This is a genomic window from Flavobacterium sp. N3904, assembly GCF_025947305.1.
Lineage (GTDB): Bacteria > Bacteroidota > Bacteroidia > Flavobacteriales > Flavobacteriaceae > Flavobacterium.
The window spans coordinates 3,622,821-3,738,163 of record NZ_CP110009.1; the positions used below are offsets into that span (position 1 = coordinate 3,622,821).

Here is a 115,343-nt window from a genome sequence, read left to right on the forward strand (position 1 = left end):
TTCCAAATTCAGGGCTTGTATTATTTAAAATCCTAAATTTGTATCAACCCAACACATTTATTATGAAAAAAATCGTAACAATTCTATCTATTATAACATGCTCTTTAATTGCTTGCAAAAATGAAGCTGAAAACCAGCCTCCTAAAGTAGTAGTTCCTTTTTATCAAGTTGCCAATCAGCAACAAAATCAAACGGCAACTACTCCTCAACCCAGTACACTTTATCAGCAAAATGGTATAGATAAAAACACTTCAAATCAGATACAAACGCAAACACAAACTGTAGCTGCTCCAGTAAAAGTTGCCAAGGGTATGAATCCTTCCCATGGTCAACCAGGTCACCGCTGTGACATTCCTGTAGGTGCACCTTTAAATTCTCCGGTTGCCACCAATTCAACAACTCCACAAGTCGTTTCAACTTCGGGGCAATCTGTGACCACAACAACCGTGACCACTGCGAAAGGGATGAATCCTCCTCACGGTCAGCCTGGACATCGTTGTGATATTCCCGTAGGATCACCATTAAATTCTCCAGTAGCTGCCTCTAAACCTGCAACTCCACAAGGAACTCCAAATTACATTGTTTCCCCTCCAACAACAACTGAGACTCCCGCTTCAACTCCAGCAGAAACTACTACGCCCGCAACTTTACCTGGTCAATAAAATTTTATTTGGGCGTGTCCCTTCGTAAAAACTGCGGGTCGTGCTGTACGTTCCCGCTTTTTTTTGTCCCGAAAAAAACGGGACAAAAAAAGAGCTCCACTTCCATCACTCACGCAAAACAACAGCATCCGGATATATTAATTCTTTTTTGCAATCAAAGATCATTCGAAAAAAACATCATGAAACTATTGAATTTAAATAACTAATAATCAAATAACTAAATACATTTTTTTTCTTAACTTTATAAGAACAAAAAAATCAGATTCTACTTATACAAAAAACAGTATAATCCATTCTATTTCTTGTTCATCAAAAAATTTTATTAAATTTTAAAATAGTGTAAAATGAAAAAAGTATTGTTCTTGACAGGTGATTTTACCGAAGATTATGAAACTATGGTTCCGTTCCAGATGCTGGAAATGGTAGGTTATACCGTTCATGCCGTTTGTCCCAACAAAAAGAAGGGAGACACTATAAAAACCGCCATTCACGATTTTGAAGGAGACCAAACCTATACCGAAAAACCGGGGCACAACTTTGCATTGAATTATAGTTTTGATGATGTGAAAGTTGATGATTACGATGGATTGGTTATTGCAGGAGGAAGAGCTCCGGAATATTTGCGATTGAACCAAAAAGTGCTCGAGATAACCAAACATTTTTTTACTACCAATAAACCTGTAGCAGCCATTTGTCACGGTATTCAGATCTTAACCGCTGCTGGAGTTGTCAAAGGACGAAAACTAACCGCTTATCCAGCAGTTGGTCCAGAAGTGACATTGGCTGGCGGAGCGTTTCAATCCATTCCTGTAGATGGAGCCTTTGTGGATGGAAATCTAGTTACTTCGCCTGCTTGGCCTGCGCATCCAAGTTTTATTCGTGAATTTTTGAAAATAATGGGAGCTAAAATTGAAATCTAATTTTATATAAAAAATAAAACATTAATTTAAAGTTTAGATTTAAATAATACCCTTCAAGAACTACAACATTAGCAATTTTGTTGTAGTTTTTTTTATCTTTGAATACTCAAATATACATTCAAAATACTAGATTAAATTATCCAAGATGATTACAATTGCAACTCTAAAAGACGTTACAGCTTTAGAAAAATTAATTAATTCTGCTTACCGTGGCAAAACTTCTATGCAAGGATGGACTACCGAAGCAACCCTTTTATCGGGTAAAAGAATTACTGAAGATGAACTATCAGAAATAATTAAAAATAAAGACAATACAATTCTTAAATTCACAAAAGAAAGTATAATTATTGCCTGTGTTTTATTAGTCAACAAAGGAAACAAACTCTATCTGGGAATGCTTACTGTTTCGCCAGAATTACAAAATAGCGGAATTGGAAAAAAATTATTACAGGAGTCTGAAGCTCATGCATTGTCGTTAAGTTTACCCAAAATTGTAATGACCGTAATTTCCATTCGAGAAGAATTGATTGCATGGTACAATCGTCACGGTTTTGTTGATACCGGAATGAGAGAACCTTTCCCTCTTAATGATACAGATGCAATCATTTCCAAACAATCTTTGGAATTTGTTGTATTAGAAAAAATACTTTAGCTCTTTTGTTTCTATTGATTAATATTTTATAAATTAGTAAAAAAAATATCATTTATGAAGACATTAAACCAGTGGTTTGAAGAATATGCAGTGAGTCACCAAAACCCAAAAAACAAAGCAATACATTACATCTGTGTACCTGCAATTTTCTTCTCTATTGTGGGTTTGTTAATGAGTATTCCGAACACTTTTTTGAGCAACTTATTGCACCTCAACCAACCTCTTATCGAAAATTGGGCAGTCGTGGTTTTAATTTTTGTAATGTTGTTTTACATTCGATTGTCAGTTGCTATGGCAATAAAAATAGCCATTTTTTCAATTCTATGTTTGGTAATTAATTTTTACATCGGGAAGTTAGTTCCACTTTGGGCTTTCTCGATTGGTGTTTTCGTTATCGCTTGGATCGGACAATTTTATGGGCACAACATCGAAGGAAAAAAACCATCCTTTCTTAAAGACATACAATTTTTGATGATTGGTCCAGCTTGGGTTGTTCAAAATTTATTTTCTAAAAAATAATGAATATACACTAGTATTTTCAAGTTAAACCCAGTTTCAAAATAGTCCCTCAACTAACCAATGTTATGGGACTATTTTGTTTTATAAATTATTATCATAAAAATCAATTTCTACAATGTTAATTTCGCTTCAAATAGAAAATAAAGATAACATTTCAAACTTCATTTACTACCAAACAAAACCACAATAACCTAAAAACCAAATAATTAATACTTTTTTTTTATTTATCTTTATATGTCATTTAAAATAAATTCCTAATGATTAAAACTGGTTTAACTAAAAACATGAAATGGAGTTTGGTTAACACTGCATGAACACTAAAAAACAATACAGTTTAAAAATTTTAAGTAACTATAAAAATGGAAAATAAAAAAATAATCACCGTATTTGGTGCAACAGGAGCACAAGGTGGAGGACTAGCCAGAGCTATCTTGGCAGATACAACTAGAGAATTTACTGTAAGAGTTGTCACTAGAGATGTCAATTCTGAAAAATCAAAAGCATTCTCACAATTAGGAGCAGAAATAGTTGAGGCCAATATTGATGATGTAAAAAGTATCAAAAAAGCTTTAGAAGATGCCTATGGCGCTTACTTTGTTACTTTTTTCTGGGAACACTTCTCTGTAGACAAAGAATTGCAAGAAGTAAATAACTTTATTGAAGCTGCAAGAGAATCTCATTTGCAGCACATTATTTGGTCAACTTTAGAAGACACCAGAAATTGGATGCGATTAGACGATGACATAATGCCTACTTTACAAGGAAAATATAAAGTCCCCCATTTTGACGGAAAAGGAGAAGCAGATCATTTTTTTAGAGAAGCTGGATTACCCACCACCTTTTTACGAACTTCCTTTTATTGGGACAATTTTATTCATTTTGGTATGGGACCTCAAAAAGGAGAAGATGGAAACTATTATATCGCATTTCCGATGGATGATAAAAAACTAGCGGGAATTGCTGCAGAAGATATTGGCAAATGCGCTTACGGAATATTCCAAAAAGGAAAAGAATTAATTGGAAAAACTGTTGGCATTGCAGGTGATAAGTTAAATGGCAATGAAATGGCCGAAAAACTATCAAAAGCTTTAGACAAAAAAGTACTTTTCAATCCGGTAAGCCCTGAAGTCTACCGCAATTTAGGATTTCCTGGTGCCGATGATTTAGGGAATATGTTTCAGTTTAAAAGAGATTTTAATGACGATTTTAATGCAGCACGCAATGAAGCATTCGCAAAAGAATTGAATCCTGAACTCCAAAACTTTGATCAATGGCTTTCTGCTAATGCTTATCGAATTCCAATAACATAAAATAGTAGAAGCATAAAATTCAATTAAATACAAATCGTTATTTTAAAGCAAATTAATATACAACCTATTCCTAAAAGTGACCTCGTGATTTACGCAAAGGAAAATCTTTGTTTTAAATCGAACAGTAATCAATGGTATGATCACCTAAAAACACTAAATTTATTATGAAAAAGAAAAGCTAAGGAAACAACACCAAATAACAACCAATAGCATATGGATACGTTAACACATACACTTTTGGGAGCTGCAATTGGAGAAGCAATTCTGGGAAAGAAAATTGGCCGAAAAGCTATATTTTATGGCGCATTGATTAGTAATCTCCCCGACATGGATGTTCTAGGAGTTTTTTTTCTGAGTGATTCCCAACAATTATTATTCCATCGTGGCATCACACATTCTTTTTTCTTTATAATTCTAATTTCAATACTATTGGGATGGCTTACCCAATTTTGGATAAAAGATGACCGAGTAAATTGGATGAGTTGGACAAAATTATTTTTTATCACACTGCTATCTCATCTTCTATTGGATTCACTTACCTGTTATGGAATGGGAATATTTGAACCTTTTAGTAATTATAGATTATCATTCAACACCATTTTTGTAGCTGACCCATTTTATACATTACCTCTACTTGTTGGTGTTTTAGTCCCCTTTATTGGAAAAAGAGATTCAAAAAGAACATTAAAATGGAATACCATTGGCTTAATTATTAGTTCCTTTTATTTAATTTTTACCATCTTAATCCACAACTATGTTTTGCAGGTTATGGAACAATCCATGAAAGAACAAGAATTATCATTTGATCATTTTACTGTAACTCCTACTCCATTGAACACTTTTTTTTGGATGGGTTACTCCTATGATAAAGAAGGAACTTGGATTGGTTATTACTCGATTTTTGATAAAACAAAAAAAATAGATTATTTCAGAGTAGATCGGAAAGATTCATTACTCATTCCATATAAAAAGGATGAAATGCTAAAAAATCTAAAGCAACTCTCAAATGGAAACTTTGTCATAACTAAGGATGATTCTAACCTTTATTTTAACGACATCCGATTTGGACAAGTTAGCGGATGGAATAATGCCAATGATTCTTTTGCTTTAAGTTACAATCTCAACAAAAATGCAGATAATAAAAGAGCTTTGAATAGATTAAAATATAAAGAATCAACCTATGATTGGTTGGTCTCATTAATAAACAGAATCAAAGGAAAACAACATTAAAAATAATTCCAAAACTAATGTTAGAACGAGTAACACAAACGCCAATTTGTCAAGAAAACAATAACTATCAAGAAAAGGAAACTCTTGTTCACAGCGGAGAAGATTATTTTTTGCGTGCCCAAAACATTATTTTAAATGCTCAATCAGTGATTCACATTCAAATGTACATCTTTGAAAATGATGCTACTGGTATAGAAATTATTAATGCTTTAAAAAAAGTAGCGAAACAAAATGTAAAAATCTATATTCTTCTTGACGGGTTTGGTTCATACTCTTTTCCTAATGTAATATTGAAGGAACTAACTCAGTTGGGAATTAACATCCGTTTCTTTTCTCCTTTTTTTTCCGGAAACAATTTTTATATCGGTCGAAGATTGCATCATAAAATAATTGTTGCTGATGGAACTATAGCTCTTATTGGTGGAATCAATATTTCAAACAAATACAGAGGGACAACAACAGAGAGTCCTTGGCTTGATTATGCCATCCAAATAGAAAACAACAAAACAGCAATACAACTAGAACAATTGTGCCAAAACATCTACTTTAAACACAAAAGAACACATAGGCTAAATTTCCAATCAGTTTTCTATTCGAATAAAAAATCAACTGTTACCGTTCTACAAAATGATTGGCTGAAGAGAAACAATCAAATTACTATCGCTTATGTAAAGTCAATTCAAAAAGCACAAAAAGAAGTCATAATTATTGGTTGTTATTTTTTACCAGGTCGAAGATTTACAAAAGTCTTAAAAAAGGCAGCCAAGAGAGGTGTCAAAATAAGACTTATTTTATCTGGAATTTCAGACATTCCTTTAATGCAACGAGCTACCTATCACTTATATTCCTCCCTTCTACAAAACAACATTGATTTATACGAATGGGACAAGTCCGTTTTACATGGCAAAGTGGCTTTGGTAGATAATAAATGGGCGACTATTGGCTCATTCAATTTGAATCATTTGAGCTCCTATGGAAGCATCGAAACAAATGTAGTAATAGAGTCCGCAAAATTTGCAAAAAATCTAGCATCCAATTTAAATACCGTCATTTCTCAATGCGAAAAAATTACAAGCGAAACTATTGAACGAAAAAGCAGTCTATTTACAATAATTGCAAACTGGCTTTCCTATCAGTTTGTGAGAGCAACTCTCATAATCATAACTTATATACCTTATAATAGGTTCTTGAACAAATACCGGGAAGAAAACTAAAAACAAATTAAGCAACTATCATGAATTGGCATTTACTTCCATTATCGGAAATTGCACAATTATTAAACTCTTCACCAAAGGGTTTGGATAGCATTACAGCTTCGGAACTTCTATTGGAATATGGAAAAAATCAGATAGAGGATCAAAAAAAGAAAACACCTTTGGTGATGTTTTTGCAGCAATTTACGGACTTTATGATTATCGTGCTAATAGCTGCTGCCATAATTTCCGGTATTTTAGGAGATCTAATAGATACCATCATTATTCTTGCGATTATCATTATCAATGCTATCATAGGATTCATTCAGGAATTTCGGGCCGAAAAAGCAATGGAAGCATTGCAAAATATGGTCGCAAGCACTGCACATGTTTTACGCGAAGAAAATCCAATTGAAAAACCTTCCTCTGATTTAGTTCCGGGAGACGTAATATTACTTGAGGCCGGAAATAGTATTCCTGCCGATATTCGTTTTTTGGAAACCCATCAAATCAAAGTAGATGAATCAACACTAACCGGAGAATCACATAATGTGGAAAAAACAGCAAAGAAACTTCCTGATGGTGATTATAGTTTGGGAGATAGAACAAACATGGGATTCAAAGGCACTTATGTTACGAATGGGAGAGCTCTTGCCTATGTGGTTGCAACTGGCATGAATACTGAACTGGGACGTATTGCCAAAATGATACAAAAAGAAGAAAAATCTACTCCTTTGCAAAAGAGATTGATTGCTTTTGGGAAAAGATTATCGATAATTATACTACTCATCTGTACAGTTATATTCCTAATTGGTTGGTTGCGAGGCGAAGTGGTTTTAGTCATGTTACTTACTTCAATTTCGTTGGCCGTTGCTGCCATTCCCGAAGCATTGCCTGCACTCGTAACCATTGCACTTGCTTTTGGCGCCAAACGATTGGCAAAAAACAACGCCCTGATCCGCAAACTGCCTGCCGTAGAAACATTAGGTTCAGTTACGTACATCTGCTCCGACAAAACCGGCACCCTAACATTAAACAAAATGACTGTTAAGGAAACATACGAAATTCAAAACACTTATTCCGATTTGGCATTGTCCCCCTCAAATAACTTGCTCAGTGCAATGGCATTGAATAATGATGTTTCAATAGATAAAGACGAAAAATGGCTGGGGGATTCTACCGAAGTAGCCTTGACTCAATATGCCCATAATAAAAATTACAAAAAAACTGCATTAGAAAAAGAATTTCCAAGAATAGCAGAGTTCCCCTTTGATTCAACCAGAAAATGCATGACAACATTACACCAAACGGAGCAAGGAATATTGGTCATAACAAAAGGTGCAGTCGATATGCTATTTGATAAATTAGATAGAAAGCAAAAAGAGCACATTTCTGAGATTGAAACCAAAGTGAATGAAATGGCCGACAAAGGATATCGAGTTTTGGGCTATGCAACGAAGTCGTTATCCTGCATTCCAGAAAAACTAAATACCGAAAACATTGAATCCTCATTAACCTTAATAGGATTTGCCGGAATGATTGATCCACCAAGAGAAGAAGTAAAAAAAGCTGTTGCGGAATGTAAACAGGCAGGGATTATTCCGGTAATGATTACTGGCGACCATAAACTTACTGCGAAAGCTATCGCAAAACAATTAGGAATCATCAGTTCTGAAGGTGATTTGGTTTTAAGTGGCCCTGAGCTTTCAGCATTATCTGAAACTCAATTTGAAAGTATTGTAGAAAAAGTAAGGGTATATGCGCGAGTTAATCCGGAACAAAAACTAAAAATTGTAAAAGCATTACAGGACAAAAATCAATTTGTTGCCATGACTGGTGATGGTGTGAATGATGCACCGGCACTAAAAAATGCAGACATCGGAATCGCAATGGGCATTAACGGCACCGAAGTTTCCAAAGAAGCTTCCCACATGATTTTATTGGATGATAATTTTGCCACCATTGTAAAAGCCGTCAAACACGGACGAAGAATATTTGACAACATTCTGAAATTCATCAAATATACTATGACATCAAATTCTGGAGAGATTTGGGCTATATTTTTAGCGCCTTTTTTAGGTTTACCGATACCATTGCTAGCCATACATATACTTTGGATAAACCTTGTTACAGATGGTTTACCCGGACTGGCACTTGTCTCTGAACCATCAGAGACAAATATCATGAGCCGACCTCCAAGAAGTCCAAAGGAAAACATCTTTGCAGGAGGAATGGCAATACACATTTTATGGGTAGGTTTTTTAATGGGGGCTGTCACTCTAGGAATGCAAGCATGGGCAATGCAATACAATAATCATTGGCAAACAATGGCTTTTACTGTATTGTGTCTGAGCCAAATGGGACACGTAATGGCTATTCGTTCCGAAAGGGAATCTATTTTTAAAATAGGTGTTTTTTCAAACAAACCTATGTTAGGAGCGTTACTATTGACTGTTGGATTACAAATGATGATTATTTACACGCCTTTTTTCAACACAATTTTCAGAACACAACCCTTAACTGTTTATGAACTTATCATTACCATTGCTGTTTCAAGCATCGTATTTTGTGCTGTAGAATTGGAAAAATGGACTAAAAGAAAGTGGAAATAAAATGGTTTAAAACCTCTTCCCGTCTTTTGCTCCATTTACAAAATACATTTTCATCATTCCTCTGTTTTTTACCTCAACCACTCCCCTATATTCACAATCGAAAAAATTATTTATTAAGTGGTATGTATTTTCAGAAATATTGATTTTTCCAGGAACTGAATTAGTTTCCATCCTCGAAGCTATATTCACAGTATCACCCCAAATGTCATAAGCAAATTTCTTGGTCCCCACCACTCCAGCAACTACAGGCCCTGAATTGATTCCGATTCGAATGTTGAAACGAGTATGATTGAGCGGATTTTCTCGATTGGAATGTTCAACAAATTCTACTATTTCCTGAGCCGCAAGAATCATTTTATAAGCGTGGTCTTCAGTAGGGAAAGGCAATCCACCGGCACACATATAAGAATCTCCAAGTGTTTTTATTTTTTCCAAATCATACTTTTCGATAATTTCATCAAATTTCGAAAAATAATAATCAATACTTTCTACTAATTTTTCGGGAGAAAGATTTTCTGCATATTGGGTAAAACCTTCAAAATCGGTAAACAAAACTGTAACCGATTCAAATCTTTTGGCCACAACTTTACCGCTTTCTTTTAGTTCATGTGCTGTTTCTTCAGGAAGAATATTCAAAAGTAAATTGTCAGATCTTTTTCTTTCTGCTTCAATAATAATATTGGTTTTTTTGATAAAACGATATCTTCTGAATAAACCTGCGGCCAGCAAGAAAACGAGTACCAATGAAACGATGGAAGAAATGGCAATTATTTTTTGGGTCCGCTTTTGTTGAATCATCAAATCGACTTCTGTTTGCTTCTTGGAGACTTCAAAATTAGTTCTCAAGTCGCCCATTTTCTCAACCTCTTCAAGATTTTTGATGCTGTCTCGATAGGTAATGTATTTTTTATAATAGGTAAATGATTCAGGTATATTTCCTGATTGTTGATACAATTCTGAAAGTCTTAAACTTGACTTTTGAACCTGATCTTTTAATCCTTGCTTTTGTGCAATGTCTAAACTTTGTTTGGCATAATCAAGAGCTATTTTCCATTCTTTTCGCTTAAAATAAATATCAGACATGTAGATGAGGTAATCTGATATGCCATAATAATCTTCTTGTTTTTCTAATACTGATATCGCTTTACTAATATTTTTAATGGCCAAATCGTCCCTCCCCTGTTTGGCATAAACCATACCAATATTCCCCAAAGTGTAAGCTATACCTGTATCATAATTTTTTTCCTTAAATATTGCACCAGCCTCTTCAAAGTAATTTAAGGCTAAATTGAATTTTAAATTTTTAGAATATTCATCTCCTGCATTCAATAATGCCGTTGCCAAGGAAATTTTATTAGTCATTTTTCTTAAAATTCGAATAGCTTTATCGTAATACAACTCAGTATTTTCAACATTTTCCATAGCAGAGTACACATCGGCAATACTCATATAGGAAGTTCCTTCGCCAGCTAAGTAGTCAGCTTTTATAGCAGATTTCACACTCTTAAAATAGGAATCTAATGCTTGGTTTAAATTTCCAGAAATTCTATTTATATCCCCTTTTTGATAATATCCTCTATATAAATACAAATAATTCTTTTCTTTCTTAGCAATTGTTATAAGTTCCTCAGAATATTGTAGAGCTAATTCGGCATTATTCGTCTCATTGAATGCCAAATTCCTCAATAATTCCATTTTATCAGAAGAATTGAGTTTCTTTTCTTTGTAAATCTTTACTAGACTATCCGCTATTTTTTGGTTTTGAGTATATACAGTAAATTGCTGAAAAAAAAGCATCCCTAAAAATATTGGGGATTTTTTTAGATAATTAAATACTCTTAATTCTATCATAGAATGTCTTCTAAATGGGAATAAAAATTTTAATGGCTAATCTGCAAATAAAGTCTACTAAAAAAAATCACATAATAGATTCAATTCTTATGGATTCGCTCTTAATTTTGGATCTATCAAATAGGACTTGGCAACATTGTTATAATGGACACTAAACTCTATTTTATAAATATTTAATGTTTTGGCCATTTCAATTTGGTCTTTAATCGTAGCCACCACTTTACTATGGCAACCTCCTGTGCCTAAAATAGTAACATCATCTTCCAGAAAACATTTGTCATTGGGATCATTCAAATCAAAGTCATAAACGATTCTGTCAATAGCTATGGAATAACCATTATCTGTAGTTGAACCTATCCATTCTACATTATGACCAAGATATACGTTTGACAGAAAATCTTGCACTTTTCCATTTTCTGCTATTCCATCATTATCATCTGATAAATTAGAATAATCGTTAATTTCTTCTTGGGATGGATTAGACATCTGATAGAGACTATTGGCATCAACAGTCAAAACTATCTGAACATTTTTACTCATAAATTATAGATTTAAAGATTAATGTATTCCAATAATTTATAGGCTTAAAAAAGAAATGAGGGAGGATAATTTGGTTAATTATTGACGTTTAATCAACACATTAGCCAAATTTACAGTTTTTATAATTAAAAATTAACAAAAATCGATAAAATACGGAAAGATAAGGTCTAATAACGGTATTTGAAAAAAATAAATAAAAAAGAAGCACTCAAAAGAAGTATTTTCTTAAATTTACAACATAACCTGTTGTTATTAAATACAGTACGTATATTTTCAAACGGACTTAACTATTAAAACTCAAGAAAATATGAACATCAACCAAGAACCTATTGACTGGAAAGAAATATTCGAACTGAAAAATATCATTCTTAATTTGGTTGGAGTTGCACTAATCACATTAGCATTAAAAGGCTTTATGATTCCAAATAAATTTTTGGATGGAGGAGTTATTGGAGCTTCTATTTTGATTCATGAGATTTCGCATATTCCTTTTGGTATTTTAGTACTGCTATTAAATATACCATTTTTATTTATAGGAAAAAAAGTACTCGGGATAACTTTTGCGATCCAAAGCCTAATCACTTTTTTGATGATAGCAGGTAGTATGACATTCATTGACATTCAGCCCGTGACCTCTGATCGTTTATTGATTGCATTATTTGGAGGATGCTTGATTGGAATGGGGATGGGTTTTGTCATTCGGAGTGGTGCTGCCGCTGATGGAATAGAGATTCTAGCCTTGTTCACAACCAGAAAGATTGGCCTTAATGTATCTGAAGTAATTTTTGGTATAAATTCAATTCTATTTCTTTCTGCAGCATGGTCTTTTGGCATAGGAACTGCTTTATACTCAATTGTCACCTATTTTTCGGCAGTAAAATCACTCGATTACATTGCCCACGGTATAGAACAATACACGTCTTTGCACATCATTTCATCGCAAAGTGAAGCTATAAAATCGCTTATTGTACAGCAATTTGGCAAAGGAATTACAGTCATTAAAGGAGAAAGAGGCTATTTACCTCATGCATTTCATGAAAAAACAGATTGTGATATTATAATAACAGTCGTAACCCGCTTGGAATTGTTGCGAATAAAAGAAGAAGTTAGTCAATTGGATCCGCATGCTTTTATGTACATACAATACATCAAAGAAGCAAGAGGTGGCATTTTAAGAAACAAGGCTAAGCATTAATACATGAAAAACTGGGATTTATTGTACCATACCATTATGAATTCTTTAAAAGAGAACTTAGCTCCTTTTTTAACTTATCATGATTGGAAACATACCGAACATGTCATCCGAATGGCTGAATATATTGCACATAAAGAAAACATATCTGACGAAGATATTCTACTTATAAAAACAGCCGCTCTATTTCATGATGCCGGTTTTATCAATTCTGTTTCTGATGGACATGAGGAAGAAAGCATACAACTAGCCAAAGACAAATTAACGCATTTTGGATACACTGAAAACGAAATTGAAATGATTGCAGGAATGATTAGAGCAACCTCCATTCCACAAGAACCCAAAACAAAATTAGAGTCCATACTAGCCGATGCCGATTTAGAATATCTCGGTACCGATAATTTTGAAAGCATTGGAACTAATTTATATTTAGAAATAAAACATACAAATCCAAATCTAAGCATTTTAGAATGGAATGAAATTCAAATAAAATTTCTTCAAAAACACCAATATCACACTTCGTATTGCATTCAATTCAGAAATCCCTTAAAATTAAAAAACCTTAGCATTCTTATTGAACAAAAAAATGAAAGCTAGCTTTTGAAAAATGAATCAAGCTTAATTACCTTATTTTTCTGATATTATTAATGATTTTTCTTGAAATCAATTATATTTACTTTTTGATATCTAAATTGGTGCATCAAATTTTGCTTTTTTTACTATCATTCCCTCAGCTTTATTAAAAATTATTAAATCCAATTATTATGAATGAACTCGAAGAACAACTTATTGACTTAGAAAGCAAAATCGAAAATCAAGAAATTATCAATCCATTGGTTTCTAAATCTTCAGTAGGTTGGCATATTGAGCATTCATTACTAGTTATGAATTTAGTAATTGAATCTATACAGAAATCAAATCCAGAGAATTACAAAAAAACATTTAACTTTAATCGAATTCTAGTTTTTACATTGAATAAAATTCCTAGAGGAAGAGTTAGAGCGCCAAAAGCAGTTCAACCAAAAGATGATTTAAAAACTGATTCATTAAAAATTCATCTTGAAAAGGCAAAAAGCAATTTGGATAAACTGAGTACTCTACCCGCAAACAGTTATTTTGAACATCCTTTTATGGGAAATTTGAATTTGAAACAAACTATCAAATTCGTTAAAATTCATACCCATCATCATAACAAAATTATAAATGCAATAATTGAAAGTATCAAATCTTAGTATAAAAAAAACGCTCAAAGTGATTTTAGCGTTTTTGATTCAAAAGAAAACTATTTACAATACTATCATTTTTGCATTAAATTTGACACTATTATAAACTGCTTGTACAATATAGGTTCCCGATGAAAGCATTGTATCTGTGCTAAAACTTAAAATATCTCCATCAACCTGATAGGCTTTTCCAAATATTTTGGATCCCAGCATACTGTAAATACTCACAGTGACTGAACTATTTATAAAGTTATAAAACTGGATATTAATTTGGTTGGTTGTTATTGGATTGGGAAAAATAGACATAAAATCCGTATTGGGATAATAAATCGATTTATCAGTTTTAAAAATTGGTAATTTTTCAAAAGATCCTCCCAGTACCGCATCCGATTGCGCTTCGGTCATACACAACCAATCTTGCATAATCGTGGCATAAATTTGTCTAAAGTCATACTGAAAAGGCACTTGATCATTTACTGTGGCTGCTTGTGGCAAATCTGGAGAAGTTCCAATCATACCTGTAACTGGATTTGGTGTTCCTTCGACAGTTCCTCTTCCTGTATTTAAGGCTGCTCCAAAAAAGAGTACTGGTGCACCAGAGCCGTGATCGGTACCTGAGCTGTCATTACTTTTGATTCTTCGTCCAAACTCACTAAAAGTCATTCCTGTAACAATATCTGCTTTTCCAATAATCTTTAAATCTTCTTGAAAAGCACCAATTGCCTGCGACAAAATACTCAAATTTTCGGCCTGTTTACCAAGTGTTCTATCGGAATCCAATACTTGATTCTCATGACTGTCAAATCCTTTGGGATGATTGACAACATATATTGGGGTTTGCAATCCTCCATTAATCAATTTGGCAACAATTCTCAACTGATCTGCCAATCCATTTTTATTCGGATATGTTGCAGATTGCGGTTTTGGAACATTATAAGCTTTCTGAATTGCTGCTCTGTATGCATTACTCTGATCCTTCATCAATCGCAAAAAAGTCAGTTCACGCCCATAATCTGAGTTGGGTGCTGGATCTGAAGTTTCGTTAATTACATTCAACAAATCCTCAGGTTTTTGAACACTATAGGCCATGTTTATTTTTGGCCCTTGTAAAGAAAAAGGTAATGTAGAACCTATTTGTATGGCTAATGGATCTGGATTATCAGCACTTGGATAGCCTTTTGGAAAACTTGGGTAAATAGTATCCAACGCTCTTCCCAACCAACCAGACTGCAAAGATTGGTCACTGTCTGATGCGGTAAACCAAATATCTGTAGCTCTAAAGTGGCTATAACTGGGATTTGGATAAGAAACTCCTTGCACAATCAACATTTTACCATTATTGTACAATTGTTGCATTTCTTTCATAGCGGGATGCAAACCGGTTGTTTCATTATAATGCAAAGGCAAAACATCCGTTTCTTTCATTAAAATATTGGAACGCGCATTGGTTAATTCGCTCCATTTGTCCCTTGGCAAGACCGTATTCAAACCATCATTTCCACCATTCATCTGAATAATAACTAATATTTTTCCACATCCTGCTGCAGCGTTAGCCAACAATTGTAAACTTTCACTCTCGATTTGAGACGAAGCCATAACCGGAATATGATTGAACACTAAAGGTATTGAAGCCGCAATAGCAGTTGTCTTTATAAATTTTCTTCTTTCCATTTTTGTATAAATTACATTAACTGATATTCAGCAAATTCAACAATCGTTAGCAACAAACTTCGTATTCTGGTTTTTACAATTTGTAGATTCATATTAGTTGGATCATTAATATAAGATCGCCAGGCACCTGACCAATAATAATCAGAATCTTGCCCCGTTAGTAAGGTTTGTGATTTGATCGTGTTTTTGGCATTAAGACTCAAATCAATAGGCAATAAATAGTTGATACATTCACTTACCAGTAAATTAGGGTCTTCGCAAGTGGCATTCGGAAACTGTTTGACAAACGCAATAACATCAACTTCAATTCTTGTAGTTAATCCGTTTTTTTCCATATCAAAACCATAAAACATGTATTCGATTAGACCATAACGCCTTTGAATCGAATTCGAATTGATCCAATACTCATGAAAAGAAGGTTTTTGATAAAAGGCTTGCCAGCCCGCCACATTCGGAATCGCACCCATGGCTTGTTGCATATCGTACATCGCATAATTGAAAGTATTCCAAAGATCATATTGTGCCTCATAATTGGTAGCATCAGACACATTGTAATTAATATTGAAGGTGCGCATTGTACCAACAATTACATCCAAGGGTGACTTGATATAAACACCTCTGTTGGCCATATCAAAAAAGTGTTGGCTTTTGAAAAGTTTATCTAGCACAGGCAAAATATTCCAATTGCTGGCTACAAAAAACTGTGCCAAAGGGACAATTACGTTTGCTTCTACATTGGCATCAATATCATAATACACAAAGAAACGGTACAAACGGCGGCAAATGTATTCGGAAACTACTTTCGATTTGGAAAAAATCATATCAATAAATAAATCCAATTCTGCTGCGCCCGTATTAGGAATTACTGTGTTATTGAAGAATGGTGAAAACCTTTTTAAACTGGTATCATGCAGTTTGTCAATAAAATTGGTAGATTCGGTATTGGTGTTCAAATTTTGAACTCTCCAGCCAGTAAGAACTTTGGCAGCTTGAATTACATCAGCTTCGGTATATTGACTGGCTTCCTCTTTCCCTAGTGTAAAAAGTTCCATGACTTCTCGAGCAAAATTTTCATCTGGTGCCGATTTGGTATTGGCCTGATTGTTCAAATAAAACATCATTGCAGGCTGAGTAGCCATAGTCCGAATCAATGTTTTGTAATTTCCAGTGGCATTGTCCCGAAACATTTTCATGTACTTATAACAAATACGGGCCGAATTTGTATTACTGAATTCATTGCTGGATTGCTTTATAAACTCAAAATCTATTGGAATAAAATGATACCAAAACAAAGTCATTTTTTCCCTAATTGTTATATCCTGATTAAACGCAAGTCCCAGCGACCAGGAAGCCAAACCTGAAGTTCTGTTGCCATTGGTATCACCACCGATATCATTTGTGGCAAACGCATCATTTGTCCAATCGGCGCCATAAGGCAGCCCATTTTCATCGGGCTTTACATTATTATAATGATTTACGGGAGGTATTGGAGGTGTTGCATCAACAGTCAAAATCAAATCTACTGCCCCATTCATTGAAAGTCCAAGTATTCTGTCAACGTCAGATTTTTTAAAACCAAAGCCTGTTCTTCTCAATAGATGCAAAGCTTCAGCAGTAGTCCACGCTCCGTTATAAGGTGCAAGTCCGCTTGTTACTGGGGTTACGCGCTCCGCCTCTGAACCCGGCTTCGCGGTAAGATCCCTCTTCGGATTAGTTAACGAAGAATATCGTCTGCCGTTATATATTTTACGCGAATATTTTTCGAATAAAGGATCTTTTTCTTGGACACCACCGAATAATTTTTTAAGTAATTTAGTCAATAAAGTACGCCTCGTTAAAGTAATGTTTCCCATAAAAAAATAATTTCAATATTTAAATACAAATAGCCAATTACCGTATAGTAACGGCAAATATATATAATTCGATATAACAGAAATAAAAAAAACCAAGAACACGTATTTCTACGTGATAGTAAAAAAAACACCAACCAAAAATGCAATTGTTCCTTTAAATTACTCAATTAGAACATAATAGCTTAAAATCTCTAAACTTGATGTTTTGAGCAAAAATATCACAACAAAACATTGGTAATCAGTCGATTTAAAGAAAAAATAAGTTAATTATAAGTACCTTAATATTTTTTATACGCAAAAAATATTGAATGATACCTTTTTATATTTGTAGTTTAAATCTATTATATTTACTGTCAAAAACGGATGTCTTTTATTTCAATTTGGCATCCAAGTAAATATAAAGCAACATCAATGACAAAAAAAACAGCCCTATTACTAAGCTTTATCCTTTTAAAATTTGCATTGCAATATATTTTAATAAGTCCGGAATATGAATTGCAACGCGATGAATTTTTACATCTTGACCAAGCGCACCATTTGGCTTGGGGTTATCTATCGGTGCCGCCTGTAACCTCTTGGATATCTTATATTATTTATTCTCTTGGCAATTCAATTTTTTGGATTCGGTTTTTTCCAGCGTTATTTGGGGCTTTGACACTTTTTGTAGTTTGGAAGTCCATTGAAGAATTAAAAGGAAACACGTTTGCCTTATTATTGGGAGCAACTTCTGTATTATTTTCGGCTCTTTTACGAATAAACGGTTTGTATCAGCCCAATTCTTTAGATGTTCTTTGTTGGACCACTTTTTGTTTTATTTTGATTAAATATACCAATACCGAAAGCTCCAAATGGTTTTATATTGGGATGCTAGTTTTGGCATTTGGCTTTTTGAATAAGTATAATATTGTTTTTTTATTGGTTGGTGTCTTCCCTGCTCTATTACTTACCAACCGATCTGCTTTTAAAAATAAAAACTTTTATTTTTCTATTTTGTTATTCCTGCTACTCATTTTACCTAACTTAATCTGGCAGTATAACAACAACTTTCCTGTGTACCACCATATGCAAATATTGGCAAAAACACAGTTGGTAAATGTAAATCGTTGGGATTTTCTAAAAGACCAACTGTTTTTCTTTATAGGATCATTATATGTAATCCTTGTAGCACTTTATGGCTTTCTTTTTTATCCTCCATTCAAAAAGTACCGTTTTTTCTTCTGGACATTGGTTTTTACACTAATAGTTTTTACATATTTAAAAGCAAAAAGTTATTATGCCATTGGTTTATATCCCATTTACATTGCCTTTGGCGCTGTTTATCTCGAAACTATTTTAAAATCCGGTTGGAAAAAGTATTTGCAACCTGTAGCGATTGCAATTCCAATTTTGCTTTTCATACCAATATCCAAAATTATGTTCCCAAATAAAAGCCCAGAGTACATTGCAAACCATTCTGAAACGTACAAAAAGTTTGGATTACTGCGTTGGGAGGATGGCAAAGACCATAAATTACCACAAGATTATGCCGATATGCTTGGTTGGAAAGAACTCGCCCATAAAACAGACTCCATTTATGCTACACTTCCTAAAGGTGAGCGAACGCTTATTCTTTGCGACAATTATGGGCAGGCGGGTGCTATCAATTATTATACAAAAAATAAAAACATTACAGCTCTTTCCTTCAATGCCGATTATGTTAATTGGTTTCAATTGGATAAAAAATATGTGAATTTAATTCGAATAAAAGAGTTGAATAACGAAGAAACCGAATTGGAAGAAACAAGTCCCTTTTTTGAAAAATCATACATTGGAGGTTCTATAACGAATTTACTTGCACGAGAATACGGAACTACCATTTTTGTTTTCGAAAAAGCAAAAATAGACATCAATCAAAGGATAAAAACAGAAATAGAAGCAGAAAAAAAATACTGATTACACGTAAAAAACATTTTTTTTAGTCCAGTTTGAAAATACCAAGCTTATCGAAAAAATCTCTTTTTATTTCCCTTGCAAATCCTTTAATAGTGACTGTTAAGCTATATACTCTTCCGATACACATTGTTTTCATTTTGCATAATGAAAAGAAAAAATGATATTCTAAAACACAACTCAATTAATTAAAATAATTAATTTGTATTTTTTAACACTTTTTTTTTACTATTTTTGTTAAAACAATCACAAAAAATACATATCTATCCCAAATAAGATATTTACTGTGATTTGATTTTAAGTTTTTCCCCACATCAATAAGAATACAATCGTATTATTCTCTTTAGAATATACTGATTGTAGTAAGTCAGTATTAGTATTTTTTTTAACTAATACTAAACAACTTTTGAAAAACGCAATTCTAATTATAACCAAAAAACAATACATTACATGGAAAACAACTCTCTTGTAAAATCGGCAATTTTAATGGCAGTACTAACACTTTGTGTTGTATTGGTCTGGGAAATTTATCTCAGACATCTTGGTGTAAACCATTCTTATGATGATGGTCCTCCTTTATGGTCTAATTCGAGAGAAAAAGTGTATCAATCTCCAGATAATACTGTAGTCTTTATCGGATCATCACGAAATAAATATGATCTTGACATCCCTACATGGAAAAGTCAAACTGGTTTTGATGCCGTTCAACTGGCAATAGAAGGCAGTTGTCCGAGACCACTATTAGAAGATTTAGCCAATGATCCAAATTTCAAAGGTAAACTTGTCATTGACGTCACCGAAGGATTGTTTTTTTCGAACGCTCCACACAATAGTGAAAAACCAATAGAAAATATTAAATATTATCACGATAGAACCCCTGCCCAACAAACCAGTTTTTTCATCAATAAACCGTTAGAATCTGTTTTTGTATTTCTGGAAAAAGATGATTTTTCTTTGAATGCTAGATTAGATGCATTAGAAATTCCAAGTCGACCTGGTGTTTTTATGATGCCTATTTTTCCATGGGAATTTAACCGAAATACGTATGAGCGACAATCTTGTATGACGGAAGCGTTTGTAAATGACCCAAAACTTACTGGTCAAGTAAAGGGAATTTGGCATTTTTTTGCTGAAATGAGTAAAAAAGCACCTCCGATGTCTGAAAAAGACTTAACAGCAATTTTTAATTCTGTAAAAACGGCTACTGACAAAATAAAAGCAAGAGGTGGTGAAATAATTTTTGTGAGAACCCCTTCAAGCGGACCTTATTTACAAGGCGAAAATATGGCTTTTCCAAGATCAAAATACTGGGATCGATTATTAAAAGTAACCCAATGCCAAGGAATTTATTTTAAAGATTATCCAGCAATTGCCCATTTTGAATGTCCTGAATTTTCTCACTTAAGTCCCCCACAAGCCAAAATATTTACCAAAAATATTATCGAAATATTGGAGAAAGACAAAGGCTGGAAATTTTGAAATGTATCTAACTAACTATAAAAAAATCGAATTATGATATTTAACTCCTATACCTTCATCGTCTTTTTTTTAATCATTCTTTTTTTACACAACCTTCCATTTTCATGGAAAACAAAAAAAGTGAATCTATTAATCGCTAGTTATATTTTTTATGCCGCTTGGAATCCGCCATTTATCCTTTTACTTTGGCTTTCTACCTTTATAGATTTTTTTGTTGGTAAAGCACTTTATACCGAAGACAATCCTTATAAGAAAAAATTACTCTTTGTCTTGAGTTTAATCGGAAATCTGGGCATGCTATGCTTTTTCAAATACGGCACTTTCCTGCTCGAAAATTTTGTAACTCTTGTACATGCTTTTGGATTGAATTACCATCCGGCCGAACCCAATATTATACTGCCGGCCGGAATTTCATTTTATACTTTTACTACCTTGTGCTACACTATTGACATGTACCATAAAAGAAGTGAGCCTGTAAAATCGATGCTGGATTTCTCCTTATTCGTAACCTTCTTTCCGCATCTGGTTGCCGGGCCAATTGTTCGTCCACCACAACTGGTTCCACAATTTGAAACACCTAGAACTACTTCTCGAAAACAATTTTTTGATGGGCTTTTATTGCTTTCACTTGGATTGTTTATGAAAGTGGTTTTAGCCGATGGAATGTTGGCCACAACTGCAGATGCTGTATTTAGTTCAAATGACAAACTCCTTTCTTTAGATGCATGGATTGGTGTTTTGGCCTTTTCTGGGCAAATCTTTTTGGACTTTGCAGGTTATTCTACATGTGCCATTGGAGTGGCTTTGTGTTTGGGTTTTGTGTTACCTCAAAATTTTAATTATCCTTATGCTGCGATTGGTTTTTCAGATTTTTGGAAACGCTGGCATATTACTTTATCAAGTTGGCTTAAAGACTATTTATATATTCCGCTTGGTGGAAACCGTCATGGAAAAGTTCGCACCTATTATGCCTTAATGCTTACTATGTTATTGGGAGGTTTATGGCATGGGGCAAACTGGACTTTTGTTGTTTGGGGTGGTTTACACGGTATTTATTTATGGGTTGAAAAGTTTTTTAGAGACCGAATAAAAGACATTGAACACAAAAATAGTTTTGAAATCAATAAAATTAAAGTTAATAGTGGATTGCGTGGTTTTTTATATGCTTTACTAACTTTTATGTTAATAAATATTACTTGGGTCTTTTTCCGCGCCGACACTTTTTCCAAAGCGTGGGATATGCTCGTTTCCATGTCAGGTAATGCAACCGATGGCAAAGCATTGCTCACCACATTAGCCATCATAAAAGTGGCAGTTATAATTCCCACAATTTTAATATGTCATTGGTTTATGCGAAACACTAAAGTATTGGATGAAGCACATAAATTGTCCTGGTGGAAACTTGGGATTGCATGGTCAATACTCGTATTATTAATTATTTGGTCTCAAGAAAGTGGAAGCTCATTTATCTATTTTCAGTTTTAAAACTGAACATTGAAATACAACTATAAAAACAATTTTAAACATGAATACTAATTCGGTTATTGAAATTCGTGAAGCCAAACTTCCCAACGACATTGATTGTATCAAACAATTATGGACAGATTATCTAACCTGGGGAAACGACAAAATGCAACTGCTTTATGGTGTGCACCCACATAATCCGGAAGAAGCAGTTGCAGAAGATATTAAAAACATTTCCAAATTCTTACCGCCAAACGGACGTCTTATACTTGCATTCATTGATGAAAAAGCCTGCGGAATTGGCTGTCTAAAAAGTATCAATGGTGAAATAGGTGAAATCAAACGAATGTATGTAGATCCATCCTTCAGGAAAATTGGTGCTGGAAGAGCGATACTTCAATCCTTACTAAATGCCGCAAAAGATGCTGGTTACAAAAAAGTACGATTGGACAGCCCAAAATTTATGGAAGCGGCACATGCTCTTTACCAAAGTTTTGGTTTTGCAGCAATTCCCGTTTATGATGAGGTTGAAATTCCCGAAGAGTTCAGACAGTATTTATTGTTTATGGAAATAGATTTAACATAACCATCTTTGTAAAATAAAAAAATAATACTACTATTCACAACCATTTCTCTCTCAAATTATTTACAGGAACAGTAGCTACTAAATAAAGATCAGCAAAAACTGCATGAAACGGTTGCTAATTTTATTGAGGCTTAATCAAACCGAGATTCCATTGCCTTAAAAAGTTACTAAACAACTGATATTATATTGTTTGACAATGGCAATATTTGTAATGCCGATACCCTTATTCGTAAATCCATAAAATTAATTTCACTATTTATAGGCTTTGCAAAGCAAAATAAAAGCTATAAATTAGCACCTTAATTTATTTATATAAAACACAATGAAAAATACTGCTTTAACGCACATACATGAGGGTTTGGGAGCGAAAATGCTACCGTTTGCGGGTTACAATATGCCAATTCTTTACGAAGGGGTAAATGCAGAACATGAAACGGTTCGAAATGCAGTGGGTGTTTTTGATGTGTCACACATGGGAGAATTTTTGCTTTCAGGACCTAATGCTTTGGCTTTGATTCAAAAAGTGACCTCAAATGACGCATCGACTTTGACGATTGGTAGAGCGCAATATTCTTGCTTACCAAATAATGATGGTGGAATTGTAGATGATTTAATTATCTATAAAATGAAAGAAGAGCAGTATTTGCTGGTTGTAAATGCTTCTAACATTGACAAAGACTGGGATTGGATTTCGGCTCACAATGATTTGGGCGTTGAGATGAAAAATCTGTCGGATGATTATTCGTTATTGGCCATTCAAGGACCAAAAGCAGTTGAAGCCATGCAATCCTTATCGTCTATCGATTTATCTACTATTGCCTATTATCATTTTGAAGTAGCCGATTTTGCAGGAATCGACAATGTAATTATTTCCGCAACTGGATATACTGGTTCGGGTGGATTTGAAATCTATTGCAAAAACACTGAAGTAGAACAAATCTGGAATAAAGTTTTCGAGGCTGGAGCAGCTTACGGAATCAAACCAATTGGTCTGGCAGCGAGAGATACCTTGCGTTTGGAAATGGGCTTTTGCTTATACGGAAATGACATTAACGATACAACTTCTCCACTTGAGGCAGGATTGGGATGGATTACCAAATTCAATAAAGAATTCACTAATTCTGACGCTTTAAAATTGCAAAAAGAAGCTGGCGTAACCAAAAAACTAGTAGCCTTTGAAATGCAAGAACGTGCCGTGCCGAGACACGATTATGAAATTGTGAATGCTGATGGCGCTGTAATTGGAATTGTGACTTCGGGAACAATGTCGCCATCAATGAATAAGGGAATTGGTTTGGGGTATGTAAGTACCGAAAATAGTGCTGTTGACAGTGACATTTTTATCAGAATCAGAAAAAATGATGTTCCTGCCAAAGTAGTAAAACTCCCTTTTTATAAAAAATAAATTTTTAAATGAATAAAACCACATTTGTATTCCTATTTTCCACATTTACTCTATTTGCGCAAAATAGTGATGCCACATGTGAAATTCTATTTAAAATAAATAAACTAATCCAACAAGAACACTATAGTCCAAAGCCGGTAAACGACAGTTTATCGGCTTATGTTTTTGATAATATAATGGATGAACTAGATCCATCCAGAAACATATTTTTGAAAACGCAATACGATGCCCTTTCATACAAGTACAGACTCAATTTAGATGATTTAATTCTAAAAAAAGATTGTTCTTTTATCACGGAAATCAAATCGATATACAAAGATGATTTGTTGCGGAACAAACTTATTTTAGAAAAATTAAACAAAGAAACTATTGATTTTAATAAAATCGATACGATACGATTCAAACAAAAAAAATTTAATTTTTATCTAAAGGCCAATGAAGTAGAAAAAGCGTGGTCCAAAAAAATCCGTTTTGAAGTATTAAGTGATATTGCTGGAAAAAGTAAAAATTTAGACTCTTTAAAAACAAATTTTAATTCTATGGTTCTAAAATCAAAAACAGGAACTATAGACACGGAACTTTGTAAAATAAACGCTTCACTATCGAATGACAAATCATTTGAAGATGCTGTTTTTGATATTTTTTGCGGCTATTTTGATCCGCATACCAATTACTTTAGTAACGACACCAAATCTAGTTTTGTTGGTACTTTATCAAAAGAGCATTTATCATTAGGTTTAAATGTAAGTCTAAACGATAAAAACGAAATAATTATTAGCGAAATAGACCCGAATGGACCTGCCTTTAAAACGGGTAAAGTAAAAAAGGGAGATCAAATACTATCTGTTTCCAATCAAAAAGAGACTTTAAAAGTTTCCTGTTCCTCTCTGGAATCTATTTCAAATTTGTTGACATCCGATTCCAATAAAAACATAACACTGACCCTTAAAAGAAACTCTGGAAAACCGTTTGATGTATTTATTGAGAAACAATTATTAAAAGATGCCGATAACACAGTATACAGTTTTGTTGTAGAAAAAGACATTAAAGTTGGATATATAAAAATACCTAGCTTTTATTCTGATTTTGAAGGCGGAAGTGGAAAAGGTTGTGCACAAGATGTAGCCAAAGAGACTATCAAATTAATGAAAGACAACATCAAGGGATTGGTTATTGACCTTACAGATAATGGTGGAGGATCTATGGAAGAAGCCGTAAAACTAGCTGGATTATTCATTGACAATGGGCCAATTTCCATAATCGTCGATAATAAAAAAAGAATGGCTGTTATAAACGATCCTTTCAAAGGTGTTATTTATAAAGGTCCAATTGTCCTAATTATTAATGGAAACTCAGCATCGGCAAGTGAGTTTTTTGCTGCAATCCTTCAAGACTACAATAGAGCTCTTTTAATTGGAAGTACTTCACTTGGAAAAGCAACTATGCAAACAATTGCACCATTAGAAAAAAATGATGATCAACATTTTGTGAAGGTAACATTAAATAAATTTTATAGAATATCTGGAAAAAGCCATCAAGCCATAGGTGTAATTCCAGACGTACAAATACCAACCATTTATCAAGATGTTTTTCAAAAAGAAAGTGCATTTCCAACTGCATTAAAAAACGACAGCCTGGATACTCACATACAATATCGAACTTACGTAAAAAATAGCCTGATTGAAGAACTAGCTCAAAAAAGCTCAAAAAGAGTAACAGAAGACTCCTATTTTAATTCAGTGAAAGCTAGTAATACCAAAATAGATTCGATAATCAATAAACCAAAACTGGAAATACCGATGACTTTGGAGGCTGTTTTTGAAGACCAAACAAAAATTAGCAATCTAGCAGAAGAAATCAACAAATTCGACAACAAGGAATTGAGTTTAAATGTTACCAATTCTGAATACAACGAATCCTTACTTACAATTTATCCTTCGCAAAAAGAATACAATCAAATACAACTGGATGCCTTAAAATCCAACCATTATCTTGATGAAGCAATATCAATAATAGAGGATTTTAAAGCAATGAAATAAAAACAGACTAATTTATACTATATTTAATTAAAAGATTTAAATTGATTTTGGAAAAATAAGGAATAGCTGTATTTTTGCAGTTCAAAATAACAAAAAGAAATGGGAAGAGCATTTGAGTTTCGAAAAGGAAGAAAGATGAAACGTTGGTCAGCTATGGCCAAAGCATTTACTAGAATTGGTAAAGATATTGTAATGGCTGTAAAAGAAGGCGGACCAAATCCAGAAGCCAATTCTAGATTGAGAGCAGTAATACAAAATTCAAAGGCAGCGAATATGCCAAAAGAGAACGTAGAACGTGCCATCAAAAAAGCAATTGACAAAGACACCGCAAATTATAAAGAGGTTTTGTTTGAAGGATATGCCCCTCACGGAATCGCTCTATTGATTGAAACTGCAACAGACAATAACAATAGAACAGTAGCTAATGTACGAAGTTATTTCAACAAATGCAATGGGACAATGGGAACACAAGGTTCTGTAGAGTTCATGTTTGATCACACTTGTAATTTTAGGATTCCGGCTAAGGGAATGGATCCAGAAGAATTAGAATTAGAACTAATTGATTTTGGAGCTGAAGAAGTTTTTGAAGACGAAGATGGAATTTTAATCTATGCTCCTTTTGGTAGTTTTGGAACCATTCAAAAAGAACTTGAAAATAGAAATATCGAAATCCTTTCATCCGGTTTTGAAAGAATTCCACAAATCACAAAAAAACTTACAGAAGCCGAAATGGCCGATGTAGAGAAATTAATCGAAAAAATGGAAGAAGATGATGATGTGATGAATGTTTATCATACCATGGAAGAATAATACTATTATATAAGTTACTGAAAAAGGGAAGACAAAATCAAAATTTGTCTTCCCTTTTTTTATAATAAACCACTAATTAAGTCTTTTCAAATTAATTAGAAGTCAGTTTTTTTGAACTTGCGCTTTGAGGAGAATTCGTTATTTTCAACAAATAGGTACCTTCTGGCAAAGTACTAATATTTATTTCTTGTTTATCACTAACAATTACTTTTTGCCCTTGTGTAGAAAAAATTTCAGATTTTTTAGAAGCAATAGTCTCAATAGGAGTATTCAATACAATATTGGAATTTGCTACAGCAACTGAAGTTGTTTTCCCATTTTTTGCTGTACCTTTTTTTAACGTTGTTTTTGTTTCAACTTTTTTTGTCTCAACTTTTTTTGTTTCAACAATTAAATTGTTAGGAGCTAAAATAGGCGTGTCATTATATAGCGCCGCAACTTCTTCACTTGTTAAAGCAACATCGTAAATTTTTAAATCATCAATATCTGCATTTATACTTACTGCAGATCCCATTTTTCCAATAGAAAAAACTATACCAGATGTTAACTTTCTTGGGCTTATTGAAGATCGTATCAATTCACCATTTCTATAAATCTTAGAGGTAAGCCCATCATAAGTAACAGTATAATTGTACCATGTATTTACTGCAATAGTTGTATTTACTATGGCATCATTAGCTGGCCCCCAACCTGCAAGATTCAAATCAGATTTTGCAGTGGTGGTACTTTGTTGCAATAAACCAAAATATTGAGCATTAAACGAAGAACCATAACCCCAAATATAGTTGGCAGTAGTAATATCATTATATTTTACCCAAATAGAAATTGTTCTTGCAGCATTTGAAAGCGGCAAATTAGGAAGAGTTACCTCCATAGTAGTATTTGAAACACGTATTGCACTATTAGCAACACCTGCTCTATCATTTACAAATTTATCGATACCCAAAAATGAATTATCATTTTGTGTGTTGCTACGATTACCATTAAATTTAAATTCTTGTATTGGTGTTTGAGCATTAACTTGAAGAGATAATACTAACAAAGCAAAGAGTATTATTTTTTTCATAATCTGTAGGGTTTAAATTTGAAACAATAAATAATGTGGTTTCATTTATTTGACACAAACTTAACACTACAATTAATAACGAACCTAAATTTTTCGATAAATGGTTAAAAAAATCGTTAAATCCACAAAAATTGTGATTTTTAATTTTAAAGGCGGAAAACAAATGTGCTAATAAAAAACTGCCTTGTTGATTTACTGCCATAATTTTTATTGAAAATCCAACAAATGAATAGCATTAGATTTCTATAACCACAAATCAACCGTTTTTTTAACATAAACATTATATTATCAATATTACTCAAAATGACTGGATTTATATTTTTTTTTAGAAAAATACAACCAAAAAAAATATTCAAAATCAAGGTTGAAATTTAAAAGTAAATAATAAGCAAAAAAAAAAACTCCAGATGCTTCTGGAGTTTAATTGATATATTGTAATTGAATTATTTTATAAATTCAATTTTTTGAGCTTCTTCTTCATTGATACTATCAAAAAATCCTTGATCATTCATCCATTCATCACTGAATACTTTACTCATATATCGTGAACCATGATCTGGAAAAATAGCAACTACATTACTTGTTTCATCAAATTCACCTTCTTCAGCATATTGTTTTATTGCCTGCATAACGGCACCTGAAGTATATCCAACAAATAAACCTTCTTTCTTGGTAACTTCTCTTGCTGAGTGAGCACTTTCTTCATCAGAAACTTTGATAAATTTATCAATAATATCAAAATCTGTAGCTGATGGAATTAAATTCTTTCCCAAACCTTCTATTCTATAAGGGTAGATTTCATCATTGTCAAATTCTTTTGTTTCATGGTATTTTTTCAAAACCGAACCAAATGCATCAACTCCAAGAATTCTAATATTTGGGTTTTGCTCCTTCAAATACTTGGCTGTTCCGGAAATAGTTCCACCCGTTCCGCTGCAAGCTACAAGATGCGTTATTTTACCATTGGTTTGTTTCCAAATTTCAGGGCCAGTAGATTTATAATGTGCGTCAATATTCAATTGATTAAAATATTGATTAATATAAACCGATCCTTTAGTTTCTTCATGCAAACGTTTGGCAACATTATAATAAGAACGATCATCATCTGCAGAAACATGAGCCGGACAAACATATACTTTCGCGCCCAAACTCCGTAACATGTCAATCTTGTCTTTAGACGATTTTGAACTTACTGCAAGAATACAACTATATCCTTTTATAATACTCACCATTGCTAAACTGAAACCAGTATTACCTGAAGTAGTTTCGATAATGGTATCTCCAGGAGACAATAGACCTTGTTTTTCTGCTTCTTCTATGATGTATAAAGCAATTCTATCTTTCGATGAATGTCCTGGATTGAAGGATTCGACCTTAGCGTAGAAATTACCTTCTAAATCTTCAGTGACTTTATTTAGTTTAATAAGAGGAGTATTCCCTATTAACTCTAAAACATTATTATAAGCATTTATTTCTTCTTTCATAAAAAAATAGTTTATCTAAGAGCATTTTTTTAATTTACCCCGATATGATGCAAATCTAACAAAAAAAATCTAATTACTTTTGAATTTTCTCTAAATCTAATAAAAAACTATACTCTTTTGCCAATTCTTTTATGGCTTCAAAGCGACCTGATGCTCCACCATGCCCTGCATCCATATTTGTATCCAAAAACAGGAGATTATTGTCGGTTTTTAAAGCACGTAATTTAGCAACCCATTTAGCTGGTTCCCAGTACTGTACCTGAGAATCATGAAGACCTGTTGACACATACATATTGGGATATTTTTGAGGCAAAACATTATCGTAAGGAGAATAAGACAACATATAATCATAGTACTTTCTAACATTAGGATTACCCCATTCATCATATTCCCCTGTTGTAAGTGGAATACTATCATCGAGCATAGTGGTTATAACATCTACAAAAGCCACTTGTGCAATTATTCCATTGTATAATTCAGGTGCAATGTTGACAACAACCCCCATTAATAAACCTCCAGCAGAACCACCTTCGGCATATAAATGCTGTGGAGATGTATACTTTTCGGCTATTAAAAACTTAGAGCAATCTATAAAATCTGTAAAAGTATTTTTCTTTTTTAACAGCTTTCCATCTTCGTACCATTGCCTTCCCAAATCTTCGCCCCCGCGTATGTGTGCAATTGCAAAAACAAAACCTCTATCCAACAAAGTCAATCGAGTCGATGAAAACGTAGCGTCCATAGAATGTCCATAAGAACCATAAGCATACTGAAGCAACGGATTATTTCCATCTTTCTTTAATCCTTTCTTATATACCATAGAAATAGGGACTTTAGTACCATCTTCGGCAGTAGCCCAAACCCGTTCTTCAATATAATTATTTTTATCAAATTTGCCTCCCAACACTTCTTGCTCCTTCTTGACTTCCTTGACTTTCGTTTTCATATTAAAATCAATAATCGACGAAGGCGTTGTCATAGACTGATAGCCGTAACGCAATATATCAGTATCAAAATCAACATTTGAACTTGTATATGCCGTATAGGTTTCGCTTTCAAAAGGCAGATAATACTCCCCTTCACCACTCCAAGGCATGATGCGAATTTTATTCAAACCGTTTTCACGCTCTTCTACAACCAAGAAATCTTTGAATATCTCGATATCTTCCAATAAGACTTCTTTTCTGTGCGCAATAACTTCAACCCAATTGGCTTTTGAAGTCTTATTTACAGTGGTTTTCATTAATTTAAAGTTCTCGGCTTTGTCCTTATTGGTCATAATATAAAAACTATCTCCATAGTGATTGATGCTGTATTCCAATCCTCTTACCCGCTTCTGGAAAACTTTAAATTCTCCATCCGGATTATCAGCATCCAGAATTTGATATTCGGTTGTGAGTGTGCTACTGGATTCTATCGCCAAATATTTTCTGGACTTGGACTTTGCAATTTCTACATTAAACGTTTCGTCTTTTTCAAAATAAACCAAAACATCATCCGCTTGTTTTGAACCTAATTTATGTTTAAAAATTTTATCCGAACGCAAGGTTTTTTCATCCTGATCCGAGTAAAAAATAGTTTTATTATCATTAGCCCAAACGGCGCTTCCAGTAACATTTTCTATTTTATCATCCAGAATTTCGTTGGTTACCAAATTCTTGATTTGAATCGTATAAATACGTCTCCCAACGATATCATAACTAAACAGAGCCAACTTATTATCAGGGCTAACACTCAATGCTCCCAATTGAAAATATGGCTTGTCTTTGGCCATTTCGTTGCAATTAAAAAGGATTTCTTCTTTTGCCGAAAGGCTTTCTTTTTTTCGGGAATAAATAGGGTAATCTTGCCCTTTTTCGAAACGGGTGATGTAGTAATAACCGTTGTACAAATAAGGAACCGATTGATCATCTTCCTTAATTCTACTTTTCATTTCCTCAAATAATTGCGCTTGAAAATCTTTGGTATGTGCTGTTTTTTCTTGATAATAGGCATTCTCTTGATTCAAGTAATCAATAACCTCAGGATTTTCACGATCATTTAACCAAAAATAATTATCAATTCTAACTTCACCAAATTTCTTTAATTTCTTAGGGATTACTTTAGCAATTGGAGGTTGTATAGTTTCTGGCATTGTTAGCGAGTGGTTTTAGTATTTAAAATGCAAAAATAACACAAAGCGATTTTAAAACGAATTCGTTTTTTATCTTATTTAACGTAAATAAGCATCAAATTCAGTAATTTTGCTTTTCAATAATTTAAAAATCATCAAAATGGATTTAATGGGAATGATGGGTAAACTTAGAGAAACCCAACAGAAAATCGAAGATACTAAAAAACGTTTAGACACCGTACTAATTGACGAACAAAGTAGTGACAATTTATTAAAAGTAACTTTGACTGCCAATACCAAAATAAAATCAATCACCATCGATGATTCTTTATTGGAAGACAAAGAACAACTGGAAGATTACTTGATTTTAGTTTTAAACAAAGCAATTGAAAAAGCAGCAAAAGTAAACCAAACCGAACTGGATGCCGTGACCAAAATGGATATGCCAATGATTCCAGGAATGGAAGATATGTTTAAGTAAAAAGGGTTTTAGTTTGTTTAAAATAGTTTAAAGATTAAATCCGTTTTATACAATAAATGAATGCTCTTTTAGTAAACAAAGCCCAGATTCTGATACAGAATCTGGGCTTTGAATTTTATAATAAACAATTATTCGATTTTATGAAAACGTCTTAAACAACTTTAAACTTTAAACCAATTTAAACTATTAAACTTTAAACTTTTAAAAAACAATCTTCTGCAAGGTTTCCAAAACATAAGTGTGCATCACTTCCTTATAATCCAGATGCGTTACGATTCGGAGTTTTCCGTGCCCTAATGCACTTATCAGTATGTTTTTCTCTTTCAATTTATCTATAAAAACTTTTTCATTCAGGCCTTCGCGAAGCGAAAAAATCAAGATATTAGTTTCGACTGGCTCAATTTTACCAATCCAAAGTTGTCGTGACAAAACTTCGGTAATTTCTCTGGCTCTTCTATGATCATCGACCAATTTGGCAATATTATTATCCAAAGCAAAATTCCCAGCCGCAGCAAGATAACCAACTTGACGCATACCACCCCCAATATTTTTCGAATGCGCAATGCCCTATGAATAGTTTTTTTATCCGCCAAAAGTACCGAGCCGATCGGCGCACCCAATCCTTTAGACAAACAAACTGAAATCGTATCAAACAAAGCTCCAAATTCCCTTGGATGCTGTTTTTTGGCCACAATTGCATTCCAAATACGGGCGCCATCCAAATGGAATTTTAAATTATTGGCAACACAAACCGCTTTTATTTTTTTTAATTCTTCCAGATCATAACATGCTCCGCCTCCTTTATTAGTTGTATTTTCCACACACACCAAACTCGTCAGCGGGCTGTGGTAAAATTCAGGGTCATTTATCGCTCCTGCAACTTGTTCGGCCGTAATCATTCCACGGTCCCCATCAAGCAAGCAACAGGAAACCCCGCTGTTAAAAGAAACACCACCGCCTTCATAATGATAAACATGAGCGTATTTATCAGCAATCAATTGCTCTCCTGGTTGCGTATGCAGCTTAATTGCCGTTTGATTGGCCATAGTCCCCGACGGAAAAAAAAGTCCTGCCTCCATTCCAAACATTGCGGCCAATCGAGCCTCCAGAGCAATTACCGTAGGATCCTGCTTGTACACATCATCCCCTACTTCGGCATTAAACATGTATTGCAACATTTCAACTGATGGCTTGGTAATTGTATCGCTAACTAAATTTATTTCCATAATCTAAAAACTAAATCCTATTTTTGCATTCAAAACTAATGAAATTATTAGAAGCTAATCCTGCTATTCGTTACAATCTTTTCTATTTTTTAAAGAAAAAAAAACAGAAAAGGATTTTCACTACAAACGAAGTTCACTGAACTCCATTAAAATGAAAGTCTGTGAAGTAATCAGGGCTAAAAAAGTGCTAACCCAATAATTTTCGAAACAAAATTACTATAAATTTATGACAACTACCGAACAAATCAAAGGTATTGTGGAGCGCCTTGGTGCGTTGAGGAGGTATCTTTGACGTTGATGCCAAACTTATCGAAATAGCCAACGAAGAAGAGAAGACTTTTGCTCCCGACTTTTGGAATAACGCAAAAGATGCCGAAATCATTGTAAAAAACCTTAGAGGTAAAAAGAAATGGATAGAAGATTACAACAAAGCTGTAGATATGACAGAGGAGTTGCAACTTGCCTATGACTTTTACAAAGAAGGAGAGCTAACTGCCGAAGAACTAGATAGTCAGTACAATTTAACTCAAGCTCATATTGAAGCAATAGAATTCAAAAATATGCTTTCAGAAGAAGGTGATTCTTTGAGCGCAGTACTTCAAATTACAGCAGGAGCCGGTGGTACCGAAAGTTGTGATTGGGCCGAAATGCTCATGCGCATGTACATGATGTGGGCCGAAAAAGAAGGTTACAAAATCAGGGAACTGAATTTTCAAAAAGGAGATGCAGCAGGAATAAAAACCGTCACTTTAGAAATAGAAGGTGATTATTCTTTTGGATACCTCAAAGGCGAAAATGGTGTACATCGATTGGTGCGCATTTCCCCTTTTGACAGTAATGCCAAAAGACATACTTCATTCGCCTCGGTTTATGTATATCCATTGGTAGACGACACCATCGAAATTGAAATCAACCCTGCCGATATCGAAATCATTACGGCTCGTTCCAGTGGTGCAGGTGGTCAAAACGTAAACAAGGTAGAAACCAAAGTACAATTGACCCACAAACCAACAGGAATTCAGATTCAATGTTCAGAAACACGTTCGCAACATGACAATAGAAATCGAGCGATGCAAATGTTACGTTCACAATTGTATGAAATTGAACTTAAAAAGCAACAAGCACAACGAAGCGATATTGAAGCTGGAAAGATGAAAATAGAATGGGGTTCGCAAATACGCAATTATGTAATGCAGCCTTATAAACTAGTCAAAGACGTTCGCACCGGACAGGAAACCAGCGATGTTGATAGCGTAATGAACGGAAACATCGACGGATTCCTAAAAGCCTACCTCATGATGATGGGACAGCGAGAAGAGGAATAAATCACTTCTATGTATAACGAAATAACGTTAAAAATGCCTTTCAAAAATTTTGAAAGGCTTTTTTTTTATCATAATCCTAAATCTCTAATCAATAAATTTCACATAAATGTTGATGTAATACAATCCGGTAACTATAAAGGTAAATCCAGCAATTAACCGCATGACTTTCTCCACTTTTCGAATAGCATGAAAGTACTTTCCTAATTTCTCCAAACTAAAGGCAATCACAAAACCAAAAAACAACACTGGCAACCCAGTTCCCAAAGCAAATACAATTGGCAATACCAAACCTTCGTTTGCCAAAAGTGTCATCGGAATAAGCATTCCAAAAAATAATGCGCCACTGTAAGGACAAAAAGCCAAAGCAAACAAAGCGCCTAAAAGAAAAGAGCCAAAAATACCTTGGGCCCTAAATTTTTCAGATAATTTTTCGGTCAGATTTGTATTGGATAAAAAATTCAGTTTAATAACATCCAGTAATATAAGACCAATTACAATCATTATTGGGCCAATAAATTTTTCTCCATTTCCTTGAAGCAATTTGGCAACTTGAAATTTACTAAGACCAAAATAAACAAGAGCTCCAATCGAAGTATAGGTAAAAACCCTTCCAAAAGTATATAGCAATCCGCTCAAAATCACCTTATATTTACTATTTACAGTTTTGGCAATGTAGGCTGTAGCAGTAATATTTGTTGCTAAAGGACAAGGACTGACCGCTGTGAGCAAACCCAATGCAAAAGCAGCCAAGAGCGGTACATCATTGTTTTGCGCCAACTCATTCAGCAACTCCATGTTATTTGAAGGATTCTATTTTTTTCTTCAACTCTTTGATGAATTTGTCTTTATCCCCAGCATACATAAAAGCCAAATCTGAGACATCCTGTTTCTTTAGAGTTTTTGGATTATACAGAAATAGCGCCGTACCTGCAGCTTCAAATTGAGTAGCTATTTTTTCATTCTTCTTATCATCAACATTCACTAATAAAAAAGGAACATTTGGAAAACTTTTTAACGTTTCAAGGGTTAATTCCTCAATTTTAATACAAGTTACGCAACGATGTTCCGAATGAAATTGAATAATTTCAATTGTTGCAGGAGCTTTGCTTTTTGCGGTAACTGCTATTTTACCTTGAGCAACTATATTTACAGTTACAAACAAAAGTATTAAAGTTAAAAAAATAGGCAGTAAGATATACTTTTTCATTTTTATTAGTTTTTATATGTTGCTTCAAATTAATTATTGTTATTATTATTCTCATTGCTTTTAGATTCATCGTTTGATTTCTTTTTCTGAAATTGAAGTTTATAAACAACCCAACCAAAGCCAGCTACAACGTGAAGTAATACGATTCCAAAAATTATTTTTTCCATAGTAGTATTATAAAATTATATTGAATAAATAACCTGACAAAATCATAAAGAAGGCAATAGTTCCAAAATAAATAGCTATCATTTTTAAATTCATTACTTTTTTAAGCAGCATTGCTTCTGGTAATGACAAACCAATTACTCCCATCATAAAAGCAATAGCTGTTCCAAGAGGAACTCCCTTTGCAACCAAAACTTGAACAACCGGAATAACACCTGCAGCATTACTATACATCGGAACACCAATGATTACGGCCAAAGGCACCGCATACCATTGTCCTTTATTGATGTATTGCTCAAAAAAACCTGTTGGCAAAAATCCATGCATTAATCCGCCAATCGCAATACCGATAATAATATAAAGAGAAACTCCTTTTACAATACCAAAAGCTTCTTTTAAAATAGCAGGAAATCGTTGTACTAATGTTAGCTTATCTTCTTCCAATTCGTCTTCTGTTTGAGCGTTTGCTATTATATTTTGAACCCAAGGAGATAATTCTTTTTCCAATTTTAATTTACCTAAAGTAAAACCGCCTATTATCCCTAAAACGATACCTGATATAACATAGATTGCAGTTATTTTAAATCCAAAAACTCCTAAAAAAATAGCAATTGCCACTTCATTTACTAACGGAGCAGTAATCAAATAAGTAAAAGTAATTCCAAGCGGAATACCCCCTTTTACAAAACCAATGAATAATGGAACGGATGAACACGAACAAAAGGGAGTAATAACCCCAAAAGCAGAAGCAAACAGATATTCTAATCCGTACAATTTATTTCGACTTAAAAAATTACGCACTTTGTCTACCGGAAAATAAGAATTTACTATACCCATTACCATTGTGATTACAAAAAGTAATAAAGCAATTTTTAAGGTATCAAAAACAAAGAAATTTAGAGCATCTCCAAATTTGGTATGTTGTTCAATTGAGAAAACGGAATATATAAGCCAATCGGCAAAATGCTGCAACCAATCAAACATAACATGCTATTTAAATTAACAACCAGAGCACGAACAAGAATGAGCATTTTCATCAACCAAAAAAGAAGATTCATCACCTATGGTTGGAAATCCTTTCTGTACCCAACGAATGATTCCGTGTTTCATATTCACCACTTTATCATATCCATTATTAAGCAAAAAGGCAGCGGCCCTTAAACTTCTCACACCACTTTTGCAAACAACAACAACTTCCCTATCTCTTGGAATTTCGGTAAATCGTTCTTCAAATTCACTCAGTGGGATATTCACAATATTAGGCACATTGTATGCCAATTGAGCCACTTCCTCTCGTTCTCGAACATCTACCAACAATGCTCCGTTTTTAATCCATAACTGTGTTTTGGTTGGGCAAATTTCTTTTACTAAAGTTTGATTTTCCATTGCATTCTTATTTTAAAAATTCTTTAATTTCATCAATCTGCGCAATCCTACCTTTCACTTTTACAACTTCGTCAATCATTAATACAGGAGTCGTCAAGATATTATACCGCATCATTTCTTCAATATCTTCAATTTTGATTACTTGAGCTTCAACACCTAATTGATTTACCGCTTGTTCAGCATTGTGAAATGTTGCTTTACACTTTGGACAACCGGGACCTAAAACCTTAATAGTTTTCATTGTTTTTACTTTTACAAACCATTCGTAAAAATACGAACAATTATTTTACTATTCGCTAATTTACGAATAATATTTTAGCAATTTATTTTAAGAAAGAGACAAAGAGTTTTTTTGCCAAAAGCCAATTTTCTTTGTTTATACAATATTTAACTGTAGGAGGAGTAATATCCCCTTGAATAAGACCAGCGTCTTTCAATTCATTCAAATGTTGGGACAAAGTAGATTTTGCAATAGGCAATTCTTCGGCCATATCGCCATGATAACAACAAGATTGATTGACTAGTAATTCTAAAATTGCAATACGAACAGGATGCCCCAAAGCCTTAGCAAAACGAGCTATTAGTTTCTGATCTACCGTAAAATAATCTTCTTTTATTTTTTTTTCCATCAATTAATTTATCGATTCGCAAATATACGAACAAAATAAAAAACAAAAGCATTTGGATTTTAAAAGATTATCAATGCTTTTTATTGCCATTCGATCAATGAAACTCCAACTCCAACAGTAGTTTGATCGTGGTTGTAATCAATCAATGAGTTTCCATAACCGTGTGAAACCTGTAAGTATCCTCTAAGATTTCCTTTTATTGGATAGGCCCACGAAAAAGTAGAACTCCCTCTCATTTTTCCATCAAAACTAAAGTTATGGCTTCCTATAAATGTATAAACACTACGATTTTTGGAATAAATAATATTTACGTCAGCGTTGCCAATGTAGTTTGAAATATCCGGATTATCGCCTTTAGATTCAGGAATTACATACCAAGGTCTAATGTAGATATTCCAATTTTTTCGTTCGAAACCAGTCATCAAAATGACCCTATTCCAACTTCTTGTATTCGGATAACTTTTTCCGTTCGACTCATGATCAAATGAAACACCAATCATTCTTGCTTTAAATCCTAAAAATTTGAATTTTACTGGAAAATTAAGTATAATTTCGGGTTCATAATTAATTTCTCTAAATGGACGTGATAATTCTGTATTGTAGATTTGCCAATGCGAAATTTGGGTATAAGCAACCCATAAATCGGCATGTCCCCATAAAAACCCCTGGAGAATTTTGGTTTTAAAACTCAGTTGAAATTTCATTTCGACAACATCATAATCAACTTTGCTTGGTGGAATATATTCTGGCGAAGTATTTCCAGAATGAGGCTGCTCATTTGGATTACTTGTCCATACAAAAGGCAAAACATAAATGGCTTTATAAGGAGTTACCAAAAAAGTCCCTCTAGCCGCAGTTGAGTCCAACTCCCAACGAGCAACCATAGTTTTGAGTTCTACTTTATCATTAAATAGCGCCTGAACTTGAGCGTTTGAAGAAGAAACTAAAAAAAGAAAAAAGAATAGTAATAATGATACTTTAAAAGGTGACACCACAGTTTTGAATTTTATTCAAAGTTAAATTCCCACTAATCATTAGTTGTTACACATTTACCTTTAATACTTATATAATTCACGCTTAGTTAAAGATGTTTCTAATTCGTAAAAAATAGATTAAGAATAATTCAAAAAATCATGATATAAGCAACCACTTTTTATTAAAAAACACCATTCTACTTTTATAATAAATATCGCTAAAACGATATCGCTCAAGAAACTGATAAATAACACATTACAACCCCAATATTAACCTTTCAAAAAGCGTTTTTCACTAACAAATTCTTTAAATTTGTTAGGTATCAAACTTTAAAAAGCACAACAATATGAGCAAGAACTTACCCGAAAAATACAGACATCCCTACGCATTTGACAAAAAATACAAGAAATCAGCCGTTTATTTCTCAATGGAATTTGCCATTGACCAATGCCTTAAAATTTATTCCGGAGGATTGGGTTTTCTTGCAGGATCGCACATGCGTTCAGCTTATGATTTAAAACAAAATTTAATCGGAATCGGAATTTTATGGAAAAAAGGATATTACGACCAATATCTGAAAGAAGATCTTTCGATGGGTTCTCTTTTTAGAGAGAAGAATTATAGTTTTCTTGAAGATACCAACATCAAGTTTACCATAAAAATAGACAATCATGATGTTTGGCTTAAAGCCTATTTCCTGAAACCGGAAACTTTTGGAACTGTCCCAATGTTTTTTCTTTCTACCGACTTACCCGAAAATGATTATTTAGCCAAATCCACCACTTTTAGGTTATACGATTCTGATCCAAATGCCAAAATTGCGCAAACTATGGTTTTGGGATTGGGTGGTGCAAAATTATTAGATGCTTTGGACTATGAGCCTGATATTTACCATTTAAATGAAGCCCATGCCGTTTCCTCAGTTTTTCATTTATACAACAAATACAAAAGCGTTGATAAAATAAGAGAAAAAATGGTTTTTACCACACATACGCCCGAAGAAGCCGGAAATGAAAAGCACGATATTTATTTACTCGAAAAATTAAGCTTTTTCGATGGAATCCCTTTAGAAACCGTTAGAAAAATTACAGGCATTACAGACAATACTTTTAACCATTCACTAGTAGCATTAAGACTGAGCCATAAAGCAAATGGAGTATCCAAATTGCATGGAGAAGTATCTAGAGATATGTGGAAGGATTTTACGGGAATTTGTCCGATAACCCATATTACAAATGCACAGAACAAAAAATACTGGGTTGATCCTTGGTTGGACGATGCCTATGCAACTAATGACAGAGAAGAATTAATTAACCGAAAAAAGAGATTAAAAACTAAACTTTTTGAAGTGGTTGCCGACCAAACCGGTAAAATATTTGATCCAAACATTCTCACTATCGTTTGGGCAAGACGCTTTGCCGATTATAAAAGACCCGATTTGATTACTCGTAATTATGAAAAATTCAAAAGTTTGATGACGGATGCAAAAAAACCGATTCAAATTATCTTTGCAGGAAAACCCTACCCCACTGATTACGGAGCTATTCATAATTTTGACAACCTTTCGCACATCAGCAAAGAATTTAAAAATATGGCGGTACTTATTGGTCACGAATTAAAATTGTCCCGCCAATTAAAGAAAGGATCCGATATTTGGCTGAACAACCCAAGAGTAACCAGAGAAGCTTCGGGGACATCAGGAGTGACTGCAGCCATGAATGGTGCCATTAATTTTTCGACCAACGATGGATGGGTTCGCGAATTCAAGGATTTAAATACAACCCAAAATTCATTTGTTTTACCAATTGTCGATCACAATCTGCCAACCTATCAACAAGATCAAATGGATTTGGACAATTTATACCAAATGTTGGAAGAAGAAATACTACCGTTGTATTACGATTCTCCCGCGGAATGGTGGGATTTAGTAGAAACCAGTATGAAACAAATTGTACCATTCTTTGATTCTGCTCGCATGGTAGATGAATATTACACAAAAATGTACAATTGAAATTGCAATTTGGGATTAATACAAAAAATTAAAATTGACACAAAACCTCGCTTTTTTTTTAAAATACGAGGTTTTTATTTTTATATGACTTTAAAGAACTTTAAATTGCTAAAAATTTAAAATTTCACACATAAATACGAAAATTTCAATCGTTTTCGTAAATTAGCGGTCATTACAAGAAAACACATTTTATACCTATGGATTTAAACTTCAATAAAAACGAAGATCACAATAAACTTTTACTGTCTGAACTCAAGCAAAAATTCACCAAAGTCAAACTGGGTGGTGGTGAAAAACGAATCGAAAAGCTACATGCCGAAGGCAAAATGACCGCTCGGGAACGCATTGACTATCTGTTGGACTCGAATGCAAAATCTATTGAGATTGGCGCTTTTGCGGGAAAAAAAATGTATGCAGACCACGGCGGATGCCCATCAGGAGGCGTAATTGTAAAAATAGGATACATCAAAGGAAAACAATGCATTGTTGTAGCCAATGATGCAACAGTCAAAGCTGGAGCCTGGTTTCCTATTACCGCAAAGAAAAACCTGAGAGCACAGGAAATTGCGATGGAGAATCGTTTGCCTATCATCTATTTGGTTGATAGTGCCGGCGTTTATTTGCCATTGCAAGACGAAATTTTTCCAGACAAAGAACATTTTGGACGGATCTTTAGAAACAATGCACAAATGAGCAGCATGGGAATTACCCAAATCGCAGCAGTAATGGGCAGTTGTGTTGCTGGTGGTGCTTACCTTCCAATTATGAGCGATGAAGCTCTGATTGTGGACAAAACAGGAAGTATTTTCTTGGCGGGAAGCTATTTGGTCAAAGCAGCTATTGGCGAAAGTATCGACAATGAAACTTTGGGAGGAGCCACAACGCATTGCGAGATTTCAGGAGTGACAGATTACAAAGCCAAAGACGATAAAGACGCTTTAGATAAAATCAGAAACATAGTCGATAAAATCGGTGATTTTGATAAAGCGGGGTACAACCGTATTAAGGCAGAAAAACCAGCTTTGGACGAAAAAGAAATATACGGTATTTTGCCAAAAGCCAGAAATGAGCAATACGATATGATGGAAATCATCAATCGATTGGTAGATAATTCTGAATTTGAAGCATATAAAGACGGATACGGTCAATCACTCATTACTGGTTATGCCAGAATTGACGGTTGGGCTGTTGGAATAGTGGCCAATCAGAGAAAAGTGGTAAAAACGACCAAAGGCGAAATGCAATTTGGAGGTGTTATTTATTCGGATTCGGCAGACAAAGCGACTCGTTTTATTGCCAATTGCAACCAAAAGAAGATTCCGTTGGTTTTTGTTCAAGATGTAACTGGCTTTATGGTAGGTTCAAAATCCGAACATGGCGGAATAATAAAAGACGGTGCAAAAATGGTGAATGCCGTTTCCAATTCAGTGGTACCAAAATTTACGGTCATAGTTGGAAATTCATACGGAGCAGGAAACTATGCGATGTGCGGAAAAGCATTCGATCCGCGATTAATATTTGCGTGGCCAAGCGCAGAATTGGCCGTAATGGGAGGCACACAGGCCGCAAAAGTGTTGGCACAAATTGAAGCTTCTTCACTAAAAGGTAAAGGAGAAATTGTAGATGAAGCCAAAGAAGCCGAATTGTTTGCCAAAATTAAAGCCCGATATGACGAGCAGGTTTCACCATATTATGCAGCCGCTCGCTTGTGGACAGATGCTATAATTGATCCTTTAGAAACCAGAACTTGGATTTCTATGGGAATTGAAGCGGCCAACCACGCTCCTATCGAAAAGAAATTTAATTTAGGCGTAATTCAAGTATAAAAATAGCAGAAACAATTCATTTATAACACTCCTGTTTTAGGAGTGTTTTTTTTATAAAAAACTTAAAAAAGTGTTTATGCCTTTTTAAATCAAACACGGAAACCTTTATATTTGTGCGAAATCAAGGAGCTTTTTAATCATACTATAAAATTGATTAAAAAATCCAGTCCAATAATTTTATGAAAAAAATATTTTTACTTACTTTTTTTATTTTGCTTTTTATTCAATGTACATCTGTGAAAGAGCATAACAAACACTTAAATGACTTGATTGCAGTAAATAATTTAAAAACCGACGTAGATTTTGCTTATAAAAAATTGCAGCGCTTAGAACCAAAATTATATTGGTATATTTCAAAAAAAGAACTGGACTTCAAATTTGACAGTTTAAAAAACACTATTACCAAACCTCTTACAAGTTTTGAATTTTACAAGAAATTGAGTCCTGTTGTTGCTGCTATACGAGAAGGGCATTTGAGCGTTTCACCTTCTCTAAAAATGTATACAAAAGCAGAAAGAAAGGAATTGTCAAAAATGGGAATTGGTCCCTTTTCGCAATTCAATTTTATTGTAATCAATGATAAATTATATGTTTTAAAGAATCAATCCGAAAACAAATCGATTCTTCCGGGGACCGAAGTTGTTGCAATCAATGGTAAAAAAACAAATCAATTGATAAAAGAATACTCTACATTATTTAGCTCAGACGGTTATAACCAAACATTCAAAAACAACAGACTTCCAAATTCATTTTCTTCCTTTTATACCAACGAAAATGGAATTCAAGACAGTTTAAAATACAGTTTTAGGCAAAATGATTCAACGCAAATAGTTTATATTAAACGAAAAATAGCCGAACCTAAAACAAACAATAAAAAAGAGGGGAAAGAAATTGTAAAACCAGAAACGAATCAAATTAAAATAAGTAAAAAAGACAAAAGCACGTATGGTTACAATAAATTCACCAAAACAAACAATAGAAATCTTAAATTTATTGAGAACGACAGTAGTATTGCCGTTTTAAAAATCAACCATTTTGATTTAGGCAATTATTCCCGTTTTTACAAAGAAAGTTTTGGCAAAATACAATTGTATAACACCAAAACATTAATTATTGATTTACGCAATAATTCAGGCGGCGGTCTGAAAGAAATAGTGACCTTATACAGCTATTTGGCAGACCCTACTTTTGTATTTATTGATCCCTTTCAAGTTGTTTCCAGAACTAGTCTGATAGAAAAAACACCTTTTAGTAAAGCTCCCCTTTTAGCAAAAATTTTAATATCCCCTTTTTACATTCCCTTTATCTATTCTAAAGTTCATAAAGACAAAGACAAATATTACATATCAGGTTCAGAGTCAAAACCGCATACTGTCAACAAAAACGCTTTTAAAGGAAAGGTGTATGTACTTATAAACGGAGGTACTTTCTCGGCTGCCAGTATTATTTCATCCAATTTAAAAGGTTCCAAAAGAGCCATTTTTGTCGGTGAGGAAACTGGTGGCGCCTATAATGGAACTGTCGCAGGATTTATGCCTACCGTCGAGTTGCCCAATTCCGGTATAAAAATAACAGTTGGTTTATTAGTCGTAGCTCCCCATTACAAAACAGAACTTGAAGGGCGGGGTGTTTTTCCAGACAAAGAAATAATTCCAACATTAGAGGATCGCATCAATGGCAGAGATCCAGAAATGAATTGGATATTGGATGATATCATGAAAAAGACAACCACACTAACCGAAAACGAAAAAGACAAAAAAATCACCGAAAAATAATTGAATCCACAATTAATTGGCCATAAATTATTCATATATCATTAATTATTAATACCTTAGTATTGATAATTTAAAACTTAAGATATTATGAACAATGTAAAAAGTTTAAATAAGTGGGCCAATGCACACACTTATTTACCCGTAGATTTACTCAGAATGGCTCTTGGTGTTTTTTTATTTATGAAAGGGATTTATTTTGTTTCAAACATCCAATATTTGGTCGATTTAATTTCGCCAATTGACAAAATTGGAGGAGGAATGTTTCTACTTCATTACATAGCGCCTGCACACCTTATTGGGGGAATTTTAATTTTCTTTGGTTTATTGACACGTTGGGCAATTATCGCACAATTACCAATTTTAATTTGTGCAATTATAATTAACTTTATGGGAAACATGCACCATCAAAATTTACTTTTGGCGATACTTACTTTAGGAGTATGCATCGCTTTCCTAATTTATGGTAGTGGGAAAAATTCGGCAGATTATTTTTTTAAAATGGAACAATAAAAAAATAGTTTTAAGCAAAAAAGAGAGAAAAACTTCCTCTCTTTTTTGCTTAAAACTCAAAATTTAGACTTTATTTTAAAGTCACTAATTTTTTACTTTCTTCTCTCATTATTTTTCCAGTGGCAGTTTCTTTAAACTTTGGAATAAAAATAATTTCTTTTGGCTTTTCATATTTATCCAATACGTCAAAAACTGTATCGTCAATATTCATTGTTTCTCCTTCAACATACAAAACTACTTTCTCTCCTAGTGTTTCGTCTGGCTCACCATTTACAAAATAGCGTCTTGGTATCAAGGTAGATAATTTACTTTCTACTTGCTCTGGCATAATTTTTATACCTCCACTATTTATAACATTGTCAAAACGACCCAACCAAATAAATTGAGTGTCCGAAATTAGTTTAACAATATCATTGGTGACAATTTTTTCAGTACTGATATTTTTAGCCACAATTTCCAAACATTGGTCCTCATTAATAGAAACCGTTACATTTGGCAAAGTGGTAAATGCTTCAACTCCTACTTTCTTAGCGGCAATATGTGTTATGGTTTCTGTCATACCATAGGTCTCATAAATCTCGATTGGTAATTTAACCAATTCTTGTTCCAATGATTTATGCACTTTTACGCCACCTATAATTACCTTTTTTATATTGGTTAATTTTTTTATTGCATTTTTTGCTTGAAGAGGCACCATCGCAGCAAAATCATATTTCTCATCACTAATTTCCAATGGATTGGAACTTGGTGCAACAAAATCCATGTCAAGTCCTAAAATAAATGATCGAACAAACATCATCTTACCTGCAACATAATTTGTTGGCAAACAATGTAATACTCTATTCCCTGGTTGAAGTCCAAAAAAATCACCTGTTGAAATTGCCGATTTAACCATCGCATCTTTTTCGACTCTTATCGTTTTTGGCTCACCGGTTGTTCCAGAAGTAAACATATCAATATATGACTTATCATCAAACCAATCCAGTAAGAAATCACCAACCGATTGTTCAAAATCCTCTCCTTCTTTAATGAAACTATATGCTACTCTACATAGATCATCTTTGGTTAAATGATATCCATTCAATTTAAAATGGTTGTGTACATTTTTGTATGTTACTGTATTCATGATAAATATATTGATTGTTTTTTGATTATTGTTTTATGCCTTATAGAATGTTACCGGTCAGTTTTTCTTTCCATCCAGTCCAATTGTATTTTAAGCCAAATATAAGTAAAAGTAAGGGATAAACAACAAAAACCGGCAAGATAATATCCAAACCCGCCTCTGGATTTGACACATCTTTAAAAACAGAATACGTTTGAAATGCAGACCAATCAGAAGTCACCAACAATGCTCCAATCAGATTATTGGCAGCGTGAAATCCCAATGATAATTCCATACCTTCATCCATTAGCGTTACAATTCCCAGAAAAAAACCTGTTCCAATATAATAAACCATGATTACATTTCCCATTTTAGTAACCTCAGGATTAGCAAGATGCATCAAACCAAAAATAGAAGAAGTCATTACTAACGGGAACCATCTATTTTTGGACAAATTAGCAAATCCTTGCATCAAATATCCTCGAAAAACCAATTCCTCAACACTTGTTTGTATTGGAATTAATAAAACTCCAATAACCACCAAAATTAAAAAAGGAATTAGCCTAAAATTATAGACAAAATCAGATGGGTCATAATAATACGTTAATAATGTTGAAATTAAAGTAAAAAACGACCATATTACAAATGAAAACTTTACTCTACTCCAGTCTATTTTATTTCTGGAAGTGATAATTGAAATTAGATTCTGATGATGCAAATATCTTACTATAAATACAATAGCAAACAAAGCAAAAACAAAAGATATAAGAACATAAAACAAAGTAAGATTAGTGTCAAAAAACTGCATGAGCATTTCATCATTTTCTGGAAAGGGTTTTCCCTTAAACTTGGTTTCATACCCAATTGCCAATAACATGGGCAACTGTCCCAAAAAAGAAGCAAATATAATGGCTAATGATCCTAGTAAATATTTCCAAAATTTATTTTCATCCTTTATTCCTTGTTCTAAAAACATATGTTATTTTTTCTATAATTAATCTTGGGTTATTTTTACAAATACTATTTTTGTTCGCACTAAAATAGTTTAATATTTTAGTTTAAATTAATTTGTTTACCAAAATGATACAAATATACCATAATCCACGTTGCGGAAAATCCAGAAATTGTATACTCTTTCTAAAAGATTCTGATCAAGAATTTGAAATTATAAATTACCTCGAAACGCCTCCCTCTTTTGAAGAATTAAAAGCACTGCTTCAAAAACTAAACTTATCTCCAATTGAATTAGTGCGTCAGAAAGAAAAAATATGGATTGAAACCTTTAAAGGAAAACTACTCACACCCGATGAAGTAATTCGTGCTATGGTAGAAAATCCAATTCTGATAGAAAGACCTATAGTTGTCAATGGTAACAAAGCTTCTATTGGAAGAGATTTAGATAAAATCAAGGCAATTATTTAAAATTATTAACATAAGTTTAAGAAACCTGCATTAAACCATCCTCCCTCTTTTTTATCCTAAAGAGAAATTCTATTTTTTAAATAATGAAAAAATCAAAATTAATTTTATCCATTTTATTCCTGTTTTTAAGTGTATTCAGTTTCGCCCAACAGGGTCCGCCAACAAAACAAAAATTAAAAATTACCGGAAAAGTTGTAGAAAAAAACAGCAATCAACCACTTGAATATGCAACTCTTACATTTAAAAATCCAAAAAATCCAAAGGCTTTATCTGGAGGTATTACAAATAGCAAAGGTGAATTTGAAATAGAAGTTTTTCCTGGAGTTTACGATATTACCATTGAGTTTATTTCGTTTAAACCTACAGAAATAAAACAAAAAAACATTCAAGAAAGTGGCTCCCTAGGCCTTATTCAACTCGAAGAAGATGCTTCTCAATTGAATGAGGTAGTCATTCGCACCGAGAAGACTACGGTCGAAATAAAATTGGATAAAAAAGTATATAATGTTGGGAAAGACCTTATTGTAAAAGGAGGAACTGTAAGTGATGTATTGGATAATATCCCATCCGTATCTGTAGACGGTGAAGGAATTGTAAGCTTACGCGGAAACGACAACATCCGAATTCTTATTGACGGGAAACCTTCAAACGCAATAAACATAGCCGAAGCACTCAAACAAATCCCAGCCGATGCCATTGATAAAGTCGAAGTAATTACCAACCCCTCTGCTCGCTATGATGCAGAAGGTGGCGGTGGAATTTTGAATATTGTGCTAAAAAAAGGAAAAAATCAAGGTTTAAACGGAACCTTCATTGGTACAATTGGTCATCCTGAAAATTATGGTGCCAACTTAAATCTTAACTACAAAACAAAAGATTTAAACTTCTTTACTACAGTTGGTTATAATGACAGGAGCAATCCCGGAAATGGATTGACAAATACACAATATTATAATTCTGATGGAAGTACAAAAGACTATATCAATGAAACACGTGATTTACAAAGAACAGGTAAAAGTCTGAATTCAAACTTTGGTTTTGATTGGGATATTACTCCAACCACTTCTTGGACAAACTCTATTAATTATAGAAAAAATGACGGTAAAAATACCGATACTGTTTTATACGATTATTACGATGCTAATTACTTGTATTTATTTAATAGTTCCAGAACCAATAACGAAAAAACCCAAAGCGATAATTTTGAATACAACTCCAATTTTGTGCAAAAATTCAAAAAAGACGGTCATAAGTTGAGTATCGATGGCTCCTTTTCCAAAAACAATGACTTAAATGATGGTCTAATTCAGGACGAAGCACTTAGTTCACCAATCATAGCTGAGACTCAGGAAACATATACCGATCAATCCCAAACAAGAAATCTCATCCAGGCCGATTATGTACTGCCAACTGGTGAAGGAAGTCAGTTTGAAGCGGGCTATAAAGGTGACTTTAGCAACTTGACAAATGATTATCAGGTTTCGGATATAGAGAATGGAATTCCAGTTCGCAATGATACGCTTTCAAATACACTGGAATACATTGAAAAAGTAAATGCAGTATATGCTCAATACGGATTCAAAAAATCTAAATTCTCTTATTTACTGGGCCTTCGTTTTGAAAATTCAAACATTGATGTCAATCAGTTAGCGACTTCAGAGTTTAATAATAAAAAATACAACAATTTTTTCCCAAGTGTATTCATCACTTATGAAATATCTGATAAAAGTAATTTAGCATTAAACTACAGCAAAAGAATTACAAGACCAAGAGGTCGTTTTATGAACCCTTTTATCAATTACTCCAGTAAGATAAATATTTTTAGCGGAAACCCAAATCTTGATCCATCAATGACTGATAAATTTGATTTTGGCTTCCTGAAAATATGGGATAAACTCACATTTAATACTTCCATGTATTTTGAGAACACTACAGACGTTTTTACTTTTGTAAGACTCGAAACAGGTCTTTTTGAAGGCACTGTTCCGGTAATATTATCCACACCCATAAATCTTGCCGACGAACAAAAACTAGGATTTGATTTTACCTTAAACTATACTCCTTTTAAATGGTGGAAAATCAATGGTAACTTAAATCTTTTTTATGTAAAAACCAATGGAGATTATACATATACAGACTACACAGGCAAGGAAGTCTATGAAAATTTTGATAGTAATTCAACTTCTTGGTTTGCAAGAATCAATTCAAGAGTTACCCTTCCCTACAAAATTGACTGGCAAACCAACATGAATTATATGGGACCACAATCCAATTCTCAGGGAAAAACTTTGGGTGTTTTTGGAGTAAATCTTGGTTTTAGCAAAGACATTTTCAAAGACAAAGCTTCATTGGCACTCAATGTAAACGATTTATTTAATTCCAGAATACGAAAAGTAGATTCATACATCCCCAACGTAATGAGTTCTTATGGCGAAATGCAATTTAGACAACGTCAAATCAATTTGTCTTTCACATACCGTTTCAACAAACAAAAAACAGACAAAGACAAACAACCTAAGAAAGGCCAAGGTGAAGGAGAATCTGAATTCCCTGGATAAAAGCAAAAAAAAGGACTCGAAAATCGAGTCCTTTTTTTTTTAAAGAAATAAACAGACTATGCTGCTTGTTCTTCTTTTTGTTTTGCTTTCTTTTCTTTATAAGCTTCCCAAGTCGCTCCTCCTACCCAATAGGATACGAAACCAACAAGAAAAAACATTAACCAAAATCCCATTGTAAGGATGGTTAAGAAAAGTAAAAAGCCTAAATACTGTTGAAATTCAAACATGTTTTCCGGAATTTTTGAATGTAGCGACAAATATATGTTTTAAATCTTTTCGCACCAATAAAAACGGCAAAAACTATAGTCTTATTTTTAAAATAATTTTAAATCAATAAAAATAAATAGAGCAAACAAATGTCATAGTTTATCACTTTTCAAATACTTTATGCTTTTAAAATAAAAAACAAACTCAAATACTATATATTTTTTGCTTACTTTCGAATTAATTAAAATACTTTTCAATTACAAAAAATTAAAATAGTATCCATAAAAAAAGTATCCCCAATGAATAAAACTTTCAATTCAATCTATTTTCAATTCAGTAAATTAATGGAAAAACATGGCATCGATTTGATGCGTTATGCATTAGCAATTGTTTATATTTGGTTTGGAATGCTAAAATTAACAGGAATGAGTCCAGCAGAAGATCTTGTACAAAAAACTGTTTTTTGGTTTAAGCCCGAATTATTTATTCCTATTTTGGGACTCGTTGAAGTGCTTATCGGAATTGGATTCTTATTCAAAAAATTAATTCCGCTAACCATCATAGTGTTGCTTTTACATATGGTGGCAACATTTTTTCCCTTATTTATATTGCCAAAAATATGTTTCAATACTTTTTATTGTCCAACTCTAGTGGGTCAATACATCATTAAAAATCTAGTTTTAATATGTGGCAGTTTTTGCATTGCAGGAAAATACAACATGCAATACTATGCTCTTTCTACAGTGAAGAAATAGCCATAAAAAATCTTTTTTGAATATTATTTTGAATGCAACACCAACTTAATTCTCAGAGTTTACCCATGTAATAAAAAGTTTATAACCAATTGTCAGGATTACAGCTCCAAGAAAAAGCCCAACAAAACCATCATATAATAATCCGCCTACTGCACCCAGAAAAACAACCAGCATAGGCGTATCAGAAGAACTTTTACCCAACAAAATTGGTTTTAGGATATTGTCCGAAAGAAGTACAAAACCAAGCCAAACTGCCAAAATTGTAGCACTTGTTGCATCAAGAACCGAAAACATATATATAGCTACAGGAATAGCTATTGGACCAACACCTATTTGTACAATAGCAAGAACCAAACATAAAACAGTCCACAAACCTGCAAAAGGAACTCCAGCTACAAAAAAACCAATTCCAGCCAAAGCAGATTGTATAAGGGCAACTCCCAAAAAACCTTTTACTACATTTCGAATCGTTGAAACTGACACATCTGCAAAATGATCTCCGTTTTTGCCTGCTAATTTTATAAATACTTTTTTTGAAATCTGGGAGGCCGAATCAGAATATCCTAATAAAACACCAGCAACAATAATAGAAACATTTAATTCGATAATCCCTCTACCAACTCCACCCAAGAATTGTAATATCCACGCTCCGACACTTTTGACATTATCAGAATATTTTATTGTAAATTCTTGAAAATTTTCTGAAGCCGATCGCCAAATATCCACAATAGGTTTTGTAATTGGTGGCCAACCATCAGCAATATGGTCTGGAGAAGGAATCAAAGGTTGCCCCGTTTTATATAAATCACGAATATAAACAATCCCGTCATACAAAGAATAAGTAACCAAAAAACTGGGAATCACAATAAAAGCCAGCATTATCATGGTAAGAACAATAATCGCTAAAGTCCTTTTCCCTCTAAATATTTTTACAAATACACAATGAATTGGATAAATAGCAACGGCAATTACTATTGCCCAAATCAAAATTGAGATGAATGGTTTTAAAATATCGAAACACCACCCCAACAGTAAAAAAAGCACTCCAATTCTAATAATTAAATCAACAATTTTATCAAAATTATAAACAGATGAAATGACATCTTTGCTTTCAATATTTTCTATATCTTTCATTTCCATGTAGTTTTATTTAGAAAGTAAAAATATAAATTTTATAACTGTGATTCTGATTTTTACTTTATATTTTACAAATAGATAAGAAGATTAGTAAGAATTTAAACAGTCATTCTTTTAATGGAAATTGACCTCTTGTTGCAAATCCATTCACAAAACAAAAACAACATATTATATATTTTATCAATACATCAAACTATCAGCAAAATACAATTGCAATTTTATGAAATTATCATTTTTTTGACAAAATTCAACTTTTTATACTTTAATTAATACTTATATTTGTTCAACCAAATATTTAAAATTTATGGAAGAATGTATCTCAGTTTTTGATATGCTAAAAATTGGAGTGGGACCATCCAGTTCCCATACACTTGGTCCTTGGCGTGCAGCCGAACGTTTTCTGAGTGAATTGAAAAACAACAAGGTCCTTACAAAAGTGACTAGAGTAAAAGTTGATTTATACGGTTCTCTGTCTTTGACCGGAAAAGGGCACGCTACCGATTTGGCTATTATGCTTGGATTAAGTGGTCAAGATCCTGAATACATTCCTGTTCAAAACATTGAGGGAATTATCAAATCAATCGAGAATAACAATCAAATTAATTTAGGTAACGAAATCTCAATTCCTTTTTATTTTCTTCAAGATATTATTTTCAATAAAAATTTTCTACCTTTTCATGCCAATGGTTTAACATTTACGGCTTTCGCCAATGACAAAATCCTTTATACATCTACCTTTTACTCCATTGGAGGAGGATTTGTTGTAAAAGAGGAACGCAGCAATGCCAAAAAAAAATTAGCCATAAAATGTGCTTTCCCTTTTCAGATACAAAATGCAGAAGAACTTTTAAATTATACGATTTCAGAAAACAAAACCATTTCGGAGATTGTTTATGAAAACGAAAAATCCATGCGTTCCGAAGCAGTTATTCATCACGAATTAATGCGTATTTGGAATACAATGTTGGAATGTATGTATATTGGATGTCACTCCGAAGGCATTCTTCCTGGTGGATTGAATGTACGAAGACGCGCCTTTGATATGCATCAAAATCTGATAGGTTTGGCAAACTATACCAACCCACAGGAATGGCTGGAAGAAATTCGAAAAACCGAAGTCAAATTTCGACAAATCCTAAAATGGGTGAGCTGTTTTGCATTGGCGGTAAATGAAGTAAATGCATCATTGGGACGAGTAGTTACGGCGCCAACCAATGGAAGTGCTGGAGTAATACCAGCTGTTTTGATGTATTATATGGTCATCGAAAATCATAATGCTGGCGAAAAAGAGATTCAACAATTCTTGATGGTAGCCGGCGAAATAGGCAGTATTTTCAAGAAAGGATCCACTATTTCTGCCGCAATGGGAGGTTGTCAAGCCGAGATTGGAGTTTCATCAGCTATGGCTGCCGCCGCTTTGTGCGAACTGATGGGAGGATCTCCAGCACAAGTTTTGATGGCTGCCGAAATTGCAATGGAACATCATTTGGGTTTAACTTGTGACCCTATAGGTGGCTTGGTTCAAATTCCATGTATTGAAAGAAATACTATGGGAGCCATAAAAGCAATAAACGCAGCAGAACTAGCATTGGAAACCGATTCCAAAAATGCAAAAGTTCCATTAGACAAAGTAATTGATACCATGTGGCAAACTGCCAAAGACATGAACTCCAAATACAAAGAAACCTCCGAAGGTGGACTTGCAATCGCGGTAAATATGGCAGACTGCTAGGATTTCAGATGGCAGATTTCAGAATACAAAAAATTGAACATTAAAAAAGATATCAGATAAGACGTAAATCTTCTTATTCTGATATCTTTTTTTATCTGCTTACTGCACTGATATCTGAAATCTACCTTCTGCAATCTGCTAAACGACCTCTTTTCTCTCCAATTCTAAATTCGAAATAGGTTGATACACTATAGGAATTTCCTCAATTACAACATCACTTTTATCCAATCCAAATGCTCTAGTATCAGACAGTGACATGTTTTTTAATATATAATATGAATTCAATAAAAGTCCATCTCTTACGGCAAACTCATTTTCAACCGATAAGAATTTTTCAATAATTACAAATTTAAAGTCAGGTTCAGGGTTGTATTTTGTAGAACCATCAGCGCGAATATGTAAATTCAGTTCTTTATTATCAACAAGATTTTGAACAATTCTTTTGAAATACAATTCCACTTTTGGTTGAATTCTGAAACCAATATTTAATACAATTTTGATCACTTTATCATCCAACAATTCAATAACTTCATAATTTAAATCAAAGGGAGAATTGGTTCTATTGATATGAAAAAACCAATATACATCAGCCCTTTTAGGTTTTTTAGAAAAAATAGAATTCAATATTTTCTCTTCAATTTCATAATTCCTGTCTGCTTTTGACAAATAAATTAAATGTGTAGAATACTTCGGAATGGAAACATCATTACTTAATTCCTCCAATCTCGCAGTATGCTCCGTCAAATTGGTAAATTTTACAAACTTATTATTGATTTTTCGAGAAAAGAACCAAACATACATGGTCATAAATATAAATAGCTCGAAGAACAAAAACATCCAACGTTCTTTGATTTTTACAATATTGGCAACAAAAAAAGCAATTTCAATAGCTGTAAAAATAGTTATGATTACACCTATAAGAATTCTATTCATCTTTTTGATATAAATCAAATAATAATTCAAAAGTACTGTCGTCATAAGCATTGCGATGGTTATCGAAAATCCATAAGCCGCTTCCATATTGGCAGAAGTTCTAAAATACAAAACCATCAAAATACAGCCAACCCATAAAATTGTATTCACTGATGGAATATAAATTTGCCCTTTCAAATTGGTTGGGTTTTTCATAGTCACACGAGGCCAAAAATTAAGGGATACTGCTTCGTTTATTAAAGTAAATGAACCACTTATCAAGGCTTGTGAAGCAATAATAGCAGCAAAAGTCGAGATAATTACCCCTGCAAATAAAAACCAATGCGGCATAATAGTATAAAAAGGATTCTTACCTTCAAGAAAAGGATGATTTTGATTCATTAACCAAGAAGCTTGTCCTAAATAATTAACAACCAATGCTATTTTTACAAAAACCCAAGTGGCTCTAATGTTTCTTTTTCCACAATGTCCCAAGTCTGAATATAAAGCTTCGGCTCCAGTGGTACAAAGAAAAACTGCTCCCAATAACCAAAATCCATGTGGATATTCAACCAATAATTCATAAGCATACATAGGATTTAAAGCAGTTAATATTGCTGGATGTTCCAAAATTTGAACAAATCCTAAAACAAAAAGCATAGAGAACCAAACCACCATGGCAGGACCAAAAAAGAATCCCACTTTTTGTGTACCAAAACGCTGAAAAAAGAAAAGTCCCGATAAAATTACAATAACAATTGGTAGAATTGGTATATTAGGAACGACATCTCCCAAACCCTCAACAGCCGAAGTTACAGAAATTGGTGGTGTAATAATTCCGTCGGCCAAAAGTGTGGTAGCTCCCAAAATAGTTGGAATTATTAGTTTTCCTTTTCCAAATCGTTTTACCAATGCATAAAGAGAGAAAACACCTCCTTCTCCGTGATTATCGGCAGAAAGAGTCAGCAATACATATTTGAAAGTCGTTTGAAAAGTAAGTGTCCAAAAGATACACGAAATCCCTCCATAAACAAGTAATTTTGATATTTCTCTTTGCCCTATGATGGCTTTCATAACATATAACGGACTGGTTCCTATATCGCCGTAAATAATTCCTAGTGCAACCAAAAGAGATGCAGCTGTTACTTTTTGAACCGTTGATTTATTCATTTTATTCTAAATTTATATTCATTTAACTCATTAATTTTTGGACATAGAAAGTCCACTATAGAGATGTATAGAACACTCATATTACATTATTTTTTTCAACTGTTTAATTGATTTAACTAGTATTAAATCGGTATCCTACCCCCGATTCTGTGATAATAAACTTAGGTCTGTTTGGGTCTTCTTCAATTTTTTTTCGCAGTTGTGCCACAAAAACACGTAAATATTGGGTTTGGTCGGCATAGCTGTTTCCCCAAACCTGTTTCAGCAGATATTGATGGGTTAAGACTCTCCCTTCATTTTTTATAAAAATAGAAAGAAGATTGTATTCGGTCGTTGTGAGTTTCAAAATTTCATTATTCAATCTCACAATCCTAGAAGCCAAATCAATAGAAACGGCACCAAACAAGATTATAGGTTCTTTTTCGTTTGGAACCAAATTTCGTAAAGCAGTACGAATCCTAGCTAATAATTCCTGTGTGCGAAACGGTTTGGTCAAATAATCATTTGCTCCGTTGTCAAGCGCTTTCACAATTTCATCTTCAGTACTTTTAACCGTTAAAATTATAATTGGGTTACTATACCATTCGCGTAAACGTTTCAAGACTTCTTGTCCGTCTTCATCTGGCAAACCCAAATCGAGAATAACCAAATCGGGTTGATGATTGGCCGCCATAGCCATTCCTTCTTTTGCATTTACAGCAAAAATTGTTTTGTAATCATTAGAATTTAGGGTGATTTCAAGTAGTTTTCTAATTTGAATTTCATCATCAATGACTAAAATTTGGGCACTATTACTCATTTGAAATTTCTTTAGTATTCATAGTTAGGGTTTGAAAACTAAGTGTGAAAACCGAACCACCTTCTTCTCTATTTTCGAGTTTTACTTTTCCGTTTTGCGCTTCTACAAATCCTTTTACAATAGACAAACCTAAACCAGTTCCGCCAGTTTTTGAATTTTGAAGGCGATAAAATTTATCAAAAACTTTGTCAATCTCATCTTCAGGAAACCCAATTCCATCATCTGCAATGGTAATCACACAAGGGAATAATTTATCGGGATTATAATCAAAATCGACATCGACGTTATAAGAAACTTTAATCTCTATTTTAGCCCCTTTTGGTGTATATTGAGCCGCATTAAAAACCAAATTAAAAATAATCTGTTGCATCAAACCGTAATCCAATTTAAAAAGCGGTAAGTTTTCATCAGTTCTTACCACCACTTTATGAAACTGTAAATCGTCTTTTAAATGATCCAAAACATTATAAATCAGTTCTTCTAAGTCACACCAATCCAATTTGGCTTGAACTACGCCAGATTCCAAACGGGACATATTCAATAAATTTTCTACTTGGTGATTCAATCTCAAAGAAGCTTTCTCAATTTCAGCATATAAATTTTCTTTATTTTCTTCAGAAATATGTACCGATTTACTTTGAATGGTATCGATAGCTCCCATAATTGTCGAAATGGGAGTTCTTAATTCATGCGATAAAGAATCGAGTAAAGCATTGTAAAGTTTCATCGTATTAACTCTAATTTCCTTTACCTGCAATATTTTTTCGGCTCTTCTAATTTTATTGGTCAAAACAGCGTTTACAAGTGCAATAATAAAGAATAACACCAATAGCAATGAATCTTCGGCATCGCTAATATGAAAAGTATAATAGGGTTGAATGAAGAAAAAATTTAATATTAGTGCACTCAAAACAGCGCTAAGAAGTAATGGTAATATAGCCAAAAACATTGACAGTACTGAAACTACCACCAATAAAATATAACCAACAATTTTATAATCTAAATAATCTCGGGTAAACAAACACAAGGAAGCGACTATACCAACAGATAATATGCTTATTAAATATTGATTTTTTATTTTAACTTGATCCAAAATACTACCCATATCCTTGTATTTAATTGATGGTACAAATTTACAAGGATATGATATAAGTATTTTATAATATAATAAACTAGGATATAAAGATTTTATAAAGATTTACTTTGTACCCATTTAAGCACTTAATAATTTGAAATAAAAAGTACTTCCCAATCCCAACTCGCTTTCTACACCAATAGTTCCGCCTTGAGCTTCAATGAACTCTTTACATATTGCCAGTCCCAATCCTGTTCCGGTTTTATGACTTCCGGGTATTTGAAAATATTTGTCGAAAACTTTGGCTTTATAACGGCTATCAATTCCCCTTCCTGCATCAATAACTTGAAAAACTAGAGTATTTTTTTCGGTTTTAAGACGTACAATAATTTTGCTTTTTTCTGATGAATAGGTAATTGCATTGGTTAGAAAATTAATCAAAACCCAAGCTGTTTTCTCAGTATCTGCTTTTACATACAGCAGATTTTCATCCATTTCGGTAATCAATTCAATTTGCTTTTGTTCCGCTTGAACCTTTACAGCTTCGGTGGCATAATGCACAATTTTATACGGGTTACTTTTTTCCATATTCAACTGAATATTTCCCGTTTCTAATTGTGATAATTCAAGCAATTCCCCAGTAATTTTCAACAAACGCTGACTGTCTTCTTTAATACTTTCTATCAATTGCTTTTGCCCTTCATTCATGGTTCCTGTTTGCGAATTTTCGAGCAACTGCAAACTTAATTTTATGGACGAAATTGGCGTTTTCAATTCGTGTGAAACAGTAGCTATAAAATTGGTCTTGGCAAAATCCAGTTCTTTAAAAACGGTTATATTTCTCAAAATGATTACATCGCCAATAGCAATTTCGTTGTCTTCACCAGTCGGTTTTATAGTGATAGTTACATTCTCTTTTTCAAAATAACTTTCTTTTCCATCTGCAAAAATCTTCATCGGAAGTGCCTTTTGATTGTTACTTTGCAAATCATTTACGATTAACGATTTCATCAAATCATTTGTCAATGCCAGAGTTATTGCACTTTTCCCGATTACGTCTTCCTGTTTCAATCCAATAATCTTTAAAGCTTCATCATTTACAAAAAGGATTAAACCTTGATTATCCAAACCTATTATTGGATCATGCATATTGTTAATCAAAGTCTCCAAACGTTTCTTTTCGAAAGATAATTTATAAAGATTACTATTATGATATTCTTCTAGTTTTTTGGCCATGGTATTAAAGGATCTTGCCAAATCGCCAAACTCATTATGGTTCATAAAATCTACTCTTCTGGAATAATTTTTATTGGCAATTTCTTTGATACTTTCAGTTAATTCTTTTATCGGATTGGCAATATTATTGGGCAAATTCACCAACAAATTAAATGCAATCAGAAAACAAAGTGTTCCGGTAATGGCAATCCACATATTGGCTGTTTCTGCAGTGCGCTTGGCAATATCACTTTTTTGCTTAATAGCAACCATATTCACTTTCATGATCTCGAAAATGTCTTGACGAATTTTGCTTTTCACAGTTTCATCAGACCTGTTATTTTTCAAAAAATTAAAATTTTCTTTTAAATTAGTGGTTGCTTTTCCCTCACCTACTTCGGTGATGTTTGCAATTTGATATTTGAGATTGGTTTCAAATACTGCAATCGATTTTTCTTCATTGGTATTAATTTCATCCAATGAAAGCAGCATATTTCGAGAATATTCTAGTGTATTATAATTGGCTTTCAATATATTTTCGGTGTCTTTTTTTATAGAAAAAACATAATAGCCGCTTACTAACACTAGGATAATTATCATTGTGAATAACAATCCAACTCCTAGGTTCAATTTAGTTTTAATTTTCATGAGAAGATAATTTTTATTTTTTAATGGAACATGGAATGCTTCGCCAGTTCGCTTATGCTCGGGTCGCCCTTTTTTATTTCTTTTTGCATTTTAAAATCATGACGATTTCATTTTAAGATAGAATTACAAGGTCAATATTAGATAATGAAAGATTGTTTAATAGTCTACTAAAAATTGTAGTAGATAAAATTACTTTAAATAAATTAAAATGTGGTTTCCCGATACAAACCGTTGTGATATTTTTTTGTTTTACCACTTCTAGCATCGCATCGGTAATATTATTACTTTCAATTTTAATTACTTCAGCTCCTAATTGGGTGGCCAATTTAAAATTATTAATCAAATGCCGTTGTTTGTCCAAAGCAATTTTATCGGAGCTCTCTTTGGGGGTTTCAACATACAAAACATACCAATCACTATTGTAATAACTAGCTAATCGAGCAGCTTTCCGAATCACAATTTTGGCCGTTCTATCGTTACTACTAATGCAAGCCAATAACTTTTCATGACGTAAAGCATGACTTTTAGGCACTTCACTTTCGACTTTTCGAACCACCTGACTTGCTACTTCTCGCAAAGCCAATTCTCGCAATTGCAAAATTTGATCTGACTTAAAAAAATTACTCAATGCGGTCTGAATCTTATCAGCTGTATAAATTTTTCCTTCTTTCAAACGGGCAATCAAATCCTCTGAAGTCAAATCAATATTGACCACCTCATCAGCAATTCGTAACACATTATCAGGAACCCGCTCTTGAACATCAACATTGGTAATTCGTTTTACATCTTCGTTTAAACTCTCAATATGCTGAATGTTTACTGCCGAAATTACATTAATTCCCGCTTCGAGAATCTCCAAAACATCTTGCCAACGCTTTTCGTTTTTACTGCCTTCAATATTCGTGTGAGCCAATTCATCAACAATTACTACTTCTGGACGCAAATTGATAATTGCTTGCACATCCATTTCTTCTAGTTGTTTCCCTTTGTAGAAAATAGTTCGACGCGGAATTAGTGGTAAACCTTCTAATAAATCTTGTGTTTCTTTACGATTATGTGTTTCGATATAACCGATCTTCACATCAATTCCGTTTTTCAACAGCGTATGCGCTTCTTGCAGCATCCTGAAAGTTTTGCCCACACCAGCACTCATACCGATGTAGATTTTAAACTTTCCTCGACGTGATTTCTGAATTAAATCCAGAAAGTGTTTGACGTTATTTTCTTTTGCGTTGTCCATTTTTTATTTAATAAAAATACCCACAAGGTCAATAAGACCTTGCAGGGTTAACTTTTCTATAAAGTTTTAACTTTGCGAAATTGTTTACTATTACCTTTCACTTTATCTACAATTATACATAAATTAATAAGGATTTTGATATAAAAATCTTTCTATTTTAATTCATCCAAAGCTACATTCAACTCCAATACATTTACTGTTGCAGTTCCCATAACAGTTGGTTTGTTGATTTTTGTTTCTACCAAAGCTTGTACTTTTTCTTCAGACAAATTTCTATTTTTTGCCACTCTTTTTACTTGAATCAAAGCGCCTTCTGGTGAAATATTCGGATCCAAACCACTGCCAGAAGCCGTCACCATATCCGAAGGAATCTCCGATTTTTTCACATAAGGATGAACAATCAAAAATGTGTCTATTCTTTTTTGTACCAAAGCCAAATATTCTGGATTGCTTGGTCCTTTGTTGCTTCCAGCACTTCCAGCAGCATTATAATCCACAGCTGATGGTCGTCCCCAAAAATAATTTGACTTATCAAATTTTTGTCCAATTTTTTGGTAGCCTACTACTTTTCCATTAACAGAAATAGTTTCTCCTTTTCCTTTATTTGGGGCAAATTGTGCAATTCCATATATCGCCAAAGGATAAATAATTGCAAATAAAACGACCGTTAATGCGGTGAATTTTAATATTGAAAATATATTCTTCATTTTGTTTTTTTTATAAACCTAACAGGTTTTAAAAACCTGTTAGGTTTGATTTTACATAAAAAGTGCCACAGCCAAATCAATTAATTTAATTCCGATAAAAGGAATAATTATCCCCCCTAAACCATAAATTAACAGGTTTCTTTTCAGGATTGCCTCAGCTCCGATTGGTTTATAATCAACCCCTCTTAATGCTAATGGAATCAGAATCGGAATGATAATCGCATTGAAAATCACGGCAGATAAAATGGCACTTTCCGGACTGTGCAAATGCATAATATTCAAACCTTGCAAAGCTGGAATAGCTGTAATGAAAAGTGCAGGAACAATAGCGAAATATTTAGCTACATCATTAGCAATAGAGAATGTAGTAAGCGTTCCTCTGGTCATCAGCAGTTGCTTTCCAATTTCAATAATTTCAATTAACTTAGTTGGATCATTGTCCAGATCGACCATGTTACCTGCTTCTTTGGCAGCTTGAGTTCCGCTGTTCATAGCTACACCAACATCTGCTTGAGCAAGGGCGGGTGCATCATTGGTACCGTCACCCATCATCGCTACAAGCTTACCAAGTTGTTGCTCGTTTTTGATGTAATTCATTTTATCCTCAGGCTTTGCTTCGGCAATAAAATCATCAACACCAGCCGCTTCTGCAATAAATTTGGCTGTCAAAGGATTATCTCCTGTAACCATCACGGTTTTTACACCCATTTTTCTCAAACGTTCAAAACGTTCTCTCATTCCCGTTTTGATAATATCCTGCAATTCGATAACACCTTGAACTTCGTTATTTTTAATAACTACCAATGGCGTTCCTCCTTTTGAAGAAATAGCAATAACTCTTTCAGAAACATCTTCCGGAAAAACATTACCCGCTTGAAGCGCAATATTTTTTGCAGCATCCTGAGCGCCTTTTCGAATGTTGGTTCCGTCTCTTAAAACCACTCCACTAGTTCTGGTTTCGGCAGTAAATTTTATTAAAGTAGCGCCTTCGATAGACAATTTTTGAGACACATCTGGACCAGCCAATTCAACTATACTTTTCCCTTCCGGAGTATCATCGGCTAGTGAACTTAATACCGCAGACTTGATAAAATCTTCTAGCATAACGCCTTTTGCAGGATAGAAATTCGTTGCTTTTCTATTACCTATAGTGATTGTTCCGGTTTTATCCAAAAGCAATACATCAATATCACCAGCAGTTTCAACCGCTTTACCTGATTTTGTAATTACATTGGCACGCAATGCTCTGTCCATTCCCGCAATTCCAATCGCAGAAAGTAAACCTCCAATAGTGGTTGGAATCAAACAAACAAAAAGAGAAATAAAAGCAGCAATGGTAATTGGTGCATTCGCATAATCTGCGAAAGGTTTCAAAGTCACACAAACAATCACGAAGATTAACGTAAACGCTGCCAAAAGAATCGTCAAAGCAATTTCGTTTGGCGTTTTCTGACGACTTGCCCCTTCTACCAAAGCAATCATTTTGTCAAGGAAACTTTCTCCTGGCTCTGAAGTTACAATTACTTTAATTTTATCCGATAATACTTTTGTTCCTCCGGTTACTGATGATTTATCTCCACCTGCTTCACGAATTACGGGAGCACTTTCGCCAGTAATGGCACTTTCGTCAATGGTTGCCAATCCTTCAATGATTTCACCATCGGTGGCAATCAAATCACCGGATTCACAGATAAAAACATCACCTTTTTTCAAAGCGGAAGAGCTTACATTTCTGATTTCTCCATTGGCCAAAAGTTGTCTGGCAGGCGTTTCTTCACGCGTTTTTCTCAAACTGTCCGCTTGTGCTTTTCCACGAGCTTCGGCAATGGCCTCGGCGAAATTGGCAAACAAAAGCGTTGCCAACAAAATTAAAAAGATAATAAAATTATAAACAAAACTACCTTGATCCTGTGCGCCAAACAAAATGGCAATACAAACAGCAAACATAATGGCAGTCCCTATTTCTACGGTAAACATTACCGGATTTTTGAACATTACTTTTGGATTAAGCTTCACAAAAGACTGCACTAACGCCTCTTTTACCTGCTTACTTTCAAATAATGAAGTGGATTTATTTTTACTCATTTTTATAAAATTATTTTAATGTAAAATATTCTGCCAATGGTCCTAAAGCCAGTGCTGGAAAGAAAGACAAAGCTGCAATAATCGCGATTACAGCAAAAACCATTACTCCAAAAATCGTAGTATCTGTTTTTAAAGTTCCTGCACTTTCTGGTATGTATTTTTTATTAGCCAATAATCCTGCAATAGCCAATGGTCCGATGATTGGAATAAAACGACTCAATAACAATATAATTCCAGTACTGATGTTCCAAAATGGATTATTATCACCCAAACCTTCAAAACCTGAACCGTTATTGGCTGCACTTGAAGTGTATTCGTATAACATTTCAGAGAATCCATGATGTCCAGGGTTGTTCAACCAACCTGTGGCGTTTCCACTAAACCAATAGCCCATCGCCGTATCATTTGCAGCAAAATAAGAAGCTAAAGCAGTTCCTGCCAATATCAATAAAGGATGAAGAATGGCAATGATGGCAGCAATTTTTACTTCGCGGGCTTCGATTTTTTTACCTAAAAACTCCGGTGTTCGTCCTACCATTAAACCTGAAATGAACACTGCCAGAATTATAAAGATGTAAAAATTCAACCACCCTACTCCACAACCACCATAAAAGGCATTGACCATCATAGCCAACAGTTGCATGGCTCCAGAAACTGGCATTGCACTGTCATGCATACTATTCACAGAACCAGTAGAAATTATAGTCGTAGCAATACTCCAAAATCCAGAAATAGCAGGTCCAAAACGAACTTCCTTACCCTCCATAGCACCGGTTGCTTGAGCAATTCCCATTTTCTCTATGGCAGGATTTCCATTGAGTTCACTGATAACTGTTGGTATAACGAGCATTAAAAAACCTGCCGTCATTACTCCAAAAACGATATATGATAATTTTCTTTTGTTAAGAAAAAATCCTAATGCAAATATCATTGCAAACGGGATAATTAACTGCGCCCATAATTCAACCGCATTGGTTAAATAAGTAGGATTTTCTAAAGGATGCGCAGAATTGACCCCAAAAAAACCACCACCGTTTGTACCAATGTGTTTGATACCAATAAATGCAGCAGCTGGGCCACGGGAGACTTCAACAGTATCACCTTGTAAAGTTACGATTTTATCTTTTCCTTCAAATGTCATTGGAGTTCCACTAAATACAAGAACTACAGCAACAATAGCAGAAAGAGGCAATAAGATACGAGTACAACTTTTGATGAAAAAATTATAAAAATTACCCAATTTATCTGTTGTTCGCTCCCTCATAGCCACAAAAACCATAGCGGCTGCGGCCATTCCCGTACCTGCAGAAACAAATTGCAAGAACATTAACATAAGTTGTCCTAAATAAGAAAGACCACTTTCACCTGAATAATGCTGCAGATTACAGTTTACTACAAATGAAATGGCAGTATTAAATGCCAAATCTGGTGTCATGGATGGATTTCCATCTGGATTTAACGGTAAACTTCCCTGAAAGATTAAAACAAAAAAGCAAAGAAAAAACCAAACCATGTTTACACTCAAAAGTGCTTTTAGGTGCTGTTTCCAGTTCATTTCTTCAGTGGAATTGATACCACTGATTTTAAAAATAAATTTTTCAATTGGATTGAAAATTGCGTCCAACAGTGTTTTATCTCCCAAATACACTTTGGCAATATACCTTCCAACAGGAATAGCCAAAACTATCGAGACGACAAAAATACTGATGAGGCCAAAAAATTCTGTGTTCATAATTTGTTTGTTAGAAATTAAATAAATTTTGGCTTTTATAAAAACATAATAAGCGTTATGAAGGCTAATGTCCAAGCCATAATTGCTATTGATATTTCATTAAATTCTGCCTTTTTCATTTTAAAATTTTTCGGGTTTAATTAGTACATAAACCAAATAACCGAATACGGCAAGTGCAACAATAAATAGTGCTGTCATGATTTAGATTTTTTTAAAAAATTCGACGGATTTAAAACAAATCGCAAAGAGCAAAGCTCCCAGTGCGAGTAAAAGAATAGTTATTAACATAGTATTAAAAATTAAGGTTAGATTTAAACTCCGGAAGCATTGATTTGCTTGATGTATTCTGCCTTCAACGATTTTGGAAACAGATTAGAAATACTGCAATGACGCAATTCCATAAAAGAAGAAACCGAGAAAACGTACACATTCGAAATGGCATTCTTGGTTTCGTTGCTTCCCGTTTCGAACAGTCGCTCGGCAAGTGCCAAACATTTTTTGGCTCGGTTAATATTTCCGGTAATAATTGCAATTTTTGTGATTTCGGCAAAGCGTTCTGCTTTTTCGTAAATCGTTGCTATTTTATTTTTCATTATTGGTCAAGGTTTATTATGTTCTTCCTCCCTTATGCCAAAAAGTATTCCTAAAAAAGCAAAAAAACATAAAGCATTGTTTTCTATAGCATTGTTACTTTCATGCCAAAAAAAGGCATAAAAAAAACCTATCAAAATGATAGGTTTTTCTCAAAACGATAACTTTCTTATTGAATATTATATTCGTCCAATTTTCGATACAATGTTGCAATACCAATTTCAAGTAAACGGGCGGCTTCGGCTTTATTCCCTTTGGTATAATTTAATACTTTCTGAATGTGCAATTTTTCAACACTATCCATAGAAAATGCCGATAACGTTTTATTGGTTTTATCAACTTGATGCTGTATTTCATAAGGCAAAACATCTTGTGTCAAAATATCGTCATTCACTAGAATTACTGAACGCTCAATCACATTTTTCAATTCACGAACATTTCCCGGCCAATGGTAAGTTTCCAATTTATGAAGAAAATCAGGATTGATAGTCAATGTCTTTTTATTGCCTCTTAATGAAAATTCTTCTACAAAATATAATGTTAAAGGAGCAATGTCTTTTACCCTTTCTCGCAAAGGCGGAATTTTTATTTCGAAAATATTCAATCTAAAATACAAATCCGAACGAAAACGGTGTTCATCACTTTCTGCTTTTAAATCACGATTGGTAGCGGCAATCAAACGAAAATTGGATTTTCTGGGAGTCGTATCGCCTATTTGAATATACTCATTCGTCTCTAAAACCCGTAACAATTTGGCTTGTAGTTCTAGTGGCATCTCTCCTATTTCATCCAAAAACAAAGTTCCTCCATTAGCTTCTTCGATAAAACCTTTTTTATCTTTTATGGCACCAGTAAAAGCTCCTTGCTTGTGCCCGAACAATTCGCTTTCCAGAATTTCTTTACTGAAAGTACTACAGTTTAACGCTACGAATGATTTTCCTGCTCGAAGACTGTTTTCGTGAATGGCTTGAGCAAAAACTTCTTTTCCAGTTCCAGTTTCTCCCATTAAAAGTACGGTCGAATCTGTTTTGGCTACTTTTTTTGCCAATTCAATAACTTGATTCAGTCCTTTTGACTTTCCTATTATATTATCAAAAGAATATTTATCGGAGATTCGTTTTTCGAGTTGCTTCACTTTCTTTTGAAGTTGTACTTTCTCTATAGCTTTGTACAACAACGGTATGATTTTATCATTATCGTCTCCTTTTACAATATAATCGAAAGCGCCATTTTTCATGGCCTGAACACCATCCGAAATTTTCCCGAAAGCGGTCAATAAAATAACTTCCGTTAAAGGAAAAGTAGTTTTTATTTTTTGAAGAAAATCGACACCATTACCATCGGGAAGTTTAACATCAGACAATACGACATCAATATCATTTGTTTCTATTTTTTTTAAACCAGACTTTAAATCTGCTGCCTCAAAAACTTCAAAACCTTCCGACTTTATGATTCGGGCAAGGAGATGACGTAATTTTTCTTCGTCATCAATAATAAGGATATTTTTCAAAATTGTGTTTTGTGTTTTAGTTCTTCAAAATTAGTTATTTTAGTTATTTGTTATAGAAATTCTTCAAAATAGTTTGGTAAAATAGCAATCCCATAATTTCAATAGCTTCCTTTTTGATATTCCTTATAAAAATTCAATTTAAAAAAATTCAATTTATTACTTTTACACTCTCAAATTAAAATCAATACCGAGCGTTTCGGAAATAAAATCATAAATCACAATGTCTGCAATTAAAAAAGATTACAAAAGAATTACTACAAAGTCTTTAATCGAGATGAAATCCAATGGAGAAAAAATCTCTATGCTAACGGCTTATGATTTTACCATGGCCAAAATTGTGGATACTGCTGGAATTGATGTAATCCTTGTGGGAGATTCGGCTTCGAATGTTATGGCGGGTCACGAAACGACTTTGCCGATTACATTAGATCAAATGATTTACCACGCTTCATCTGTAGTTAGGGCAGTCGAAAGAGCTTTGGTAGTCGTTGATTTGCCTTTTGGAAGTTACCAATCCGATTCGAAAGAAGCTTTGCGTTCTTCGATTAGAATTATGAAAGAAAGTGGCGGTCATGCAGTGAAATTAGAAGGTGGTAAAGAAATAAAAGAAAGTATAAAAAAAATCTTGAATGCTGGGATTCCAGTTATGGGACATTTGGGGTTGACTCCTCAATCTATTTATAAATTTGGAACGTATACGGTTCGTGCCAAAGAAGAAGAAGAAGCCGAAAAATTAATGGAAGATGCCAAACTGCTAGAAAAATTAGGTTGTTTCGCATTAGTACTTGAAAAAATCCCTGCACATTTGGCAAAATTAGTCGCTGAAAGCATTTCGATTCCCGTAATTGGTATTGGTGCTGGAGGTGGTGTCGATGGTCAAGTATTGGTTATACACGATATGCTGGGTATGAACAATGAATTCAGTCCTCGTTTCTTGAGACGTTACATGAATTTATACGAAGGAATGACTTCAGCTATTAGTCAATATGTTGATGATGTAAAATCGGAAGATTTTCCAAACGAGAAAGAGCAGTATTAGTGAGCAGTTTTCAGTGTTCAGTTTTTTTTGAGTTCAGTCGAGTTCACACGATTAAACGCTTAAACAATTAAACAATTTAAACCGCTTTAAACAACCTTAAACAATCAACATTGTCTAATAAAATAATTTCAAATAAAAACAACATCCAAATCCTACACGAAGACAATCACTTGATCGTCGTAAATAAGCGGGTAGGCGATATTGTGCAAGGAGACAAAACAGGAGACAAACCGTTAAGCGATGTTGTAAAAGAATACATCAAAGACAAATACAACAAACCTGGCGAAGTATTTCTTGGAGTCGTTCATCGTTTAGACCGACCTACAACTGGAATCGTAGTTTTTGCCCGTACTAGTAAAGCCTTGACTCGCATGAATGAGTTATTTAGTAACAGGGAAACCAAAAAAACATATTGGGCGGTAGTCAAAAACAGACCTTCAAAAAATGAAGATACCCTCGTTCATTACATCAAAAGAAACGAGAAAAACAACACTTCAAAAGCGCACCTCAAAGAAGTTCCCGACAGCAAAATGGCCAGTTTAGAATATAAAATCATCAAAGAACTGGATAATTATTTTGGACTGGAAATTCTATTACACACTGGTAGGCACCATCAAATACGTGCGCAACTGGCTGCTATTGGCTCTCCCATAAAAGGCGATTTAAAATACGGTTTTGACAGAAGTAATCCTGATGGAGGCATTCATTTGCATGCCAGAAAATTGGTTTTTATTCACCCTGTTTCCAAAGAAAACATAACTATCATCGCTCCCATTCCTGAAGAAGTAATTTGGAAAGCCATTTAATATTTTAGACAAAAAACACATTCTATTTGAATTTTAAAATTTAACTTGCATTATACTAAATAATCTATTTTTATAATGAATGATAAATCAAACGTTGGTTCAAGAAAAGAATCGTTAATTAAGTTGCTTGATGTAGTCATAAAGCATGAAAATGAAATTATTGAGGCTTTATACGAAGATTTCAAAAAATCTCCTTTTGAAGCTGTACTGACAGAAACAAGTTATGTCATTTCCGAATTAAAAGACACCATAAAAAATATTCACAGCTGGGCAAAGCCAAAGAAAGTATGGCCATCTCTACTCAATTTTCCTTCAACCGACTACATTTATAAAGATCCTTATGGTAAAGTCTTAATTATAGCACCATGGAATTACCCTTATCAATTGGCGCTATGCCCATTGATTTCGGCAGTTGCTGCAGGAAATCAAGTGGTTTTAAAACCGTCTGAACTCACACCAAAAACATCGGCAATAATAGCTAAGATTATTGGAAAAACATTTCAACCCGATCATGTGAAAGTCGTTGAAGGAGGAGTTGAAGAAACTCAGATTTTACTTTCAGAACGCTGGGATTATATATTCTTTACCGGAAGTGTTGCTGTCGGAAAAATTGTAGCCAAAGCAGCTGCCGAAAATCTTACACCAGTAACACTCGAACTTGGTGGTAAAAACCCTTGTATTATTGACGAGACTGCCAATTTAAAACTGGCAGCCAAAAGAATCGTTTGGGGGAAATTTATAAACGCTGGTCAAACCTGTATTGCACCCGATTATATCTTGATTCAAGAAGACATGAAAAGTCATTTTGTTGATTTTTTAAAAATAGAAATTACAAAAGCATATGGTGAAAACCCAAAAGAATCACCAGATTTTCCAAGAATAGTCAATGAAAAAAACTGGCTTCGATTGGTTAGTATGATTGAACCTGAAAAAGTAATTTTTGGGGGAGAAAATGACATTGAAGATTGCTACATTGCTCCTACACTCATTGACGAAAATTCTATGGAAAGTTTAATCATGAAAGATGAAATTTTTGGTCCCTTATTGCCTATTCTTACTTATAAAGAAGAATCGGAAATAAGCGCTATTCTTTTAAAATATGAAAAACCACTAGCCTTATATGTTTTTACTGATGACAAAAAATTTGCTAAAAAAATAGTCACGAATTTTTCATTTGGAGGAGGTTGCATCAATGAAACGGTAATGCATTTTTCGAATAAAAGGCTGCCTTTTGGCGGTGTTGGTCATAGTGGTATAGGAGCCTATCATGGTAAATTAAGTTTTGATACTTTTTCACATCAAAAAGGAGTGATCAAAAAAGCAACCTGGCTGGATTTACCCCTTCGATATGCCCCTTATAACAATAAATTAGCCTCAATTAAAAAATTATTAAAATGGTTGTAACCGCCGAAAAATCAGTGACTGAAGCTATAAAATACCGACGTTCGGTGCGTGTTTTTAAAAATGAACCCATAGACGAACAAAAAGTAAAAGAATGTCTCCAGCTTGCTACACTAGCTGCTACCAGCAGTAATATGCAACTTTGGGAATTCTACCATATTACTTCTCCTGAAATTATAAATCAAATAGCAACTGCCAGTTTTGATCAAAATGGAGCCAAAACAGCACAACAACTTGTCATTATTGTTGCCAGAAAAGATTTATGGCGAAAAAGAGTGCAATCTAACATCGATTTTTTGAAATCCCAATATGGAAATAAACCTGAATCTGAGTATTCAAAAAGAGAAAAATTTGCTTTAAACTATTATAAAAAAATAGTTCCATCAATCTATTTTGACTTTTTGGGAATATTGGGATATATCAAGTATTTTGCTTTTCAAATGATTGGGCTTTTCAGACCTATCTACAGACAAGCACGAGAAAGTGATATGCGTATAGTTGCGCATAAAAGTGCTGCACTTGCTGCCCAAAACTTTATGATTAGTATGGCTGCTATAAACTATGACACTTGTCCTATGGAAGGGTTTGATTCTTTAAGAGTAAAAAAAATAGTAAATTTGCCCTCATCTTCAGAAATTACAATGATTCTAGGCTGCGGCTTAAGAGACGAAAATGGCGTTTATGGAGATCGTTTTAGAATTCCATTTGAAGAAGTCTATTTTAAAATATAACTAAATCTACTAATATTAACTGACCAACCAAAATGAACCCAACACAAAAGCGATTACTGGATATTGAAAAGAATGGTTACCAATTGGATTTTGCCAATGTATTCAATCATGCATTCGAAAATTATAAAAAAATTGCATTATATGCAGGATTAGTGCTATTTATAGTTGCATTCATTTTAGGTGTAATTTACTTCATGAGTTTTGGTTTACACCTAAAATCACTTAATTTAGAAAGCGTAAACAAACAATTAATAGAAAATTTAGAACATCAAAAAAGCCTAGATGGACCATTATTATCCATCGTATTTTCGATTTTAATCTTATCATTATTATTGGCACCTTTCAGTGCTGGCTTTTACAAAATGACTGAACATGCAGATAAAGACAAAGAATTCAAATTTAAAAGTATTTTCAATTATTACAAAAGCCCCTATTTTATCAACATTATACTGGCCACTATTTTGAATGCTTTAATTAGCATGTTGATTTCCACAATTGTACTTTCATTGCTCAATTTAATACATATTAATCAACTTGGAATAAATATGTTTGCCAATTATACTATATCATTTTTTGTATATGTTCTTACTTTCCTAACCATCCCTCTAATCATTTTTGGAGATTTAAAAGCAATCGAAGCCATAAAACACAGCTTCTTGATTGCTTTCAAACAACCTTTTGTTTTATTAGGATTAATGATAGTGGCAATAATTGGTGCATTAGTGGGTTTTATGATATGCTGCATTGGTTTATTTTTTACGATACCTTTTCTATATTCTATGAATTATGCAATTTATTCTGCCATTGTAGGCATAGATACTCCTAAAATACTTGAATAGTTTTTTTCTTTTTTTTTAAAGAATTACAGAAAATTAAAATTGGAGCAGTTAAATTGCTTACATTTCAAAAAATTTAATTGAACAACCAAAAAAAAAGTCATGTTATCGCAATATAACATAATACAAAAATGTGCATCATACTTTACTATCACTAGTTTAGACAGTGTTTCTATGCATATAAAAGAAGGGTTTTCAATTTTTAACACTATTCTATTTCAAAAAAACATTTTAATTGCACTTTTAATCTTATTTGGAATTGGCTTATTTTTTTGTTCATTTAAAATCAATTCGGTTTTAAAAAACACAAAAAACCTAGGTACTAAAGACTCAGACAAAAGAGAATACCAACTGTATTTACTGTTTTTAGGATTCCTAATACCATTTATTGAAGTTCTTTTCGAAATTTATAACATAAGACCAAAAAGCCTATTGATAAACAATTTATCAATAGGTGCTTTCTTTTTACTTTTATTTATTGCCAGTGAAAAATTCACCTATTTATATGATAGAATTCGAAATATTTATATGTTCTTATTCATTTTATATTGTATTTTGATTGGCTATAATATTATTAATTTACCTAAAGACGATATTCCAAATTATGGATTTCTTGTAGCTTTTTTCTTTTCTTACATAATCATCAGGCCTATTAAAAAATATTGGATTTTTTGTGGATTTATATTTTTGTATATAATTGTAATTTATGCTTTTGATTTGGTTCCGATAAAAAGAACAATTGTACTTTTAAATTATTCAATTCTTGTTTTTATTATAAATCACATACGATACGTTTCAATTGCTAAAATCCAAGAAAAAATAAATTTTACTAATGAAATTGTAAATCAAGGAAACTCACTTACAATTGCAACAAATAAAGCTGGTGAAGTAACTTTTTGTAGTGAAAACATTACATCGATATTGGGATATACCGCAAAAGAAGTTATGGGATTGGGTTTTTGGGAACTTACCGAAGATCCAGAATTTATTGGAATTGATTATCATAACAATTTTATAGACAATCGATTATATATAAGAAAATTAAAATGTAAAAACGGCGAATACAAATTTATTCAATGGATTGACAAAAAGTTCAAAGATGAATTAACGATTGGAATTGGACAAGATGTAACTAATGAAATTAAAATAAGAAAACAATACGAGACCTTAATTCAAACTGCTGTCGATATTATATTTGAAGCAGATTATAAGGGACGTTTTACCTTTGTCAATGACTATGCAATAAAACTTTTAGGGTATTCAAAAGAAGAAATACTTTCCATAGATTTTTCTACACTAATCCGAAAAGATTACATCACCAATACGATGAGTTTTTATCAAAATATTTTAGATATCGAAGATAATTTCACCACCCTTGAATTCCCAATTATAAAGAAAGACGGAGGAGAATTATGGATATCACAAAATGTATTTATTAGACGAAATGATTTTGGAGAAATCGAAGGATATTCTGGAATAGCCAGAGACATTACCTTACTTAAAAACATAGAAGATGAAAAATCGAAAAGACAGTCTAAAATTGAAAAATACAGCAAAACGTTAAAAGATATTGCTATTATAAACCATTCAAACAATGACAATTTCGAAAATACAATTGATACTATTCTGCAAATTACGGCGTCGACATTAGGCGTAAACAGATCTGGATATTGGGAATACGATTTGGACAAAATTGTTTGTAAAAAACTGTACGATTCCAACACAAATACTTATGAGGATGATATCCAGTTTTATAAAAATGAAAATGAAAATTATTTTAACCAAATAGAAACAAAACATCAAGTTGTATTGTCAAACATTCGATCTCATTCAACTGACAATAAAAAAAATGACAGTTACATATACAAAAACAATGTCTTTTCAACGCTCGACACTCCGGTTTTTATTGATAATGAATTAAAAGGAATTCTTTCTTTCGAGTCAACCGGGCAAATCAAAAACTGGGACAATGAAGATATTAATTTTGCCAAATCAATCGCTGACTTGATTGTAATTGCACTGACTTCACAGCTTCGATTGGAAATCGAAAAACGACTGGCATACAAAAGCGAATTACTCTTGGTAATCAATAAAAATACCAATCAATTTTTATTGCAAAAAAGCACGAGTAAACTCATTATGGGAATTATAAATGAACTTGGAAAAGTGACCAAATCGGAGATTATTTCCTATTTCAAAAAAGACCCAAAAACCAATTTATTTGACCAAAAATGCAAATGGACAAATGAACTACAGGATTTTGATCAAGTGCATCCTAAATTACAAAACATTGCATTTTCTGAATTTGACAATACTATAAAAGATTTGCCGCCTATGCAATTCTTTGAAAAAATCAAAGACAAAATTCAAAATGAGAATATTAAAATATTTTTGAATAGCCTGAATCCTAATTCAATGCTATTTTTTCCTGTTTTTATAAAAAATGAATTTGATGGTTTTTTTGTTTTTGATGATTCCACAAAAGAACGTATTTGGAGTGCCGATGAGATTTCAATTTTACAATTGCTAGTAAAAAACATCTCCTCTTCCATCGAACGAAATATCAACGAATCCATCATTGAAGAAAGTGAAGAACGATTCCGATTACTGGCAAATAACATTCCTGGAACCGTATACTTATCAAATTATGATGAAAAATACACGAAAATTTATCTTAATGATGAAATAAAAAAATTGACAGGTTACCCAAAATCTGAATTCTTAGAAAATAAAATATTTTTTATCGATTTAATTTTTCCAGAAGATTTAGAAAATGTTTTATTAAAAAACAAAATTGCTTTAGAAGAAAAAAAGCCTTTACATATTGTTTATCGAATAACTCATAAAAACGGTTCTACAATTTGGGTCGAAGAATTTGGAGATTCGATTATAAAAAATGGTGATATTGCTTTTATGGAAGGAATACTCATTGATATTACCGAAAAGAAAAACAACGAATCCATTGTGAAGGAAAAAGAACTGGCCGAAGCTGCAAACAAAGCCAAATCTGAGTTTCTTGCCAATATGAGCCATGAAATAAGAACTCCATTAAACGGTATTATTGGTTACACTGATTTGTTGATGAATTCAAAATTGGAAAATTTTCAAAAACAATACATGAATACCATCAATCAATCTGCCAATATATTGATGGAAGTCGTAAATGATATTCTCGATTTTTCAAAAATTGAGTCGGGAAAACTCGAACTCAATATAGAAAAACATTCTATTTCAGATATCATTGTACAAATTAAAGAATTGATAAACTATCAAGCCAATGCAAAAAATCTGGAAATAAACTACATCATTAACGAGGATGTACCCAAATACATCTGGGTAGATTATATTCGATTAAAACAAGTTCTTATTAATCTTCTGACCAATGCAGTAAAGTTTACAAATAAAGGCAAAATCGAACTTACAATTTCTACTTTGGAAACAAAGAAAAACTGTACTCAATTGCGTTTTTCTGTAAAAGATACCGGAATCGGAATTAGAAAAAGTAATCAAAAAATCATATTTCAAGCCTTTTCACAAGAAGATAGTTCCACAACAAAAAAGTTTGGTGGTACCGGTTTAGGATTGACTATTTCAAACCAATTATTGGGTTTAATGGGTAGTAAATTACAAATTAGCAGTCAATTCAATGTAGGAAGTACCTTTTTCTTCGATGTAAAATTAAAAAGTTCCAATAAAGTTAAAATCTCTGATGACATAGAAAATTACAATTCCCCAATTTATGAAGACCGAAAAATAAGTTTGAAAAATGAAAGCCCCAAAATACTAGTTGTAGAAGACAATAAAATCAATATGCTCTTGACCAAAACATTATTGAAGCAAATTATTCCAAAAGTTATTATTTATGAATCAGAAGATGGAGAACAGGCGATTTCAAAAGTTATAGAAATAAATCCGGACCTAATTTTGATGGACATACAAATGCCTTTAAAAAATGGATATGAAGCAACAAAAGAAATTCGTAAATTAGACCAATCAAAAGACGTAATTATTGTGGCTTTAACTGCTGGCACAGTAGTGGGGGAAAGAGAAAAATGCATAGCGGCTGGCATGGATGATTATGTTTCGAAACCAATAATAAAAAAAACACTTGAGGATATATTAGAAAAATGGTTGAAACCTTAAAAAACAATTTATCATGAAATGGATTGGCAGAAGACAAAGCGAAAATGTAGAAGACCGTAGAGGTATGTCCTCAGGCGGAAAAACAATTGTAGGTGGCGGAATAATTGGCATTATTATTTTACTTGTAAATGCGTTTGGAGGCGAAAATGCTCAAATGATTACACCGATATTAGAACAATTCAACCAGCAGCAAACTACACAGACCGAAACTAGGCCTTTGACCGAAGCAGAAAAGGTCGAAGGAGAATTTGTCAAAACACTAATGGCAGATAATGAAGATGTTTGGAAAAAAATATTTGAAGAGAATAATTTGACTTTTGAAGCTCCCAAACTGATACTTTTTAGTGGTCAAGTTCAAACGGCTTGTGGTGGAGCCAGCTCAGCTTCAGGACCTTTTTACTGTCCTGGAGATCGAACCATTTATATGGATATGACATTCTTTGATGAACTTCGGACAAAGTTTGGTGCTGAAGGTGGAGATTTTGCTGTTGCATACGTAATGGCACATGAATTTGGTCATCACATTCAAACACTACTTGGAACTTCTGGAAAAGTACGTCAATTACAAGAAAATAAAAGCGAAACTGAGGGTAATAAACTTTCTGTAGCTCTTGAATTGCAAGCCGATTTTTATGCTGGTCTTTGGACGCATTACAATGAAAACCAAAATGCAATGCTGGAAGAAGGAGATATTGAAGAAGCTTTAAGTGCTGCAAATGCTGTGGGTGACGATGCCATTCAGAAAAAAATGCAAGGACAGGTAGTTCCTGATTCTTTTACTCACGGCACGTCACAACAAAGAATGGATTGGTTCAATAGAGGTTTTGAAACCGGTGATATCAAACAAGGAGATACTTTTTCGGAGTTGAATTAAAACCAGATCTAAGTCCCTTTTTTCAAAAAAAAGTAAAATCCCAGCCGTGATTTGTTACGAATCAAAACAACTTACTATTTGTCTTTAAATAAACAAAGCGACATAATCAAAGGTACATCGAATAAATTAGCACTACCTTTGCACCAAATTAAAGAAGTACTCTAAATAATGGGGCTTACTTCCTAAACACTATTTATGTCATTCAACTCATTAGGCTTATCTGATGCTTTACTAAAAGCCATCAGCAAAAAAGGATATACAACTCCTTCTCCAATACAACAAAAAGCAATTCCGCCGGTCTTAGAAGGCAAAGATGTATTGGCATCTGCGCAAACAGGAACAGGAAAAACAGCAGGCTTTACATTACCTATTTTACAACTATTATCGCAAGGAAAACACCTAAGTCATAGACCAATTCGTGCCTTAATTTTGACGCCGACAAGAGAACTAGCGGCACAAATATTAGCCAATATAAAGGAATACAGTGAATTTTTAGATATACGCAGCGCAGTCATTTTTGGTGGCGTAAACCAAAACCCACAAGTGGCTCAATTACGTCAAGGTGTTGATATTCTTGTCGCCACTCCAGGCCGATTAATCGATTTGCAAAATCAAGGTTTAATATCACTTTCAAAAGTAGAAATATTAGTTTTGGACGAAGCCGACCGCATGTTGGACATGGGTTTCTTGCGAGATATTGAACGCGTCATGAAAGTATTGCCTCCAAAAAGACAAAACTTGATGTTCTCGGCAACCTTCTCCAAAGACATTAAGAAATTGGCAATGGGCATCTTGCACCATCCAGTTCAGGTTGAAGCCACGCCCGAAAACACAACAGTTGACGCTATTATTCAAAAAGTATACCCTGTTGCCAAAGAGAAAAAAACAGAATTGATCATTAAATTGATAACAGATGGCAATTGGAAACAGATTTTGGTGTTTACCCGTACCAAGCAGGGCGCCAACAAACTGACCGAAAGCATGATTAGCGCTGGTATTAAAGCAGCAGCGATTCATGGTAATAAAGGTCAAGGTGCAAGAACTAAAGCCTTAGCCGGTTTCAAAAACGGAAGCCTAACCGCTTTGGTCGCTACCGATATTGCCGCTCGAGGTTTGGATATTCCGCTATTGCCACACGTTATTAATTTTGAATTGCCCAATATTCCCGAAGATTACGTTCACCGAATCGGCAGAACAGGAAGAGCGGGTGCAAGTGGAGAAGCTATTTCTTTATTTAGCCCAGACGAAACTGTTTTTTTACGCGATATAGAAAAATTGGTAGGTCTCAAATTGCCCAAAGAAAACATCAAAGGTTTTGAGCCAGACCCGAACGCATCAACCGAACCCATTAAACAAGGCCAAGGAAGACAACAACGCAATTCAACTCCCAAAAAAACAACTACTACAAATTCTAGCAGAAGTGGTAACAATAGCTTTGGTCCGAGACGTCCAAGTCAAAATAATGACAGACGTTCTAATAGATAATTTCATCTAAGAAATTGGAGTTTTATTATTTTTCAGGAGCAACATATTTTCGTTTCTTTTGAAAATCCCTCCCGCTATACACTATAATCTTGTGGTGGCATAAATGCCCGCCACCACAAGGATTTTCGTTTCTATCGGGGCTAAAACACACGAATATGGTTCTTTCAAATTTTCTAAAAAATTATAATCAAAAATTAGGTTAAATTATCACCCCAACCACCCATCACGATCCAAACTACGATATTGAATCGCTTCGGCAATATGTCCCGAAACTACATCAGGTGCTGCATCCAAATCAGCGATAGTTCTGGCAACTTTCAGAATTCTGTCATATGCGCGAGCCGAAAGATTCAGTCGTTCCATAGCCGTTTTTAATAATTCTTTGGAAGCATCATCCAACGCGCAATATTCCCGAATGTGTTTGGTGTTCATTTGGGCATTGTAATGAATGTGATCCATTTCTTCAAATCTTTTGGACTGGATTTCACGGGCTGATGTAACTCTTTTTCGAATATCTACACTACTTTCTGCTTTTCGGTCATCGGATAATTTTTCGAAAGGAACGGGTGTCACTTCAATGTGAATGTCAATTCTGTCCAATAAAGGACCCGAAATCTTACTCAAATACCGTTGCATTTCATGGGGTGAAGACGTTTGTGGCGAATCGGGATCATTGAAAAAACCTGACGGACTCGGATTCATACTCGCCACCAACATAAACGACGAAGGATAGGTCACCGTAAACTTGGCTCTGGAAATCGTTACTTCGCGATCCTCAAGTGGCTGGCGCATGACTTCCAAAACATCCCGTTTGAATTCGGGTAATTCGTCTAGAAACAAAACGCCATTGTGTGCCATTGATATTTCGCCCGGTTGGGGATAGCTCCCACCACCGACCAAAGCCACATTCGAAATAGTATGGTGTGGACTTCTAAAAGGCCGCTGATTCATCAGCCCCACTTCCTTCAACTTACCCGCTACACTATGGATTTTGGTAGTTTCCAGCGCTTCCCGCAAAGTCATGGGTGGCAAAATACTCGGCAGTCTTTTGGCCAGCATTGTTTTTCCGGCTCCAGGAGGACCAATCAAAATAATGTTGTGACCGCCAGCGGCAGCAATTTCCATGCAACGCTTGATGCTCTCCTGCCCTTTCACATCTGAAAAGTCAAATTCTGGAAAGTCCAATGTTTTATAAAACTCTGCTCTGGTGTCTATCGTTGTAGGCTCAAGTATTCCTTTTCCTTCAAAGAAATCGATCACTTCCTGTACATTCGAAACCCCATATACATCAAGTCCAACAACAATAGCCGCTTCCTTTACATTTTGAATGGGAAGAAAAAAACCTTTAAAACCTTCTTCTTTGACTTTTATGGCGATTGGCAAAGCACCACGAATGGGTTGCAAACTGCCATCAAGGGACAATTCTCCCATGATGATGTATTTATCAATTTCATCGGCTTGAATTTGGGCAGAAGCGACAAGAATTCCAATGGCCAAAGTCAAATCATAGGCTGATCCTTCTTTTCGTAAATCGGCAGGCGCCATGTTGATGGTGATTTTCTTGCCCGGCATGGCATAACCGTTATTCTTGAGAGCCGCAGCAATACGATAACTACTTTCTTTGATAGCATTGTCTGGTAATCCTACCAAATGATAGCCGATTCCTTTGTCCATATTCACTTCTACAGTGATAGTGGTAGCTTCAACTCCAAAAACGGCACTTCCGTAAACTTTAATTAGCATATACAATAGTTTGCCTTAAATGTAAAAACATTTTTACTTTAAACCTAAAACAATCATCTAAATTCTTACTTATGTAATATTTCAATGCTTTTAAATATTGAAAATTAGGAATAAACCAACCCAATTTGTTTTCGAACTTCATCCACAATTGCAATAAGATCCAAACTATTTTGATGTGACCAGAGATCACTTTCAATTCTTCCTGCTCGAATACAAGCATGGCATTCCTCAATTTCGTAAGTATAGCCTTTTCCAAGAGTTGGCCTTTTGAATTTTTCTTTATGATCGTCCTGAATTAAAGTATATGATTCGGTCATAAACCAAGGAGAGTTGAGATTAATTCGGCCTTCTGTGCCACTTATTGAAGCTTTTAGATTGGACGATGACAAAAAACTGGAATGCAATATTGCCTGTGCCGATTCGTACTGCAAAATAATGGATGTTTGCAAATCGGCACCAGAGGAATGAAAGTTGGATTTGGCTACAATTTCTTTAGGTATTCCCAAAATCAAATAGGCCAAAAACAACGGATACACACCTACATCCATCAAGGAACCACCACCCAATTTTATGTCTGTCATTCTGTTTCCTTCGAGGTTTTTTACAGCAAAAGCAAAATCGGCATTGACATATTTTACTTCACCTATAAGTCCGTTTTGAACATGTAATAATGCTTCGCGCACCGAAGGATTAAATCGGGTCCAGAATGCTTCCATGAAAAATTTGTTGTATTGCTTGGCGGTGTCAATCATTTGAAAAGCATCCTGATAGTGCAACGCTATCGGTTTTTCGCACAACACATGTTTGTTGTTTTGCAAAGCTTTGATAGTAAGTGCTGCATGGGAATCGTGTGGAGTTGCTATATAAAGAATATCGATACTTGCATCCTGAAAGAGTTCGTCATAGGAACCATATGCTTTTTGACATTCAAAACGGTTCGCAAAACCCAAGGCTTTGTCCAAATTTCTGGAAGCAACAGCACAAAGTTCAGCCGATTCGACCAATTGCAATTCAGCGGCAAATTGTTCGGCGATATGTCCCAAACCTACAATTCCCCATTTTATATTACTACCATTACCCATTGATTAAAAGATTTTAAAGCTAATAAGCGTTTTTTTTTACATATAAGTCACATAAGTTTATTTAAACCAAACCGCTTTGCCCTCATTAATAGTTTATAAATATACCCATAATTCCAATTCATTTTATAACCCAAAAAATTGAAAAGTAAATATAGTGATTTAGAATAAAATGAAGACTTACTTATCGTTTATGCCAATTTTCATAAATCCCGCAAGAATATATTTTAATACAAAAGGATCATTCAGTGCATTCAAATCCTTGAAAGCTTTGTTGGTAACCACATCCTCTGAGTTTTTTTCGGGAAAACACAACACTATCGTTTTCACCAGTTCGTTGTTGCTTTTTCGTTCTTTGTAGACAACCGCTATACCTCGATTCTTGTTGTCGCTTTTGGTGCTGAAATTTACAAATTGCAAAGACGCATTGATGCTGTTTGATTTCTTGACTGTACTGCCGGTCAAATCATTGGTCACGTAATCAAAATCAACTTGGTCAGACAAATAGTGATTCAGAATATAATCATAATCTTCCTGCCGCGTCTGGCACGAAACCTTCTGACAGGGGAAAACAACCAATAGGCCCAACAATAGGATTGCTTTTTTCATTAGAATATGAATTGGGGTACATCCTGATACGATAAATTTTTAGCAATCACAGTTACCGTGATATTATAACTTCTACTTTTGTTGACCCAGACGGTGTAGGAACCTACAGGTACGGCATTGAAAAAATAAAAACCATACGAATCGGTAATTGTACTGTTTCGTAAGACCCATTGATTGCCCACCGGTTTGGCGCCGTCATAAACATACAGATCGACATTGGCCGAAACCAATGGCACTTTCTGCTGATTTATAACCTGCCCCCTGATATTGGTTGCCTGCCCAAATATACAGGCACTTGCCAGTAAAGCGATACTAAGAAATAAATGATGTGGCTTCATGTTATTTATTTTTAGTTATACAATCTATTCAGGATTGGAAAAATTTGGCATTGAGGTAAATGTTCCGCTCGAATTGGAACCTATAGCTTCCTGGTCGTACACCTGTTTGACTTCCGTAAGCCTTACTTTGCCCAGATTGACTGTTCTTTTTTTGTAATTGAATGCAACCGAATCGGGACTCAATGTTTTGATTTGCGATACAAAACCCCGGTAAGTAAAACTAATTTTGGCGTCATCATCTGTATAATAGACTGGGAAACTCACCTCGTCGAGATGTTTGTAGTTGTAATTGTATTCAGGACTTGTTTGTATCAACAAATTGTTTTTGAGACTGTCTACCGTAATTCTGCTGCATTTTATATACTGATCACCTTCTTTGGTTTCGAGGGAAACTTTTGCCTTAACAATCCAGATCGAATTATTGTAAATGGATGCATTAATATTTTTTTGAATATCGAGTATAATAAAATAACCAATAGTGACAACCACCAGATAGGCCGCAAAAGCCCCAGTTGTATTGATAGACAACACGCCCCAAACACCACTGGCGCCCACCTTGGTATCGGGAAAATTTTTGTAAATGATAAAGGCAGGAATTAGCGGAACCAACACGTACATCAGGTACAGTATAAAACCATAAATGATAGGAATGGAAGACGAAGATAAAAAGGGGTTTGATGTGTCCATAAAGTTGCTTTTTAATTCTTTTTTTTAGGGGCAAAAAAAATATAAGTTTATGACAATCAAATATATATAAAAAAATTAATACAACAAAACATAAACTTTTATTTGTTGCAAATTGGTTTAGCACGCTATTTTGGGAATAAGACTGTTGCTAAAACCGAAAAAATTGCAGCTTGTATTGGTATCAAAAATTGCAAATAATCGTTTTTATTTCATTTTTTTCTTACGCCTTAATTAATCCTTACACGATTTGCACAAAAAAGACCGTATCACGGCATTATTTTTGCTTCGAACTCCTAATTTTGCTGGGTTTAGCATAAAATCAGCCCAAACAAATAAAAATACTACTTTGTAGGTTTCTAACTATTATTTCCTATATTTGAAGAAGGGTCTTTCGTGGCATTTATCAAGTCAAATTAACCCAATTTGGGTATGTATGATGGACTGATTTACACATATACAATAGTTATAAGCAATTTCAGGAAATAACGATTAATCAATTTATGACAAACAACATCGAAAAAATTTATTCGGATTTCATAATAAACTTTGAGAACAAATCAGATTTTGTAATTGACTTCTATGAAAAAAACTCCATTTATTTCAATAATATAAAACAGTTTAAAGACAAAAAGGAACTTTCATTATATATTGAAATGCTTTGCAAATACGCAGAAGCAATTTATCAAAAAAATCGCTATAATTTAACCCTTGACATAATCGCCAAAAAACTACTTTTTATTGACAATGAAATACAAAGACTAAACGCAGCTGAAATTATGGATTGTAGATATTACAGTTTGCTATTTGTCAAAGGAATGTCCAGTTATTATCTAAAAGACTATAAGACAGCGACACCTATTTTTAAAGAATTAGTTCATATTGACAATCAAAATGACCTTTATAAAAAATGGTTAACATATTCAAAATATGGTCTAAACTTATGGCTTGTAAAGATGATTAATATAGTATGCGGAGGATTTGTATTGATACAAATGGTTTTCGATTCACAAATTAATAATTATTTTAGTATAGTTTTATTGGTAATTGGGCTTTTAGGACTTTTGACAAACTGGAGTTATGAATATTATATTGGTCGAAATTTCCGAAAGGCAAATGAAAATTGAAAAAGAAACTGCTTGTAACTGCTACAACGGATTAGGGTAATTGGCTTAATGGTAATTTGGTTTTGCATCATTGGCCCAAAACGGAAAACGAATTCAAAAACAAGTTTGTAATTTTAAAAAAACAGAATACCAATTGCTGAATGAAATATACACTACAAGGACAAGAAACAGAAAGATTACAATTTAGGTTTCTACAAATTGAGGATTTTGATGTATGGATTAAATTATTTGAAGATACTGAAGTTTGTCGGTTTTTGGGCGTTGACAAAATCGAAACTCCCAACGAAAGATGTAGGCTTTGGTTTGAAATGACACTCGAGAGATATAAAAAAGATTTAGGAGGAGCAAACGTATTATTGGATAAGGCAACAAACAAAATTATTGGTCAAAGCGGACTTATAGTGCGAGAAATTGAGGGAAAACAAGAAATTGAAATAGCCTATTCTATTTTGCCGGAATATAGAAATAAAGGATTTGCATCAGAATCAACCAAAAAATGCAAAGATTTTGCATTTGAGAATAATTTTTCGCAAAGCTTAATTTCAATAATTAATACTGAAAATTGTAATTCTGAAAAAGTAGCCCAAAAAAACGGAATGAAAAATGATAAAACCATCGAGTATAATGGCATGTTGGTTAATATTTACAGAATTGATATTGCTGAATGGGAAAATAAATAAAAAGAACGACCAATAGCTACTAACGGTATTTGAGGTGAATTGGGAAATCCAAAATAGATTTTAATCAAGCCCAAAACTACTGTAGTAGCAGAAAGTTGGTAGATAATTAGATAAACAAAACACAAAAAAATCATGAAATTACTATTCTATTCCATATTATTTTTACAATTTTCATTATGCTTTTCTCAAAATTATTCTGGACAAATAACCACTAACGAAAATGACAGTTTAAATGTGCAAATTTTAATAAAAGGAGATATGATTTTCAAAAACAATAAAATATTATCAATACAAGAAAAAATAACAGTTGTAAATAATGGTGCATCAAAAGATTATTATCCAAAGGATTTAAAATCTTTCAAGATTAAAATGGAAAATGACAAAATCATAACATATGATAATATAGATAATAACATTTTTGCAGAAAGATATTATTCAAACAAAGTCAAATTATATTATAAATTAGTGAAAGTAGAAACAAGGCAAAGTCCTTATTTTGCAATTTATAGAGTGTTTTTAGTAAAAAACCCAAATCAGGAAAAAATGATTGAATTAATCCCAAATGGATTTAGTAGATTGATAACCCAAAAAGAAATGTTGAATAAATTTACTGATTGTAAAATTTCATTTGATAAAATCACAAATGATGAATTCAAAATTAGAAATGAAGAAAAATTAGTTGAATTTATTATTGACTATGAAAAGAATTGCTTCAATAATTAAAGAACATAAATAAATACTTAAGAAACCTAAAAAAATAAAAAGATTAAAAATGAAAGTAAAATTAATTATAATTTGTTTAATAATTACTCAAGCTGGATTTTCTCAACAAATCGAATTTGGTGCAAATGTTGGTTATGGATTTACTAACATCGCAAATTCTAGAATTACCGAAGGAAGAGCTGTCATTGGAAATGCATTATGGAATATTAATGAGGGCATTTCAATTGTTTATTATTTTAATAACCCACATAAAAGCCCAACAAATGGTATTCATTTTGAATTTTTAAATAGTCAAAGAGGTTCGAAAAGTGATAAGTTTTCTGATGCTGAATATAATTTCAATTCAAAATCATTCAATTTGAATTACAGAAGAGCTGGAAGTCTTGGTAATAATTTTGGAATTTATGCAGATTTAGGATTTGGTTACAACAAACTAGATAATGAGAATATTTATAAGGGAAGCGAAAATGAATTAATTGCATTTGAAAAAATAAATGAACCTCTTGTAATAAAAAATAATGAAGTAACATTTTTATATGCAATTGGAATCGACAAACTTATTCTAAAAGATAATTTTGTAATTTTTTTAGAATTTAATGGAGATGCTGGAATTTCAAAAATCAATCTAAATTCTGGGTCGTATAGGACTCAATCTATGGGGTTTTCAACTGGATTTAGATATTTAATAAAATTAAAAAAAGTAAAGTAATCGATCCACAAACAATTGCTACAATGGATTTGGTCAATTGACTTAATGAAAGTTGGGTTTGTATTTGGAAAAACTGCTTTTTGACAATATTAACCACAAAAGATAATAGCTACAACGAAAACACTTCTATTATGAAAATATTTAAATCAATTAACAAAGCGGAAGCGAGACAAACTAAATTACTGACAACAGTAATTATTATACTGACACTTTCATTTAGCAATAACACCATGGCTCAGGAAAAAAATCAAATGGTAAGATTGGCAAAAATTAATGTTGACCCATTGCAATTGGACAAGTACAATAGTGCGCTAAAAGAGCAAATGATTACAGCTGTTCGTCTTGAGCCAGGAGTATTAACATATTATGCAGTAGCTGATAAAGACGACCCTTCACACATCACAATACTTGAAATCTATGCTGATACTGCCGCATATCAAGCACATATCACAACAAGTCATTTTAAGAAGTATAAAGAAACCGTTAAGAATATGGTTAAATCTTTAGAGCTTGTTGATGTCAATCTAATCGCTTCTGCTAAAAAATCTGGCTCATAATTTTAAAAAAAAACGCTTACAATACTGTTACTACAAATTAGACAATTGGTTTAATGGAAAGTTGTTTTTGCTTTTATAATATGCTGTACATCCACAAAAAACGGTAACAACCCAATATAACGTAACATACTATTGCTTTTTTGTAAAACAACCAAAGCATGAAATTCTTACCTTAGTAATCGTAACTTAATTTTAAGTGTATGGAAACTAAAACAATATGGGCAAATCTGGCCTCAAGCGACTTAGACCGAACTACCCGGTTCTACACCGAATTGGGTTTTAAAACAAATGGAAATCGCACCGAAGAATTAACGAGTTTCCTTTTTGGAAAAGGCAATTTTGTTATTCACTTCTTTGCAAAAGCAAGATTTGAAAGCAGCATAAAAAGTGAAATGGCAAATCTGGAAAAGCAAAACGAAATAATTTTTTCTATTTCGGCAGCAAGTCCGGAAGAAGTAGATCAATGGTACCTTAAAGTGAAGGAAGCAGGCGGAAAAATTTATTCGGAACCCGAGAAATTCGAAAAAGGATACACTTTTGGGTTTGCAGATCCCGATGGCCACAAATTCAATTTCCTGTATTGGCCAGGAATGTAAAGTAAGCATGTGCAATCATTTGAGCAATAAACAATAATAGAACTAAAAATGACAACAGCAATTATAAACACTACACCTGAGTCCGAGATAGTAAGTTCCCGAATTTTTAACTCACCCAGAGAACTGGTCTATCGCGCCTGGACCAACCCCGAGCATTTAAAAAATTGGTGGGGCCCGGCAGGTTTTACAAATACGTTTAATGAATTTGATTTTAGGGTGGGCGGAAAATGGAGTTTTGTAATGCACGGCCCCGAAAATGGACATTATGTCAATGAGTGCGAATTTATAAAGATTGAGAAACCTTCCCTTATTGCTTGGAAACGCCACTCAAAACCCCTTTTTCAAGTAGTAGCAACATTTGAAGAAATAGCCACAGGCAAGACAAAACTGGTCTTTAAGATGCTGTTTGAGACAGCAGCTGAATGTAACAAATTAAAGCCTTTTGTAGTAGACAAAAATGAAGAAAATTTTGACCGCCTAGAATACGAATTATCCAAAATGACATTATAAAAAATAATAGCCAAATTAGGATAATGGGGCTAACCTTACATAAAAACAACCTTTAACTACTGTATAAAATGAGAAAAAGTATCTTATATTGCTTATTGTTGACATCTTCAATTGCATTGGCCCAAAGCGAAACGGCAACAACCGCAAGCGGTAAAAAAGTGGTATTAAAAGCAGACAAAACCTGGGAATATGTTGATGTACCTGTAATTAGTACAGAAAAAAAGATTCCGGGAAAAGTATGTGATTTGGAAGAAAATTTTGTTGAACCAAAAAGTGACAAAGGAATCAACTCTTGGCTGAAAAGATACAATGCAACTACCGATTATTTGAAAAAACAGGTTGCCAAAGAAAACAATTGCAGTATTAACGATGTGACGTTACTCACGATTTCGGAGCAGAAAGAAAATGGAACCTATTCGCTTTGCGCAAAAGGAACGGAAATGAAATACCAGAGAATAGGTTTTGCATTCTCAAAAGCTGATTAAAAGCATTAGACCTATGATTTTGTGACAAATTATACTGCTGAAACAAGTAAATTCTTTAAATTTGAGTCTTACAACTTAAAGAAAATACCATGGGACTATTTAATGCTATTCTGGGCAACGCATCTGAAGTAAATACTGAAAATCTTTCGAAAGAATTTGAGCCTTTAATGATAGAGGGCGAAACAATAGAGAAAGGTTATAAAGTGATTAAAGATATGTTTGTTTTTACCAATAAAAGACTGATTTTGGTCGAAAAACAATTGGTGGGCAGCAAGGTCGATTACCTTTCGATTCCGTATGCTTCTATTAAAAAATTCTCAAAAGAAAGTGCTGGAATTCTGGACATGGATGCCGAATTGAAGATTTGGCTCACAGGCGAAGATACTCCAATCTCTAAACAATTTGGTAAAGGTGGGAATAATATCAACGAAGTCTATCAAATATTGAGTCAGCATATATTGAAATAAGCTTTAGAAAATAGAGGAAAGAAGCAAGAGTAAAGATTTCTGGATTATTTTTTCAAAATTAAATTCTTTATTCTTTCTTCTTGATTCTTTCATCTTTTTAAAACCTACACACATGAAAATCATCATTCGCACTTTCAAACTTAAACTGAAGCACACTTTTACAATTTCGAGAGAGTCACACGATATACAACCTACGCTGATTGTGGAATTGCAAAGTGAGGGATTTTCGGGTTTTGGCGAAGCAACTTCAAATCCGTATTATAATATTACGGTAGATAGCATGAGAGCCAATCTGGAAGCTATTATTCCGTTTATAGAATCACACAATGACGAAACACCGGAGGAATTCTGGGACAGCGCCTCGGCATTATTAAAGAATGATATGTTTTCTTTATGTGCATTGGATATGGCGTACAACGATTTGTATGCCAAGAAAAAAGGCAAAAAGTTATACGAACTTTGGGGGAATTCTCCTTTGCACAATCCCAAAACCGACTACACCATTGGGATTGACAAAATTGACAAAATGGTGATGAAACTGAAAGAAATGCCGTGGCCAATTTATAAAATTAAACTAGGCACCAAAGACGACATTGCCATTGTTTCTGAATTGCGTAAACATACTGATGCCCGTTTTCGAATTGATGCCAATTGTGGCTGGACGGTTACCGAAACAATCAACAATGCTATTGCGCTGAAAAAATTAGGCGTCGAATTCCTAGAACAACCGATAAAAGCAGACCAATGGGCCGCACACAAAGAGGTTTTCAAGCATTCTGTCCTGCCAATTATTGCCGATGAAAGCTGTATTGTCGAAGAAGATGTAGCGAGATGTCACAATCATTTTCATGGTGTAAATATAAAACTCGTAAAATGTGGTGGTCTTACACCTGCACGAAGAATGATTGCCGAAGCCAAACATTTGGACATGAAAACCATGGTGGGTTGCATGACGGAATCCTCGGTTGGAATTTCGGCTATTGCCCATTTATTACCGCAACTCGATTATGTAGATATGGATGGTGCTTTGTTATTATCCGAAGATATTGCTTCTGGTGTTACCATTACTGACGGAATCATTCATTACGCCGATGCTGACGGAATTGGGGTCACTTTAAACCATTAAACCAATGCAGGTAAACCAAATCCCAAATAGAGTGTTTTATAAGGATGGAGAAGAGTTTCTCTATTTTGGAGGTACCAACTATCTGGGTGTTACTACACTTCCCGAATTTCAATCGCTTTTATTTTCAAGTTTTAAAAAATGGGGAACGAGTTATGGAAGTTCCCGCTCAGCCAATATCCAGTTGGAAGTATATAAAACCGCAGAAGATTTGCTGGCCCAACAAATAGGAACCGAAGCTGCTGTAACCGTTTCTTCAGGAATGCTGGCTGGAAAATTGGCTTTGGAACAACTGCAACATAATACTGATTTGATTTTTCACTTCCCCAATACACATCCTGCTTTACAGCATCCTTTTTCTCTGCCACTAATTCAAAACGAAAAACTGAATCCATTTCTTTTTGATTCAGCCGTTTCAAGAATCGGAATCGTAGCCGACGCTATTCCATCGCTTGAAGTTTTCCCTATTGATTTGAGCATTTTGAAGAAAATCCCAAGTGATAAAAAAATTATTTTAGTACTTGATGAGTCCCATAGTATTGGAATTCTTGGAAACAAAGGACAAGGGGTCTTAGACCAATATGGGCTTCCTTCAAACGTTCATCAAAAAATTAGTATTGCATCCCTAGGAAAGGCTATGGGGCTTTCCGGAGGGGTTATTGCTGGTGATTCTCACTTTATTGGTGAAATAAAAAAACTGCAAAATTTTGTTGGAGCTTCCGGAATGAATCCTGCCTTTTTGGAAACCTATGTAAACGCACAAGAGATTTATCATTTACAAAGACAGCAACTAAAAAAAAATTTGAATTATGTTGCTGAAAATTTGATTCCAAACAGCGCCTTAACATTTACCGCAACATATCCCACTATCTATTTTGATCAAGAAGAGCTGCTACAACTACTTCTGGAAAACAATATCATCCCAACTTCATTTCCTTACCCAACAGCATCGGGAAAATTGAGCAGAATTGTCATAAGTGCTCATCACACCAAAGACGATTTGAACAAGATGATAACACAATTGAATATTTTTTCTAAATTAAATTTCGGTTTTGAGGGTGATACCCGTTTTGTTTTGTAAAAACGTCTAACTTTTATAACAATAAACAACATACTTTTTTGATTTATAACTTTAACTTGTAATCTCTCTTTAAAAGACCAAAAAATCAAAAAATAATTCTCGTTTTTTGGTCGAAAAAAAAGCATTAAATTAAAGTATTGTTATTTTTAATTGCATTTTGAGTTAAAGGCATATAATTTAGGGGGTGTTGACTGAAAAATTGATAAAAATACAATATCAACTTCCATTTTAACAGGGCATCTGAAATGATTTTTTATTTTTGCATAAAAAAATAAATTTAATCTACAATGCGAAAAATAGTTTTAAGTGTGATTCTAATCACGATTTTGGTACTATCCTATTGCTCCAATTACTTTTTAACAAAAAACCCAACAAACCTTTCTGAAATTTCAAAATTCAATACTGGAGACACTGCATGGATGCTAGTGGCTTCTGCATTGGTACTATTAATGACGCCTGGTTTGGGATTTTTTTATGGCGGTATGGTCGGCAAAAAAAATGTCATTAGCACGATGCTTCAAAGTTTTATGGCTATGATTATAGTAACGGTTTTATGGGTACTTATAGCTTTTGGACTTTCTTTTGGCCCGTCAATTGGAGGTGTAATTGGAAATCCACTCCCAAATATTTTTTTCCAAGGAGTTGGTATTGGCACTTCATGGAAATTGGCTCCAACAATTCCGTTTTTATTATTTGCTTTATTTCAAGCTAAATTCGCTATTATAACTCCGGCAATTGTAACAGGTGCCTTTGCAGAACGCATCCGTTTTTGGGCTTACCTATTATTTATGGTTTTGTTCATTTTATTTGTTTACACTCCGCTAGCTCACATGACTTGGCATCCTGATGGGTTGTTATACAATTTAGGAGTATTGGATTTTGCAGGAGGAACCGTCGTACATATGAGTGCGGGTTGGGCTGCTCTTGCAGGAGCAATGTTTCTCGGAAAACGCAAAGTACCCAAAGTTAACCCAGCCCGTATTACTTATGTGTTATTAGGAACGGGTTTATTATGGTTTGGCTGGTTTGGATTCAATGCAGGATCTGCAATGGCCGCCAATGGTCTGGCAGCACAAGCATTAGGCACAACAACTGTAGCCGCGGCCTCAGCATCAATGGCTTGGGTGTTTATTGATAAGATAATGGGACATAAACTTTCAGCGATGGGAGCTTGTATTGGCGCAGTGGTAGGATTAGTTACCATTACTCCGGCTGCAGGATACGTGAGCATTCCGCATGCCATTACTATAGGAATCATAGGAAGCATTGTAAGCAACATTATGGTCAGTAAATTCCCTAAAGGAAAAATCGACGATGCTTTAGACGTATTTGCTTGTCACGGAGTTGGCGGTATGGTCGGAATGGTATTAACAGGTGTATTTGCTTCAAGAGATATTAATCCAGCTGTCATTAACCAAGGACTTGCTTTTGGAGAGACTACATTATTCACTCATCAACTTATTGCTTTGGTAGGCGTGTCAATTTTCGCATTCTCAATGTCGTACTTCCTTTTTTATGTGGTAAACAAAATTACTCCTTTGAGAGTTTCCGAAGAGAGAGAAGAACTGGGACTGGACATTTCACAACACGGAGAATATTTGTAGATTCTATTTCTATTATATAATTCAAACACTCTATTTATTAGGGTGTTTTTTTTTTTGAATATTTGCAACCTTTAAAAACTCAATTCACACTGTACTTACCAGTATTAAGAAACAAACTAAGTTCTGTAATTTAATAGATTATTAGAAAAACAAATACCTTATTGCAGCCCAAACACGCTCAGCAGGTATGAACATATAAAACTGCTAATTATTTAAACAAAACATAAATATTTTTTTTTATAATTTTAAGAGATTTTTTTAAACATAATTACAAATATGTAAAAACACCTATAATAATAAGAAAAAAAAAGTTAACTGAACAAATCATCTTAATAAATTAAAAGAACGGGCACTTATAAAAATTAGTTATTTATAGAAGTTTTAAGTTATCATTAACAAAAATTCCGTTCAACTGCCAAAATAGGCGATTATTTCACATATAATTTACCAATTAAAGAACAAAACTTAAAAAAAACTTAAAATTTCATTAGCACATTCTACATTTTGACATTAAAAATTAAATACCCCTCAAAATATAAGGGTACTTAATACAATATTCATAAAAATACACACACAACCCTATATTTTTTTGTAGGTATGCATTGATTTAATACATTTATAAAAAATTAAAAACCAAAAAACTATGCGAAAAATTATTTTAAGTGTGATACTAATCACTATTCTGGTACTATCTATTTTTTCAATTCATTTCTTTGTTGAATCACCAACATTAGGAGCACATGTTATACCGCTAAAATTAGACACGGGAGACACAGCTTGGATGATTGTAGCCACGGCCCTTGTATTATTAATGACTCCAGGACTCGGATTCTTTTATGGAGGAATGGTAGGCAAAAAAAATGTCATTAGTACCATGTTACAAAGTTATATGGCCATGGTCATTGTAACTGTGTTATGGGTTGTAATTGGATTTGGATTATGTTTCGGACCTTCAATAGGAGCAGTAAGAGATGAAGCAGGTAAAATTATATCTGGCGGTTTTATAGGTAATCCATCTGCAAATTTATTTTTCAATGGTGTAAGTGCCAATACAGCTTGGGAATTAGCTCCAACAATTCCATTTATTTTGTTTGCCTTGTTTCAAGCAAAATTTGCCATCATCACTCCCGCTTTAATCACTGGAGCATTTGCTGAAAGAGTTCGATTCTGGGCTTACTTATTATTTATGGTATTGTTTATATTATTTGTATATGCTCCATTATGTCATATGACTTGGCATCCTGATGGATTATTCTTCAATTGGGGAGTATTAGATTTTGCTGGTGGAACTGTAGTACACATGAGTGCTGGTTGGGCTGCTTTGGCAGGAGCAATCTTCTTAGGAAAAAGAAAAGTACAAAAAGCAAATCCAGCTCGTATTACTTATGTATTATTAGGAACTGGTTTATTATGGTTCGGTTGGTTCGGTTTCAACGCTGGATCTGCTGCAGGTGCAGGTAGTCTTGCTGCTCAAGCATTAGGAACTACAACTGTTGCTGCTGCTGCTGCTGCAATGGCATGGGTATTCCTTGATAAAATTCTTGGTCACAAACTTTCAGCAATGGGCGCTTCTATTGGTGCCGTGGTAGGACTAGTTGCTATAACTCCTGCTGCTGGATTTGTAAGCATTCCTCATGCAATTGCAATTGGTATCATCGCCAGTGTAGTAAGTAACCTTGTTGTGAGTAAATTCCCTAAAGGAAAAATTGATGATGCTCTAGACGTATTTGCTTGTCACGGTGTTGGTGGTATGGTAGGTATGCTTTTAACTGGTGTATTTGCTTCAAAAGCAATCAATCCAATTGTAGGTGATAACCAAGGTTTGATATTTGGTGATCCAACTTTATTTTTAATTCAATTAAAAGCATTAGTTATTGTTTCCATATTTGCTTTCTCTGTTTCTTATGCTTTATTCTTTATTGTAAATAAAATTACACCTTTGAGAGTAACTGAAGAAAAAGAAGAATTAGGATTAGATATTTCTCAACACGGAGAATTTTTGTAAAAACTCAATTTCCAAATAATTACCTAAAAACACTCTAGAATTTAATTTTAGAGTGTTTTTTTATTCAAAAAAACTAAATTTAAATAATCATTTCTACCCATTTACATTTATTAAATTAAGAGATACGCTTTTATTGTTCGCAATATTATTTTTCCACACAAATAAGCATAAATTAACAATTTTACAATTTTTAATATTTTACTTGTAAAACAAACAAATATTTATTTATTTTATAAAAAATTTACATTAATAGATTTTATAAAATAATCCTCATGAATATATCCACTTGCCCAACATTCACAGCCGAAGACGCTTTATCGGTATTAGAACAACATTGGGGAATTACAGGTTCACTAAAGCCGTTAGACAGTTATTTGGATCAGAATTTTTTAGTAAAATCTACAGATGGGTGTAAATACGTGCTTAAAATTGCCAATATAGAAACTCCGGAGCCTTGGCTTGATCTCCAAAATCAATCATTAAATCATTTACAAGGAAATGCAATTCCAAAAATAATACGCTCTAAAGATGAAAAATCAATGCTTTTTATGCAATCACATTGGTGGAGAGTATTAAATTTCTTAGAAGGTACAATGCTTTCTTCAGTCCCTTATCGTTCAAATAAACTATTACAAAACATCGGAACATTTGTTGGGCAAATTTCAAATCGACTGGATTCTTTTTCGCATGAAGCTGCCGAAAGACCTTTGCAATGGGATTTACAACAATCGGCTTCGTTATTAGAAAACTGGGTTACATTTGTTGAAGAAGGAAATACAAAAAGTGCTATTTTGGCCATCATGGAAAATTGGAAAACCAAAATTCCAGACATCAATAAAGTCCGCAGAAGCATCATCCATGCCGATTTAACACGATACAATCTTTTACTTGATGATTCAGGAAATCAAATACAAGGGATAATCGATTTTGGCGATGTTTGCCTTTCATGGACAATAGGAGAATTGGCAGTTTTAGCTTTAGAATCGGCTATGACTGGAAGTCCAACTCCATTTGCTGACGCCTACGAAGTAATAAAAGCGTACCACGAAGTTTTTCCGATTACAAAAGAAGAAGTCCAATTGTTATATCCTTTAATTCAATTGAGGTCTGCAACAATTGTAAGCGCATCTGCTCGACAGTTGTCTATGGAACCCGATAATGAATACGTTAAAAAACAAGCCATAGCCGATCGCGAAATGTTTCAGCAGCTTTCTTTAGCGAAAAATGATTTTGCAACTGCTCTTTTTCTAAAAGCTTGCAATTTAGAAAGTGATGTAGTGAAAAAATTTCATGATTATTTTAAAACAAACAAAATCACTTCCCTTTTTAAAGAAACAGTAAACTTAAAAACAATTGACATCAGTCCATCCTCCGATATCTATAATGACGGTGCTTGGACCTCTCCGGAAGCTTGTAAAAAAAACATCAAGGCCAAACTGGAAAATGGTTTCGGAATTACTACAGCATTTACGCCTACATTACAACCCTATACTTTTTGTACTCAGGAAACTGAAACAATTGCTTTAGGAATATATGCCTTTGCTCCAATTGGCACTCCAATTTATGCGCCAACCAATATCACTTTTATAAAACAAACTACTGACAAACTCATTTTCAAAACTAGTGATTTTTACATTTATATTATTGGAGTCGATTCTAATTTAGAAATTGGAACCAATCTAAAACAAGGCGAAACTTTAGGAATAATTACAACTGAAAACCCAGATTCACCATTCCCTTCTCATGTTTTTATACAAATAGATGCATCGGGCAATGCACCAACTTATTGTCGTCCTAGCGAAAGAATGGGTTGGGAAATTCTATGTCCTGATCCTACTGTCTTTCTACAATTAAAATCTAAAAAAGATATTTTAGACACCCAAACATTAGAAACACGCAGAAATAAAATTATTCAACAAGCTCAAGAATACTACTATCAAAAACCGATGAATCTCGTACGCGGTTGGCAACAATACCTCATTGGCGATGATGGTCAAGTCTATTTGGATGCTATAAATAATGTGGCACATATTGGTCATTCTCATCCAAAAATAGTGGAAGTAGCCACCAAGCAACTTCAAAAACTAAATACCAATGCCCGCTTTTTGTATGAAGACAACATCAATTATGCCGAGCGATTATTACAGTATTTCCCAGAGTCTTTGCAAGTGGTTTTCTATACCTGCACCGGAAGCGAAGCCAATGATCTCGCTTTGCGATTAGCAAGAGCTTACACCAACCAAAATGATATATTGGTTATTGATGGCGAATACCACGGAAACACCACCGCTGTAGATGAAATAAGCACCTGCTTGATGGATAATCCCACTGCCTCCAAAAGTATACGACCCTTTACGCATCCGCTAATACAACCCAATACCTTTAGAGGGAAATACAAAGCTGACACTCCCAATGTAGCAGAACTTTACGCCCAAGATGCAGATGAAAAAATAGCCTTTATTCATTCTCAAGGCCGAGGTGTTGCAGCTTTCATCTCTGAATCTTTATTGGGCTCAGGCGGTGGAGTAGAAATGCCAAAAGGGTATTTGAAAAAAGTATACGAATCTGTTCATCAAGCGGGAGGTGTGTGCATAGCCGACGAAGTACAAATTGGTTTTGGTCGAATGGGAAGTCATTTTTGGGGTTTTCAAAAAGAAGAGGTTTTGCCGGATATAGTTACTCTAGGAAAACCAATGGGGAATGGACATCCTGTTTCTGCAGTGATTACAACTCGAAAAATTGCTGACGCTTATAAAGAAAAATATACGTATTTCAACACCTTTGCGGGTAATCCAGTTTCTTGCCAAATTGCGAATACAGTCTTAGATGTTATAAAAGACGAAAAATTACAACAAAATGCTGCTGAAGTAGGCGGATTCCTAAAGCAAGAATTGGAAAAACTAATTGACGAATTCGAATCTGTAGGAGCTGTTTACGGACACGCTATGTATTTGGGTGTAGATTTGATTAAAGACAAAAAATCAAGAACTCCAGATAGTCAAAAAGCATTGTGGGTGTCGGAAACGATGAAACAAAACGGAATTATAATTTACCCAACAGGAGATTATTATAACATCCTTAAAATCAAACCTCCTATGTGTTTTACTAAAGAAAATGCTGTTTTTGTAGTAGATACTTTACGAATGATTTTGACCAAAATGGAAAATTAAAACCCTTGCTTTTCTTATACAAAAAACCCAATCTTTTAACGATTGGGTTTTAATTTTTATTTTTTAAAGTTTGCAATTCCTATTTTCAACCAACTTAGATATTCTGCAACAGGTACATAACTTATAGTAGGCTGTTTTGTGTTTAAAACATTACCATTTAAATCTGTCAAAACATACAAAGGTTGCGTATTGGTATTGTATTTTGTAATCATAAAATCAGTCCATTTATCCCCAATCGTTTCGATTTCGGCACCGGTTGATTTTGAGACAAACTGTTCTGATTTTGGTAATTCTCGCTTATCATCCACATACAATGAAATCAAAACAACTTCATTTTTCAAAATTGGAAGTATGCTATCATCCGACCAAACATTATTTTCCATTTTTCTGCAATTTACACAAGCATGACCTGTGAAATCAAGCATTATAGGCTTATTAACCGTTTTGGCATAAGCCAATCCTTTGTCATAATCATCAAAAACTACGATTTGATGGGGGCCTGATTTTGCACCTTCCGGCAAAATTACAGATGAAGTATTTCCCGAACTGGAACTACCTACGCCAAGCGGACTTTCACTGTATTCCATTGGAGGTGGGAAAGCACTAATCAATTTAAGTGGTGCTCCCCAAAGTCCTGGAATTAGATAAATAGTAAAAGAAAGAACAATCAAACCTAACGACAATCTACCTACTGAAATATGAGATAATGGGCTATCGTGTGGCAAAGTAATTTTTCCAAACAAGTAAAAGGCCAATGCTCCAAAAATAGCAATCCAAATCACCAAGAATACTTCTCTTTCCAATAAATGCAATTGCAGCACCAAATCGGCATTCGATAAAAATTTAAATGCCAAAGCCAATTCAAGAAATCCTAATACAACTTTTACAGTATTCAACCAGCCTCCTGATCTTGGCAAAGAATTCAACCAACCTGGGAACATTGCAAAAAGCATAAAAGGCAAAGCCAATGCCAATGAAAAACCTAACATCCCGATTATCGGAGCAATTCCTCCTTTGGAAGCTGCGTCAACCAAAAGCGTTCCTACAATAGGCCCCGTGCAAGAAAAGGATACAATTGCTAATGCTAATGCCATGAACAATATACCAATGATTCCCCCTCTATCAGCCTGACTGTCTACTTTGTTAGCCCACGAATGAGGCAACATAATTTCAAAAGCACCAAGAAACGATGTAGCAAATACTACCAATAAAATAAAGAATAAAATATTAAACCAAACGTTGGTTGACAAAGCATTGAGGGCATCGGCACCAAAAATCCAGGTGACCAAAAATCCTAATACCACATAAATTAGAATAATCGAAATTCCATAAATAATGGCGTTTCTAATTCCGGCGGCTTTGTTTTTACTCTGTTTGGTAAAAAAACTAACCGTCATAGGAATCATAGGAAAAACACAAGGGGTCAATAAAGCTGCAAATCCAGAGAAAAAAGCAATAAAGAAAATAGACCATAATCCTCTTTGCGAATCAGGTTTTGGTGTTTCGATATCCTTTTTCACTTTCGGCTCAATAGTTTCCTTTTTATCTACAGTAGCTGTGCTTACAGTATCTACCTTAGTTGAATCCAATTTCACAACTGCTATTGGAGTAGTGACAATTGTTGTTGCTTCAGTTTTCGGTATTTTAAAAGTGAATTTCTTTTCCAGATTGATACAAACTTCTTTACAAACCTGATAATTCAATTCGGCTTGAATAGCAGTAGTTTTTGGATTGATTAGCGTTATTTCTTGCTGAATTTGGGCTTTATCATGAAAGAACGTTTCGTTTACACCAAAAATATCATTGAAGGCTGTAGTCGTTTTACTTTCTTTGGCTTTACCTACCAAATTAAAATTCCCTTTTTGCTCTTTAAAAATAATCTCCAAAGGCAGTGGTCCGCCATCTGGCGTAAATTGGGAATACAGATGCCAATCTTTTTCAATTACACCATTAAAAGTCAAAATATAATTGGATTCGGATTTCTTTTCTATTGTCGTCGTCCATTTAACTGGATCCAATACCTGGGCATTTCCTTTGGCAAAAGCGAAAAAAGTAAGGAGTATAAAAAGTATTTTTTTCATTTTATTTTTCTAATTTCTAATTTTCTAATTCAATTTTAAGAATGTTTTTGGTCTTATCTGTTGTTTTAAATTGATTGTCAGCACGGATTCCGATAACCCAAACTATTTGATTGTTCGAACACAAAAGCCAGGTGTTTTCTTTTTCTATCAAGGATAATTTTTCGTCTTTAAAAAGTTTGCTTACTTTTTTTGATTTTCCGTTCAAACCAAAAGGCGTGAAAACATCACCAGTTTTCCACTTGCGCAGTACCAATGGAAAAACCAATTGATCAGCGTCGACAAAGATAGTTTTATTTGTGGCTACCGAAATGTCGGTTACTTTACAAAACGACATATTTAAGGGAATCTTAACTTCGGCCTGATTGGCATTAATAAAAAATTCTTGGACAATTTCTAAATCTTCAATAGGCAACAAAATCAATGAATCCCTATCTTTTAACAAACGATAATCAGCAGAAAAAACCTGTTTTCCAGATTGACTTTCGACCAAATCATAAATATCCTTCCAAGCCGTAAACCCAAATTCCTTAAGCCATTGATACAAATAGGATTGGTAATTGGGTAATTTCAACAATTGATTCAAATCAAAATGAATTTGATCATCCACTTCCTTGGCCACTTGCTGATAGACCATAATTGCTGCGTCTTCAACCATAGCAAAAGATTCCTGAAGGTAGCTTTCAGTTTTTAAAAAAGAAGTTATAAAATTGGGATTCAACTCCTTCAAAACTGGAATCAAATGATGGCGTATTTTATTTCTTAAATATTTATCGGATGCATTACTGCTGTCTTCCCTCCATTGAATGTTATGTTCCTTTGCATAATTTTCAATTTCAAGTCGGGATAAAAAAAGCAAAGGTCGAATTATTTTTTTATTTTGCTCCGGAATTCCTGTCAATCCTTCCAATCCGGTTCCTCTGGTGAGATTGATCAAAAAAGTTTCCAAATTGTCATCGGCATGATGTGCGGTAAGTAAGTAATCAAACTTTTCTGTTTCCAACAATTCATAAAACCAATTGTATCGTAATTCCCTTGCGGCAATCTGGGTCGATAATTTATAATCTTTGGCAAAAGCTTCGGTATCAAATTGAGTTACATAAATAGGAATTGCATTAACTTCGGCATAATCCTGTATAAACTTTTGATCTCCAAAACTTTCAATCCCTCTGAGTTGAAAATTACAATGGGCAATAGCAATATCATAGTGTAATTCATTGAATAAATGCAACAAAACCATACTATCCAAGCCACCGCTTACAGCAAGAAGCAGTTTTTTTTGTTTCAAAAAAGGGATTTCCTGATCGATATGATTTTGAAGTGTGTTTTTCATACGAAGTTAATATTGTTTTTTTTTATAGGAATATGGTATCGCCAATCTTCATTTCAACTCCAAATTTAGACTCATGGTGATTTCATATTTCAAAAATACTGATTATTATTTAATCCAATGACAACTCAATTATTGCAAAACTTCAAGCATTGCTTTTGCTTTAAGCAAACATTCTTCGTATTCGTTATCTGGAATGGATAAGGAGGTTATGGCGCTTCCAACGGAAAAAGACACATATTTATTTTCTTGGTTGTACAAAATGCTACGAATAACCACATTAAAATCGAAATCACCATTTGGAGTGAAATAACCTACTGCTCCACTGTACAATCCACGCTTGGTTTCCTCCAATTCTTCGATGATTTTCATCGCCGCATACTTGGGTGCTCCCGTCATACTTCCCATCGGAAAAGTAGTTTTAATTGTATCTACTGCTGCATATTGAGTGTCAATTTTGGAAGTTATCGTCGAAATCATTTGATGCACCTGCAAGAAAGAATAAATGCCGCAAAGTTCTTTTACTTCAACCGTCGCTTTTTGTGCTGTTCTTGACAAATCATTTCGAACCAAGTCGGTAATCATAATATTTTCGGCACGTTCTTTAGGATCTTGTACCAAATCATTCTTGGCTTTTTCATCTTCTATTGAATCCAAATATCGCTTGGCCGTCCCTTTTATAGGCTGAGAAATTAGTTTTTCTTCTTCTTTTTTCAAATAGCGTTCAGGCGAAGCCGAAAGTAAAAATTGCTTATTGTTCTTCAAAAAAACAGTAAACGGAGCCTGTGAAATGCTATTTAATTTTAAGAATTTAGTCAATGGATCAATTGTAGCCTTTTCAGCAAAAAATTCCATACAAAAATTGGCTTCATACAAATCTCCGTGATGGATGTGTTCAAGTAATTTGTTTACCTTCTCTATATAATTTTGTTTTGAAATACGTTGCTTTACCTCGACTGCGGTCGAAATGACATCATTATTGATTTCAAAATTAATTATTTCATCAAAATCAACTTCAACCTCATCATCACACATATTCAAATATTGAATTTCGAGTTGATTTCCTTTCAATAAAAATATTTTTTTGGGCTGAAAAAAGAACAGATCCGGAAAATTCAAACCGTCAAAATTATTAGATTGCAAATACTCTACATCGTTTTTTAAATCATACGAAAGATATCCAAATAACCAATCTTTGGTTGTTTGCTGGTATTGTTTTAAATCCTCAAAAGCATTGTGATAATCTGTTTTTAGAGACGTAAAAGCATCAACTGCCAGGATACAGTCGAAACTGGAATATTCGTTGAAAAATGAATTGCTGTCTAAAAACGTTATTTCGCGAAACTGTTGCGCCCAAGAAATAATCTTTTGCTTAAACTGAAGCGGGTTTATAATTGTTTTATAAATGGAAGTTCTCAAAAATTAATCTATTTATGGAGTTCAAAATTACAATAAAAAAAACCGCTTCTCAAATAGAATTTTCATAAAAAATGGTTAGTATGCTCTGTATAAATAATAATGTTACCGATTAATATTTTAAGATTATTCACCTTTATTTTTGCATTTTTTATCAAAAAAACACAAAACAAAAACAAACAAAAAGACAACAATATCCTTGATAACAAATAGTTACAAACAAATAAAGCTTAAAAATCGATAAAACTCTTATCAAAATTGATTATATTTGTTAAGAAGATGGACGCAACTTTCTTGCCCGAAAGTTACTAATGGCAATGGATCTAATATTGATTATTCTCTTTAAATAATATAATCGTTAACTAGAACATTTAATCAAAAAAATTATGCCATGAAAAATGTAATCCTCTTTTTTCGAATCACTCTTGGGCTAATACTAATTTCTTTACCCGTTTGTTACTTTTTTAACTTAATTCCTGAACTGGAAAATACTGGAGATTTCAAAGCTTTCCAAATTGGTTTAGTCCCTTCTGTCTATTTAGTACCTATCTCAAAAGTGGTGGAATTTATTTGCGGTTTATCTTTTTTGTCAAAAAAATATGTGACTTTATCAAATATTATTGTATTACCCGTTACAATAAATATTCTTTTTATCAATTATTTCACTTCTTCACCAATTGGTTTTAGCATTTCTTTATTTATTTTTTGTGGAAATATAATACTATTTTACGCCTATTGGAAACACTATAAACATTTGTTTATCGCTTAAACAAAACTAAACTCATTAAATTAAAGACATTTCATTTTCACCGATGAGATGTTTTTTTTTTTGATAAAGTTATTTTTTTCTTGTTTTATTGTAAAATAATTATATTTGAATGAACCAATTTTATCATTAAAAACAACTTTAAAATTTAAAAACTATGAAAATTGCTACCATTATCATTCGTTCGCTAATTGGATTATTATTACTCTTCGCATCTATAAGCTATTTTTTGCATCTGTTTCCAGAACCACCTTTGGAAGGTAATATGAAAATTTTCAATGATGGAATAAAAGCTTCAGGCTATTTAATGCCTTTGGTAAAAATAGTGGAACTCCTTTGCGGACTTTCTTTTATTACAGGAAAATTCAATAAATTATCATTCATACTATTGATGCCAATTTCAATCAATATTCTTTTTACCCACATTTGTTTAGCGCCAGAAGGCATTCCTGTTGCGGCTTTCCTATTCGTGGGTAATATCTTTTTGATTTACACCAAATGGGATAGCTACAAAGGCTTGTTTGAAGCATAATCCAAAGTCATTTATAATAACAAAACCCTGTCTAGTTTTACAACTTGACAGGGTTTTGTGTTTTTTAAAAGCCCAAAACTATACGTGCAAAGCTCTATTATCAGTTGCGGCCAATGCGGCTTCTTTTATCGCTTCCGCAAAAGTGGGGTGCGCATGTGACATTCTGGAAATGTCTTCGGCAGAGGCTTTGAATTCCATGGCAGTAACTGCTTCGGCAATCAAATCGGCAGTTCTGGCTCCAATCATGTGCACACCAAGAACTTCATCTGTTTTTGCATCAGCAAGAATTTTTACAAATCCATCCAAATCTCCACTTGCTCTGGCACGACCCAATGCTTTGAAAGGAAAACTTCCCACTTTATATTCAACTCCTGACGCTTTCAATTGCTCTTCTGTTTGTCCAACTGCCGCAACCTCCGGCCAAGTATAAACCACTCCTGGAATCAGGTTATAATCGATATGTGGTTTTTGACCCGCAATGATTTCTGCAACCATAGTTCCTTCTTCTTCAGCTTTGTGAGCCAACATCGCTCCACGAACAACATCTCCAATGGCATAAATATTTGGAATAGAAGTTTGCAGATGATCGTTTACTTCCACTTGTCCTCTATCCGAAATTTTAACTCCTGCTTTGTCGGCATTCAATCCATCAGTATAAGGACGACGGCCAACTGAAACTAGAGAATAATCGCCTTCCAAAGTGATAGTTTCTCCTTTTGCATTTTCTGCTTGAACAATCACTGCATCTCCATTTCTTTCTACCGATTTCACTTTGTGCGAAACATAGAATTTCATTCCTTGTTTTTTCAAGACTTTGGTCAATTCTTTAGACAAAGCGCCATCCATTCCAGGAATAATTCGGTCCATAAATTCCACAACTGAAACTTGTGCTCCCAATCGTAAATACACTTGACCCAATTCGATACCAATAACTCCACCACCAATAATTACAAGGTGTTTTGGTACTTCTTTTAGAGCCAATGCTTCTGTCGAAGTGATGATTCTTTCTTTGTCAATTTTGATAAACGGCAAAGAAGATGGTTTTGAACCTGTTGCTATAATGATATTTTTTGCTTCTATCGTTTCTGAAGTTCCGTCAGCTTTGGCTACAGCAACATGAGTTGCATCTACAAAAGATCCTAAACCATTAAAAACAGTAACTTTATTTTTGTCCATCAAGAAATTAATTCCTCCAGATGTTTGATCTACTACGCTTTGTTTGCGGGCAATCATTTTTTCCAAATTTACTTTTACTTCACCCGAAACTTCGATTCCGTGATCTGCAAAATGCTTAATCTCGGCATAATGATGTGAAGAGGACAACAATGCTTTAGATGGAATACATCCAACATTTAAGCATGTTCCCCCAAGAGTGGAGTATTTTTCTATAATGGCAGTTTTGAAACCCAACTGCGCACAACGAATAGCTGAAACATATCCGCCTGGCCCAGAACCTATAATGACTACGTCAAATGAACTCATAGTTTGTGTGTTTTATTTTTTAGTGATGCAAAATTAAGGAATAAAGTTTTGTTTAAAGTTTAAAGTTTCAGGTTTTTTGTTCGAATTATAACGATTTCATCAAGAATTAATGAAAAACCTTTTATAAAAAACAACAAATCATAATTTACCTCTTAACCAACATAGAGCACCAAAAGCATCTATACTCTTTAAAAACTACTCAGCTTTATAATTCATATTAACAATACTAAAATCAAAACCAAGTATTACACAACCAATTAATAAACAATTAATTACACTAAAATTACAAACAGTTTTTTTGATTTTTGTTAAAAACAACAAAGTTACAAACACTACAACGTAATAGTAGACATACAAAAACAAACACTGTAATTTTTATGTTAATAAAATATACATTTAACAAAAAATAACAATATAAATAGTAAATAATCAACTCATGAAAAAAAACCTACTATTATTTTTTGCCTTACTCATTCCTTTTGTTTTTGTCAAAGCACAAGTGAATACAACTTATTTATGGCATCTTCATCAACCTACTTACTGGGGAGATATCAGCAAGAAAAATCCGAACCGATACCAGATGGTAAAAGAGTCTCAAGATTTAAAAGTTTCTGGTGCAAATAATGACAAAAACGGACTTGCACATCCCACCAACAATCTTGAAGAAATTTTTGGTACTGGTGACCGCGTAGCTGCTTATCAATTTGCTCCAAAAAATGCAATCAATTCTATTCGGGATTTATCCAAAGCAGGAGCGCAAATAACCTATGGCGGCTCGCTGATGGAAAACGTTAATGAACTTGCCCAAGCCAATCAATGGGGATATTCCAATTCATGGACCCAGAATATTAAAGATGCAAAAGCCTGGAAAACTTCTGGCGGTTTCCCCCGTATGGAAGTGGTTTCTTTTACGATGCATCATGCACTTTCTCCGCTATTAAGTGATGAAGCGCTGAAAAAAGAAATAAAAGCGCATCAATATTACTCAGCACAATTATTTGGATCACACGATTCTAAAGGATATTGGCCTGCAGAATGTGCTTTTTCTGAAAGAATTATAAAAACGTTAACCGAATGTGGTATTGAATGGTCGGTGATAGCCAACAGTCATCTATCCCGAACTTTATCCGATTATCCGGTAAGATATGGCTCTGGCGGAACTATGTGTGATGTTCCCAACAAAGCAGATCAGGTAGATACAAAAGGAAACACCTGGTTTTCAGCTCAAAAAGACGCTCGTGGCGGTCAGTTTGCTGTTCCGTATTCGTATCTTCCGTATAAAGCAAAATATGTTGATCCGGAAACGGCACAAGAATACAAAATCACTGTGGTGCCTATGGCCGATTATGAAAGTTACGAAGATGGATATGCCGCAATAGGCACTTCTTTAATAGCTCCTATAGTTGCCAAAGCGGCAACATCTCCAAGGCCTCCTTTGGTATTATTTGCTCACGATGGAGACAATGCATGGGGTGGTGGCTCTTCCTATTACAATGAGTCGGTAACAGGATTTTCACACGCATCGGCTGCTAATGGGAATATCCCAACCACAATACCTCAATATTTACAAGACAATCCAGTTCCCGAATCAGAAGTAGTCCATGTAGAAGATGGTGCTTGGGTAAATGCTGATGGTGATTTTGGGCATCCACAATTTACCAACTGGTTATGGCCCTTTTTTGATCCTGTTACCAAAAAATTCAATCCAAATGGCTGGACAGAAGACATGATGAACCAAGCCATAACCACAGCAGGTGAAAACCACGCCATCATGGCCGAGCAATTGGAAGGCAACAATCTTAGAATGAGCGAAATTGTAAACCCAACTGCCGCAGTTAGCCCTGCTGAAAAAGCCTGGCATTTTTTGATGGCTGGTTATGACAGCGGAAATGCCTATTATGGTCTGGCCGAAGATTTAGAAATAAAAACGACACTTGCCGTAAACCGTTGTGTACAGTTTGCAAAACCTACTCTGGATGCTCATCCTGGTGTAGATGCAACAAAACCCTCCGTTTTCATTCCGCAACGTTGGCCTTATAATCCAGGTGAAAAAGGATATGGCGCCCCTTATGCGTATAAAGAGTTTTTAAATTCAGCCGATTTTACAGTATATACTTTTGCTTACGATGTGAGTGGTATTCAAAAATCAGAATTAAAATACCGCGTTGATGTTGACGGAAAGAACACTATGGGTTCGAATCAAAACGAAACTTATGCTGGCGGTAGTGAAGTTGGAACATGGGTATCGCTACCAATGACCGAAAGAGTCTTCCCAAAAGGAAATTTCACCAATAGTCCTCAAGCCGATTTATACATGCTACCGGATGTCATTGCCAGTCAATACTATGCCGAAATTGCAGGAATATCTGAAAAACTATTGGATTATTACGTGGAAGTGACTGATAAAAAAGGAAACGTAGCTAAATCTAAAATTCAACATGTGTGGGTTGGAAAAAATTTGGATGTAGCTCCAAAAGTTGCATTTACACCAGATGCCACTAACTCCACAACAGCTTTAGATGTAACAGTTACGGCCACAGACAGCACAGATCCAAAACCAAAATTGTATTATACTACAGATGGATCTACTCCTACTCTTTCATCAAGTTTCGTGGAATCTACCAAAACAATTACTATAGCACAAACGACAACAATTAAAGCATTTGCTGTAGACAAAGATGGAAACTCATCAGAAATTATAACAAAAGTATATACCATTGGAGCAATTCCTGAATTCACAGTTTATTTTAAAAAACCAGCCAACTGGAATGCTGCTGTAAAAATATATTATTGGTCACCAACAGGAACTGCTCCTGTTGTAACCTATCCTGGAGTAGCAATGACAAAAGATTGCGGGGATTGGTACAAATATACTTTCCCAACGACAGTCACTGCGTCCAATTTATTATTTAACGATGGAACGCTAAAAACAGCCGACTTAAATACTACATCCGGAATTAAATATTATGATTCTGCCTGGCTAAGTGCCGAACCTACAAACAGATGCCCAATTGTTGCTCCCGATTTTACAAACTCGCAGGCTGGAGGAACTTTCACCACTGGAACAACTGTAAATGTCATAGTAACGGCCAACGAAAGCACCTCTACAATTTATTACACTTTAGACGGCACAACACCTACGATAGCTTCTTCAACAGCAATTGGAACAAAATCATTTGCTTTTACTGCTAATACAACTTTAAAAGCGTTTGTAAAAAACACAGCTGGAGTTAGTTCTGCAATTAAAACAGAGACTTATACATTCAATACTCCAAGCACCTTTACGGTTTATTTTAAAAAGCCAACAAACTGGAGCACTACTGTGAAAGTCTATTATTGGTCGCCAACTGGAACTGCCCCAGCCGTAACGTATCCGGGAATTGCGATGACGCAAGATTGCGGAGGTTGGTATAAATATACTTTTCCATCGACCGTAAGCGCTACGAATTTATTATTTAATGACGGAAATCTGAAAACTGCAGATTTAACAGCCTCAGCCGGAATTAAATATTATGATTCGGCTTGGTTAAGCGCCGAACCAGCTAACAGATGTCCTGTTATTGTTCCAGATTTCACAAATTCAAAACCTGGAGGTACCTTTACAACCGGAACAACTGTAAATGTTGTTTTGACAGCCAACGAAAGCACCTCTACTATTTATTACACTTTAGACGGAACAACTCCAACAACAGCTTCGACTTCAGCAATTGGAACAAAATCATTTGCTTTTACTGCTAATACTACTTTAAAAGCGTTTGTAAAAAATACAGCCGGAGTTTCATCAGCAATTAAAACTGAGATTTATAATTTCAGTGCCGCCACAACTCTTACCGTTTATTTTAAACCCCCAACCAGCTGGACGACTGCTCCTAAATTACATTATTGGAATGCTGTACCGGCAGGAAGTGCTACAAATACTACTTGGCCAGGTGTAACAATGACCGCAGACACAAATGGTTTTTATAAATATACAATAACAGGCCCAACATCTGTAAATATAATTTTCAATAACGGGTCAAGTGGTGCTGCAAATCAGACGCCTGATTTATTGAATAAAACCAATGGATACTCCTACACTTGGGGTGTAACTACCGCCAAAATGGATTCCAAATCAGTAGCAACCCCACAAGAAGATACTTATCTTATCCGTTTGTATCCGAATCCTGTAAATGAGACGTTGCAAATTAGTTCAACAAGTCCTTTAAGCAATTACAGCATCATTTCGGCTCAGGGAAGTATTGTGCAGGAAGGAAAATTAAATGGAGGAAGCATTGATGTAAGTCGTTTGAGTGTTGGTCTCTATTTTGTAACCATCCGATTAGAAAACGGAAATGAAACCATGCAAAAAATAATTAAAAAATAGATTCATATTCTTTTATTTATAGAATCTTTTAGCAAAAAAAGTCGTTCTGACATTGTTTCAGAACGGCTTTTCTGTTTATTAACTTTTTGGGTTTGGTTTACGGTTTGCTACTATTATTTAATTAAGGCTTTTGTCAAGTCGAGCGCAGTCGAGACTCAGCGGTTCATCTCGACTACGCTCAATTTGACACTTTAAATGCTTTTGATTGTTTCAGTAGTAAACAACATTGATTCCGCTAAACCTCCACAACAGTGGTGTACTTTACTTCACTAATCATAAAGGTACTATGTGTACTGCCAATATGCTCCAAGGTTGTCAATTTGGTCACCAAAAATTCGCGATAGGCTTCCATGTCTTTTACAACCACTTTCAGGATATAATCGTAATCACCGCTGACATGATGGCATTCCAGCACTTCTTTGAGTTGAATCACTTCACTTTCAAATTTGGAAATAAATTCAACGGTGTGCTGAATGAGTTTGAGGTGACAAAAAACGACAAATCCTTTTTCAATTTTCGAATGGTTGAGCAAAACCACATATTTGTCTATAATTCCTTCTCTTTCCAGTTTTTTGATGCGCTCATATACAGCTGTCACAGAAAGATTGAGTTTTAAGGACAATTCTTTGGTGGTTTGTTTACTATCGATTTGCAGCAAATGCAATAGCTTCTTGTCGGTCGAGTCGAGTGTCATTTTTTTTATTTTTTTGAAATGAAATAAAATCTACTTCCATCTTATTTTAGAAGCAAATTTAGAAATAAAATTTACATTATTTATATATAATAGTTTTATAATCTAATATTTTATATAAGTATTGATTAATAATCTAAAGTGTCATTATTTTGAAGTTGAATTAATATCGAAAAGCCCTAGCCCTGATAAAAGCGGCATCCTTTTACTTTTTTCTTTAAAAAGTAAAAGATACTGCGAATAGCAGGAATAGCTCCTAAAAAATAACATTTACTATGAAAAATTTCAATCCCGCTGACAACATTCAGGATTTACAGTACTTTGGCGAATTTGGTGGTGTCAATCCATCCATTTCAGATTCATCGACCTATACATTTCTTTCGGCCAAAACAATGTTTGATACCTTTGAAGGCAACATGGAAGGTTGCTATTTGTATTCCCGCCATTCGTCACCGAGTAATTTGTATTTGGACAAAGCATTGGCGGCAATGGAAGGAACCGAAGCGGCCAACGTATCGGCTTCCGGTATGGGCGCCATCACTCCTACGCTGTTGCAATTGTGCGGCTCGGGTGATCACATTGTTTCGAGTAGAACGATTTACGGTGGCACGTATGCTTTTCTCAAAAATTTCACACCGAGATTGGGCATTCAGACCACTTTTGTAGACATCACTAAACTGGATGCTGTTGAAGCGGCAATTACGCCACAAACCAAAGTTTTATATTGCGAAACGGTGAGTAATCCATTGCTTGAAGTTGCAGATATTGCTGGTTTGTCTAAAATTGCAAAAAAATACAACTTAACATTGGTGGTAGACAATACGTTCTCCCCGCTTTCGGTTTCGCCAGCCCGATTGGGTGCAGACATTGTGATTCACAGCTTGACCAAATACATCAACGGAAGTAGTGACACCGTGGGAGGAGTTACCTGTGCCTCCAGGGTATTTATTGACAGTTTAAAAAATGTAAACTCTGGTGCAAGCATGCTACTGGGGCCAACAATGGACAGTTTACGCTCGGCCAGTGTGATGAAAAACATGCGAACCTTGCACATCCGAATGAAACAACACAGCTATAACGCCCAATATCTTGCCGAACGTTTTGAAAAAGACGGCATCAAAACGGTATATCCCGGTTTAAAAAGTCACCCAAGTCACAAATTATATGCTGGCATGATCAATCCTGAATACGGTTTTGGAGGGATGATGACATTGGATGTGGGCACATTGGAAAAAGCCAATGCGGTAATGGAATTGATGCAGGCCCGCAATTTGGGTTATCTTGCCGTGAGTTTAGGATTTTACAAAACCTTGTTTAGTGCGCCAGGAACCTCTACATCATCAGAAATTCCATTGGAGGAACAACACGAAATGGGATTGACCGATGGTTTGATCCGTTTTTCTATTGGACTGGACAATGATATCGAAAGAACCTACCAGATGATGAAATCTTGCTTGGAGGAATTGAAAATTTTACAAATAGAATCGCTTACGGCATAATCTTTTTTATTTACAGCAGTTATTAATTCTTTTGAATCCGTTACAGCATTTACTGCAACGGATTCTTTTTATATTTATACATTTCAAAAAAATACCTCTCAAAAACATTTATTGAGAGGTATTTTTTTAGGTGATTTTGTTTTATAATTGCTGCAAATTGAGCTTACTGTTTTTACGGCTGAAACCAAAGTAAATAATCAAACCTATAATAAGCCAAATCGTAAAGTAAATCCAGTTCCAGACGCTTAGCTCAGCCATCATATAAAGACAACAGATTAAACCCAAAAGCGGAATTAACGACAGATTTTCTTTGTAAGACCAAACCAATAATCCAACCATTACAATCAGGAAAATCCACATTGGTATTTTGTGTTTGAACAAATCAAATCCACTTTCATATTTAACGGAGTCCGGTATTGGCAATCCTGCAACGACAGTAGCATATTTGGCATCATCTTGCTGGTATTGACTTAACAAATGCTCAACATCCAATTTTTCGGTAGTACTATTTTTTCCTTCAATACTCAATAAATAATTATACACTTTTTGAGTTTCAGTCTTATTCAATGAGGTAATAATAAATTCCGAATCGTTGATTTTAGTTTTATTGGTTATAAAACCCATGGTGGCATCTTTATTATACCCAAATGAGAATACCAAAGCTATTACAATCAATATCGGAAAAATATATTTTGAATTGATATACGGCGTTTTGAATTTTCCTCTCGGAATATCTGTTCTGTTTTGCAAAGCCAATACACCGGCACAAACCAAAACAAAAGCAAACAAAGTTCCAATACTGCACAAATCGGTAACCATGGTCAAATTCATAAACAAGGCTGGAACGGCTACTACAAATCCTGTAACAATAGTGGCATAGGAAGGCGTTTTAAATTTAGGATGCACTTTTGAAAAACGTTTCGGCAACAAACCATCACGGCTCATACTCATCCAGATACGGGGCTGCCCCATTTGAAAAACCAACAACACACTCGCCATGGCCACAACAGCACTCACGGCAATAATTCCCGACATCCATTTCAGATGCAATTGATCAAAGACAAAAGCCAACGGATCACCAACATTCAGACTATTATAACTGACCATTCCGGTTAGTACTAGCGCAATAGCAATATAAAGTACTGTACAAATAATGATGGCCCACATCATACCACGAGGCAAATCACGTTGTGGATCTTTACATTCTTCGGCAGTCGTAGAAATGGCATCAAAACCAATATAGGCAAAGAATACTGCCGAAACTCCTTTTAAAACACCAGAAACTCCATTGGGTGCAAAAGGATGCCAATTGGTAGTATCTACATAAAATATCCCAACAGCAATAACCAAAAGAACAATACATAATTTTACGACAACCATTATGTTACTCGCATTACGAGACTCTTTCATACCACGATAAATTAATGCAGTAATCAAAACAATAATCAATAAAGCCGGCAAATCTGCCACAAAATGGAAAGAACCAATAACAGGCGAAGTAGTCCAGGCCGTATAGGCATTTTGCAGGCCGGAACTAAGATTTTCGAAAGTTTTTCCACCTTCCATCAAAGCAGTTGCATCTTTAAAACCGTTGGAAGCGGTCAAATAATCCATCTGAACCCATTGAGGCAAATCAATTCCGCCACTGGATAGCAGTCCCGTAAAGTAATCACTCCAGGATATCGCGACGGTAATATTCCCGACAGAGTATTCCATAATCAATGCCCAACCGATAATCCAGGCAATTAATTCTCCAAAAGCAACATAAGAATACGTATAAGCACTACCGGAAACCGGAACCATCGAAGCAAATTCGGCATAAGCAAAAGCAGCAAAACTACAGGCAATAGCAGTAAACAAAAACAGGAATATTACGGCTGGACCACCGTCAAAACTGGCTTTACCGATGGTACTAAAAATACCGGCACCCACAATTGCTGCAATTCCAAAGGCAGTTAAATCTTTGGCAGTCAAATGTTTTCCTAGTGCATCATGCCCTTCCAGATTGTTTTTTTCTACTTGTTTTAAAATATCCTGAACTGTTTTTTTTCTAAAAAGCCCCTTTAATGCCATGTTGTAAATTTTACCGTTAAAAACTGTTATTTTGTATTTTTTGCAATATTTTTTTAATAAAACAATAAATCTATTAAAGCCCAAATATATAAAACAAATTCCATCTATAAAGCCCGCTTCTTATTTTTTTATATTATTAGGATTAAAATAAAATATCTTTCTTTTTTATCTTAAAAAAAGTCAAATATACATTTATAAAAGAGTAATAAGCAAAATTATCTTCAAGTTTTCGATAAAAATAATTAAAATCTCAACATTTTGTAAATTATAACGGAATAAATAAAAAAGATATAGTTTAATTACTATACATAACAACTAGAAATAAAATCAAACAATTAGTTTGAATATCAAGATCTAATTGAATCAAAATGATCTAAAAGAATTACTTTCGGATTGAATTACTATTAATTCCTCAAATCTTGAACAGCAATTATAATAGAAAAACCTATCCCACAAACTAATTTTATATATGCCTTTTTCCGCTACCCGAGTTTCATGGGACACCAATGTAAAACACTACGTCCGTAACGGATTAATTGACAACTTACCCAATACTTTAAAAGCTCAAATTCCTAAAACAAATCGATAT

General features: G+C 34.0%; 97 protein-coding genes and 1 pseudogene (1 of these 98 only partly in view). 55 read left to right on the forward strand and 43 right to left on the reverse strand.

The features are described 5' to 3' along the window. The first annotated feature begins 62 nt into the window (after positions 1 to 62). The 8 genes from OLM57_RS15380 to OLM57_RS15415 all read left to right on the forward strand — a co-directional run bounded on the left by OLM57_RS15380 (position 63) and on the right by OLM57_RS15415 (position 9,098). Complete coding sequence (locus OLM57_RS15380; protein WP_264564573.1) at positions 63 to 662, forward strand: hypothetical protein; 600 nt, start codon at positions 63 to 65, stop codon at positions 660 to 662. Positions 663 to 1,006: 344 nt separating this feature from the next. Beyond that, complete coding sequence (locus OLM57_RS15385; protein WP_264564574.1) at positions 1,007 to 1,582, forward strand: DJ-1/PfpI family protein; 576 nt, start codon at positions 1,007 to 1,009, stop codon at positions 1,580 to 1,582. A 145-nt stretch (positions 1,583 to 1,727) separates the two neighbouring features. Then, positions 1,728 to 2,234, forward strand: a complete 507-nt coding sequence (locus OLM57_RS15390) for a GNAT family N-acetyltransferase (RefSeq protein ID WP_264564575.1) — start codon at positions 1,728 to 1,730, stop codon at positions 2,232 to 2,234. Between the two features lie 54 nt (positions 2,235 to 2,288). Further along, the gene (locus OLM57_RS15395) at positions 2,289 to 2,753 is read left to right on the forward strand and encodes a DUF962 domain-containing protein (RefSeq protein WP_264564576.1); all 465 of its coding nucleotides are present in this window, start codon (positions 2,289 to 2,291) and stop codon (positions 2,751 to 2,753) included. A 359-nt stretch (positions 2,754 to 3,112) separates the two neighbouring features. After that, positions 3,113 to 4,063, forward strand: a complete 951-nt coding sequence (locus OLM57_RS15400) for an NmrA/HSCARG family protein (protein WP_264564577.1) — start codon at positions 3,113 to 3,115, stop codon at positions 4,061 to 4,063. 213 nt (positions 4,064 to 4,276) lie between these two features. Further along, entirely contained in the window at positions 4,277 to 5,293 is a 1,017-nt protein-coding gene (locus OLM57_RS15405) for a metal-dependent hydrolase (protein ID WP_264564578.1), read from the forward strand. A gap of 17 nt (positions 5,294 to 5,310) precedes the next feature. Beyond that, positions 5,311 to 6,507, forward strand: a complete 1,197-nt coding sequence (locus OLM57_RS15410; protein WP_264564579.1) for a phospholipase D-like domain-containing protein — start codon at positions 5,311 to 5,313, stop codon at positions 6,505 to 6,507. A 20-nt stretch (positions 6,508 to 6,527) separates the two neighbouring features. Beyond that, complete coding sequence (locus OLM57_RS15415; RefSeq protein ID WP_264564580.1) at positions 6,528 to 9,098, forward strand: cation-translocating P-type ATPase; 2,571 nt, start codon at positions 6,528 to 6,530, stop codon at positions 9,096 to 9,098. Positions 9,099 to 9,104: 6 nt separating this feature from the next. Here OLM57_RS15415 and OLM57_RS15420 read toward each other — a convergent pair whose 3' ends face one another. Together OLM57_RS15420 and OLM57_RS15425 are read right to left on the reverse strand one after the other, a co-directional pair. After that, entirely contained in the window at positions 9,105 to 10,949 is a 1,845-nt protein-coding gene (locus tag OLM57_RS15420) for an adenylate/guanylate cyclase domain-containing protein (RefSeq protein WP_264564581.1), read from the reverse strand. A gap of 87 nt (positions 10,950 to 11,036) precedes the next feature. Beyond that, positions 11,037 to 11,489, reverse strand: coding sequence for a hypothetical protein (locus OLM57_RS15425; protein ID WP_264564582.1), 453 nt, complete (start codon positions 11,487 to 11,489; stop codon positions 11,037 to 11,039). A gap of 307 nt (positions 11,490 to 11,796) precedes the next feature. Between OLM57_RS15425 and OLM57_RS15430 the strand changes: the two genes are divergently transcribed. The 3 genes from OLM57_RS15430 (at position 11,797) to OLM57_RS15440 (ending at position 13,913) form a co-directional block, all read left to right on the forward strand. Continuing rightward, positions 11,797 to 12,684, forward strand: a complete 888-nt coding sequence (locus OLM57_RS15430) for a YitT family protein (protein ID WP_264564583.1) — start codon at positions 11,797 to 11,799, stop codon at positions 12,682 to 12,684. Positions 12,685 to 12,687: 3 nt separating this feature from the next. Then, the gene (locus OLM57_RS15435) at positions 12,688 to 13,278 is read left to right on the forward strand and encodes an HD domain-containing protein (protein ID WP_264564584.1); all 591 of its coding nucleotides are present in this window, start codon (positions 12,688 to 12,690) and stop codon (positions 13,276 to 13,278) included. 167 nt (positions 13,279 to 13,445) lie between these two features. Then, positions 13,446 to 13,913, forward strand: a complete 468-nt coding sequence (locus tag OLM57_RS15440; RefSeq protein ID WP_264564585.1) for a DUF1569 domain-containing protein — start codon at positions 13,446 to 13,448, stop codon at positions 13,911 to 13,913. Positions 13,914 to 13,967: 54 nt separating this feature from the next. On the opposite strand, the gene OLM57_RS15445 is transcribed toward OLM57_RS15440, so the two are convergent. After that, on the reverse strand, positions 13,968 to 15,575 hold the full coding sequence (locus OLM57_RS15445) for a DUF1501 domain-containing protein (protein WP_264564586.1): 1,608 nt from the start codon (positions 15,573 to 15,575) through the stop codon (positions 13,968 to 13,970). An 11-nt stretch (positions 15,576 to 15,586) separates the two neighbouring features. Beyond that, complete coding sequence (locus OLM57_RS15450) at positions 15,587 to 17,428, reverse strand: DUF1800 domain-containing protein (RefSeq protein WP_264564587.1); 1,842 nt, start codon at positions 17,426 to 17,428, stop codon at positions 15,587 to 15,589. Positions 17,429 to 17,839: 411 nt separating this feature from the next. Between OLM57_RS15450 and OLM57_RS15455 the strand changes: the two genes are divergently transcribed. From OLM57_RS15455 to OLM57_RS15485, 7 genes are all read left to right on the forward strand, one after another. Next, positions 17,840 to 19,360 (forward strand): glycosyltransferase family 39 protein, encoded by a 1,521-nt coding sequence (locus OLM57_RS15455; protein WP_264564588.1) that lies wholly within the window; start codon positions 17,840 to 17,842, stop codon positions 19,358 to 19,360. A gap of 447 nt (positions 19,361 to 19,807) precedes the next feature. Next, entirely contained in the window at positions 19,808 to 20,836 is a 1,029-nt protein-coding gene (locus OLM57_RS15460; protein ID WP_264564589.1) for a hypothetical protein, read from the forward strand. Positions 20,837 to 20,956: 120 nt separating this feature from the next. Further along, positions 20,957 to 22,321, forward strand: a complete 1,365-nt coding sequence (locus OLM57_RS15465) for an MBOAT family O-acyltransferase (protein WP_264564590.1) — start codon at positions 20,957 to 20,959, stop codon at positions 22,319 to 22,321. A gap of 40 nt (positions 22,322 to 22,361) precedes the next feature. Further along, the gene (locus tag OLM57_RS15470; protein ID WP_264564591.1) at positions 22,362 to 22,886 is read left to right on the forward strand and encodes a GNAT family N-acetyltransferase; all 525 of its coding nucleotides are present in this window, start codon (positions 22,362 to 22,364) and stop codon (positions 22,884 to 22,886) included. 322 nt (positions 22,887 to 23,208) lie between these two features. Further along, complete coding sequence (gene gcvT / locus OLM57_RS15475) at positions 23,209 to 24,291, forward strand: glycine cleavage system aminomethyltransferase GcvT (protein ID WP_264564592.1); 1,083 nt, start codon at positions 23,209 to 23,211, stop codon at positions 24,289 to 24,291. A gap of 8 nt (positions 24,292 to 24,299) precedes the next feature. Continuing rightward, positions 24,300 to 26,330, forward strand: coding sequence for a S41 family peptidase (locus OLM57_RS15480; protein WP_264564593.1), 2,031 nt, complete (start codon positions 24,300 to 24,302; stop codon positions 26,328 to 26,330). A 99-nt stretch (positions 26,331 to 26,429) separates the two neighbouring features. Continuing rightward, a complete protein-coding gene (locus OLM57_RS15485; RefSeq protein WP_116762873.1) occupies positions 26,430 to 27,140 on the forward strand; it encodes a YebC/PmpR family DNA-binding transcriptional regulator in 711 nt (236 codons plus the stop codon). A 91-nt stretch (positions 27,141 to 27,231) separates the two neighbouring features. On the opposite strand, the gene OLM57_RS15490 is transcribed toward OLM57_RS15485, so the two are convergent. The 4 genes from OLM57_RS15490 to OLM57_RS15505 form a co-directional block, all read right to left on the reverse strand. Next, positions 27,232 to 28,206 (reverse strand): LamG-like jellyroll fold domain-containing protein, encoded by a 975-nt coding sequence (locus OLM57_RS15490; protein ID WP_264564594.1) that lies wholly within the window; start codon positions 28,204 to 28,206, stop codon positions 27,232 to 27,234. Beyond that, positions 28,157 to 28,408: a hypothetical protein gene (locus OLM57_RS15495; RefSeq protein ID WP_264564595.1), complete on the reverse strand. Its 252-nt coding sequence runs from the start codon at positions 28,406 to 28,408 to the stop codon at positions 28,157 to 28,159. The genes OLM57_RS15490 and OLM57_RS15495 overlap by 50 nt, the downstream gene beginning before the upstream one ends. A 241-nt stretch (positions 28,409 to 28,649) precedes the next feature. After that, positions 28,650 to 29,690, reverse strand: coding sequence for a PLP-dependent cysteine synthase family protein (locus OLM57_RS15500; protein WP_264564596.1), 1,041 nt, complete (start codon positions 29,688 to 29,690; stop codon positions 28,650 to 28,652). A gap of 73 nt (positions 29,691 to 29,763) precedes the next feature. Beyond that, a complete protein-coding gene (locus OLM57_RS15505; RefSeq protein WP_264564597.1) occupies positions 29,764 to 31,824 on the reverse strand; it encodes a S9 family peptidase in 2,061 nt (686 codons plus the stop codon). A 139-nt stretch (positions 31,825 to 31,963) separates the two neighbouring features. Between OLM57_RS15505 and OLM57_RS15510 the strand changes: the two genes are divergently transcribed. Then, the gene (locus OLM57_RS15510; RefSeq protein WP_264564598.1) at positions 31,964 to 32,284 is read left to right on the forward strand and encodes a YbaB/EbfC family nucleoid-associated protein; all 321 of its coding nucleotides are present in this window, start codon (positions 31,964 to 31,966) and stop codon (positions 32,282 to 32,284) included. A gap of 201 nt (positions 32,285 to 32,485) precedes the next feature. Here the strand turns inward: OLM57_RS15510 and OLM57_RS15515 are convergent. After that, positions 32,486 to 33,510: pseudogene (locus tag OLM57_RS15515) on the reverse strand (threonine aldolase family protein). A gap of 226 nt (positions 33,511 to 33,736) precedes the next feature. Here OLM57_RS15515 and prfB point away from each other — a divergent pair. Further along, a protein-coding gene (gene prfB, locus OLM57_RS15520) for a peptide chain release factor 2 (RefSeq protein ID WP_264564599.1) occupies positions 33,737 to 34,835 on the forward strand; the annotation gives its coding sequence in 2 pieces (ribosomal slippage) (positions 33,737 to 33,799 and positions 33,801 to 34,835; 1,098 coding nt in all). A gap of 84 nt (positions 34,836 to 34,919) precedes the next feature. On the opposite strand, the gene OLM57_RS15525 is transcribed toward prfB, so the two are convergent. From OLM57_RS15525 to OLM57_RS15560, 8 genes are all read right to left on the reverse strand, one after another. Continuing rightward, positions 34,920 to 35,630, reverse strand: a complete 711-nt coding sequence (locus tag OLM57_RS15525) for an aromatic aminobenezylarsenical efflux permease ArsG family transporter (protein ID WP_264564600.1) — start codon at positions 35,628 to 35,630, stop codon at positions 34,920 to 34,922. A gap of 1 nt (position 35,631) precedes the next feature. After that, positions 35,632 to 36,042, reverse strand: coding sequence for a nitrophenyl compound nitroreductase subunit ArsF family protein (locus tag OLM57_RS15530; protein WP_264564601.1), 411 nt, complete (start codon positions 36,040 to 36,042; stop codon positions 35,632 to 35,634). Positions 36,043 to 36,071: 29 nt separating this feature from the next. Next, positions 36,072 to 36,209 carry a hypothetical protein gene (locus OLM57_RS15535; protein WP_264564602.1) on the reverse strand — a complete coding sequence of 46 codons (138 nt, stop codon included), beginning with the start codon at positions 36,207 to 36,209 and terminating at the stop codon, positions 36,072 to 36,074. A 7-nt stretch (positions 36,210 to 36,216) separates the two neighbouring features. After that, positions 36,217 to 37,191, reverse strand: a complete 975-nt coding sequence (locus OLM57_RS15540; protein WP_264564603.1) for a permease — start codon at positions 37,189 to 37,191, stop codon at positions 36,217 to 36,219. A gap of 15 nt (positions 37,192 to 37,206) precedes the next feature. After that, positions 37,207 to 37,593, reverse strand: coding sequence for a rhodanese-like domain-containing protein (locus OLM57_RS15545; protein ID WP_264564604.1), 387 nt, complete (start codon positions 37,591 to 37,593; stop codon positions 37,207 to 37,209). A gap of 7 nt (positions 37,594 to 37,600) precedes the next feature. Then, positions 37,601 to 37,834, reverse strand: a complete 234-nt coding sequence (locus OLM57_RS15550) for a thioredoxin family protein (RefSeq protein WP_264564605.1) — start codon at positions 37,832 to 37,834, stop codon at positions 37,601 to 37,603. An 82-nt stretch (positions 37,835 to 37,916) separates the two neighbouring features. Next, positions 37,917 to 38,222 (reverse strand): ArsR/SmtB family transcription factor, encoded by a 306-nt coding sequence (locus tag OLM57_RS15555; RefSeq protein WP_264564606.1) that lies wholly within the window; start codon positions 38,220 to 38,222, stop codon positions 37,917 to 37,919. Between the two features lie 80 nt (positions 38,223 to 38,302). After that, entirely contained in the window at positions 38,303 to 39,217 is a 915-nt protein-coding gene (locus tag OLM57_RS15560) for a phospholipase A (protein ID WP_264564607.1), read from the reverse strand. A gap of 326 nt (positions 39,218 to 39,543) precedes the next feature. On the opposite strand from OLM57_RS15560, the gene glgP reads away from it, so the two are divergent. The 4 genes from glgP to OLM57_RS15580 all read left to right on the forward strand — a co-directional run bounded on the left by glgP (position 39,544) and on the right by OLM57_RS15580 (position 45,319). Next, positions 39,544 to 41,208 carry an alpha-glucan family phosphorylase gene (gene glgP, locus OLM57_RS15565; protein ID WP_264564608.1) on the forward strand — a complete coding sequence of 555 codons (1,665 nt, stop codon included), beginning with the start codon at positions 39,544 to 39,546 and terminating at the stop codon, positions 41,206 to 41,208. Positions 41,209 to 41,405: 197 nt separating this feature from the next. Beyond that, the gene (locus tag OLM57_RS15570; RefSeq protein ID WP_264564609.1) at positions 41,406 to 43,034 is read left to right on the forward strand and encodes an acyl-CoA carboxylase subunit beta; all 1,629 of its coding nucleotides are present in this window, start codon (positions 41,406 to 41,408) and stop codon (positions 43,032 to 43,034) included. A 179-nt stretch (positions 43,035 to 43,213) separates the two neighbouring features. Beyond that, positions 43,214 to 44,809, forward strand: a complete 1,596-nt coding sequence (locus OLM57_RS15575; RefSeq protein WP_264564610.1) for a S41 family peptidase — start codon at positions 43,214 to 43,216, stop codon at positions 44,807 to 44,809. 87 nt (positions 44,810 to 44,896) lie between these two features. Continuing rightward, a complete protein-coding gene (locus OLM57_RS15580) occupies positions 44,897 to 45,319 on the forward strand; it encodes a DoxX family protein (protein ID WP_264564611.1) in 423 nt (140 codons plus the stop codon). Positions 45,320 to 45,389: 70 nt separating this feature from the next. Here OLM57_RS15580 and OLM57_RS15585 read toward each other — a convergent pair whose 3' ends face one another. Both OLM57_RS15585 and OLM57_RS15590 read right to left on the reverse strand, forming a co-directional pair. After that, positions 45,390 to 46,445: an AMP-binding protein gene (locus OLM57_RS15585; RefSeq protein ID WP_264564612.1), complete on the reverse strand. Its 1,056-nt coding sequence runs from the start codon at positions 46,443 to 46,445 to the stop codon at positions 45,390 to 45,392. A gap of 40 nt (positions 46,446 to 46,485) precedes the next feature. Next, positions 46,486 to 47,400: a CPBP family intramembrane glutamic endopeptidase gene (locus tag OLM57_RS15590; RefSeq protein ID WP_264564613.1), complete on the reverse strand. Its 915-nt coding sequence runs from the start codon at positions 47,398 to 47,400 to the stop codon at positions 46,486 to 46,488. Positions 47,401 to 47,504: 104 nt separating this feature from the next. On the opposite strand from OLM57_RS15590, the gene arsC reads away from it, so the two are divergent. Both arsC and OLM57_RS15600 read left to right on the forward strand, forming a co-directional pair. Further along, positions 47,505 to 47,846, forward strand: a complete 342-nt coding sequence (gene arsC, locus OLM57_RS15595) for an arsenate reductase (glutaredoxin) (RefSeq protein ID WP_264564614.1) — start codon at positions 47,505 to 47,507, stop codon at positions 47,844 to 47,846. Positions 47,847 to 47,929: 83 nt separating this feature from the next. Further along, positions 47,930 to 50,404, forward strand: a complete 2,475-nt coding sequence (locus OLM57_RS15600; protein ID WP_264564615.1) for a TonB-dependent receptor domain-containing protein — start codon at positions 47,930 to 47,932, stop codon at positions 50,402 to 50,404. Positions 50,405 to 50,460: 56 nt separating this feature from the next. Here OLM57_RS15600 and OLM57_RS15605 read toward each other — a convergent pair whose 3' ends face one another. Further along, positions 50,461 to 50,631, reverse strand: coding sequence for a hypothetical protein (locus OLM57_RS15605; protein ID WP_264564616.1), 171 nt, complete (start codon positions 50,629 to 50,631; stop codon positions 50,461 to 50,463). Between the two features lie 279 nt (positions 50,632 to 50,910). Here OLM57_RS15605 and OLM57_RS15610 point away from each other — a divergent pair, with 279 nt between their 5' ends. Further along, positions 50,911 to 51,366, forward strand: coding sequence for a hypothetical protein (locus OLM57_RS15610; protein WP_264564617.1), 456 nt, complete (start codon positions 50,911 to 50,913; stop codon positions 51,364 to 51,366). Positions 51,367 to 51,411: 45 nt separating this feature from the next. Here OLM57_RS15610 and OLM57_RS15615 read toward each other — a convergent pair whose 3' ends face one another. Further along, a complete protein-coding gene (locus OLM57_RS15615; protein WP_264564618.1) occupies positions 51,412 to 52,500 on the reverse strand; it encodes an AI-2E family transporter in 1,089 nt (362 codons plus the stop codon). A 307-nt stretch (positions 52,501 to 52,807) separates the two neighbouring features. Between OLM57_RS15615 and OLM57_RS15620 the strand changes: the two genes are divergently transcribed. Next, complete coding sequence (locus OLM57_RS15620; RefSeq protein WP_264564619.1) at positions 52,808 to 54,235, forward strand: L-serine ammonia-lyase; 1,428 nt, start codon at positions 52,808 to 52,810, stop codon at positions 54,233 to 54,235. Positions 54,236 to 54,373: 138 nt separating this feature from the next. On the opposite strand, the gene OLM57_RS15625 is transcribed toward OLM57_RS15620, so the two are convergent. From OLM57_RS15625 to OLM57_RS15675, 11 genes are all read right to left on the reverse strand, one after another. Beyond that, entirely contained in the window at positions 54,374 to 56,317 is a 1,944-nt protein-coding gene (locus OLM57_RS15625; RefSeq protein ID WP_264564620.1) for a KUP/HAK/KT family potassium transporter, read from the reverse strand. 112 nt (positions 56,318 to 56,429) lie between these two features. After that, positions 56,430 to 57,116 carry a response regulator gene (locus OLM57_RS15630; RefSeq protein WP_264564621.1) on the reverse strand — a complete coding sequence of 229 codons (687 nt, stop codon included), beginning with the start codon at positions 57,114 to 57,116 and terminating at the stop codon, positions 56,430 to 56,432. Then, positions 57,109 to 58,221 (reverse strand): ATP-binding protein, encoded by a 1,113-nt coding sequence (locus OLM57_RS15635; protein WP_264564622.1) that lies wholly within the window; start codon positions 58,219 to 58,221, stop codon positions 57,109 to 57,111. Before OLM57_RS15635 ends, OLM57_RS15630 begins: the two co-directional genes overlap by 8 nt. Before the next feature lie 108 nt (positions 58,222 to 58,329). After that, entirely contained in the window at positions 58,330 to 60,054 is a 1,725-nt protein-coding gene (locus tag OLM57_RS15640) for an ATP-binding protein (protein ID WP_264564623.1), read from the reverse strand. A 112-nt stretch (positions 60,055 to 60,166) separates the two neighbouring features. Continuing rightward, positions 60,167 to 61,294 carry a sensor protein KdpD gene (locus OLM57_RS15645; protein ID WP_264564624.1) on the reverse strand — a complete coding sequence of 376 codons (1,128 nt, stop codon included), beginning with the start codon at positions 61,292 to 61,294 and terminating at the stop codon, positions 60,167 to 60,169. A gap of 152 nt (positions 61,295 to 61,446) precedes the next feature. Beyond that, the gene (locus OLM57_RS15650) at positions 61,447 to 62,001 is read right to left on the reverse strand and encodes a K(+)-transporting ATPase subunit C (RefSeq protein ID WP_264564625.1); all 555 of its coding nucleotides are present in this window, start codon (positions 61,999 to 62,001) and stop codon (positions 61,447 to 61,449) included. A 51-nt stretch (positions 62,002 to 62,052) separates the two neighbouring features. Continuing rightward, complete coding sequence (gene kdpB, locus OLM57_RS15655) at positions 62,053 to 64,086, reverse strand: potassium-transporting ATPase subunit KdpB (RefSeq protein ID WP_264564626.1); 2,034 nt, start codon at positions 64,084 to 64,086, stop codon at positions 62,053 to 62,055. Between the two features lie 10 nt (positions 64,087 to 64,096). Beyond that, positions 64,097 to 65,818 carry a potassium-transporting ATPase subunit KdpA gene (gene kdpA / locus OLM57_RS15660; protein WP_264564627.1) on the reverse strand — a complete coding sequence of 574 codons (1,722 nt, stop codon included), beginning with the start codon at positions 65,816 to 65,818 and terminating at the stop codon, positions 64,097 to 64,099. Positions 65,819 to 65,938: 120 nt separating this feature from the next. Further along, positions 65,939 to 66,016: a K(+)-transporting ATPase subunit F gene (gene kdpF, locus OLM57_RS15665; protein WP_111410498.1), complete on the reverse strand. Its 78-nt coding sequence runs from the start codon at positions 66,014 to 66,016 to the stop codon at positions 65,939 to 65,941. Between the two features lie 113 nt (positions 66,017 to 66,129). After that, positions 66,130 to 66,411 (reverse strand): hypothetical protein, encoded by a 282-nt coding sequence (locus tag OLM57_RS15670; protein ID WP_264564628.1) that lies wholly within the window; start codon positions 66,409 to 66,411, stop codon positions 66,130 to 66,132. Between the two features lie 167 nt (positions 66,412 to 66,578). Then, positions 66,579 to 67,922 carry a sigma-54-dependent transcriptional regulator gene (locus tag OLM57_RS15675; protein WP_264566918.1) on the reverse strand — a complete coding sequence of 448 codons (1,344 nt, stop codon included), beginning with the start codon at positions 67,920 to 67,922 and terminating at the stop codon, positions 66,579 to 66,581. A 217-nt stretch (positions 67,923 to 68,139) separates the two neighbouring features. Here OLM57_RS15675 and panB point away from each other — a divergent pair, with 217 nt between their 5' ends. The 8 genes from panB to OLM57_RS15715 all read left to right on the forward strand — a co-directional run bounded on the left by panB (position 68,140) and on the right by OLM57_RS15715 (position 79,234). Then, the gene (panB, locus tag OLM57_RS15680) at positions 68,140 to 68,958 is read left to right on the forward strand and encodes a 3-methyl-2-oxobutanoate hydroxymethyltransferase (RefSeq protein WP_264564629.1); all 819 of its coding nucleotides are present in this window, start codon (positions 68,140 to 68,142) and stop codon (positions 68,956 to 68,958) included. A 110-nt stretch (positions 68,959 to 69,068) separates the two neighbouring features. Next, positions 69,069 to 69,764 carry an RluA family pseudouridine synthase gene (locus tag OLM57_RS15685; RefSeq protein ID WP_264564630.1) on the forward strand — a complete coding sequence of 232 codons (696 nt, stop codon included), beginning with the start codon at positions 69,069 to 69,071 and terminating at the stop codon, positions 69,762 to 69,764. Between the two features lie 75 nt (positions 69,765 to 69,839). After that, positions 69,840 to 71,168: an aldehyde dehydrogenase gene (locus OLM57_RS15690; protein WP_264564631.1), complete on the forward strand. Its 1,329-nt coding sequence runs from the start codon at positions 69,840 to 69,842 to the stop codon at positions 71,166 to 71,168. Next, positions 71,159 to 71,896 (forward strand): nitroreductase family protein, encoded by a 738-nt coding sequence (locus tag OLM57_RS15695; protein WP_264564632.1) that lies wholly within the window; start codon positions 71,159 to 71,161, stop codon positions 71,894 to 71,896. The genes OLM57_RS15690 and OLM57_RS15695 overlap by 10 nt, the downstream gene beginning before the upstream one ends. A 32-nt stretch (positions 71,897 to 71,928) precedes the next feature. Next, complete coding sequence (locus tag OLM57_RS15700) at positions 71,929 to 72,735, forward strand: hypothetical protein (RefSeq protein ID WP_264564633.1); 807 nt, start codon at positions 71,929 to 71,931, stop codon at positions 72,733 to 72,735. A 99-nt stretch (positions 72,736 to 72,834) separates the two neighbouring features. Beyond that, on the forward strand, positions 72,835 to 76,875 hold the full coding sequence (locus OLM57_RS15705) for a PAS domain S-box protein (RefSeq protein WP_264564634.1): 4,041 nt from the start codon (positions 72,835 to 72,837) through the stop codon (positions 76,873 to 76,875). Between the two features lie 13 nt (positions 76,876 to 76,888). Beyond that, a complete protein-coding gene (locus OLM57_RS15710) occupies positions 76,889 to 77,749 on the forward strand; it encodes a neutral zinc metallopeptidase (RefSeq protein WP_264564635.1) in 861 nt (286 codons plus the stop codon). A gap of 195 nt (positions 77,750 to 77,944) precedes the next feature. Then, positions 77,945 to 79,234 carry a DEAD/DEAH box helicase gene (locus OLM57_RS15715; RefSeq protein WP_264564636.1) on the forward strand — a complete coding sequence of 430 codons (1,290 nt, stop codon included), beginning with the start codon at positions 77,945 to 77,947 and terminating at the stop codon, positions 79,232 to 79,234. Between the two features lie 207 nt (positions 79,235 to 79,441). Here OLM57_RS15715 and OLM57_RS15720 read toward each other — a convergent pair whose 3' ends face one another. The 5 genes from OLM57_RS15720 to OLM57_RS15740 all read right to left on the reverse strand — a co-directional run bounded on the left by OLM57_RS15720 (position 79,442) and on the right by OLM57_RS15740 (position 83,690). Continuing rightward, positions 79,442 to 80,977: a YifB family Mg chelatase-like AAA ATPase gene (locus OLM57_RS15720; protein ID WP_264564637.1), complete on the reverse strand. Its 1,536-nt coding sequence runs from the start codon at positions 80,975 to 80,977 to the stop codon at positions 79,442 to 79,444. A 104-nt stretch (positions 80,978 to 81,081) separates the two neighbouring features. Then, complete coding sequence (locus OLM57_RS15725) at positions 81,082 to 82,059, reverse strand: Gfo/Idh/MocA family protein (protein ID WP_264564638.1); 978 nt, start codon at positions 82,057 to 82,059, stop codon at positions 81,082 to 81,084. Positions 82,060 to 82,236: 177 nt separating this feature from the next. After that, positions 82,237 to 82,665: a hypothetical protein gene (locus OLM57_RS15730; RefSeq protein ID WP_264564639.1), complete on the reverse strand. Its 429-nt coding sequence runs from the start codon at positions 82,663 to 82,665 to the stop codon at positions 82,237 to 82,239. Then, positions 82,665 to 83,003 (reverse strand): carboxypeptidase-like regulatory domain-containing protein, encoded by a 339-nt coding sequence (locus OLM57_RS15735; RefSeq protein ID WP_264564640.1) that lies wholly within the window; start codon positions 83,001 to 83,003, stop codon positions 82,665 to 82,667. The genes OLM57_RS15730 and OLM57_RS15735 overlap by 1 nt, the downstream gene beginning before the upstream one ends. Positions 83,004 to 83,027: 24 nt before the next feature. Then, positions 83,028 to 83,690, reverse strand: a complete 663-nt coding sequence (locus tag OLM57_RS15740) for a hypothetical protein (RefSeq protein WP_264564641.1) — start codon at positions 83,688 to 83,690, stop codon at positions 83,028 to 83,030. Between the two features lie 500 nt (positions 83,691 to 84,190). Here OLM57_RS15740 and OLM57_RS15745 point away from each other — a divergent pair, with 500 nt between their 5' ends. From OLM57_RS15745 to OLM57_RS15810, 14 genes are all read left to right on the forward strand, one after another. After that, a complete protein-coding gene (locus OLM57_RS15745) occupies positions 84,191 to 84,814 on the forward strand; it encodes a hypothetical protein (RefSeq protein ID WP_264564642.1) in 624 nt (207 codons plus the stop codon). A gap of 140 nt (positions 84,815 to 84,954) precedes the next feature. Then, on the forward strand, positions 84,955 to 85,494 hold the full coding sequence (locus OLM57_RS15750) for a GNAT family N-acetyltransferase (protein WP_264564643.1): 540 nt from the start codon (positions 84,955 to 84,957) through the stop codon (positions 85,492 to 85,494). 132 nt (positions 85,495 to 85,626) lie between these two features. Continuing rightward, entirely contained in the window at positions 85,627 to 86,217 is a 591-nt protein-coding gene (locus tag OLM57_RS15755; RefSeq protein WP_264564644.1) for a hypothetical protein, read from the forward strand. Positions 86,218 to 86,266: 49 nt separating this feature from the next. After that, positions 86,267 to 86,926, forward strand: a complete 660-nt coding sequence (locus tag OLM57_RS15760) for an outer membrane beta-barrel protein (protein WP_264564645.1) — start codon at positions 86,267 to 86,269, stop codon at positions 86,924 to 86,926. Between the two features lie 131 nt (positions 86,927 to 87,057). Then, entirely contained in the window at positions 87,058 to 87,483 is a 426-nt protein-coding gene (locus OLM57_RS15765) for a putative quinol monooxygenase (RefSeq protein ID WP_264564646.1), read from the forward strand. Between the two features lie 200 nt (positions 87,484 to 87,683). After that, complete coding sequence (locus tag OLM57_RS15770; RefSeq protein WP_264564647.1) at positions 87,684 to 88,079, forward strand: VOC family protein; 396 nt, start codon at positions 87,684 to 87,686, stop codon at positions 88,077 to 88,079. Between the two features lie 48 nt (positions 88,080 to 88,127). After that, positions 88,128 to 88,589: an SRPBCC family protein gene (locus OLM57_RS15775; RefSeq protein ID WP_264564648.1), complete on the forward strand. Its 462-nt coding sequence runs from the start codon at positions 88,128 to 88,130 to the stop codon at positions 88,587 to 88,589. A gap of 68 nt (positions 88,590 to 88,657) precedes the next feature. Beyond that, on the forward strand, positions 88,658 to 89,074 hold the full coding sequence (locus OLM57_RS15780) for a DUF3157 family protein (protein WP_264564649.1): 417 nt from the start codon (positions 88,658 to 88,660) through the stop codon (positions 89,072 to 89,074). 89 nt (positions 89,075 to 89,163) lie between these two features. Continuing rightward, entirely contained in the window at positions 89,164 to 89,541 is a 378-nt protein-coding gene (locus OLM57_RS15785; RefSeq protein WP_264564650.1) for a PH domain-containing protein, read from the forward strand. A gap of 112 nt (positions 89,542 to 89,653) precedes the next feature. After that, the gene (locus OLM57_RS15790) at positions 89,654 to 90,667 is read left to right on the forward strand and encodes a dipeptide epimerase (RefSeq protein ID WP_264564651.1); all 1,014 of its coding nucleotides are present in this window, start codon (positions 89,654 to 89,656) and stop codon (positions 90,665 to 90,667) included. 4 nt (positions 90,668 to 90,671) lie between these two features. Then, positions 90,672 to 91,745, forward strand: coding sequence for an aminotransferase class I/II-fold pyridoxal phosphate-dependent enzyme (locus OLM57_RS15795; protein ID WP_264564652.1), 1,074 nt, complete (start codon positions 90,672 to 90,674; stop codon positions 91,743 to 91,745). A gap of 287 nt (positions 91,746 to 92,032) precedes the next feature. Continuing rightward, a complete protein-coding gene (locus tag OLM57_RS15800; protein WP_264564653.1) occupies positions 92,033 to 93,349 on the forward strand; it encodes an ammonium transporter in 1,317 nt (438 codons plus the stop codon). A 643-nt stretch (positions 93,350 to 93,992) separates the two neighbouring features. Next, entirely contained in the window at positions 93,993 to 95,354 is a 1,362-nt protein-coding gene (locus tag OLM57_RS15805; protein ID WP_264564654.1) for an ammonium transporter, read from the forward strand. Between the two features lie 272 nt (positions 95,355 to 95,626). Then, positions 95,627 to 98,524, forward strand: a complete 2,898-nt coding sequence (locus OLM57_RS15810) for an aminotransferase class III-fold pyridoxal phosphate-dependent enzyme (protein WP_264564655.1) — start codon at positions 95,627 to 95,629, stop codon at positions 98,522 to 98,524. A gap of 56 nt (positions 98,525 to 98,580) precedes the next feature. Here the strand turns inward: OLM57_RS15810 and OLM57_RS15815 are convergent, their stop codons facing one another. The 3 genes from OLM57_RS15815 to OLM57_RS15825 form a co-directional block, all read right to left on the reverse strand. Beyond that, positions 98,581 to 100,605, reverse strand: a complete 2,025-nt coding sequence (locus tag OLM57_RS15815; protein WP_264564656.1) for a thioredoxin family protein — start codon at positions 100,603 to 100,605, stop codon at positions 98,581 to 98,583. A gap of 16 nt (positions 100,606 to 100,621) precedes the next feature. Then, positions 100,622 to 101,935, reverse strand: a complete 1,314-nt coding sequence (gene tilS, locus OLM57_RS15820) for a tRNA lysidine(34) synthetase TilS (RefSeq protein WP_264564657.1) — start codon at positions 101,933 to 101,935, stop codon at positions 100,622 to 100,624. Positions 101,936 to 102,064: 129 nt separating this feature from the next. Continuing rightward, positions 102,065 to 103,351, reverse strand: a complete 1,287-nt coding sequence (locus OLM57_RS15825) for an anthranilate synthase component I family protein (protein WP_264564658.1) — start codon at positions 103,349 to 103,351, stop codon at positions 102,065 to 102,067. A gap of 388 nt (positions 103,352 to 103,739) precedes the next feature. Here OLM57_RS15825 and OLM57_RS15830 point away from each other — a divergent pair, with 388 nt between their 5' ends. Then, positions 103,740 to 104,117, forward strand: a complete 378-nt coding sequence (locus OLM57_RS15830; protein ID WP_264564659.1) for a DoxX family protein — start codon at positions 103,740 to 103,742, stop codon at positions 104,115 to 104,117. A gap of 154 nt (positions 104,118 to 104,271) precedes the next feature. Next, the gene (locus OLM57_RS15835) at positions 104,272 to 104,646 is read left to right on the forward strand and encodes a DoxX family protein (RefSeq protein WP_264564660.1); all 375 of its coding nucleotides are present in this window, start codon (positions 104,272 to 104,274) and stop codon (positions 104,644 to 104,646) included. Positions 104,647 to 104,724: 78 nt separating this feature from the next. Here the strand turns inward: OLM57_RS15835 and lpdA are convergent, their stop codons facing one another. After that, entirely contained in the window at positions 104,725 to 106,128 is a 1,404-nt protein-coding gene (lpdA, locus tag OLM57_RS15840) for a dihydrolipoyl dehydrogenase (RefSeq protein WP_264564661.1), read from the reverse strand. 436 nt (positions 106,129 to 106,564) lie between these two features. Here lpdA and OLM57_RS15845 point away from each other — a divergent pair, with 436 nt between their 5' ends. Beyond that, a complete protein-coding gene (locus tag OLM57_RS15845) occupies positions 106,565 to 110,491 on the forward strand; it encodes a starch-binding protein (protein ID WP_264564662.1) in 3,927 nt (1,308 codons plus the stop codon). Positions 110,492 to 110,726: 235 nt separating this feature from the next. On the opposite strand, the gene OLM57_RS15850 is transcribed toward OLM57_RS15845, so the two are convergent. After that, positions 110,727 to 111,185: an Lrp/AsnC family transcriptional regulator gene (locus OLM57_RS15850; protein WP_264564663.1), complete on the reverse strand. Its 459-nt coding sequence runs from the start codon at positions 111,183 to 111,185 to the stop codon at positions 110,727 to 110,729. Between the two features lie 272 nt (positions 111,186 to 111,457). On the opposite strand from OLM57_RS15850, the gene OLM57_RS15855 reads away from it, so the two are divergent. After that, positions 111,458 to 112,681, forward strand: coding sequence for an aminotransferase class I/II-fold pyridoxal phosphate-dependent enzyme (locus OLM57_RS15855; RefSeq protein WP_264564664.1), 1,224 nt, complete (start codon positions 111,458 to 111,460; stop codon positions 112,679 to 112,681). 141 nt (positions 112,682 to 112,822) lie between these two features. Here the strand turns inward: OLM57_RS15855 and OLM57_RS15860 are convergent, their stop codons facing one another. Further along, a complete protein-coding gene (locus OLM57_RS15860) occupies positions 112,823 to 114,754 on the reverse strand; it encodes an amino acid permease (protein ID WP_264564665.1) in 1,932 nt (643 codons plus the stop codon). A 469-nt stretch (positions 114,755 to 115,223) separates the two neighbouring features. Between OLM57_RS15860 and OLM57_RS15865 the strand changes: the two genes are divergently transcribed. Further along, positions 115,224 to 115,343: the 5' end (the start) of a DDE-type integrase/transposase/recombinase gene (locus OLM57_RS15865; protein ID WP_264564666.1), read on the forward strand. It continues 1,161 nt past the right edge of the window; only the first 120 of its 1,281 coding nucleotides appear in the window; the start codon lies at positions 115,224 to 115,226; its stop codon lies beyond the right edge, outside the window.

Coding starts and splice junctions, on each gene's coding strand:
- OLM57_RS15815 (WP_264564656.1), bottom strand. CDS start 100,605: ATGAAAAAAATACTTTTTATACTCCTTACTTTTTTCGCTTTTGCCAAA.
- OLM57_RS15720 (WP_264564637.1), bottom strand. CDS start 80,977: ATGCTAATTAAAGTTTACGGAAGTGCCGTTTTTGGAGTTGAAGCTACC.
- OLM57_RS15410 (WP_264564579.1), top strand. CDS start 5,311: ATGTTAGAACGAGTAACACAAACGCCAATTTGTCAAGAAAACAATAAC.
- OLM57_RS15525 (WP_264564600.1), bottom strand. CDS start 35,630: ATGGAGTTGCTGAATGAGTTGGCGCAAAACAATGATGTACCGCTCTTG.
- OLM57_RS15780 (WP_264564649.1), top strand. CDS start 88,658: ATGAGAAAAAGTATCTTATATTGCTTATTGTTGACATCTTCAATTGCA.
- OLM57_RS15605 (WP_264564616.1), bottom strand. CDS start 50,631: ATGTTTGAATTTCAACAGTATTTAGGCTTTTTACTTTTCTTAACCATC.
- OLM57_RS15645 (WP_264564624.1), bottom strand. CDS start 61,294: ATGGACAACGCAAAAGAAAATAACGTCAAACACTTTCTGGATTTAATT.
- OLM57_RS15790 (WP_264564651.1), top strand. CDS start 89,654: ATGAAAATCATCATTCGCACTTTCAAACTTAAACTGAAGCACACTTTT.
- OLM57_RS15765 (WP_264564646.1), top strand. CDS start 87,058: ATGAAAATATTTAAATCAATTAACAAAGCGGAAGCGAGACAAACTAAA.
- OLM57_RS15695 (WP_264564632.1), top strand. CDS start 71,159: ATGGTTGTAACCGCCGAAAAATCAGTGACTGAAGCTATAAAATACCGA.
- OLM57_RS15480 (WP_264564593.1), top strand. CDS start 24,300: ATGAATAAAACCACATTTGTATTCCTATTTTCCACATTTACTCTATTT.
- OLM57_RS15725 (WP_264564638.1), bottom strand. CDS start 82,059: ATGGGTAATGGTAGTAATATAAAATGGGGAATTGTAGGTTTGGGACAT.
- OLM57_RS15850 (WP_264564663.1), bottom strand. CDS start 111,185: ATGACACTCGACTCGACCGACAAGAAGCTATTGCATTTGCTGCAAATC.
- panB (WP_264564629.1), top strand. CDS start 68,140: ATGTCTGCAATTAAAAAAGATTACAAAAGAATTACTACAAAGTCTTTA.
- OLM57_RS15575 (WP_264564610.1), top strand. CDS start 43,214: ATGAAAAAAATATTTTTACTTACTTTTTTTATTTTGCTTTTTATTCAA.
- OLM57_RS15830 (WP_264564659.1), top strand. CDS start 103,740: ATGAAAAATGTAATCCTCTTTTTTCGAATCACTCTTGGGCTAATACTA.
- OLM57_RS15625 (WP_264564620.1), bottom strand. CDS start 56,317: ATGAATAAATCAACGGTTCAAAAAGTAACAGCTGCATCTCTTTTGGTT.
- OLM57_RS15690 (WP_264564631.1), top strand. CDS start 69,840: ATGAATGATAAATCAAACGTTGGTTCAAGAAAAGAATCGTTAATTAAG.
- OLM57_RS15760 (WP_264564645.1), top strand. CDS start 86,267: ATGAAAGTAAAATTAATTATAATTTGTTTAATAATTACTCAAGCTGGA.
- OLM57_RS15535 (WP_264564602.1), bottom strand. CDS start 36,209: ATGGAAAAAATAATTTTTGGAATCGTATTACTTCACGTTGTAGCTGGC.
- OLM57_RS15800 (WP_264564653.1), top strand. CDS start 92,033: ATGCGAAAAATAGTTTTAAGTGTGATTCTAATCACGATTTTGGTACTA.
- OLM57_RS15415 (WP_264564580.1), top strand. CDS start 6,528: ATGAATTGGCATTTACTTCCATTATCGGAAATTGCACAATTATTAAAC.
- OLM57_RS15455 (WP_264564588.1), top strand. CDS start 17,840: ATGACAAAAAAAACAGCCCTATTACTAAGCTTTATCCTTTTAAAATTT.
- OLM57_RS15710 (WP_264564635.1), top strand. CDS start 76,889: ATGAAATGGATTGGCAGAAGACAAAGCGAAAATGTAGAAGACCGTAGA.
- OLM57_RS15600 (WP_264564615.1), top strand. CDS start 47,930: ATGAAAAAATCAAAATTAATTTTATCCATTTTATTCCTGTTTTTAAGT.
- OLM57_RS15380 (WP_264564573.1), top strand. CDS start 63: ATGAAAAAAATCGTAACAATTCTATCTATTATAACATGCTCTTTAATT.
- OLM57_RS15395 (WP_264564576.1), top strand. CDS start 2,289: ATGAAGACATTAAACCAGTGGTTTGAAGAATATGCAGTGAGTCACCAA.
- OLM57_RS15555 (WP_264564606.1), bottom strand. CDS start 38,222: ATGGAAAAAAAAATAAAAGAAGATTATTTTACGGTAGATCAGAAACTA.
- OLM57_RS15635 (WP_264564622.1), bottom strand. CDS start 58,221: ATGGGTAGTATTTTGGATCAAGTTAAAATAAAAAATCAATATTTAATA.
- OLM57_RS15855 (WP_264564664.1), top strand. CDS start 111,458: ATGAAAAATTTCAATCCCGCTGACAACATTCAGGATTTACAGTACTTT.
- OLM57_RS15860 (WP_264564665.1), bottom strand. CDS start 114,754: ATGGCATTAAAGGGGCTTTTTAGAAAAAAAACAGTTCAGGATATTTTA.
- OLM57_RS15740 (WP_264564641.1), bottom strand. CDS start 83,690: ATGGACACATCAAACCCCTTTTTATCTTCGTCTTCCATTCCTATCATT.
- gcvT (WP_264564592.1), top strand. CDS start 23,209: ATGAAAAATACTGCTTTAACGCACATACATGAGGGTTTGGGAGCGAAA.
- arsC (WP_264564614.1), top strand. CDS start 47,505: ATGATACAAATATACCATAATCCACGTTGCGGAAAATCCAGAAATTGT.
- OLM57_RS15810 (WP_264564655.1), top strand. CDS start 95,627: ATGAATATATCCACTTGCCCAACATTCACAGCCGAAGACGCTTTATCG.
- OLM57_RS15590 (WP_264564613.1), bottom strand. CDS start 47,400: ATGTTTTTAGAACAAGGAATAAAGGATGAAAATAAATTTTGGAAATAT.
- OLM57_RS15755 (WP_264564644.1), top strand. CDS start 85,627: ATGAAATTACTATTCTATTCCATATTATTTTTACAATTTTCATTATGC.
- OLM57_RS15745 (WP_264564642.1), top strand. CDS start 84,191: ATGACAAACAACATCGAAAAAATTTATTCGGATTTCATAATAAACTTT.
- OLM57_RS15835 (WP_264564660.1), top strand. CDS start 104,272: ATGAAAATTGCTACCATTATCATTCGTTCGCTAATTGGATTATTATTA.
- OLM57_RS15450 (WP_264564587.1), bottom strand. CDS start 17,428: ATGGGAAACATTACTTTAACGAGGCGTACTTTATTGACTAAATTACTT.
- kdpB (WP_264564626.1), bottom strand. CDS start 64,086: ATGAGTAAAAATAAATCCACTTCATTATTTGAAAGTAAGCAGGTAAAA.
- OLM57_RS15440 (WP_264564585.1), top strand. CDS start 13,446: ATGAATGAACTCGAAGAACAACTTATTGACTTAGAAAGCAAAATCGAA.
- OLM57_RS15500 (WP_264564596.1), bottom strand. CDS start 29,690: ATGAAAGAAGAAATAAATGCTTATAATAATGTTTTAGAGTTAATAGGG.
- OLM57_RS15540 (WP_264564603.1), bottom strand. CDS start 37,191: ATGTTTGATTGGTTGCAGCATTTTGCCGATTGGCTTATATATTCCGTT.
- OLM57_RS15845 (WP_264564662.1), top strand. CDS start 106,565: ATGAAAAAAAACCTACTATTATTTTTTGCCTTACTCATTCCTTTTGTT.
- OLM57_RS15550 (WP_264564605.1), bottom strand. CDS start 37,834: ATGAAAACTATTAAGGTTTTAGGTCCCGGTTGTCCAAAGTGTAAAGCA.
- OLM57_RS15470 (WP_264564591.1), top strand. CDS start 22,362: ATGAATACTAATTCGGTTATTGAAATTCGTGAAGCCAAACTTCCCAAC.
- OLM57_RS15545 (WP_264564604.1), bottom strand. CDS start 37,593: ATGGAAAATCAAACTTTAGTAAAAGAAATTTGCCCAACCAAAACACAG.
- lpdA (WP_264564661.1), bottom strand. CDS start 106,128: ATGAGTTCATTTGACGTAGTCATTATAGGTTCTGGGCCAGGCGGATAT.
- OLM57_RS15530 (WP_264564601.1), bottom strand. CDS start 36,042: ATGAAAAAGTATATCTTACTGCCTATTTTTTTAACTTTAATACTTTTG.
- OLM57_RS15420 (WP_264564581.1), bottom strand. CDS start 10,949: ATGATAGAATTAAGAGTATTTAATTATCTAAAAAAATCCCCAATATTT.
- OLM57_RS15495 (WP_264564595.1), bottom strand. CDS start 28,408: ATGGCAGTAAATCAACAAGGCAGTTTTTTATTAGCACATTTGTTTTCC.
- OLM57_RS15705 (WP_264564634.1), top strand. CDS start 72,835: ATGTTATCGCAATATAACATAATACAAAAATGTGCATCATACTTTACT.
- OLM57_RS15620 (WP_264564619.1), top strand. CDS start 52,808: ATGGAAGAATGTATCTCAGTTTTTGATATGCTAAAAATTGGAGTGGGA.
- OLM57_RS15435 (WP_264564584.1), top strand. CDS start 12,688: ATGAAAAACTGGGATTTATTGTACCATACCATTATGAATTCTTTAAAA.
- OLM57_RS15585 (WP_264564612.1), bottom strand. CDS start 46,445: ATGAATACAGTAACATACAAAAATGTACACAACCATTTTAAATTGAAT.
- OLM57_RS15610 (WP_264564617.1), top strand. CDS start 50,911: ATGAATAAAACTTTCAATTCAATCTATTTTCAATTCAGTAAATTAATG.
- OLM57_RS15775 (WP_264564648.1), top strand. CDS start 88,128: ATGACAACAGCAATTATAAACACTACACCTGAGTCCGAGATAGTAAGT.
- glgP (WP_264564608.1), top strand. CDS start 39,544: ATGAGCAAGAACTTACCCGAAAAATACAGACATCCCTACGCATTTGAC.
- OLM57_RS15385 (WP_264564574.1), top strand. CDS start 1,007: ATGAAAAAAGTATTGTTCTTGACAGGTGATTTTACCGAAGATTATGAA.
- OLM57_RS15405 (WP_264564578.1), top strand. CDS start 4,277: ATGGATACGTTAACACATACACTTTTGGGAGCTGCAATTGGAGAAGCA.
- OLM57_RS15650 (WP_264564625.1), bottom strand. CDS start 62,001: ATGAAGAATATATTTTCAATATTAAAATTCACCGCATTAACGGTCGTT.
- kdpF (WP_111410498.1), bottom strand. CDS start 66,016: ATGACAGCACTATTTATTGTTGCACTTGCCGTATTCGGTTATTTGGTT.
- OLM57_RS15445 (WP_264564586.1), bottom strand. CDS start 15,575: ATGGAAAGAAGAAAATTTATAAAGACAACTGCTATTGCGGCTTCAATA.
- OLM57_RS15430 (WP_264564583.1), top strand. CDS start 11,797: ATGAACATCAACCAAGAACCTATTGACTGGAAAGAAATATTCGAACTG.
- OLM57_RS15785 (WP_264564650.1), top strand. CDS start 89,164: ATGGGACTATTTAATGCTATTCTGGGCAACGCATCTGAAGTAAATACT.
- OLM57_RS15425 (WP_264564582.1), bottom strand. CDS start 11,489: ATGAGTAAAAATGTTCAGATAGTTTTGACTGTTGATGCCAATAGTCTC.
- OLM57_RS15640 (WP_264564623.1), bottom strand. CDS start 60,054: ATGAAAATTAAAACTAAATTGAACCTAGGAGTTGGATTGTTATTCACA.
- OLM57_RS15735 (WP_264564640.1), bottom strand. CDS start 83,003: ATGAAGCCACATCATTTATTTCTTAGTATCGCTTTACTGGCAAGTGCC.
- OLM57_RS15700 (WP_264564633.1), top strand. CDS start 71,929: ATGAACCCAACACAAAAGCGATTACTGGATATTGAAAAGAATGGTTAC.
- OLM57_RS15580 (WP_264564611.1), top strand. CDS start 44,897: ATGAACAATGTAAAAAGTTTAAATAAGTGGGCCAATGCACACACTTAT.
- OLM57_RS15570 (WP_264564609.1), top strand. CDS start 41,406: ATGGATTTAAACTTCAATAAAAACGAAGATCACAATAAACTTTTACTG.
- OLM57_RS15770 (WP_264564647.1), top strand. CDS start 87,684: ATGGAAACTAAAACAATATGGGCAAATCTGGCCTCAAGCGACTTAGAC.
- tilS (WP_264564657.1), bottom strand. CDS start 101,935: ATGAAAAACACACTTCAAAATCATATCGATCAGGAAATCCCTTTTTTG.
- OLM57_RS15390 (WP_264564575.1), top strand. CDS start 1,728: ATGATTACAATTGCAACTCTAAAAGACGTTACAGCTTTAGAAAAATTA.
- OLM57_RS15490 (WP_264564594.1), bottom strand. CDS start 28,206: ATGAAAAAAATAATACTCTTTGCTTTGTTAGTATTATCTCTTCAAGTT.
- OLM57_RS15505 (WP_264564597.1), bottom strand. CDS start 31,824: ATGCCAGAAACTATACAACCTCCAATTGCTAAAGTAATCCCTAAGAAA.
- OLM57_RS15615 (WP_264564618.1), bottom strand. CDS start 52,500: ATGAAAGATATAGAAAATATTGAAAGCAAAGATGTCATTTCATCTGTT.
- OLM57_RS15795 (WP_264564652.1), top strand. CDS start 90,672: ATGCAGGTAAACCAAATCCCAAATAGAGTGTTTTATAAGGATGGAGAA.
- OLM57_RS15630 (WP_264564621.1), bottom strand. CDS start 57,116: ATGAGTAATAGTGCCCAAATTTTAGTCATTGATGATGAAATTCAAATT.
- OLM57_RS15805 (WP_264564654.1), top strand. CDS start 93,993: ATGCGAAAAATTATTTTAAGTGTGATACTAATCACTATTCTGGTACTA.
- OLM57_RS15670 (WP_264564628.1), bottom strand. CDS start 66,411: ATGAAAAATAAAATAGCAACGATTTACGAAAAAGCAGAACGCTTTGCC.
- OLM57_RS15460 (WP_264564589.1), top strand. CDS start 19,808: ATGGAAAACAACTCTCTTGTAAAATCGGCAATTTTAATGGCAGTACTA.
- OLM57_RS15715 (WP_264564636.1), top strand. CDS start 77,945: ATGTCATTCAACTCATTAGGCTTATCTGATGCTTTACTAAAAGCCATC.
- OLM57_RS15400 (WP_264564577.1), top strand. CDS start 3,113: ATGGAAAATAAAAAAATAATCACCGTATTTGGTGCAACAGGAGCACAA.
- OLM57_RS15730 (WP_264564639.1), bottom strand. CDS start 82,665: ATGAAAAAAGCAATCCTATTGTTGGGCCTATTGGTTGTTTTCCCCTGT.
- kdpA (WP_264564627.1), bottom strand. CDS start 65,818: ATGAACACAGAATTTTTTGGCCTCATCAGTATTTTTGTCGTCTCGATA.
- OLM57_RS15485 (WP_116762873.1), top strand. CDS start 26,430: ATGGGAAGAGCATTTGAGTTTCGAAAAGGAAGAAAGATGAAACGTTGG.
- OLM57_RS15510 (WP_264564598.1), top strand. CDS start 31,964: ATGGATTTAATGGGAATGATGGGTAAACTTAGAGAAACCCAACAGAAA.
- OLM57_RS15750 (WP_264564643.1), top strand. CDS start 84,955: ATGAAATATACACTACAAGGACAAGAAACAGAAAGATTACAATTTAGG.